General features: G+C 64.8%; 110 protein-coding genes, 1 tRNA gene and 2 pseudogenes (1 of these 113 only partly in view). 63 read left to right on the forward strand and 50 right to left on the reverse strand.

What is annotated here, in order from left to right; genetic code table 11:
- A partial coding sequence (locus QQL28_RS34095; RefSeq protein WP_284272723.1) for an Hpt domain-containing protein occupies positions 1-553 on the reverse strand: 553 nt, incomplete at its 3' end.
- A gap of 438 nt (positions 554-991) precedes the next feature.
- Positions 992-1,313 (reverse strand): annotated as a pseudogene (locus QQL28_RS34100) (response regulator).
- Positions 1,314-1,435: 122 nt separating this feature from the next.
- Here QQL28_RS34100 and QQL28_RS34105 point away from each other — a divergent pair.
- The 4 genes from QQL28_RS34105 (at position 1,436) to QQL28_RS34120 (ending at position 3,827) form a co-directional block, all read left to right on the forward strand.
- Complete coding sequence (locus tag QQL28_RS34105; RefSeq protein ID WP_348522541.1) at positions 1,436-2,116, forward strand: Crp/Fnr family transcriptional regulator; 681 nt, start codon at positions 1,436-1,438, stop codon at positions 2,114-2,116.
- Positions 2,117-2,308: 192 nt separating this feature from the next.
- The gene (locus QQL28_RS34110; RefSeq protein WP_284272727.1) at positions 2,309-3,016 is read left to right on the forward strand and encodes a Crp/Fnr family transcriptional regulator; all 708 of its coding nucleotides are present in this window, start codon (positions 2,309-2,311) and stop codon (positions 3,014-3,016) included.
- Between the two features lie 90 nt (positions 3,017-3,106).
- A complete protein-coding gene (locus tag QQL28_RS34115) occupies positions 3,107-3,481 on the forward strand; it encodes an Hpt domain-containing protein (protein WP_284272728.1) in 375 nt (124 codons plus the stop codon).
- 97 nt (positions 3,482-3,578) lie between these two features.
- Positions 3,579-3,827 (forward strand): hypothetical protein, encoded by a 249-nt coding sequence (locus QQL28_RS34120; protein ID WP_284272730.1) that lies wholly within the window; start codon positions 3,579-3,581, stop codon positions 3,825-3,827.
- 33 nt (positions 3,828-3,860) lie between these two features.
- Here QQL28_RS34120 and QQL28_RS34125 read toward each other — a convergent pair whose 3' ends face one another.
- Positions 3,861-4,475: a LuxR C-terminal-related transcriptional regulator gene (locus QQL28_RS34125; RefSeq protein WP_284272732.1), complete on the reverse strand. Its 615-nt coding sequence runs from the start codon at positions 4,473-4,475 to the stop codon at positions 3,861-3,863.
- 339 nt (positions 4,476-4,814) lie between these two features.
- Between QQL28_RS34125 and QQL28_RS34130 the strand changes: the two genes are divergently transcribed.
- The 4 genes from QQL28_RS34130 to QQL28_RS34145 all read left to right on the forward strand — a co-directional run bounded on the left by QQL28_RS34130 (position 4,815) and on the right by QQL28_RS34145 (position 9,725).
- On the forward strand, positions 4,815-5,978 hold the full coding sequence (locus QQL28_RS34130; protein WP_284272734.1) for a hypothetical protein: 1,164 nt from the start codon (positions 4,815-4,817) through the stop codon (positions 5,976-5,978).
- A 315-nt stretch (positions 5,979-6,293) separates the two neighbouring features.
- Positions 6,294-7,625 carry an MFS transporter gene (locus QQL28_RS34135; RefSeq protein WP_284272736.1) on the forward strand — a complete coding sequence of 444 codons (1,332 nt, stop codon included), beginning with the start codon at positions 6,294-6,296 and terminating at the stop codon, positions 7,623-7,625.
- A gap of 182 nt (positions 7,626-7,807) precedes the next feature.
- Positions 7,808-8,224, forward strand: coding sequence for a P-loop NTPase family protein (locus QQL28_RS34140; protein WP_431309691.1), 417 nt, complete (start codon positions 7,808-7,810; stop codon positions 8,222-8,224).
- A 286-nt stretch (positions 8,225-8,510) separates the two neighbouring features.
- On the forward strand, positions 8,511-9,725 hold the full coding sequence (locus QQL28_RS34145) for an EAL domain-containing response regulator (protein WP_284272740.1): 1,215 nt from the start codon (positions 8,511-8,513) through the stop codon (positions 9,723-9,725).
- An 18-nt stretch (positions 9,726-9,743) separates the two neighbouring features.
- Here the strand turns inward: QQL28_RS34145 and QQL28_RS34150 are convergent, their stop codons facing one another.
- Together QQL28_RS34150 and QQL28_RS34155 are read right to left on the reverse strand one after the other, a co-directional pair.
- Entirely contained in the window at positions 9,744-10,874 is a 1,131-nt protein-coding gene (locus QQL28_RS34150; RefSeq protein WP_284272742.1) for a mandelate racemase/muconate lactonizing enzyme family protein, read from the reverse strand.
- A gap of 209 nt (positions 10,875-11,083) precedes the next feature.
- Positions 11,084-11,944, reverse strand: coding sequence for a DMT family transporter (locus tag QQL28_RS34155; protein ID WP_284272744.1), 861 nt, complete (start codon positions 11,942-11,944; stop codon positions 11,084-11,086).
- Positions 11,945-12,128: 184 nt separating this feature from the next.
- Between QQL28_RS34155 and QQL28_RS34160 the strand changes: the two genes are divergently transcribed.
- From QQL28_RS34160 to QQL28_RS34170, 3 genes are all read left to right on the forward strand, one after another.
- Positions 12,129-13,496 (forward strand): aminotransferase-like domain-containing protein, encoded by a 1,368-nt coding sequence (locus QQL28_RS34160; RefSeq protein ID WP_284272945.1) that lies wholly within the window; start codon positions 12,129-12,131, stop codon positions 13,494-13,496.
- A gap of 168 nt (positions 13,497-13,664) precedes the next feature.
- Complete coding sequence (locus QQL28_RS34165) at positions 13,665-14,348, forward strand: hypothetical protein (protein WP_284272745.1); 684 nt, start codon at positions 13,665-13,667, stop codon at positions 14,346-14,348.
- Positions 14,349-14,447: 99 nt separating this feature from the next.
- Positions 14,448-14,849: a VOC family protein gene (locus QQL28_RS34170; RefSeq protein WP_284272747.1), complete on the forward strand. Its 402-nt coding sequence runs from the start codon at positions 14,448-14,450 to the stop codon at positions 14,847-14,849.
- Here the strand turns inward: QQL28_RS34170 and QQL28_RS34175 are convergent.
- The 4 genes from QQL28_RS34175 to QQL28_RS34190 form a co-directional block, all read right to left on the reverse strand.
- Positions 14,821-15,006 carry a hypothetical protein gene (locus tag QQL28_RS34175; RefSeq protein WP_284272749.1) on the reverse strand — a complete coding sequence of 62 codons (186 nt, stop codon included), beginning with the start codon at positions 15,004-15,006 and terminating at the stop codon, positions 14,821-14,823. The genes QQL28_RS34170 and QQL28_RS34175 overlap by 29 nt on opposite strands.
- Before the next feature lie 679 nt (positions 15,007-15,685).
- Entirely contained in the window at positions 15,686-15,922 is a 237-nt protein-coding gene (locus QQL28_RS34180) for a DUF6894 family protein (protein WP_284272751.1), read from the reverse strand.
- A 10-nt stretch (positions 15,923-15,932) separates the two neighbouring features.
- A complete protein-coding gene (locus tag QQL28_RS34185) occupies positions 15,933-16,115 on the reverse strand; it encodes a hypothetical protein (protein WP_431309692.1) in 183 nt (60 codons plus the stop codon).
- A gap of 72 nt (positions 16,116-16,187) precedes the next feature.
- Positions 16,188-16,493: a hypothetical protein gene (locus QQL28_RS34190; RefSeq protein WP_284272758.1), complete on the reverse strand. Its 306-nt coding sequence runs from the start codon at positions 16,491-16,493 to the stop codon at positions 16,188-16,190.
- Between the two features lie 182 nt (positions 16,494-16,675).
- Here QQL28_RS34190 and QQL28_RS34195 point away from each other — a divergent pair, with 182 nt between their 5' ends.
- Positions 16,676-17,698, forward strand: coding sequence for an LLM class flavin-dependent oxidoreductase (locus QQL28_RS34195; RefSeq protein ID WP_284272760.1), 1,023 nt, complete (start codon positions 16,676-16,678; stop codon positions 17,696-17,698).
- Positions 17,699-17,780: 82 nt separating this feature from the next.
- On the opposite strand, the gene QQL28_RS34200 is transcribed toward QQL28_RS34195, so the two are convergent.
- The 3 genes from QQL28_RS34200 to QQL28_RS34210 all read right to left on the reverse strand — a co-directional run bounded on the left by QQL28_RS34200 (position 17,781) and on the right by QQL28_RS34210 (position 21,340).
- Positions 17,781-19,388, reverse strand: a complete 1,608-nt coding sequence (locus QQL28_RS34200; protein WP_284272762.1) for a M14 family metallopeptidase — start codon at positions 19,386-19,388, stop codon at positions 17,781-17,783.
- An 87-nt stretch (positions 19,389-19,475) separates the two neighbouring features.
- A tRNA-Ser gene (locus tag QQL28_RS34205) sits at positions 19,476-19,565 on the reverse strand.
- Between the two features lie 626 nt (positions 19,566-20,191).
- Entirely contained in the window at positions 20,192-21,340 is a 1,149-nt protein-coding gene (locus tag QQL28_RS34210; RefSeq protein WP_284272765.1) for an ROK family protein, read from the reverse strand.
- Positions 21,341-21,683: 343 nt separating this feature from the next.
- Here QQL28_RS34210 and rplU point away from each other — a divergent pair, with 343 nt between their 5' ends.
- The 3 genes from rplU (at position 21,684) to QQL28_RS34225 (ending at position 23,156) form a co-directional block, all read left to right on the forward strand.
- Positions 21,684-22,061, forward strand: a complete 378-nt coding sequence (rplU, locus tag QQL28_RS34215; protein WP_284272767.1) for a 50S ribosomal protein L21 — start codon at positions 21,684-21,686, stop codon at positions 22,059-22,061.
- 102 nt (positions 22,062-22,163) lie between these two features.
- Entirely contained in the window at positions 22,164-22,433 is a 270-nt protein-coding gene (rpmA, locus tag QQL28_RS34220; protein ID WP_027523579.1) for a 50S ribosomal protein L27, read from the forward strand.
- 129 nt (positions 22,434-22,562) lie between these two features.
- Positions 22,563-23,156 carry a GNAT family N-acetyltransferase gene (locus QQL28_RS34225; protein WP_284272773.1) on the forward strand — a complete coding sequence of 198 codons (594 nt, stop codon included), beginning with the start codon at positions 22,563-22,565 and terminating at the stop codon, positions 23,154-23,156.
- Between the two features lie 88 nt (positions 23,157-23,244).
- Here QQL28_RS34225 and QQL28_RS34230 read toward each other — a convergent pair whose 3' ends face one another.
- Complete coding sequence (locus tag QQL28_RS34230; RefSeq protein ID WP_284272775.1) at positions 23,245-24,159, reverse strand: DMT family transporter; 915 nt, start codon at positions 24,157-24,159, stop codon at positions 23,245-23,247.
- Between the two features lie 263 nt (positions 24,160-24,422).
- Here QQL28_RS34230 and QQL28_RS34235 point away from each other — a divergent pair, with 263 nt between their 5' ends.
- The 3 genes from QQL28_RS34235 to QQL28_RS34245 all read left to right on the forward strand — a co-directional run bounded on the left by QQL28_RS34235 (position 24,423) and on the right by QQL28_RS34245 (position 27,899).
- A complete protein-coding gene (locus tag QQL28_RS34235; protein ID WP_284272777.1) occupies positions 24,423-24,902 on the forward strand; it encodes a MaoC family dehydratase in 480 nt (159 codons plus the stop codon).
- Between the two features lie 98 nt (positions 24,903-25,000).
- The gene (gene obgE / locus QQL28_RS34240) at positions 25,001-26,041 is read left to right on the forward strand and encodes a GTPase ObgE (protein ID WP_284272779.1); all 1,041 of its coding nucleotides are present in this window, start codon (positions 25,001-25,003) and stop codon (positions 26,039-26,041) included.
- A gap of 226 nt (positions 26,042-26,267) precedes the next feature.
- Positions 26,268-27,899 carry an alkaline phosphatase family protein gene (locus QQL28_RS34245; protein ID WP_284272781.1) on the forward strand — a complete coding sequence of 544 codons (1,632 nt, stop codon included), beginning with the start codon at positions 26,268-26,270 and terminating at the stop codon, positions 27,897-27,899.
- 40 nt (positions 27,900-27,939) lie between these two features.
- Here QQL28_RS34245 and QQL28_RS34250 read toward each other — a convergent pair whose 3' ends face one another.
- Positions 27,940-28,905, reverse strand: a complete 966-nt coding sequence (locus QQL28_RS34250; RefSeq protein ID WP_284272783.1) for a Bug family tripartite tricarboxylate transporter substrate binding protein — start codon at positions 28,903-28,905, stop codon at positions 27,940-27,942.
- A 188-nt stretch (positions 28,906-29,093) separates the two neighbouring features.
- On the opposite strand from QQL28_RS34250, the gene proB reads away from it, so the two are divergent.
- The 10 genes from proB to QQL28_RS34300 all read left to right on the forward strand — a co-directional run bounded on the left by proB (position 29,094) and on the right by QQL28_RS34300 (position 38,844).
- Positions 29,094-30,215, forward strand: a complete 1,122-nt coding sequence (proB, locus tag QQL28_RS34255; RefSeq protein ID WP_284272785.1) for a glutamate 5-kinase — start codon at positions 29,094-29,096, stop codon at positions 30,213-30,215.
- Positions 30,216-30,476: 261 nt separating this feature from the next.
- Complete coding sequence (locus QQL28_RS34260; RefSeq protein WP_284272787.1) at positions 30,477-31,784, forward strand: glutamate-5-semialdehyde dehydrogenase; 1,308 nt, start codon at positions 30,477-30,479, stop codon at positions 31,782-31,784.
- A gap of 16 nt (positions 31,785-31,800) precedes the next feature.
- Positions 31,801-32,445: a nicotinate-nucleotide adenylyltransferase gene (locus tag QQL28_RS34265; protein ID WP_284272789.1), complete on the forward strand. Its 645-nt coding sequence runs from the start codon at positions 31,801-31,803 to the stop codon at positions 32,443-32,445.
- 206 nt (positions 32,446-32,651) lie between these two features.
- On the forward strand, positions 32,652-33,008 hold the full coding sequence (gene rsfS / locus QQL28_RS34270; protein WP_284272791.1) for a ribosome silencing factor: 357 nt from the start codon (positions 32,652-32,654) through the stop codon (positions 33,006-33,008).
- 120 nt (positions 33,009-33,128) lie between these two features.
- Complete coding sequence (gene rlmH, locus QQL28_RS34275) at positions 33,129-33,611, forward strand: 23S rRNA (pseudouridine(1915)-N(3))-methyltransferase RlmH (protein WP_284272793.1); 483 nt, start codon at positions 33,129-33,131, stop codon at positions 33,609-33,611.
- 32 nt (positions 33,612-33,643) lie between these two features.
- Positions 33,644-34,975, forward strand: coding sequence for a murein hydrolase activator EnvC family protein (locus tag QQL28_RS34280; RefSeq protein ID WP_284272947.1), 1,332 nt, complete (start codon positions 33,644-33,646; stop codon positions 34,973-34,975).
- Positions 34,972-36,327: a S41 family peptidase gene (locus QQL28_RS34285; protein ID WP_284272795.1), complete on the forward strand. Its 1,356-nt coding sequence runs from the start codon at positions 34,972-34,974 to the stop codon at positions 36,325-36,327. The genes QQL28_RS34280 and QQL28_RS34285 overlap by 4 nt, the downstream gene beginning before the upstream one ends.
- A gap of 147 nt (positions 36,328-36,474) precedes the next feature.
- The gene (locus QQL28_RS34290) at positions 36,475-37,698 is read left to right on the forward strand and encodes a divergent polysaccharide deacetylase family protein (RefSeq protein WP_284272797.1); all 1,224 of its coding nucleotides are present in this window, start codon (positions 36,475-36,477) and stop codon (positions 37,696-37,698) included.
- 71 nt (positions 37,699-37,769) lie between these two features.
- On the forward strand, positions 37,770-38,273 hold the full coding sequence (locus QQL28_RS34295; protein WP_284272799.1) for an RNA pyrophosphohydrolase: 504 nt from the start codon (positions 37,770-37,772) through the stop codon (positions 38,271-38,273).
- 64 nt (positions 38,274-38,337) lie between these two features.
- Positions 38,338-38,844 (forward strand): RNA pyrophosphohydrolase, encoded by a 507-nt coding sequence (locus QQL28_RS34300; protein ID WP_284272801.1) that lies wholly within the window; start codon positions 38,338-38,340, stop codon positions 38,842-38,844.
- A gap of 209 nt (positions 38,845-39,053) precedes the next feature.
- On the opposite strand, the pseudogene QQL28_RS34305 reads toward QQL28_RS34300, so the two are convergent.
- The 6 genes and pseudogenes from QQL28_RS34305 to QQL28_RS34330 form a co-directional block, all read right to left on the reverse strand.
- A pseudogene (locus QQL28_RS34305) lies at positions 39,054-40,741 on the reverse strand (adenylate/guanylate cyclase domain-containing protein).
- A gap of 140 nt (positions 40,742-40,881) precedes the next feature.
- Positions 40,882-41,289 carry a F0F1 ATP synthase subunit epsilon gene (locus tag QQL28_RS34310; protein ID WP_284272802.1) on the reverse strand — a complete coding sequence of 136 codons (408 nt, stop codon included), beginning with the start codon at positions 41,287-41,289 and terminating at the stop codon, positions 40,882-40,884.
- Between the two features lie 113 nt (positions 41,290-41,402).
- The gene (gene atpD / locus QQL28_RS34315) at positions 41,403-42,845 is read right to left on the reverse strand and encodes a F0F1 ATP synthase subunit beta (protein WP_284272803.1); all 1,443 of its coding nucleotides are present in this window, start codon (positions 42,843-42,845) and stop codon (positions 41,403-41,405) included.
- Positions 42,846-42,879: 34 nt separating this feature from the next.
- Positions 42,880-43,755 carry a F0F1 ATP synthase subunit gamma gene (locus QQL28_RS34320; protein WP_284272804.1) on the reverse strand — a complete coding sequence of 292 codons (876 nt, stop codon included), beginning with the start codon at positions 43,753-43,755 and terminating at the stop codon, positions 42,880-42,882.
- Positions 43,756-43,894: 139 nt separating this feature from the next.
- On the reverse strand, positions 43,895-45,424 hold the full coding sequence (gene atpA, locus QQL28_RS34325) for a F0F1 ATP synthase subunit alpha (protein WP_284272807.1): 1,530 nt from the start codon (positions 45,422-45,424) through the stop codon (positions 43,895-43,897).
- Positions 45,424-45,984 carry a F0F1 ATP synthase subunit delta gene (locus QQL28_RS34330; protein WP_284272809.1) on the reverse strand — a complete coding sequence of 187 codons (561 nt, stop codon included), beginning with the start codon at positions 45,982-45,984 and terminating at the stop codon, positions 45,424-45,426. The genes atpA and QQL28_RS34330 overlap by 1 nt, the downstream gene beginning before the upstream one ends.
- 634 nt (positions 45,985-46,618) lie before the next feature.
- On the opposite strand from QQL28_RS34330, the gene QQL28_RS34335 reads away from it, so the two are divergent.
- Entirely contained in the window at positions 46,619-47,128 is a 510-nt protein-coding gene (locus QQL28_RS34335; protein ID WP_284272811.1) for a septal ring lytic transglycosylase RlpA family protein, read from the forward strand.
- 208 nt (positions 47,129-47,336) lie between these two features.
- Here the strand turns inward: QQL28_RS34335 and QQL28_RS34340 are convergent, their stop codons facing one another.
- The gene (locus QQL28_RS34340) at positions 47,337-49,547 is read right to left on the reverse strand and encodes a primosomal protein N' (RefSeq protein WP_284272814.1); all 2,211 of its coding nucleotides are present in this window, start codon (positions 49,545-49,547) and stop codon (positions 47,337-47,339) included.
- Positions 49,548-49,659: 112 nt separating this feature from the next.
- Here QQL28_RS34340 and QQL28_RS34345 point away from each other — a divergent pair, with 112 nt between their 5' ends.
- From QQL28_RS34345 to QQL28_RS34365, 5 genes are all read left to right on the forward strand, one after another.
- Positions 49,660-50,625 (forward strand): tyrosine recombinase XerC, encoded by a 966-nt coding sequence (locus QQL28_RS34345; RefSeq protein ID WP_284272816.1) that lies wholly within the window; start codon positions 49,660-49,662, stop codon positions 50,623-50,625.
- 203 nt (positions 50,626-50,828) lie between these two features.
- Positions 50,829-51,080, forward strand: a complete 252-nt coding sequence (locus tag QQL28_RS34350) for a hypothetical protein (RefSeq protein ID WP_284272818.1) — start codon at positions 50,829-50,831, stop codon at positions 51,078-51,080.
- Positions 51,073-52,473, forward strand: coding sequence for a class I SAM-dependent methyltransferase (locus QQL28_RS34355; protein ID WP_284272949.1), 1,401 nt, complete (start codon positions 51,073-51,075; stop codon positions 52,471-52,473). The genes QQL28_RS34350 and QQL28_RS34355 overlap by 8 nt, the downstream gene beginning before the upstream one ends.
- Before the next feature lie 6 nt (positions 52,474-52,479).
- Entirely contained in the window at positions 52,480-54,021 is a 1,542-nt protein-coding gene (locus QQL28_RS34360; RefSeq protein WP_284272820.1) for a sulfatase-like hydrolase/transferase, read from the forward strand.
- Positions 54,022-54,133: 112 nt separating this feature from the next.
- Positions 54,134-54,727, forward strand: a complete 594-nt coding sequence (locus QQL28_RS34365; RefSeq protein WP_284272822.1) for a DUF4337 domain-containing protein — start codon at positions 54,134-54,136, stop codon at positions 54,725-54,727.
- A 201-nt stretch (positions 54,728-54,928) separates the two neighbouring features.
- Here the strand turns inward: QQL28_RS34365 and QQL28_RS34370 are convergent, their stop codons facing one another.
- The 12 genes from QQL28_RS34370 to QQL28_RS34425 all read right to left on the reverse strand — a co-directional run bounded on the left by QQL28_RS34370 (position 54,929) and on the right by QQL28_RS34425 (position 69,070).
- Positions 54,929-55,459, reverse strand: coding sequence for a hypothetical protein (locus QQL28_RS34370; RefSeq protein ID WP_284272823.1), 531 nt, complete (start codon positions 55,457-55,459; stop codon positions 54,929-54,931).
- Positions 55,460-55,492: 33 nt separating this feature from the next.
- Positions 55,493-56,893 (reverse strand): dihydrolipoyl dehydrogenase, encoded by a 1,401-nt coding sequence (gene lpdA, locus QQL28_RS34375; protein WP_284272824.1) that lies wholly within the window; start codon positions 56,891-56,893, stop codon positions 55,493-55,495.
- Positions 56,894-56,926: 33 nt separating this feature from the next.
- Positions 56,927-57,688: an SDR family oxidoreductase gene (locus QQL28_RS34380; RefSeq protein WP_431309693.1), complete on the reverse strand. Its 762-nt coding sequence runs from the start codon at positions 57,686-57,688 to the stop codon at positions 56,927-56,929.
- A 55-nt stretch (positions 57,689-57,743) separates the two neighbouring features.
- Entirely contained in the window at positions 57,744-58,982 is a 1,239-nt protein-coding gene (gene odhB, locus QQL28_RS34385) for a 2-oxoglutarate dehydrogenase complex dihydrolipoyllysine-residue succinyltransferase (RefSeq protein ID WP_284272828.1), read from the reverse strand.
- A gap of 158 nt (positions 58,983-59,140) precedes the next feature.
- Complete coding sequence (locus tag QQL28_RS34390; protein WP_284272829.1) at positions 59,141-62,098, reverse strand: 2-oxoglutarate dehydrogenase E1 component; 2,958 nt, start codon at positions 62,096-62,098, stop codon at positions 59,141-59,143.
- Between the two features lie 257 nt (positions 62,099-62,355).
- On the reverse strand, positions 62,356-63,237 hold the full coding sequence (sucD, locus tag QQL28_RS34395; protein ID WP_284272831.1) for a succinate--CoA ligase subunit alpha: 882 nt from the start codon (positions 63,235-63,237) through the stop codon (positions 62,356-62,358).
- Between the two features lie 33 nt (positions 63,238-63,270).
- Positions 63,271-63,750, reverse strand: coding sequence for a DUF1579 family protein (locus QQL28_RS34400; protein WP_284272833.1), 480 nt, complete (start codon positions 63,748-63,750; stop codon positions 63,271-63,273).
- Positions 63,751-63,753: 3 nt separating this feature from the next.
- The gene (gene sucC / locus QQL28_RS34405; protein ID WP_254101860.1) at positions 63,754-64,950 is read right to left on the reverse strand and encodes an ADP-forming succinate--CoA ligase subunit beta; all 1,197 of its coding nucleotides are present in this window, start codon (positions 64,948-64,950) and stop codon (positions 63,754-63,756) included.
- 198 nt (positions 64,951-65,148) lie between these two features.
- Positions 65,149-66,117 carry a malate dehydrogenase gene (mdh, locus tag QQL28_RS34410; protein ID WP_284272838.1) on the reverse strand — a complete coding sequence of 323 codons (969 nt, stop codon included), beginning with the start codon at positions 66,115-66,117 and terminating at the stop codon, positions 65,149-65,151.
- 280 nt (positions 66,118-66,397) lie between these two features.
- Positions 66,398-67,585, reverse strand: a complete 1,188-nt coding sequence (gene zapE, locus QQL28_RS34415) for a cell division protein ZapE (protein WP_284272840.1) — start codon at positions 67,583-67,585, stop codon at positions 66,398-66,400.
- A gap of 141 nt (positions 67,586-67,726) precedes the next feature.
- Positions 67,727-68,263, reverse strand: coding sequence for an RNA 2',3'-cyclic phosphodiesterase (gene thpR / locus QQL28_RS34420; RefSeq protein ID WP_284272842.1), 537 nt, complete (start codon positions 68,261-68,263; stop codon positions 67,727-67,729).
- A 171-nt stretch (positions 68,264-68,434) separates the two neighbouring features.
- Entirely contained in the window at positions 68,435-69,070 is a 636-nt protein-coding gene (locus QQL28_RS34425) for an arylesterase (protein ID WP_284272845.1), read from the reverse strand.
- A gap of 55 nt (positions 69,071-69,125) precedes the next feature.
- Here QQL28_RS34425 and QQL28_RS34430 point away from each other — a divergent pair, with 55 nt between their 5' ends.
- The 4 genes from QQL28_RS34430 (at position 69,126) to QQL28_RS34445 (ending at position 74,240) form a co-directional block, all read left to right on the forward strand.
- Entirely contained in the window at positions 69,126-69,848 is a 723-nt protein-coding gene (locus QQL28_RS34430; protein ID WP_284272847.1) for an ABC transporter ATP-binding protein, read from the forward strand.
- Positions 69,845-72,430, forward strand: a complete 2,586-nt coding sequence (locus QQL28_RS34435; protein ID WP_284272849.1) for an ABC transporter permease — start codon at positions 69,845-69,847, stop codon at positions 72,428-72,430. Before QQL28_RS34430 ends, QQL28_RS34435 begins: the two co-directional genes overlap by 4 nt.
- A 263-nt stretch (positions 72,431-72,693) precedes the next feature.
- Positions 72,694-73,485 (forward strand): Bax inhibitor-1/YccA family protein, encoded by a 792-nt coding sequence (locus QQL28_RS34440; RefSeq protein WP_254101847.1) that lies wholly within the window; start codon positions 72,694-72,696, stop codon positions 73,483-73,485.
- A gap of 227 nt (positions 73,486-73,712) precedes the next feature.
- Positions 73,713-74,240: a GNAT family N-acetyltransferase gene (locus tag QQL28_RS34445; protein ID WP_284272853.1), complete on the forward strand. Its 528-nt coding sequence runs from the start codon at positions 73,713-73,715 to the stop codon at positions 74,238-74,240.
- A 156-nt stretch (positions 74,241-74,396) separates the two neighbouring features.
- Here QQL28_RS34445 and QQL28_RS34450 read toward each other — a convergent pair whose 3' ends face one another.
- The 3 genes from QQL28_RS34450 to acnA all read right to left on the reverse strand — a co-directional run bounded on the left by QQL28_RS34450 (position 74,397) and on the right by acnA (position 79,054).
- Positions 74,397-74,768 (reverse strand): DUF2794 domain-containing protein, encoded by a 372-nt coding sequence (locus QQL28_RS34450; protein WP_284272855.1) that lies wholly within the window; start codon positions 74,766-74,768, stop codon positions 74,397-74,399.
- Positions 74,769-75,314: 546 nt separating this feature from the next.
- Positions 75,315-76,088 carry a DUF1223 domain-containing protein gene (locus QQL28_RS34455; protein WP_284272857.1) on the reverse strand — a complete coding sequence of 258 codons (774 nt, stop codon included), beginning with the start codon at positions 76,086-76,088 and terminating at the stop codon, positions 75,315-75,317.
- A gap of 245 nt (positions 76,089-76,333) precedes the next feature.
- Positions 76,334-79,054, reverse strand: a complete 2,721-nt coding sequence (gene acnA, locus QQL28_RS34460) for an aconitate hydratase AcnA (RefSeq protein ID WP_284272859.1) — start codon at positions 79,052-79,054, stop codon at positions 76,334-76,336.
- 278 nt (positions 79,055-79,332) lie between these two features.
- On the opposite strand from acnA, the gene ccmA reads away from it, so the two are divergent.
- The 5 genes from ccmA to QQL28_RS34485 all read left to right on the forward strand — a co-directional run bounded on the left by ccmA (position 79,333) and on the right by QQL28_RS34485 (position 82,518).
- The gene (gene ccmA / locus QQL28_RS34465; RefSeq protein WP_284272861.1) at positions 79,333-79,935 is read left to right on the forward strand and encodes a heme ABC exporter ATP-binding protein CcmA; all 603 of its coding nucleotides are present in this window, start codon (positions 79,333-79,335) and stop codon (positions 79,933-79,935) included.
- A 274-nt stretch (positions 79,936-80,209) separates the two neighbouring features.
- Positions 80,210-80,878 carry a heme exporter protein CcmB gene (ccmB, locus tag QQL28_RS34470; protein WP_284272863.1) on the forward strand — a complete coding sequence of 223 codons (669 nt, stop codon included), beginning with the start codon at positions 80,210-80,212 and terminating at the stop codon, positions 80,876-80,878.
- A 77-nt stretch (positions 80,879-80,955) separates the two neighbouring features.
- Positions 80,956-81,747: a heme ABC transporter permease gene (locus tag QQL28_RS34475; RefSeq protein ID WP_284272950.1), complete on the forward strand. Its 792-nt coding sequence runs from the start codon at positions 80,956-80,958 to the stop codon at positions 81,745-81,747.
- Between the two features lies 1 nt (position 81,748).
- Positions 81,749-81,928: a heme exporter protein CcmD gene (ccmD, locus tag QQL28_RS34480; RefSeq protein ID WP_284272865.1), complete on the forward strand. Its 180-nt coding sequence runs from the start codon at positions 81,749-81,751 to the stop codon at positions 81,926-81,928.
- Positions 81,925-82,518, forward strand: coding sequence for a DsbE family thiol:disulfide interchange protein (locus tag QQL28_RS34485; RefSeq protein ID WP_284272868.1), 594 nt, complete (start codon positions 81,925-81,927; stop codon positions 82,516-82,518). The genes ccmD and QQL28_RS34485 overlap by 4 nt, the downstream gene beginning before the upstream one ends.
- 124 nt (positions 82,519-82,642) lie before the next feature.
- Here QQL28_RS34485 and QQL28_RS34490 read toward each other — a convergent pair whose 3' ends face one another.
- Together QQL28_RS34490 and ftsY are read right to left on the reverse strand one after the other, a co-directional pair.
- The gene (locus tag QQL28_RS34490; protein WP_284272870.1) at positions 82,643-83,245 is read right to left on the reverse strand and encodes a septation protein A; all 603 of its coding nucleotides are present in this window, start codon (positions 83,243-83,245) and stop codon (positions 82,643-82,645) included.
- A 127-nt stretch (positions 83,246-83,372) separates the two neighbouring features.
- A complete protein-coding gene (ftsY, locus tag QQL28_RS34495) occupies positions 83,373-84,317 on the reverse strand; it encodes a signal recognition particle-docking protein FtsY (RefSeq protein WP_284272872.1) in 945 nt (314 codons plus the stop codon).
- A 222-nt stretch (positions 84,318-84,539) separates the two neighbouring features.
- Between ftsY and QQL28_RS34500 the strand changes: the two genes are divergently transcribed.
- Together QQL28_RS34500 and QQL28_RS34505 are read left to right on the forward strand one after the other, a co-directional pair.
- Positions 84,540-85,241, forward strand: coding sequence for an RluA family pseudouridine synthase (locus QQL28_RS34500; RefSeq protein WP_284272873.1), 702 nt, complete (start codon positions 84,540-84,542; stop codon positions 85,239-85,241).
- A gap of 170 nt (positions 85,242-85,411) precedes the next feature.
- A complete protein-coding gene (locus QQL28_RS34505) occupies positions 85,412-86,521 on the forward strand; it encodes a DUF2336 domain-containing protein (RefSeq protein WP_284272875.1) in 1,110 nt (369 codons plus the stop codon).
- Between the two features lie 218 nt (positions 86,522-86,739).
- Here the strand turns inward: QQL28_RS34505 and mtaB are convergent, their stop codons facing one another.
- Positions 86,740-87,993: a tRNA (N(6)-L-threonylcarbamoyladenosine(37)-C(2))-methylthiotransferase MtaB gene (mtaB, locus tag QQL28_RS34510; protein WP_284272878.1), complete on the reverse strand. Its 1,254-nt coding sequence runs from the start codon at positions 87,991-87,993 to the stop codon at positions 86,740-86,742.
- Positions 87,993-88,865: a diaminopimelate epimerase gene (gene dapF / locus QQL28_RS34515; RefSeq protein WP_284272879.1), complete on the reverse strand. Its 873-nt coding sequence runs from the start codon at positions 88,863-88,865 to the stop codon at positions 87,993-87,995. The genes mtaB and dapF overlap by 1 nt, the downstream gene beginning before the upstream one ends.
- A gap of 217 nt (positions 88,866-89,082) precedes the next feature.
- Here dapF and QQL28_RS34520 point away from each other — a divergent pair, with 217 nt between their 5' ends.
- Together QQL28_RS34520 and QQL28_RS34525 are read left to right on the forward strand one after the other, a co-directional pair.
- A complete protein-coding gene (locus QQL28_RS34520) occupies positions 89,083-89,829 on the forward strand; it encodes a GyrI-like domain-containing protein (RefSeq protein WP_284272880.1) in 747 nt (248 codons plus the stop codon).
- A 5-nt stretch (positions 89,830-89,834) separates the two neighbouring features.
- Positions 89,835-90,563, forward strand: a complete 729-nt coding sequence (locus tag QQL28_RS34525) for an SIMPL domain-containing protein (protein ID WP_284272881.1) — start codon at positions 89,835-89,837, stop codon at positions 90,561-90,563.
- A 140-nt stretch (positions 90,564-90,703) separates the two neighbouring features.
- Here QQL28_RS34525 and QQL28_RS34530 read toward each other — a convergent pair whose 3' ends face one another.
- Positions 90,704-91,699, reverse strand: a complete 996-nt coding sequence (locus tag QQL28_RS34530; RefSeq protein ID WP_284272882.1) for an MBL fold metallo-hydrolase — start codon at positions 91,697-91,699, stop codon at positions 90,704-90,706.
- A 268-nt stretch (positions 91,700-91,967) separates the two neighbouring features.
- Between QQL28_RS34530 and ffh the strand changes: the two genes are divergently transcribed.
- The 7 genes from ffh to QQL28_RS34565 all read left to right on the forward strand — a co-directional run bounded on the left by ffh (position 91,968) and on the right by QQL28_RS34565 (position 97,988).
- Entirely contained in the window at positions 91,968-93,515 is a 1,548-nt protein-coding gene (gene ffh / locus QQL28_RS34535) for a signal recognition particle protein (protein WP_284272883.1), read from the forward strand.
- Positions 93,516-93,615: 100 nt separating this feature from the next.
- Complete coding sequence (rpsP, locus tag QQL28_RS34540) at positions 93,616-93,948, forward strand: 30S ribosomal protein S16 (RefSeq protein ID WP_063685070.1); 333 nt, start codon at positions 93,616-93,618, stop codon at positions 93,946-93,948.
- 9 nt (positions 93,949-93,957) lie between these two features.
- A complete protein-coding gene (rimM, locus tag QQL28_RS34545) occupies positions 93,958-94,515 on the forward strand; it encodes a ribosome maturation factor RimM (protein ID WP_284272884.1) in 558 nt (185 codons plus the stop codon).
- A gap of 108 nt (positions 94,516-94,623) precedes the next feature.
- Positions 94,624-95,367 (forward strand): tRNA (guanosine(37)-N1)-methyltransferase TrmD, encoded by a 744-nt coding sequence (gene trmD / locus QQL28_RS34550; RefSeq protein WP_284272885.1) that lies wholly within the window; start codon positions 94,624-94,626, stop codon positions 95,365-95,367.
- A gap of 110 nt (positions 95,368-95,477) precedes the next feature.
- Positions 95,478-95,858, forward strand: a complete 381-nt coding sequence (gene rplS, locus QQL28_RS34555; protein ID WP_284272886.1) for a 50S ribosomal protein L19 — start codon at positions 95,478-95,480, stop codon at positions 95,856-95,858.
- A 415-nt stretch (positions 95,859-96,273) separates the two neighbouring features.
- Positions 96,274-97,680, forward strand: a complete 1,407-nt coding sequence (gene leuC / locus QQL28_RS34560) for a 3-isopropylmalate dehydratase large subunit (protein ID WP_284272887.1) — start codon at positions 96,274-96,276, stop codon at positions 97,678-97,680.
- 98 nt (positions 97,681-97,778) lie between these two features.
- Complete coding sequence (locus QQL28_RS34565; protein ID WP_284272888.1) at positions 97,779-97,988, forward strand: hypothetical protein; 210 nt, start codon at positions 97,779-97,781, stop codon at positions 97,986-97,988.
- Between the two features lie 66 nt (positions 97,989-98,054).
- Here QQL28_RS34565 and QQL28_RS34570 read toward each other — a convergent pair whose 3' ends face one another.
- From QQL28_RS34570 to QQL28_RS34580, 3 genes are all read right to left on the reverse strand, one after another.
- Complete coding sequence (locus QQL28_RS34570; protein WP_284272889.1) at positions 98,055-98,618, reverse strand: hypothetical protein; 564 nt, start codon at positions 98,616-98,618, stop codon at positions 98,055-98,057.
- Positions 98,619-98,843: 225 nt separating this feature from the next.
- Positions 98,844-99,107: a hypothetical protein gene (locus QQL28_RS34575; protein ID WP_284272890.1), complete on the reverse strand. Its 264-nt coding sequence runs from the start codon at positions 99,105-99,107 to the stop codon at positions 98,844-98,846.
- A 102-nt stretch (positions 99,108-99,209) separates the two neighbouring features.
- The gene (locus tag QQL28_RS34580; protein WP_284272891.1) at positions 99,210-99,431 is read right to left on the reverse strand and encodes a hypothetical protein; all 222 of its coding nucleotides are present in this window, start codon (positions 99,429-99,431) and stop codon (positions 99,210-99,212) included.
- A 258-nt stretch (positions 99,432-99,689) separates the two neighbouring features.
- Here QQL28_RS34580 and QQL28_RS34585 point away from each other — a divergent pair, with 258 nt between their 5' ends.
- Positions 99,690-99,902: a hypothetical protein gene (locus QQL28_RS34585; RefSeq protein ID WP_063621725.1), complete on the forward strand. Its 213-nt coding sequence runs from the start codon at positions 99,690-99,692 to the stop codon at positions 99,900-99,902.
- Positions 99,903-99,912: 10 nt separating this feature from the next.
- Here the strand turns inward: QQL28_RS34585 and QQL28_RS34590 are convergent, their stop codons facing one another.
- Positions 99,913-100,194 carry a hypothetical protein gene (locus QQL28_RS34590; RefSeq protein WP_284272892.1) on the reverse strand — a complete coding sequence of 94 codons (282 nt, stop codon included), beginning with the start codon at positions 100,192-100,194 and terminating at the stop codon, positions 99,913-99,915.
- Between the two features lie 158 nt (positions 100,195-100,352).
- Here QQL28_RS34590 and QQL28_RS34595 point away from each other — a divergent pair, with 158 nt between their 5' ends.
- From QQL28_RS34595 to QQL28_RS34610, 4 genes are all read left to right on the forward strand, one after another.
- Positions 100,353-100,751 (forward strand): metallopeptidase family protein, encoded by a 399-nt coding sequence (locus tag QQL28_RS34595; RefSeq protein ID WP_284272893.1) that lies wholly within the window; start codon positions 100,353-100,355, stop codon positions 100,749-100,751.
- Positions 100,752-101,046: 295 nt separating this feature from the next.
- Positions 101,047-101,652: a 3-isopropylmalate dehydratase small subunit gene (leuD, locus tag QQL28_RS34600; protein ID WP_284272895.1), complete on the forward strand. Its 606-nt coding sequence runs from the start codon at positions 101,047-101,049 to the stop codon at positions 101,650-101,652.
- 124 nt (positions 101,653-101,776) lie between these two features.
- Positions 101,777-102,562, forward strand: coding sequence for a glycosyltransferase family 32 protein (locus QQL28_RS34605; protein WP_284272897.1), 786 nt, complete (start codon positions 101,777-101,779; stop codon positions 102,560-102,562).
- 231 nt (positions 102,563-102,793) lie between these two features.
- The gene (locus QQL28_RS34610; protein WP_284272900.1) at positions 102,794-103,213 is read left to right on the forward strand and encodes a hypothetical protein; all 420 of its coding nucleotides are present in this window, start codon (positions 102,794-102,796) and stop codon (positions 103,211-103,213) included.
- Between the two features lie 24 nt (positions 103,214-103,237).
- Here the strand turns inward: QQL28_RS34610 and QQL28_RS34615 are convergent, their stop codons facing one another.
- A complete protein-coding gene (locus tag QQL28_RS34615; RefSeq protein ID WP_284272901.1) occupies positions 103,238-104,119 on the reverse strand; it encodes an HpcH/HpaI aldolase/citrate lyase family protein in 882 nt (293 codons plus the stop codon).
- A 119-nt stretch (positions 104,120-104,238) separates the two neighbouring features.
- Here QQL28_RS34615 and QQL28_RS34620 point away from each other — a divergent pair, with 119 nt between their 5' ends.
- Positions 104,239-104,883, forward strand: coding sequence for a carbonic anhydrase (locus QQL28_RS34620; protein ID WP_284272903.1), 645 nt, complete (start codon positions 104,239-104,241; stop codon positions 104,881-104,883).
- A 107-nt stretch (positions 104,884-104,990) separates the two neighbouring features.
- Here QQL28_RS34620 and QQL28_RS34625 read toward each other — a convergent pair whose 3' ends face one another.
- Positions 104,991-106,025, reverse strand: a complete 1,035-nt coding sequence (locus QQL28_RS34625) for an aspartate-semialdehyde dehydrogenase (protein ID WP_284272905.1) — start codon at positions 106,023-106,025, stop codon at positions 104,991-104,993.
- Positions 106,026-106,141: 116 nt separating this feature from the next.
- Here QQL28_RS34625 and QQL28_RS34630 point away from each other — a divergent pair, with 116 nt between their 5' ends.
- Together QQL28_RS34630 and QQL28_RS34635 are read left to right on the forward strand one after the other, a co-directional pair.
- Positions 106,142-106,924 (forward strand): hypothetical protein, encoded by a 783-nt coding sequence (locus tag QQL28_RS34630; RefSeq protein WP_284272908.1) that lies wholly within the window; start codon positions 106,142-106,144, stop codon positions 106,922-106,924.
- 156 nt (positions 106,925-107,080) lie between these two features.
- Positions 107,081-107,482, forward strand: coding sequence for a hypothetical protein (locus tag QQL28_RS34635; RefSeq protein WP_284272909.1), 402 nt, complete (start codon positions 107,081-107,083; stop codon positions 107,480-107,482).
- Positions 107,483-107,552: 70 nt separating this feature from the next.
- Here the strand turns inward: QQL28_RS34635 and QQL28_RS34640 are convergent, their stop codons facing one another.
- Together QQL28_RS34640 and leuB are read right to left on the reverse strand one after the other, a co-directional pair.
- The gene (locus QQL28_RS34640) at positions 107,553-108,194 is read right to left on the reverse strand and encodes a DapH/DapD/GlmU-related protein (RefSeq protein WP_284272911.1); all 642 of its coding nucleotides are present in this window, start codon (positions 108,192-108,194) and stop codon (positions 107,553-107,555) included.
- A 108-nt stretch (positions 108,195-108,302) separates the two neighbouring features.
- The gene (gene leuB, locus QQL28_RS34645) at positions 108,303-109,415 is read right to left on the reverse strand and encodes a 3-isopropylmalate dehydrogenase (protein ID WP_284272913.1); all 1,113 of its coding nucleotides are present in this window, start codon (positions 109,413-109,415) and stop codon (positions 108,303-108,305) included.
- Between the two features lie 217 nt (positions 109,416-109,632).
- On the opposite strand from leuB, the gene QQL28_RS34650 reads away from it, so the two are divergent.
- Entirely contained in the window at positions 109,633-110,841 is a 1,209-nt protein-coding gene (locus tag QQL28_RS34650) for a YbfB/YjiJ family MFS transporter (RefSeq protein ID WP_284272915.1), read from the forward strand.
- A 139-nt stretch (positions 110,842-110,980) separates the two neighbouring features.
- Here QQL28_RS34650 and QQL28_RS34655 read toward each other — a convergent pair whose 3' ends face one another.
- On the reverse strand, positions 110,981-111,117 hold the end of the coding sequence (locus tag QQL28_RS34655) for a molybdopterin-binding protein (protein ID WP_284272917.1). 646 nt of this gene lie beyond the right edge of the window; only the last 137 of its 783 coding nucleotides appear in the window; the start codon falls outside the window, past its right edge — the gene reads right to left on this strand; it ends in the stop codon at positions 110,981-110,983.

The raw sequence follows: 111,117 nt of genomic DNA on the forward strand, positions 1-111,117 counted from the left end.
CGCGCTCGAGCTCGTCGAGCGACACCTCGCCCGGACGCAACGGGCGCTCCAGCGTCTGCTCGATCAGCGTGCCCTGGGTCATCTCTTTTGCGGGTGCCGGCGCAGCCGCGGCCGGGGCTTCCGGCGCGAGCGGCGGCGCGTCGGCCACGGGAGCACTACCCGCTGCCATTGCCGCCATGCCCTGCTCGACCATCGCTTCCAACTTGTCGATGAGGTCGCGGTCGGCGCCCTCGGGCTCGGCTTCGGTCGCCTCGAGCCCAGCCAGAATCTCCTTGATGCGGTCGATCGACGACAGGATCACCGTCACCGCCTCGGCGGTGACCGGCATGCCGTCGCGGAATTTGCCCATCAGGGTCTCGCCGGCATGCGCCAGCGCTTCGAGCCGCGGCAATCCCAGAAAGCCGCAAGTGCCCTTGATCGTATGAACGAGGCGGAAGATGTTATCCAGGATCTTGGCGTTGTTCGGCTCCTGCTCGAACTTCACCAGCTGATTGTCGACGGTGTCCAGGCTCTCGCTGGTCTCCGTCAAAAACTCCCGCAACAGATCATCCATGGATACGCCTTACCAACCTGGACTTCAGCGGAGGGTGTCGTTGCAACAACGGCTCCGCCTTCTCGACATCGACGCAACGTCTCTCCTCAATCGTTAGACATCGCATTTCACGGCCGCGTTAATTTCGACCTCCGTGCTAATACGGATATTGAAGACAACTTTGTCGTTTGGCGCTGCGCCCTGGCAACGTTCGGCAAATCGGGCGCAGGCGTCGCTGGCAATGACGCAAACAGTCGGCGCGCCGCGCGTCGCGGGACACCCCGCAAAAGAAAGCCTCGGCGGTGAAAGGCGCTATGCCGGCGCCGCGCGGATTGAATCAAATCATCCGCATCCGTCATCTCCGGTAAGGCCGACGATTGCTGCCCCGACCGCGATGCATGCGGAGGCCGTTTGCGGTAAACAGACCCTTACCCGAAGAGCGCATCGAGCGAGTCCGCGCTAACCCAATCGCGCGACCGGCAGGGATTTGCCGGCGTGGTCTTCCGACAGGCGCTCATTGATGACAGCAAGCAGCGCCGCCGGCGTGAACGGCTTGCGCAGGCAGCCGGACATCGCGATCAGCGGAATGCCCGGTGCGCTTCGCAGGAGATGCGGATCGATTTGAAGCCGCGCATGTGCGGCATGAAGACGTCGACGATAATCAGGCCAAATCGTCCGTGCTCGAGGGCGCGAGCCCGACTTCAGCGCTCTCGGCGATCGTCCCGAAAATTATTCCGCGCGAGGCGCCTGTCCTCCAACGTGTATATAGACCAATACACAACTTATATTGTATTGTGGAGATCAGCCGTGCAACAGCGCCACGATACGCAGCGCGCGGCGTGACGACGAACCGCAGCGCCGGATTGATTTCGCATGACTGCAAGCGGTCGCCCGCCCAATCAATTGCTCAGGACGCTCGATGCAGCAGACTTCAAGCTGCTGGAGCCTCATCTTGCGACCGTCGAGCTGATCAGGGAGATGTCCCTGGGCGTGGACGGAGTTCGGCCGAAGCAGGTCTACTTTCCGCTTGGCGGCGCGGTCTCGATGACGGTCAACCTCGCAGACGGTCAGACGATCGAGGTGGCGACGCTGGGCCGCGACGGTGTCGTCGGCAGCGCCGCGGCACTGGCCGGCTGTACTGCGCTGGCGGACGCGGTCGTGCTGTTTCCGGGCACAGCCGTGAGCCTGGACTGCATCGCGTTTCGGGACATCGCCGACAGAAGGCCGAACTTTCGTCGCCTGATGGTCCGGCACGAACAGGCGCTGCTGGCCCACGCGCAACAATCCGTGCTCTGCAACACGCTGCACCCGGTCGAGGCCAGAGTTGCGCGCTGGCTGCTGCGCGCCCGCGACCTCTGCGACAGCGGAACCGTTCCACTGACACAGGAGCTGCTGGCGCAAATGATCGGCGTTCGACGCAACGCGATCTCGCTGGTGGCGCATTCGCTACAGCGGGCCGGCATCATCCGCTACAGCCGCGGCCACATCGAAATCACGGACTCCCATGCGTTGGAGGCAACATGCTGTGCGTGTTACGGCGCGGTGAAAAATGTCTATGCACGGCTGCTGGTATCCGCTCCGTGAGCCGGCAGGGTGCGTCGTGCTGACGCAACGCGATGTGCATGCCGACGTGCACAAGCCGCGCGCGGCGTGCAGGACGCTATATGCCCAATTGCCAACATATCCCGGAAGGCACATGATGCGCGCCATAGACCCGTGCGAGGGATGGCGAATGCGGGTCGGCGCTTCGCCGGCTGGGAAAGACGGGAGGCAGTTATGGAAACGATGGTGCGTCCATCCAATGGTTTCCTGTCTGCGCTGTCGGCGGACGATTATGATTTAATCCGCCCGCACCTACGCATCACCGATCTGCCCCATGAGGCCGTGCTGGTGGAGGCGGGCGAAACGCTCAAGCGCGCGTACTTCCTTCATCGCGGGGTGATCTCGCTGGTCGTGGAACTCGCTAAGGGCGAGCATGTGCAGGTCGCCATGATCGGCCGCGACAGCCTGCTCGGAACATTTTCGGCGATGGGCGATGCGAGCGCGCTGAACCGCGCGGTGGTGCTCATCGGCGGCACGGCCTCGGTGATGGATCTCGACCGGTTGCGCGCGGCGGCCGATCAGAGTTCCTCCTTAAGGACCATGCTGACGCGCCACGGGCTTGCAGTCTATGCGCAGGTCCAGCAGACCGCCGGCTGCAACGCCGCCCATCCCGTGGAGTCGCGGCTGTCGCGATGCCTGTTGCAGATCCACGACCTGTCGGGCGATGTCAGGCTGCTGCTGACCCAGGAAAACCTCGCTCAGATGATCGGCGCGCGGCGCAATAGTGTCTCGCTGGTCGCCAACACGCTGCAACAGGCCAATTTCATCCACTACAGCCGCGGCCACATCCAGATCAACAATCTCGACGGGCTGCGCCAGACCGCGTGCGAATGCTACGCCACGGTGAAGGCCCAGTACGACCGGCTGCTTGGATCGCGATGATCCGCTGCCCGCAGCCGCCGCCCGATCATCCGTGGTGTCGCCAGGCATGAAATTTACACGGCGTAGACATTCAGCCGCTAGAACCGCCTCATGCGCGAAGCTGCCGCCCTGCTGTCTGCCGAACCTTCCCTCGCCGCCGAGCCGGCATGGGATCCCCGTGCATTCCAGGCGCTGGCGCGCGAGATCGGAGCGGACGGAGCCGGCGAGGTCCGCGCCGTGTTCTGGAGCGAGACCGATGCGCGCCTGAAGCTGTTCGGCGATCTCCCGCTCGCGCAGCAGCGCGCTCGGATCGAGCGCGAAGCCCACTCGCTGAAGAGCGCGGCGCGCACCTTCGGCTATCAGTGGCTCGCAGCGCTCGCCCAGCAGCTCGAGCAAAACGCGACGGCGCTCGACGACGCCTCCTATCGCAAGCTGCTGGACGCAATGGCGAAAGCCTACGCCGCGGCGCGCGACGAGGACGCCTGATCCCCCGCGAAAAACCCCGCCGTACTTCTACGGCTTGGGATTTTCACCGATGGCTAATCATAGATGGCGATAGTCGCGCGAGACCAGGAGGGTTTCCATGTTCACCTATGAAACCGCGGACCAGAAGGAAGTCCGCCGCTTCCGCATCGCTCAGTTCAACGGCCGCATGGCGACGGTGAAATCGGGCGAGGAGACGGTGACCGGCTTCGTGCGCTCCGTGCTGGAACAGGAATCGAGCATCCCGCAGCGCTGGACCATCACGATCATCCCGACCGCGCCGAAGGACGAGATAAAGCCGCTGCGTCCGGGCTCGCGCCTGCGCCCCTTCGCGGACGACTATTACTGAGACGACCCGGCAGCCGACCCGTCACAGCCCGCCTCAATCGATCGAATGCAGGAGCGCCGCGCGGACCAGATCCGCGGTGTTGCGCGCGCCGAGCTTGCGCATCGCCTCCGCGCGATGGCTCTCGAAGGTCCGCGGGCTGATCTGCATTCGCAGCGCGCCCTGCTTGTTCGAATAGCCTTCGCTGATCAGCCGCAGCACCTCGCGTTCGCGCCTGGTCAACCGCTTCGAGCCATGCGAGCCGGAGAGTTCGCTGCCGGCCGCGCGCAAGGCGAGCGGCGCGCGTCCGGCCTTCGCCTCGCTGTCGTCGATCCCCGACGCTCCGTTCCGCGGCCCGCCGCCGAGTTGCTTGACCAGCGCGCAGACGCGCTCGGTCTGCGCCAGCGCATTCTCGACCACGCGCTGCAAATAGGCGCGATCGGCGGCGATCGGCGAAAGCTGGTCACTGTGATGCTTGATCTCGCCCATGTAGAGGAGAAGGGCGGTCAGGGGGCCGTTCAGCTCGCGGGCGATCGCAGTGGCGGTCTCCTCGGAAGCCTTGGCACGGACGGCGTTCAATCGGGCGGGATCGAGCTCTTCGTGCGGAGAAGTGCTGCTTTCGTACCAAGCCGACGATCGCGAATCAGCGACCGGATCATTCTGATGCACCATGTGATTCGTTTAGCGGAACCCGGGGCGAATCGTGGTTAACTTTCTGTTCCGTAAGACTACGGTGATTTTGGCGGTTTTGCGCTAAATCCCGGGCGGCGGCACAAGTCATGCTTGCTGTGGTGCCCAGCGGACCGCGCGTCGGTTGCAAAACCTGCCCAAATCTCAGGCATCCCTGGAAACCCGCCTTAACGTCAGGGCTGGCAGTGCACGGCCGTGCCGTACGACTTTACCAATTAATTAACAGTGACTTGCTTCTCTGGAGCACAGTTGAGAGCGCGCAAATGCCTCCACGCGACGAACCAGTGCCAGTTCCGGAAAAGTTGCGGAAAATTGCGTGCCATGAACGAGGTCAATCAGCTCTGGGAATTCCTGCAGCGGCTCACGCCGCTGTCGCGGAGCTGTCTGCTCAGCGAGCTTGAGCGGCTGGAGCTGTGCGGCATCGACATGCCGGGCTCGGCCGACATCCAGTCGAAGCTGCGCGCCGAATTCCGCAAGGACGGCTCGAGTCAGGCGCGCGCCACCAATCCATCGCGCTCCTTTTTCGCGCCGCTCGAGCTGCTTCTGATGGACGGCGCGCCCGAGCACGCCAATATGGGGCGGATCTCGCGCAACACGCTGACGCCGATCTGGGAGTGGATCTGCCGCGACCTGCTGCCGACCATGGCGCGCGACTACATCAAGGCGATCAACGACCACGTCGCCGCCAATAACCCGAAGGACGTGCAGAAGACCGCGACCGCGTTCCAGATCAAGGTCGTCAAGGTCCTCGAGAACACGCTCGCCTCGCCCGACGGCACCGAACTCGCCCGCGCCAAGCTCGGGCAATACACCGCCTCGCGCTTCGCCTTCGACGACGTGACCAAGATGCTGCAGGTCCTGCGCGCGAACGCCGCGCTGGCGAAGTTCAACGAGAAGCTGCCCGAGAAAATCTCGAACTTCGACGACGGCCAGGTGACGCAAATCACCACGCGACTCGACGCCTTCAGGAAGACCAGTCCCGAGGCCCTGCCCTTTGCGCTGGCGCTGGTGGCGCTGCGGCTGAAGACGCCCTGGCAGCTGATCCGCCTCGCCACCAAGGCCGCGCCGACCAAAACCGCGGCCGATATCGCGGCCACGCCCTATGCCATCACGGTTCCGATGGTGCTCGACCGGCTCGACGACAAGCGCCTGGCACTCCGGGTCGCGCTCAAGCACAACCGGGTGCTGATCGCGCGCGACCTGCTCGCCGATATCTATGACACCGAATATGCGCTCAAGGTCCGCATCGACGAGATCGAGCCATCCGAGTGGGGCATCCGCCTCCAGCAATTGATGGACGCGATCGCCGAGCTCGTTGCCGCCGAGGTCAGCCGCTTCCCGGCCAATGTCGGCCACATCCTCGGCTCGCGCCGCCTGCGCAACCATGACTCGCTCGCGGGCAAGCTGACCTATCTCGCCTGGAAGGGTCGCGACGCCATGCAGGACGGCGCGGCGGCGTTCCGGAAGCTGATCGGGCAAACCTAAATTGTGGCTAGTCCCGCCGAGCGGGCGGCAGGCTGAGGAAGCGGTCGAGAAATCGTCCCGACAGCACGAACCAGAACCACCATGCCATCATACGCTGCGTCGTCATCGCTGCGATCCATTGGACGGCCCACCACCGATTGCCTGCATCAATAGCGGAGGCGCGCGAAGACGCATGTGATGTAGTTCACACTTGCCCTGGGCGGACAGCCGCCGCCAGACGTGACGGTCATGGAACCCTCACCCCGGCTCGGAAGTTTTTTCGCAAAACAACCCCATACAAAGGAGGGGGGCGACCTCAAAGGAAGGGCTTCCGCCATGACCCTGTCCCATGTCGACCCGGTCTCGCTGCCCGACAGCGAGCACCAGATTCAGCTGCGCCGTGCCGTGATCGCCTCCACCATCGGCACCGCCATCGAGTGGTACGATTTCTTCCTCTACTCGACCGTCACCGGCCTCGTTTTCGCAAAACTGTTCTTTCCGCATTCCGATCCGTGGGTCGGCACGCTCGAGGCCTTCGCAATCTACGCCGTCGGCTTCGTCGCCCGTCCCGTCGGCGCGGCCATTTTCGGCCATTATGGCGACCGTATCGGCCGCAAATCGACGCTGATCGCGACGCTTTTGCTGATGGGGCTCGCCACCTTCGCGGTGGCGCTGGTCCCGACCTATGAGAGCATCGGGATCTGGGGCGCGGTCCTCCTGACGGTGCTGCGCTTCATCCAGGGCGTGGGCGTCGGCGGCGAATGGGGCGGCTCGGTGCTGATGTCGATGGAATGGGCACGCAACGATCACTCGCGCGGCCTGATTGCCTCCTGGCCGCAATTCGGCGTGCCCTGCGGGCTGTTCCTGGCAAACCTCGCCGTGCTCGCCTTCAGCCAGATGTCCGGCGAGCAGTTCTTGTCCTGGGGCTGGCGCGTGCCCTTTGCGCTGAGCCTCGTCCTGGTGGGCGTAGGCCTCTACATCCGGCTCGGCATCATGGAAACGCCGGTGTTCTCGAAGCTGGTCGCCGAGCGAAAAGTCGAGCGCACGCCGATGCTGCAAGTGATCAAGGAGCATCCGAAGGAGATCCTGCTGTCGGCCTTCGCGCGGATGGCCGAGCAGGCGCCGTTCTACATCTTCACCGCCTTCATATTCGCCTACGGCATCAAGACGCTGAACGTCTCGCGCGACTTCCTGCTCACCGCGGTGCTTGCCGCCTCGGTGCTGTCCTTCGTCTCGATCCCGCTGTTCGGGCATCTGTCCGACCGCATCGGGCGCAAGACCATGTACATGATCGGCGCGGCCGTGACCGGCGTGTTCGGCTTCATCTATTTCCGCATGCTCGGCACCGGATCGGAGCCGATCATCTTCCTCGCCATCATCCTGTCGCTGATCCCGCATGACATGATGTACGGCCCGCAGGCCGCGCTGATCGCCGAAAGTTTCACCGGCCGGCTGCGCTACAGCGGCGCCTCGCTCGGCTATCAGCTCGCCTCGGTGATCGCCGGCGGACCGGCGCCGCTGATCGCAGCCTGGCTGTTCGGTACCTTCCAGTCGGCGACCGCGATCGCCGCCTATGTCGCGCTGTGCGCCGTGATCAGCCTGATCGCGACCGCGGCGATGACCGACTACACCGGCAAGAACATTTCTGGCGAATACAGGGCGGGCTGAGGCGATAACGAAGATATAAGTCCCGTCATCCGGAGGTGCGAGACTTGCGGTGCACGCACCGCAAGTCGAGCCTCGAAGGATGAACGGCCCCGCTGCAGCCGGGCCGTCGCCCTTCGAGGCTCGCTTCGCGAGCACCTCAGAGTGACGGATCACGTAGGAGAAGGACCTCGCAAATGAGATCTATGAGAGCGACGTTGACGATGGCTGCATTGCTGGCCGGCGCTTTGGCAATCAAGTCCGCGGCCATTGCGCAGACTGCGCCGCCGCCGGAGAGCGCCGCGCCGACTGCCGACAATGCCGTCATGCTCACGGTGTTCCTCAAGCACGACCAGTCGCGCCCGCTGAACGAGCTGAATGCCCAGCTCGAAAAGCAGGGCTACTACAAATCCTTCCCGCCAGCGGGCGTCGAGGTGGTCAGCTGGTACGTGATGATGGGCGTCGGCCAGGTGGTCACGCTGCGCCTGCCGGCTTCGCGGCTGCGCGAGGTCAACCGCATCATCGAGGACAGCGCATGGGGGCCTTACCGCACCGAGTTCTATCCGACCTACGACTATAAGGCGGTCGGCATGGCGCGGCACGACAAGGCTGCCGGCAACTGATACCGGCGTTATCGAATGAGGCGACATCGCGCGCGGTGTCGCCTGATCGCTGGGTCAGGCGAGTTGCCGCTTCGCGTGCACGGCGCGGCGGATATCGCAACGATTGCAGCACCGCATGCTCGCCAGAGTTGCGAGTGTGAAATCTCCTTCAACAGGATCCGTACAATTTTACATATGATGAGGGCTTTAACGTTACCCAAATAATTCAACAATGAAGCTGAAGCTCTCCACATTTGAAGCCTCACCCGCCGTTATGAAGCTGTCACGGAACGGGGAGAGGTGTGCGATGGACGAAGGGCTGGGCGAGCTCGCCGGACGGAAGACTGTAACCTTCGGACGGCGGAAAGTGACGCCGCGCGCCTGCGTGGCGGACGGCAAGCGGCACCTGCGTGCCTTCATGAGCGAGGTGCTGGAGGATCTCGGCTTCGTCACCAGCGAATGCGGCAATGCCGACGAGCTGCAAGGCGTGCTCGCCGCAGAGCTGCCGGACCTGATCCTGCTCGGCATCGCCGCCGACGGCATCGAGCCGGGCAAATTCCTGGAGACGCTGGTGCGCGAGGAGTTTGGCGGCAAGGTGCTGGCCGTCGGCGCGCGCGAGTCGATCATCGTCAAGGCGGTGCAGCAGGTCGGCGAGGAATATGGGCTTGCCATGCTGCCGCCGCTGACGACGCCCTTTGCCGCCGAGACGCTGCGCGACCGCATCGCAACGCTGCTGCCGGACGAGCCGGCGCCGAGTCCGGCCGTGCATGTCGGCGAAGCCCTGCATGCGGGCTGGCTCGAGCTCTGGTACCAGCCGAAGATCGATGCGCGCACGCTGATCCGCTGCGGCGCCGAGGCGCTGGTGCGGATGCGGCACCCGACCTGGGGCGTGGTGCCGCCGGCCTATTTCATTCCCGAAGAGCACGATCCGCACTTCCGCGAATTGTCCGAGTTCGTGATCGAACGCGTGTTGCAGGACTGGCACTATCTCGTGGAGCGGCAGAGCCCGGTCGATCTCTCGATCAACCTGCCGGGGTCGTTCCTGTGCGAGCCGCAAGCCGTGCGCGATCTCTGCCGGCGCATGCCCGCGCATCCCGCCTTCGGCGGGCTGACGATCGAGATCGAGAGCTCCGAAGTGATCCGCGATCTCGACCTGCTGCTCGACGTCGCCTCCGAGGTGCGCTTTCACAACATCGGGCTCGCGATCGACAACATTGGCACCAACTGGCCGGAGCTGATGGGCCTCGACCGCTTTCCCTTCGTCAAGCTCAAGGCCGACCGCCACTTCGTCACCAGCAGCAGCAATGATGCCCTGAAGCGCAACGTGTGCCGCCACATCGTCGAGCTCGCCCGGGATTACGGCGCGCGCAGCGTCGCCGAAGGCGTTGAGACCCGCGCCGACCTCGTCGCCGCCAACGAGATCGGCTTTGACCTCGTACAGGGCTACCTGTTCGGCAAGCCGATGCCGCTGAAGAAATTTGCGAGGAGCGCGCTCACAAGGACCGTGATGGGACAGGGGTGAGGCGGCGGAAGCCGCATGTCAGGCCCCGCCCCTGAGCGACGGTGCGGCGCCATGGCTGCGACGGTGGACGATGCTCCGGTCCAGCGCTTGCCAGTCCCAGGCGATGCCGAGACCCGGCTGATCGGAGGGGATCGCCTTGCCGTTCTCGATGCGGATTGGCGAGGACGTCACGAGATCGAGCTGCGGGATATATTCGAGCCAGCGGCTGTTGGGTACGGCGCAGCACAGGCCGAGATGGATCTCCATCAGGAAGTGCGGGCACACCGGCACATTGAAGGCCTCGGCCATATGCGCAACCTTGAGCCATGGCGTGATACCGCCGATACGGCCGACGTCGACCTGCACGATCGAGCATGCGCCGGCTTCGAGATAGTCCTTGAATTGCGATAGCGAGTACATCGACTCGCCCACCGCGATGGGCACCGTCGTCGATTGCGCGATGCGGCGGTGGCCGCCTACGTCGTCAGCATGAATCGGCTCCTCGAACCAGGCGACGTCGAGTGTCTCGTAGTGACGCGCACGACGAATGGCCTCGTCGAGCGAGAAGCCCTGGTTGGCGTCGGTCATGATCTCCCAGCCTCGGCCGACCTTGTCGCGCACAGCCGAGAGACGCTTCACGTCTTCTGCCACGTGTGGGCGGCCGACCTTGACCTTGGTCCCGCCGAAGCCGCGCTCCTTCGCCTGCACAGCTTCGTCGACGAGCTCGGCCTCGTCCATATGAAGCCAGCCGCCCTCGGTGTAGTAGAGGTCGATCCCGCTCTTGGCGCCGCCAGCGAGACGATGGAGCGGCAGGCCCGCCTTGCGGGCACGCAGGTCCCAGAGTGCCGTGTCGATGGCGGCGAGCGCGATCGAGGTGATGGCACCAACGGCCGTGGCGTGGACGCGAAAGAAAAGTGCGCGCCACAGCCCCTCGATCTCTTCGGCCTCGCGACCGATCAGGACGGGGGCGAGATGGTCGTCGATCAGCTTGCAGACTGAAGAGCCGCCGGTTCCGATGGTGTAGGCGTAACCCACGCCGATGGCGCCATCGGCATCGGTGATGCGGACCATCGGCGTCTCCTGCAGCTCGAAACTCTGCACCGCGTCGGTGCGTTTGACCTTGGGCTTGAGGTCCGCCTGCATCACTTCGACGGATACGATCCTGGCCATGCGCTCCTCACTTCCGATGTTCTTGTTCAGTGTTCTTGAGGTTGGTCCGCGTCCCAGCCGTTGTAGCACAAGGATGGGTTAGCTCTTCGCGAAACCCATCATCGTCGAAAAAGGAGTGGTGGGTTTCGCTCTGCTGAACCCATCGAGCAAGAGTTTTGCAGGGTGCGCGCCGACGCGGACGGTGATGGGACAAGGGTGAGGCGGCAGCCTTACGCAAACCGCCGGGCAAACGCGACGCAGACTACCACCAGCGCGGTTGCAGCCACCATCGTCCACGCGACTGGCTCGTGCAGGACGAGGCCGGCCAGCGCGAGGCCGAAGAAGGGTTGAAGCTGTTGCAGCTGGCCGATGCGAGCGATGCCGCCGATCGCAAGGCCGCGGTACCAGAACACGAAGCCGACGAACATGCTGAAGACGGAGACGTAGGCAAGGCCGACCCAGGCTGGCAGCGCGATGCCCTCCCATGTTGGCGGCAAGGACATGATCGCGACGGGCAGCATCAGCGGCAGCGCGAGGATGAGTGCCCATGAGATGACCTGCCAGCCGCCGAGCCGGCGCGAGAGCGTCGCGCCTTCGGCATAGCCGAGGCCGCAGAGCAGGATCGCGGCCACCATCAGGAGATCGCCGGTGAGCGAGCCCGCGCCGCCGCCAGACAGCGCAAAACCCGCAACCGTCGTGCTGCCGAGGATCGAGAACAGCCAGAACAGAGGGCGCGGCCGCTCGCCGCCGCGCAGCACGGCGAAGACGGCGGTCGCCAAAGGCAACAGGCCGACGAAGACGATCGAATGCGCCGAGGTGATGTGCTTCAGCGCCAGCGCGGTCAGTAGCGGGAAGCCGATCACGACCCCCAGCGAAACGATGGCGAGCGAGGCAATATCCTTGCGCGCGGGCCGCGCCTGACGAAGCAGGGCCAGCAGGGCCGCGCCCAGCAGCGCTGCGATCACCGCGCGCGCCGAGGTCAGGAAGGTTGCGGAAAAGCCGTCGACCGCGACGCGCGTCGCCGGCAGCGAGCCGCTGAAGATGACGACGCCCAGAAGACCATTCCCCCATCCATTGCCGGCCGCTTGCATGTCGCCTCGCTTTCCTCATCAAGGACCCTGGCCCCTGGGCGGTGGCAAAACCAGCGACAATCCCATACAATCTGGCCAAACTGTATCGGTATGGAAGCCCACACACTTGGACGATCCCTTGGACGATCCCTTGGACGAAACGACGCAAACCAGAGGCCGCGGCGGGGCGCGCACCACGGACGTGATGAGCGCGATCCGCGCCAAGGTCGCAGGCCGCGCGCTTGGCCCCGGCGACCGCCTGCCCTCGATCCGCAAGCTCGCCGCGACCATGGCCGTTTCGCCCTCCACCGTGGTGGAAGCCTATGATCGCCTGGCCGCCGAAGGATTGATCCGGGCGCGTCGCGGCTCGGGTTTCTATGTCGCGGCGACCACGATGCCGCCGCTCGCGCTCGCCGACGTCGAGCCGCGCCGCGACCGCGCGGTCGATCCGTTCTGGGTCTCGCGGCAATCGCTCGATGCCGATGCAGCCGTGCTCAAGCCCGGCTGTGGCTGGCTGCCGGCGGACTGGATGCCGGAGGCGGCCTTGCGCCGCGCCTTTCGCGCGCTCGCCCGCAGCGATGACAGCCTGCTTGCCGACTATGGCTCTACGCGCGGCTCGCTTGCACTGCGCCGGTACTTGCTGGCGCGCTTTGCCGAGGATGGCGTCGAGGCTTCGATCGACCAGCTCCTGCTCACGGGCTCGGGCACGCAAGCCACCGACCTCGTCTGCCGCTTCCTGCTGCGGCCCGGCGACACGGTGCTGGTCGATGATCCCTGCTACTTCAACTTTCGCGCGCTGCTGCGCGCGCATCAGGTGAAGATCGTGGGCGTGCCCTACACGCCGTCGGGCCCGGACGTCGCGCGTTTCGAAAAAATCCTCGCCGCGGAGCGGCCGCGCCTCTACATCACCAATTCCGCGCTCCACAACCCGACCGGCGCGACGCTGTCGCTGCAAACCGCGCATCGCGTGCTCCGCGCCGCCGCTGCACATGAGCTGGCGATCATCGAGGACGACATCTTTGCCGATCTCGAGCCCGAGCGCTCCCCGCGCCTCGCCGCGCTCGACGGCCTCACCAACGTCATCCGCATCGGCAGCTTTTCCAAGACGCTGTCGGCTTCGGTGCGCTGCGGCTATATCGCTGCACGGCCCGACTGGATCGAGCATCTCGTCGATCTCCAGGTCGCAACCAGCTTCGGCGGCCCGAGCCCGGTTGCGACCGAAGTGATTGCGAATGTGCTGGCGGGTGGCGGCTATCGCAAGCACATGGATGAACTCAGGCAAAAGCTCGCGCGCACCCGGCGCGACTTGGGGAGGAAGCTGGCGGCATTGGGCCTCGAGCCGTGGCTGATGCCGCGCGGCGGATTCTTCCTGTGGTGCCGTCTGCCTGACGGACTGGATTCGACGGACGTTGCGCGCGCGGCCCTGGCCGAGGACGTCGTGCTCGCGCCGGGCAACGTTTTCAGCGTGTCGCAGACGGCCTCAAGCTTCCTGCGCTTCAACGTCGCGCAATCGACCGAGCCGCGGATGTGGGACATGATGCGACGCGCGCTCGGCTCGAAGATGCGTCAGTAGGACTCGCCGATATTGCCGCAGCATCTACCGAAATACCGGTTGCTCAACAGTTCTCTCGCAACCTATGCTGCCCTACGAGGGTAGATCCTGAGCTTGTTCGCTTCGCGCGCGCCGGCGCTCTTGCATATTCAGCGGGATACCGGAGCGTAAATCGCAGGGATCTCGACGATGCCCGCTGGAATCATTCGTCTCCTGGTGACGGTCTTGTCGACGGGCGCGCTGGTCGCGCTCATCAACCAGGTTTTCCTCCTGCCGAAGACGATCGCCGAGGCGCGAAAGATCAATGCGGAAACGCATCAGATCCTGAAGGCATCCGACGACCTGGACGAAGCCGTGAAGGCGCGCGATCCACGGCTGCCCAACGGCTGGTTCGCGTTCGGCGATTCCTTCATCGACTATGAAATGGGCGTCGATGACCAGACGCAATACCATGGCAAGGCCAGCGGCTACATCAAATCGCGCAGACCGCCGCGAGGATTTGGCAGTCTCACGCAGGTCTTCAAGTCGGACAAATATCGCGGCGCCCGCCTCCAGGTGACCGCATTCGTCAAGACCGCAAATGTCCAAGGCTGGGCCGGCCTCTGGATGCGCGTCGATGGCGCCGAGAAAACGATCGTGATCGACAATATGCAGGACAGGCCCATCCGCGCGACCACCGGCTGGACGAAATACGCGGTCGTCCTGGATGTTGCCAGGGACAGCCGGAACATCGCGTTCGGTGTCCTCCTGGATGGCACAGGACAGGCCTGGATCGCCGATATCGAGTTCAAGGTCGTCGGCAAGGAGACTCCGCTGACGGGCGCTTCGCCGGCCTATCCGGACGAGCCGACCAACCTCGACTTCAGGACGTGAGGATCGGGTCTTGTCGCGATCGTGAGTGGCCGCGTCGCGATTGCGCCAAGATCGTCCGATGATCGTTGGCATGCCTTGGAGCTCAAGAGAGAGCGTCGCATGTCGCCACCGCACGCGCTGACCGCCATCCTTCCTTGCAACGATCTTGACGCCTCCGAGCGCTTCTACGAGCGGCTTGGCTTCACGCGCGTGGACGGCGACAGGCCGAAGGACGGTGATGACGACTATCGCATTCTCGGCGATCGAAAAGGCGGGCAGCTTCATCTGACCAGGGCCGTGGACGGATGGCTGATCCGGGGACGCAATCCTTTCGGGCTCTACCTCTATACGGAGGAGGTCGACGTGCTGGCGCGAGAGTTTGCGGGGGAATTGACCGAAAAGCGAGGGCCGGAGCACAAGCCGTGGGGAATGTACGAGTTCGCGCTGTCCGACCCCGACGAAACCCTGGTCCGGATCGGCTGGCCGTCGCGGCTCATGCCACCGCAGAGCTTGCGTCCGTAGGAGCGAAGATATTGCCGCAGCTAAACGCTTGCCGTAGGCAGGAGGCCGCTTCGCGACGGTCGCGAAACGCGACGTCCAGTTTTGCCAGATTATCCTTCTGGTCGCCGCCCGCATTGATCAGGATCTGGAGACGGTCTACGGCCTTCATCTTTTCCATGATCCGATCGAAGGCGGCCGCGGTACTGCCGCGTCCAGCGGCATGATCAAGCGCCGTCGTGATGCGGCCTGCGTTGAAGACGCGGGGCGACCAATGAAACCGTCTTCCGATCATTGGGTGTCGAACCGCGTGACGAGGCAATATGCCGCGATCTCACGCACCGTCCTGACCACACGCTGCTTTTTCGACATCGGGCACCGAGCATATCTCGCGTGCGCAAAAACTGCATCGGACAGCGCTTCAGATCCGTGCTACCTGGAGCGATGAAAGTACTTTTACTATTGGTTTTGCTCTTTGTCTGGGCTCCGGTCGCGGCTGAAAGCAGCCCTCCTGCGGCTCCGAAAGAGGATCCTTCCGTCCGGGATCAGATCAAGGCGGCTCGTGCGAGGGAAAAGGCCGACGAAGCGACTGGCCCGCAAGAGCGAGCCTGGGATCGCGACGCCGGCGGCAAGCGCCCCTGGAATCAGACCCGGGAGCCCCCGAAGTGATCCAGCGTCCTTGATCCCGCGTGCCGCAGCCGTTCAGCTATCTTCACAAGCACCGGACGGAATTCGAGCGCCTTGCACGGGCAAGGCTCGCCTCAGGGGAACTCGACGACAGCGTTGTCCTGCTCACAATGCTCTAAATTGAAACGAGCGTGTCCGACGTCGCCTTTGGCGCAACGCTTGCGGCGCGACGCTCAATTATTCGGCCGGGCAGCTTCGAAGAGAAAGCTCACCCGAAAGATCGGCCCCTCAGCACTGCGAACTTCGATGGCCAGGTCCCGGCCGTCGGCGGACGGCGCGAGGTCTGTCGTCGCATCGGCAAGAGACAGCGCAGCTTCGACTTCGGCGGCTCGCTGGTCGGCCAGATGCAGACCCTCTTCGTCCACGGAGAGTGCCTCGCCGTCCCTGATGTCGAAGTAATAACGCGGCACGAACAGCTCTCTATTCGGGGTGACTTCTCGGCTTGATCTCTCGCGCCAGTCGCTCTCTTTTCAAACGCTCGCGGTTGTCGTGAAGGGCCTGTTGCGCTTTCGCATAGTCGGTCATCGGTTTCTTCGTCTCGACCGGCTTGAAGGCCTTGTTGGCCTCGCGCAGGGCCCGCGTCGTCTTCGGGTGATCTTTCATCATGTCTGCCTCGATTGGTATGAGCGAGCGCGATCGGCGGGGGAATGCCGCATTAGACGCTCACACTCGCAACTAGTGCTCGATCGACTTGCCGCGCTTGGGACGGTCGACGCGAACGCGACTGAACTCCTCCGGCCCGTTGAGCAGATGCCGCTTGCGCGTGGCTCTATCCTCCGCCGTGGTCCTGGCATCGATCAAGCCGTCGATCGTGTCACCCGCCATTTCGCGAGCGCGCCGCTTCGGCCCCTTTTCGTTGCTCCTCGCAAGACCGTGTTCGACCAGACGGCGTACGGCCTCCGGCAGCGTGGGCTTGTCGGCCTGGTGCTTTGCCCATTTGACGATCGCCGCCCGCAACAGCGGAGCTGGCCGAAAGTCCATCGGCTGCTCAAGGCGTGTACGCTTATGTGATCTGGTTTTCATCAGCATCGCAGCCTGGTTTGACGAAGCAGGCCGCAGCGGCGACTTCGATTCCGCGCCGCCCGGCGGGAGATTGAGAGACTAACGGGCGACCGGCGCATCGGTTCCTGGGCATCACATCAGAGATCAACTAGACTGACGGCATGAAGAAGATCGGCTTTCTCTCGTTCGGGCACTGGACGCCCTCCCCGCAATCGCAGACCCGCTCGGCCGCGGATACGCTGCTGCAATCCATCGATCTGGCGGTGGCCGCCGAGGAGCTGGGCGCGGATGGAGCCTATTTCCGCGTCCATCATTTCGCGCGCCAGCTTGCCTCGCCCTTTCCGCTGCTGGCGGCGGTCGGCGCAAGGACGGGCCGTATCGAGATCGGCACGGCCGTCATCGACATGCGCTACGAAAATCCGCTCTACATGGCGGAGGACGCCGGCAGCGCCGATCTGATCGCCGGCGGGCGGCTGCAGCTCGGCATCAGCCGCGGCTCGCCCGAGCAGGTGATCGATGGCTGGCGCTATTTCGGCTATCAGCCGGCCGAGGGGCAGAGCGACGCCGACATGGGCCGGCGCCATGCCGAGATCTTCCTCGACCTCCTGCGCGGCGAGGGTTTTGCAAATCCCAATCCGCAGCCGATGTTTCCCAATCCGCCGGGCCTATTGCGCCTCGAACCCCATTCGGAAGGCCTGCGCGAGCGGATCTGGTGGGGCGCCGGCTCGAACGCCACCGCCGTCTGGGCCGCCAGGCTCGGCATGAACCTGCAAAGCTCGACGCTGAAGAACGACGAGACCGGCGAAGCCTTCCACGTGCAGCAGGCCGCCCAGATTCGCGCCTACCGCGCCGCCTGGAAGGAGGCCGGCCATACGCGCGAGCCGCGCGTCTCGGTCAGCCGCAGCATCTTCGCTTTGATCGATGATCGCGACCGCGCTTATTTCGGCAATGGGCGCGAGGAGCAGGACCAGATCGGCTTCATCGATCCGCGCACCCGCGCGATCTTCGGCCGCAGCTATGCCGCCGAGCCTGATGTCCTGATCGAGCAGCTGCGCAAGGACGAGGCCATCGCTGAAGCCGACACGCTGCTGCTGACCGTCCCCAACCAGCTGGGCGTCGCCTACTGCGCCCATGCGATCGAAGCGATCCTGAAGCACATAGCGCCGGCGCTCGGGTGGCGCTAGCGGCATCGCGCCTCGGCCGTCGAGCCGGCGGAGTGACAAAGCCCCACGTCCTGGGCGCGCTGCCGCCTCGCGACAACGGGCTCTACTTGCCGTCCCAGGCCTTCAGCGCCGGCGGCGCCGCCGAAAGCCGCGCCGTCGCAATCGTCCCGCCTGCGGGAATTGCGATCAGCCGGTTGGCAACGAAGCCGACCGGGCTCTCCGGCTCCAGCTCGATGCCGGCGAGGTTGGCAAGCGGCTGCGCCATCGACACGTAATAGTCGCCGGCGTTCGCCTTGACCGTCGTGCCCTCGGTCGCGAACTCGCCAAGCAGGATTTTGCCAGCGCCTTCGTCGCTGCCGGTGACGTCTTCCTTGCCGGATTCGTGCACGCTCACTGTCCGGTAGGTTTCGCCGGATACATCGGCCTTCGCCGATATCTGCTGCACGATGAGGCCGAGATCGCGCAGCTTGGCGGCCGCCGCGCCTTCGCTCGCCGCGAGCAGGTAGCCTGCCGGCCGCGACCGTGTCAGCGCGGGAATGATCTTCAGCGACGAATTCCAGTCGACCTCGATGGGCTTGTCCGCGCCGGTCACCGGATCGACGAAGGTGAGGACGCGCTTTTCCGGCGTCTGCTTCGACAGCACGACGAAATTGCCGCTGCCGGAAAGACCGCTCACCACCTCGCGCGAACGCGCGACCGCGGCAAGCACGCCGGCCGGATTGTCGGCGGCAGCCTGCAGAATCGCCTGTGCGGCCGTGACATGGGTGTGGACGCGCCGCCTGAAGTGAGCAAGCCCGATACCGACGCCGCGCGTCTCGACCAGGAACGAGACCGCGTTGCGCAAGGCGGCGACGTTGCGCCCGGTGTCGGCCCCGATGCCGCCCATCGACGCCACGGCCGGGCCGCCGGCACGGCCGGTCGTGTAGTACCAATCCTGGGTCAGCCCGGCGCTGTCGAGCGCGGCCATGATGGAGTTGCGAAAATTCTGCTGCAGCTCGACGAACATGTCGGGCAGGTTTGCGGTGGTCGCGTATTGCAGCATGGCGTCGATGCGCTGCAGCCCGCCGAACTTGTCGACCCAGCGCGACGCCACCGTGAATTCGTGGCAGTCGAGCACGATATTGGGCTGGTAGTCGCGGAAGATCGCGCCGAGCGCCTGGCCTTCGGGCGATCGCAGCAGAGTGTGGTCGCGGTTGAGGTCGACGCCATCCGCGAGCGCACGCTTGTCGGCAGCGGCGCCGTCGGGATTGGCGCGCGGCACGATCAGCACGGTGATGCGGTCGAGCAGAGGAGCAAGGTCGCCATCGGCGAGCCGCCTCGCCAGTGCCAGCATCGCTTCGCCGCCGGCGTGCTCGTTGCCATGCTGCTGGCCGATCAGCAGCACCACCGGCCTGGTGGGCGCCATGCTGCCGAAGATCAGGAGCGGCAGTTCGCGGCCCTGCTGCGAGCGCCCCGCGATCTTCATCGTCATGACCGATGATTTCGCCTGCAACGCGCTGAGATACGCCATCATCTCGGCATGGCCAGTGAAGCCGGTGCGGCCGGGCGCAAGTGCCGGCGTGTCGTAATCGACGCCCGGGTCCGGATAGCGCGCCGCGACCGCCGGTGCTTCCTCGTAAGCCTTTGCGGGATCGAATTGCGCCGTCGCCGGCGATACCAGCAGTGCGAGGCCCGTCAGCGACGAGCCGAGCCAAATCCACCCTGATCTCATCGCAGACCGCCTCGCTCCGTAGGCTCGCGCAAGCAGGTGTAGCCGTTTCCCTGGCTGCGGCCCAATTTTCATGGAGGGCTCTTCAACTGGCGGAGAGGGAGGGATTCGAACCCCCGATAGGCTTGCACCTATGCCGCATTTCGAGTGCGGTGCATTCAACCACTCTGCCACCTCTCCTGAAGGCGCCAAATCGGGGGGTAGCCCCGTGCGGTCGGGGCGTGTTCTAGGCGAGGATGGCGGGCCAGACAAGGCGGGCGGAGCGAAAATCCAGCGCCGCGTGGATGGCATCAAAAGGAACACGCGGCAGAAGCCGGGCCGGCGGCCGGCTTTTGCGCGGATTCGCGCGCTCGCGCCATCGGAGTGGCGCGGAGCCAAGCCTGCCTCAGAAGGCTGTCTCAGTCCAGGAACGGGGCGCCGAGCACGGCGACAGCCGTCAGCACGACCGGCAGTGTTCCCAGGACGATGACCGCGATTCGAAACACCAGATCGTTCCCCATGCGGTAATACTAGACCGGGAAGAGCGGCTGCAAAGTGCAGTTTGTGCCAAAATTTCCCGAACTCGGCGGAGCGCGACCGCGCCATGCCGACGCGAATCACATCAGGCGGGAAGCGACGGGCTGGCACCGCGGCGGCCCCACGGGTGGGACCGCCAGACGCGGTAAACACTGGCGGTCCCGTTGCCGCTCATTGCAATGCAGGCCGAGAAGGGCGGCTTCGCCGGCCGGCGTGAGGCGACAGATTCGACCCTAGCGTGTGCGCGGCCTCCCGCAACGCAATCCGTGCCTTAACCTAACCAGTCAAGGTTACTCCTTGTCGTTCTGCCGGCCTTCCTTGTTGTTTTCTTTGGCCTTCTTCTTCCCATTATCCGTGGAGTCACGGTCCTTGCCGTTGCCCTCCTTGCGGCGATTGGTGAAGCGCGCGTTGCCAAGCCCGGTGCCGATGGTGAGCACGCCCCAGCGCTCGACATCCTGCATGAACGGCACCTCGGAAAGACCCTGCACCACGCCGTCATTGTGCATCAGGATCGCGGTGTCGTGCTCGCCGATCGCAGGAATGCCTTCGACGAGACTCGCCGGGAGGTTGAACTTGCTGCTCTCCCAATTGCCGGGGAGATTTTGCGCGCCCTTCTCGATCGAGCCATCCTCCTTGATCACGCCGGGACAGGCGATGCCGATGAACGGCGCGAGCTTGAGGCCTTCGGTGTCGGCCGCCGCGATCAGCTCCTTCAGCATCTTGGTGAGCCGCTTCACCGCGCCTTCGCGGGTCGGCTCATCGTCGGCGTGGCGCCACAGGTCGGACTTCCAGACGCAGGCCTTGGAAAGGTCCTTGGCCTTCTTCCAGCGCGTCTCGACCACGCCGCAGCGGATATTGGTGCCGCCGATATCGACCGCGAGGATGCTGTCATGGGCCTCGAAAATCCAGGACGGCGCCAGATGCAGCGCGCCGATCAGGGCCGCCTCGTCGGGGTGGAAGCGGATCGGCCGCATGTCGCCCTTGAAGCCTTCGGACTTCAGGATGATGTCGGCGCGGGCGATCGCGAGCTCGCCCAGCCTTGAATCGCGAAAACCGCCGCCGACCACGATGCGCTCGGTCTTCGCCCAGGCTTTTGTCTTCAGGAAGCGGCGGGTGACATAGGCGAGCTCCTGGGCAAAATCCTCGATCGCGCTGTGCACCACGGCGGAGGCCTCGGTGTCGTCGCCGACCAGCATCGCATCCAGCGTCTTCTTGGCGATCTTCTCCGACGGCTCGTCGCCGAAGGGGTCCTCGCCGGTCCTGCGCAGCGGCTTGCGCCAGCCGTCGAGGATGTCGCGGAAGGCGCCCTTGCTGGCGCGGTCGCCGAGAAAACCGTCCTCGTCCTTCAGCTCGACATTGAAGCTGTCGACGTCGACCGACGGCAGCCGGCCCGCCCCGTGCTGGGCTATGCCCGTCGTCAAAACCAGCTCGTCTGCCATTGGCCCTTGCCCGTTTTTGGAATTGCCCGGGGACAACGGCGGGGGAACCCGTTGGTTGCAGATGCGGCCAACTGTCCGCGGGCACCCGGCCTAGCGGCAAGAACCGGCCAAATCCTTCAAATTCGGGGCTTTTTCGGCCCGGTTTTCCTTGACTCAGGGCTCTCGGCCGCTATAAGTCCCCCCAGCCGGCGCGGGGCGTTTCTCGCGCCGCTTGTTTTTGCGTGGGTTTTTCAATGGGATCGCTCCCGCCCGCGCGAGAATTTAACAAACCCTTAGCGACTGACAAAAAGCCGGCCCGGACGAAAATCCGAAAGGCCGGGATTGAACACGAAGGAAGAGAACGATGTTCGCAGTCATCAAAACCGGCGGCCGGCAGTACCGCGTCGTTCCGGATGATGTCCTGGAAATTGGCAAGATCGCCGGCGAAGTCGGCACGATCGTGCAGCTGAGTGAAGTTCTGGTGGTTGGCGGCGACACGCCGGTCCTGGGTGCCCCGACGGTTGCGGGCGCGTCCGTGGCGGCCGAGGTGCTCGACCACAAGCGCGGGCCGAAGGTCATCGCGTTCAAGAAGCGCCGCCGCAAGAATTCGCGCCGCAAGCGCGGCTATCGCGACGAGATCACCGTGCTCCGCGTCACTGAGATCCTGACGGACAACGCCAAGCCCACCAAGGGGCCGCGTCCGAAGAAGGAGAAGGTGGTGGCGCAGGAAGCCGCTGAGTAACCAGATTTGATCACGCCAATTCACAAATTGATGCGTGAGAAAATGTGAAATGATTCCGTCAAGGAATTGATCTAGAGATACGCAGGATTTCGGAGACGAGCCATGGCTCACAAAAAAGCAGGCGGTTCATCGCGCAACGGTCGCGATTCGAAGGGCAAGCGCCTCGGCATCAAGGTGTTCGGCGGGGAGCATGTGATTCCCGGCAACATCATTGCGCGTCAGCGCGGCACCACGTGGCATCCCGGCCTTAATGTCGGCATGGGCACAGACCACACTCTGTTCGCCAAGGTCGAAGGCCGCGTTGCGTTCCAGGCTAAAGCCAACGGCCGCACATTCGTATCGGTGCTTCCGATCGCAGAGGCGGCTGAATAATACGGTGGATCAAATTTGGAGTCCGCCGGGTCCTGACCAAACCGGCGGAGTCCACAAGAAGGCTCCAGGGGAGGCGGGAAACCGGCCTCCCCTTTTCGTTGTGACTTTAAGTCTTTGACGGAGCCGGACATGTTGCAGGACTTTTCGAGCACCACCTTGCGCGAGGCGAGGCCTGATGTCGTCGCCACCGAGCGGCTGACCTTGCGCAAGCCGACGCTCGCCGACGTCAAGGCGATCGCGCGCCTCGCCAACGACCGCCGCATCGCCGAGAACACGCGCCGCCTGCCGTATCCCTATTCGCACGACGACGCCGTGGAATTCGTCCGCGCCACCGCAGAGTTCGGCAGCGAGACCGTGTTCCTGATCGAGCATGACAATACGCCCGTCGGCATGATCGGGATCGACTGCTCGACGCCCGATGGCGCCGAGCTCGGCTACTGGCTCGGCGTCGAGCATTGGGGAAAAGGCTTTGCCACCGAGGCTGCGCGGGGGGCGATCGACTTCTTCTTCGAGGAGTTTTCCGAAGATCATCTGTACGCCGGCGCGCGCGTCACCAATCCGGCCTCGCGCAACGTGCTGGAGAAGTGCGGTTTCCAGTGGAGCGGCGTCCAGCTGCACCGCTTCTACGCGCTGGGATCCTCGACCCCCGTCGACTGCTTCCGCCTATCGCGCGGCGTGTGGTCCTCGCTGAAGAGCTGGAGCAGCGCGAGACGGGTGAGGTAGGGGCGCGGGCGTCGCCAAAACTACGGCTGTCGTCCCGGGCTCGCGCTCTGCGCGCCCCGGGACGACGATCGAAATTGTGGCGCCGCTCTTACACCGGCGGATTCACCGACGTGTCCTGCCGTCCCAGATCCCGTTCGCGCAGATAGATGTAGAAACCGGCGCCGATGATGATGGCGGCACCGATGATGGTGGCGACCTGCGGCACGTCGCCGAACACGACGAAGCCGAAGATCACGGCCCAGATGATCATCGAATATTGATAGGGCACCACCACGCTTGCGGGTGCGAGCTTGAGCGAGCGGTTGACGCAGAACAGCGCGGCGACCGAGATGCAGCCGGACAGTGCAAACAGCACGAGGCTGCCCGCGCCCGGTGACACCCAGTGAAACGGGGACAGGACGAGCCCGAGCAGGAACGTGCCACCGAACTGCGAGGAGACCATCACGATGTCGGGCGTCGCGCGCAGCGAGCGCGTGACCAGCATCAGCATCGCAAACGACAGGCTGCCGCCCAGCGCGATCAGCGCCGGCAGGCTGACAGTCTGCGCCGACGGGCGCAGCGCGATCAGGACGCCGCAGAAGCCGACCAGGATCGCCGTCCAGCGGCGCCAGCCGACCTGCTCGCCCAGGAAGATCGCGGACAGTGCGGTGACGAAGATAGGGCCTGCGAGGTAATAGGTGATGACGTCGGCGAGCGGCAGGTAGACCGTCGCGAGAAAAAAGGCCGCCACTTCCACTGTCGAGAGCACCACGCGGAAGAGCTGCAACCACGGCCGCTCCAGATGCGTGAATTCGTGGCGCTGCCGCCAGATCGATGGTGCCAGCACGAGCAAGGCCGCGCTGGCGCGCAGAAACAAGAGCTGCCCCACCGAATAGGTCGCGACGATGAACTTGCCCATGGCATCGCCGAACGAGAACAGGAAGATCGATAACACCATCAGCGCGATGCCGGCCAGCCGCGCCGAGCGCTCGTCATAGGCGGAGAGTTTCTTGAAGAGGGGCATTGAAGAGTTTGTTTTTGGGAACTCGTCATTGCGAGCGCAGCGAAGCAATCCAGAATCTTTCCGCGGCAACAGTCTGGATTGCTTCGCTGCGCTCGCAATGACGGGGGAGAGCGCGCCAGGAACCGGCGAACTGAACTTGTCAGCTGTGGCCCGTTTTAAAGGCATGGAGAACCCAGACAAGCCCGGTCATGATGAATTGAGCGTATTGTCGCACTCTTCGCATCGCGGTAGCGATTGGTATCTCCGGCAAGAGAGTACCAGACATGACCGCGTTCGATCCGACCGAGCACCGCATGATCCCGGCGCAACGCTGGTTTGAGGATTTCGTCCTCGGCGAACGCTTCGTGCTGCCGAGCCGCACGCAGACCTCGGCCGTGTTCGCCGCGTTCCAGACCGCGAGCGGCGACACCCACCCGGTGCATTACGATGTCGAATATTGCCGCGCCCGCGGCATGCCGAACCTGCTCGCCCACGGCTTCCAGACGCTGATCCACACCGCTCCCGGCGCCGGCCTGTTTCCCTTCATGGTCGAGGAGTCGCTGGTCGGCTTCCTCGAGCAGTCGAGCCGCTTTCTCAAGCCGGTGTTCGCCGACGACACGATCTACCCCGCGCTCGAGGTCACCGAGCTGGTGCCGGGACGCACGACCGGCGTGGTGATGCTTACCAGCACCATCTACAACCAGCGCAAGGAGCTGGTGCTGGAGGGGACGCAGAAATTCCTGATCCGCCGCAGGCCGGCCTGATCCTAAGGGTTAAGCAAGGGCCGAAAATCGCGGAATTTCGCGCCTTTCCCGGACAAGTTCGGGTTGCCGCGCCCGCTCCCCTGCCCTACCTATGGCCCATGAAATTTCTCGACGAAGCAAAGGTCTATATCCGCTCCGGTGACGGCGGGAACGGCTGCGTGGCGTTCCGCCGCGAAAAGTTCATCGAATTCGGCGGCCCCTCCGGCGGCAATGGCGGCCGCGGCGGCAATGTCGTCATCGAGGTCGCCGACGGGCTTAATACGCTGATCGACTACCGCTACCAGCAGCACTTCAAGGCCCAGAAGGGCGAGAACGGCATGGGCTCGGACCGCCACGGCGCCAACGGCAAGGCGATCGTGCTCAAGGTCCCGGTGGGCACGCAGATCTTCGACGAGGATCGCGAGACGCTGATCCACGACTTCACCAATGTCGGCGAAGAATTCGTGCTCGCCGAAGGCGGCAATGGCGGTTTCGGCAACGCGCATTTCAAGTCGTCGACCAACCGCGCGCCGCGCAACGCCAATCCCGGCCAACCCGGCGAAGAGCGCTGGATCTGGCTGCGGCTGAAACTCATTGCCGACGCAGGCCTCGTCGGCCTGCCGAATGCCGGCAAGTCGACCTTCCTCTCCAAGGTCAGCGCGGCAAAACCGAAAATCGCCGACTATCCTTTCACCACGCTGCATCCGCAACTCGGCGTCGTGAATGCCGACGGTCGCGAATTCGTGCTGGCTGATATTCCGGGTCTGATCGAGGGTGCGCATGAAGGTGCGGGCCTCGGCGACCGCTTCCTCGGCCATGTCGAGCGCTGCCGCGTGCTGCTGCATCTCGTCGACGCGACATCCGAGCATGCCGGCAAGGCCTACAAGACGGTGCGCAAGGAGCTTGACGCTTATGGCGGGCTGCTGACCGACAAGATCGAGATCGTCGCACTGAACAAGATCGACGCAGTCGAGCCGGATGAGCTGAAGAAGCAGAAGGACCGGTTGAAGCGCGCCGCCAAGAAGGCGCCGCTGCTGCTCTCCGGCGTCACCGGCCAGGGCGTCAAGGAAGCGCTGCGCGCGCTCGCCGATGTGATCGGCGAAAGCCCGGTGTCCAGCAAGGCCAAGAGCGCCGCCGAAGCGGAGCCGTGGTCGGCCTAATCGCGTCCCGGCGAAGGCCGTGACCCATACCGCGTGATCTATCGATTGCGGATGGTCGCAGTACCGAACGAGGAGTTTTCGCCAAACTATGTCCTCGGGTTATGGGTCCCGGCCTTCGCCGGGACGACAGGGAATTTGCGGCCGCCGACTCCCATCGGGGAAGGTTGTCTTCGCGCCGTCGATAGCGCAGCATCCGGCAAATCGAGAAATGACGGAGTGAAGAGGCATGTCGCGCGCGAAGAACGTTCTCTGGATCATGTGCGACCAGCTTCGCTACGATTATCTCGGCTGCACCGGGCATCCCTCGCTGAAGACGCCCAACATCGACGCCATGGCCAGGCGCGGCGTGCTGTTCTCCAAGGCCTATGTGCAATCGCCGATCTGCGGGCCGTCGCGGATGTCGTTCTATACCGGGCGCTACATGCGCTCGCACGGCTCGCACTGGAACGGCTGGCCGCTGCGCGTCGGCGAGCCGACGCTCGGCGATCACCTCAGAAAAATCGGCGTGCGCAACGTGCTGGTCGGCAAGACCCATATGGCGCCCGACCTCGAAGGCATGAAGGCGCTCGGCATCCCGCCGGAGTCGATCATCGGCGTGCACGTCGCCGAATGCGGCTTCGAGCCCTATGAGCGCGACGACGGCTTGCATCCGACCGGAAGGCCGCGTCCGAAATACGACGAGTATCTGCGCAAGCAGGGCTTTGAGGCGACCAATCCCTGGGAGCATTGGGCCAATTCAGGTGCCGACGACGACGGCAGCCTGCAGAACGGCTGGCTGCTGGTGCACGCCGACAAGGCCGCGCGCGTGCCGGACGAGCATTCGGAGACGCCCTACATGACGCGGCGCGCGATGGATTTCATCACCGAGGCCGAGAGCGATGGCCGGCCGTGGTGCTTGCACTTGTCCTACATCAAGCCGCACTGGCCCTATATCGCGCCAGAACCCTACGCCAGCATGTACGCGACCTCGGACATGCTGCCGGCGATCCGCTCGGAGCGCGAGCGGCAAAATCCGCATCCCGTGTTCGGCGCCTACATGGACATGCGCTATTCCAAGAACATGGCGCGCGACGATGCCCGCGACAAGGTGATCCCGACCTATATGGGCCTGATCACGCAGATCGACGACCAGATGGGCGTGCTGATGAAGTTCCTGGAGGCGCGCGGTCTCCTCGAAACCACCATGATCGTGTTCACGTCGGATCATGGCGATTATCTCGGCGATCACTGGATGGGCGAGAAGGATCTGTTCCACGAGCAGTCGGCGAAGATCCCACTGATCGTGATCGATCCCTCGAGGGACGCCGATGCCACGCGCGGCACGACATGCGATGCGCTGGTCGAGGGCATCGATCTCGCGCCGACCTTCGTCGATTACTTTGGCGGCAAGGTGCCCAGCCACATCCTCGAGGGCCGTTCGCTATTGCCGCTGCTGCGCGGCGAGAAGCCCGAATGGCGCAAGGTCGCGTTCTCCGAATACGACTACGCGATGCAGGACGTGCGGCTGAAGCTGAACCAGCCGATCGAGCGCTGCCGCCTGTTCATGGTGTTCGATGGCCGCTGGAAATACATCCACGCCTCCGGCTTCCGCCCGATGCTGTACGACCTCGAAACCGATCCGGACGAGTTCATCGATCGCGGCGACGATCCCGAATGCGCCGGCATCATCGCAAGGCTTCAGGCTGAATTGTTCGACTGGGCGCTGCATCCGAGCGGTCACATCACCACGCCGCGCGAGAAGATCGCGGCTTATGCCGACAATCAGCTCCAGGTGAAGGGCGGCATTCTGATCGGCATCTGGGATGAAGCCGAGCTCAACGCGATCCGCGACAAGATCGAGCAGCGCGCGAAGATGTGAATCCTTCGCCTCTCCCCGCAGGCGGGGAGAGGGAGAGAATTCAATTCTCGATCTTGTATCCCGTCGCCTTCACGATCGGCTGCCAGAACGCGGTGTTCGCGGCGAGCTCTTGAGTCAACCCTTCCGCCGTGCTGCCGACCGGAATGAGTCCGATCGCGGTGAGCTTCTCCTTCACCTCGGGCTTGGTGAGCGCTGCGGCCGCGGCCGCGCTGAGCTTGCTCGCAAACTCCGGCGGGCTGCCGGCGGGAAGCCACATGCCGTACCACGCGTCCGCGACGAGATCGATCCCGCTCTCCCTCAGCGTCGGAACGTCGGGCGCGAACGGTGAACGCTCTGCGCTCGAGACCGCGATGATCGTCACGCCCTTGGCGCGATGCTGCGGAAGCGCGTCGGCCAGGGTCGTGATGCCGAACGGCACATGGCCGCCGACGAGGTCGTTGAGGATCGGTGCGCTGCCGCGATAGGGCACACGGCTCAGAGGGATGCCAAGATCCTTCTCCATTTTCGAGCCCATGAAATGCGGGATGGTGCCGTTGCTGGGCACGCCGAACGTCGCCTTGTCCGGATTGGCCTTCAGCCAGGCGACGAACTCGCCGAAATTCCTGGCTGAGATGGCTGGCCCGATCACGACGGCGAACTCGAAGCGTGCCAGCAGCGACACCGGCATGAAATCCTTCGCCGCATCGAAGGTCGGCGTCGTCTCCACCATCGGCAGCAGATACATGGTGGGACCGGTCGTCACCAGCACCATGCTGCCGTCGGGATTGGCACCCTTCACCGCCTTGATGCCGATCAGGCCGTCGCCGCCGGTGCGGTTCTCGACGACGATGGTCTTCTGCAACAGCGGCGCGATTTCCTGCGCGATCAGCCGGCACAGCGTGTCGCCGCCCGCCCCCGCCGCGAACGGGAAGATGATCTTGGTCAGCCCGGCCTGGCCGTGCGCCCCGGTTGCCTGCGCCAGCAGCGGCAGTCCGAGACATCCGGCGATGAAGTCGCGGCGATCCATGCGTATCCTCCCTCGTATCGGGCCGCATTAGACAGGTACAGCAGTGGCAGACAAGACCGTTAACGCTGTTTACCCGCCGCGCCGCCTTGCGCCGGCCATCGTCCTGCTGCAAAAGCAGGCCTCACCGGCGCCGCCTTTTCGCTCCGCCGCTTCCCGAATGCAGAGCAGATCGCCTTTAAAGCGCGCCCATGGCCAGCCCCGAACTCAGTCAATTCCGCCGCATCGTCGTCAAGGTCGGCTCGGCCCTGCTGGTCGATTCCGACAAGGGCGAGGTACGGGCGTCCTGGCTGGCTGCGCTCGCCGACGACATGGCCAAGCTGCACCGCGAGGGCCGCGATGTCCTCGTCGTCTCCTCGGGCTCAATCGCGCTCGGCCGCAGCCGACTCAAGCTGCCGCGTGGACCCCTGAAGCTCGAGGAGAGCCAGGCCGCGGCCGCCGTCGGCCAGATCGCGCTGGCGCGGATCTGGTCGGAGGTGCTCGGGGCTCACGGCATCGGCTCCGGGCAGATCCTGGTGACGCTCCAGGACACCGAGGAGCGCCGCCGCTATCTCAACGCGCGCTCGACCATCGGCAAGCTCCTGGAGTGGCGCGCAATCCCCGTGATCAACGAGAACGACACGGTCGCGACCAACGAAATCCGCTATGGCGATAATGACCGCCTCGCCGCGCGCGTCGCCACCATGGCGAGCGCCGATCTCCTGGTGCTGCTGTCCGACATCGACGGTCTCTACGACGCCCCGCCGAAGAACAATCCGAACGCAAAGCTGATTCCGGTGGTCGACAGCATCTCCTCGGAGATCGAGGCTGTGGCGGGAGATGCCGAGTCCGAACTGTCCCGCGGCGGCATGCGCACCAAGGTCGAGGCCGCGAAGATCGCGACCACCGGCGGCACGCACATGCTGATCGCCTCGGGCAAGATCGAGCACCCCTTGCAGGCGATCGCCGATGGCGGTCGCTGCACCTGGTTCCTGACGCCAGCCAATCCCGTGACCTCGCGAAAGCGTTGGATCGCGGGCTCACTGGAGCCGAAGGGCACGCTGACGATCGACGCCGGCGCGGTTGCCGCGCTACGTGCGGGCGCGAGCCTGTTGCCGGCGGGTGTGATCAAGGTCGAGGGCCAATTCGCCCGCGGCGATGCCGTGATCGTGCGCGGCCCCGACATGCGCGAGATCGGCCGCGGCCTGATCGCCTATGACGCCGACGACGCCGAGCGGATCAAGGGCCGCTCCTCGCCAGATGTGATGGCCATCCTCGGCATCAGCGGCAGGTCGGAGATGATCCACCGCGACGATCTGGTGGTGGGCGGGTAGTCCATAGTCTCAGTCATTCCGGGATGGTCCGGAAGACCAGACCCACGAGCGCCATTGCGCTTTCGGGGAATCTCGAGATTCTCAGGTGCGCAACCGCGCACCATAGTTCGGTGCTGACGCACCGCCCCGGAATGACGTCGGTGGCTAGGCCATTGGCCGAGCGCCGCGCGCTTCCCGTAGAGACCAGCCATACCCTCCCCGCCCTTCGCAGAGGCGGGATTTCCGTGCTAGGACACCGCCTTAGCAGAAGGTTGAACTCCCATGGCCGCCCCCCTCAAAGCCCTCGACGGCACCGTCGATCGTACTGCCGATCTCCTGGCGCTGATGACCGATCTCGCCGCCCGTGCCCGCGCGGCCGCGCGCGTGCTGGCGCTGGCGCCGGCGGAGCAGAAGAACCGGGCGCTGGAGGCCATGGAGCGGGCGATCCGCAAGAACGCGGCCGCCATTCTCGCGGCCAATGCGGAGGACGTCGCCGAGGCGCGCGCCAGCGGCGATGCGACGGGCGCCTTCATCGACCGTCTCACATTGACGCCCGCGCGTATCGAGGCCATGGCGGAAGGCATCGCCATCGTGCGCGGCATTGCCGATCCCGTCGGCGTTGTCACCGAGAGCTGGCAGCGGCCGAACGGCATGACCATCGAGCGCGTGCGCGTGCCGCTCGGCGTCGTCGGCGTGATCTTCGAGAGCCGGCCCAATGTCGCGGCCGATGCCGGCGTGCTGTGCCTGAAATCCGGCAATGCCGTGATCCTGCGCGGCGGCTCCGACAGCTTCCGCTCCTGCCGCGCGATCCATGAATGTCTGGTGCAGGGTCTCCGCGAGGCAGGCCTGCCTGAGGCCGCGATCACGCTGGTGCCGACGCGCGACCGCGCGGCGGTCGGCATGATGCTTGCGGGCCTGAACGGCGCCGTCGACGTGATCGTGCCGCGCGGGGGAAAGAGCCTGGTCGCGCGCGTCGAGGCGGAGGCGCGCGTGCCGGTATTCGCGCATCTCGAAGGCGTCAACCATGTCTATGTCGATGCCAGCGCCGATCTCGATATGGCGAAATCGATCGTGCTCAATGCCAAGATGCGCCGCACCGGCGTCTGCGGCGCGGCGGAGACGCTGTTGGTCGATCGCGCGGGAGCTGCAAAGAGCCTGAAGCCGCTGGTCCAGATGCTGATCGATGCCGGCTGCGAAGTGCGCGGCGACGAGACCGTGCAAGGCACCGACGCGCGCGTCAAAGCTGCGAGCGAGGACGACTGGGACACCGAATATCTCGACGCGATCATCGCGGCGAAGGTGGTCGACGGCGTCGACGGCGCGATCGCACACATCCAGACTCATGGCTCGCATCACACCGATGCGATCGTGAGCAAGGATGAAGCCGCCGCGAAAAAATTCCTGAGCGAGGTGGATTCCGCGATCGTCCTGCACAACGCCTCGACGCAATTCGCCGATGGCGGCGAGTTCGGCTTCGGCGCCGAGATCGGTATCGCCACCGGCCGATTCCACGCCCGCGGTCCGGTCGGCGCCGAACAGCTCACGAGCTTCAAGTACCGCGTCCACGGCACCGGACAGACACGGCCGTGATCTCGCAGGGCGAGCATTGAGCAACCATTTCGTCGTGCCGCGCTTCGTGGCGCAAGCGTTGCCGCCTTACACCGATGGCATGCGCATCGGGCTGCTCGGCGGCTCCTTCAATCCGCCGCATCACGCGCACCGCGCGATCAGCCGCTTCGCGCTCACGCGCTTGCAGCTCGATCGCGTGTGGTGGCTGGTGACGCCGGGCAATCCCTTGAAGGAGAACGGCGCGCTGCACGCGCTCGGCGAGCGCATGAAGGCCGCGCGCGATGTCGCTGACGATCCGCGCATCGAGGTGAGCTGTCTCGAATCCGTCATTCGCACGCGCTACACTATCGACACGATCAACTTCTTGCGCCGCCGCGCGAGCGGCTTGCGCTTTGTCTGGATCATGGGCGCCGACAACCTCGCGCAATTTCATCGCTGGCAGGACTGGCAGCGCATCGCCGCCCAGGTGCCGATGGCGGTCATCGACCGCCCGCCGCAAAGCTTTCGCGCCCTCGCTTCCCCCGCCGCCCAGGCGCTAGCCCGCTACCGTTTGCCCGAGAATGAAGCCACGCGGCTTGCGGACCGGCAGGCGCCGGCATGGGTCTTCCTCACCGGGCTGAAGCTCAGCCTGTCCTCGACCACCTTGCGGAACCCGGACGGGAGCTGGAAGGCGGCCAAATGAGGCATCGCGTGAGGCGGGTCGTGGGGGGAACACGCTCTGGCATATTGAAACCCTTAACCCCACATGATGTAGTGTAGCCAGTGAGCGCGGATTCGGCGTTCGCGATACAGTGAAAGGAATGGTCCCTGACCACATCTGTATTGTCCAAGTCTGTTTTACCCAAGGTTGCTAAGCCTACGCGTAAAACATCGACCCAAGCTGCGGCCTTGAAGGCGCAACCCGACGCCGACAAGACGCTGAGCCTGATCCTCTCCCGCCTCGAGGATATGAAGGCGGAAGAGACGGTCACCATCGACCTTCGCGGCAAATCGGCGTACTCCGACTACATGATCGTCACCACGGGCCGGGCCAACCGGCACGTTGGCGCGATCGCGGAAAACGTCACGAAGAGCCTCAAGGAAACCGGCCTCAAGAACATCCATGTCGAGGGCTTGCCCAATTGCGACTGGGTGCTGATCGATTCCGGCGATGTGATCGTGCACGTGTTCAGACCCGAGGTCCGTGAGTTCTACAATCTCGAGAGATTGTACACGCAGGGCCCAGGGGCGGCGAAGGCGATCTAGACCGAACAGGCCGATTTCGAATCGGCTGACGCGCATGCTAGCGTCGTGCGCGCGCCTGGCGCGCGGGTTGAAAACGCGGCTCTCAAGACGCGGTTCTAAAGACGCGGTTCTAAAGACGTCATGCGTGTTGCTGTCATTGCGGTTGGCCGGCTGAAGCAGGGCCCCGAACGGGAGCTTGCCGATCGCTATTTTGGGCGGTTCGACGAGGTCGGCCGCAAGCTCGGGTTTCGCGAGCTCACGATCTGCGAAATTCCCGAAAGCCGCGCGCGCGACACCGCAACGCGCATGGCCGAAGAGGCCGCTGCGATCGAAGCGCACATTCCTGACAGATCGGTAATCGTGGCGCTGGACGAGCGCGGGCAAAATCTCGATTCGACCGTATTCGCACGGAATCTCGGCCGCTGGCGGGACGAGGGTAGCGCGCATACAATATTCATCATCGGCGGGGCGGACGGACTTTCGCCCGAATTGCGCCGTAAGGCCAAGCTCGCGATCGCGTTCGGCTCGGCGACCTGGCCGCACCAAATGGTCCGCGTCATGCTTCTGGAACAGCTTTATCGGGCCGCAACCATCCTGGCCGGCCATCCCTATCATCGCGCGTGATTCGCGCCACAACGAGCACCTTTTCCGACGAGATGCGGGCGCCGCTTTTCAACCTGTTGCTGATCGCAGGCCTTGCCGGCAGCCACCTTGCGCCGGCGGCAGCGCAGACGGCAACGCCTGCGCCGCAGACTGCCGCAATCTCGGCGGATGCGATCAAGCAGCGCGAGCAGGAGCTCGAAGCCACGCGGCAGCGGCAGAAGAGCGCCGAGGAGGCGCAGGCCAAGCTGAAGGCCGAAATCGCCTCGCTCGGCCAGGACCGTACCCAGCTCAACCAGCAACTGATCGACACTGCCGCCAACGTGCGCAGCGTCGAGACCAAGATCGGCGAGGCCGAGCAGCGGCTGACCGCGCTCAACGGGCGCGAGAAGGAGATGCGCACCTCGCTCGACTCGCGGCGCGCTGACATCGTCGAGGTTCTGGCCGCGCTCCAGCGAGCCGGACGCCGGACGCCGCCCGCGCTTCTGGTGCGACCCGAGGACGCGCTGCAATCGCTGCGCACGGCCATGCTGCTTGGCGCCGTGGTTCCGGAACTACGTGGCCGCGCCGAAAGGATCGCGAGCGAGCTCGGCGAGCTCGTGGCCCTGCGCAAGAACATCGCAACCGAGCGCGACCAGCTCGCCGCCGACCGCGACAAGGTCCGCAACGACCAGACGCGGCTTGCAGCCCTCGTCGATGAGCGGCAGCGCCAGCAGGCCTCGCGGGAAAAAGACCTCGACGCCGAGAATGCGCGGGCGATCACGCTCTCCAGGCAGGTGGGCGACCTCCAGGGCCTGATCACCAAGATGGAGCAAGACCTGCAAAGCGCCGCCAAGGCGGCTGAGAAGGCGGCAGAGGCCGCAAAGCAGGCCGAGGCGAAGGCGGCCGCCAACGCCAAGCCGGGGCCGGCCGCCTTCAAGGACCGTTCCCGGACCAGCCCGGCAATCGCCTTCGCCTCGGCCAAGGGCCTGCTGCCCCTGCCGGTCAACGGTACCAAGATCAGGGATTTCGGCGGTTCCGACGGCGTCGGGGGCGTCCAAAAGGGCATTTCCTTGGCAAGCAGGCCCGGCTCCCAGGTCACGACGCCGTGTGATGGCTGGGTGGTCTATTCAGGCCCCTTCCGCAGCTATGGACAACTCTTGATCCTTAACGCAGGGGGCGGGTATCATGTCCTGATCGCCGGGATGGAGCGCATTTCGGTAAACATCGGACAGTTTGTGCTCACGGGGGAGCCGGTCGCGACCATGGGGTCGACATCCCAAGTCGCCTCCATTCTCGCCACGAATGCGAGTCAACCCGTGCTCTATGTCGAGTTCCGCAAAGACGGCACTCCAATCGATCCAGGCCCATGGTGGGCCGCAAATGAAGGCGAGAAGGTTCGCGGATGATGCGCAAGACTTCAGTTATCCTCCTCAGCGCGGCCACCGGCGCGGCGCTGACGCTGTTCGTGACCCAGCCGCGCGCGGTGTTCATGGGCTCGAGCGCGCGCGCCGCGACCGCGGACACGTATCGCCAGCTCAATCTGTTCGGCGACGTGTTCGAGCGCGTGCGCTCCGACTATGTCGAGAAGCCCGACGACACCAAGCTGATCGAATCGGCGATCAGCGGCATGCTCTCCGGCCTCGATCCGCACTCCAGCTACATGGACGCCAAGAGCTTCCGTGACATGCAGGTGCAGACCCGCGGCGAGTTCGGCGGCCTCGGCATCGAAGTCACCATGGAGGACGGCCTGATCAAGGTGGTCTCGCCGATCGACGACACCCCGGCCTCGCGCGCCGGCGTCATGGCCAACGACATCATCACCAATCTCGACGACGAGGCGGTGCAGGGCCTGACCCTGAACCAGGCGGTCGAGAAGATGCGCGGCCCCGTCAACACCAAGATCAAGCTCAAGATCATTCGCAAGGGCGTCGACAATCCGATCGACGTTACGCTGGTGCGCGACAACATCCGCGTCCGCTCGGTGCGCGCGCGCGTCGAGGCCGACGACATCGCCTATATCCGCATCACCACCTTCAACGAGCAGACCACCGAAGGCCTGAAGAAGGAGATCGCCAATCTCTCGAACCAGATCGGCGACAAGCTGAAGGGCTACGTCATCGATCTCAGAAACAATCCCGGCGGCCTTCTCGAAGAAGCGGTCACCGTCTCCGACTCCTTCCTGGAGCGCGGCGAGATCGTGTCGACCCGCGGCCGCAATGCCGAGGAGACGCAGCGCCGCTCCGCCCATCCGGGCGACCTGACCAAGGGCAAGCCGGTGATCGTGCTGGTCAATGGCGGCTCGGCCTCGGCGTCGGAAATCGTCGCCGGCGCGCTGCAGGACCACAAGCGCGCGACCATCGTCGGCACGCGCTCCTTCGGCAAGGGATCGGTGCAGACCATCATTCCGCTCGGCAGCGGCAACGGCGCGCTGCGGCTGACCACGGCGCGCTACTACACGCCGTCGGGCAAGTCGATCCAGGCCAAGGGCATCGTGCCCGACATCGAAGTGCTCCAGGACGTGCCAGACGAGTTGAAGTCCCGCACCGACACCAAGGGCGAGGCTTCGCTGCGCGGCCACCTCAAGAACGACGGCGACGAGAAGACCGGCTCGCAGTCCTACGTTCCGCCGGATGCCAAGGACGACAAGGCGCTCAAGATGGCCGACGACCTCCTGCACGGCATCAAGAACAGCGCCTCCGCGGCGCCCACGCCGGGTACCGACAAGGCCGCGGCCGACAAGCCCAAGGCGGCGAACTGACGCAACACTGCAACCTCAACGGTGCGACAAAGGGCGGCTCCTCCGAGCCGCCCTTTTTGCTGGGAAGCCGCTCCCCTGTAGAGCCCCGGCCTGCCGCCGCTTGACCCGGCCGTGGTATCGTCATTGCCGAGTGATTCGGGATCGCGCATGACTGAAACGGCCGATGATCTGAGCGCCCCGCTCGGACAGGAGAAGCCGCGCCGGAAACGCCAGCTGCGGCTGCCGTTCACGGGACTCCAGGTGCTTGCCGTCCTGCTTCTCCTGTTCCTCGCGACCTTTGCCGGCTTTGCCATCTTCCACAAGGATCCGCTCGGCGGCGAGCCGATCACGCGCGTTGCCATCCGCGAGCAGAAGGCGACCGAGGACAAGCCGGCAGCCGCAGCCTCCGAAAGTTCGGGCCAGGAGACCAAGCACGAGACCAAGGCGGCGCCGAAGCAGGCTGCACCCGGCGACCAGAAGACCGTCACCATCATCGACGGCTCCAGCGGCGCCCGCCATGACGTCGTGATCGGCAGTGGCGGCGAAGCTGCCGACAAGGGCGAGCCGGCCTCCGCCGCGCCCGCCATCATGTCCGGGATCGACCAGCGGCTGCTCGAGAAGTCGCGCTACGGCATGATCCCGGTCGCAGCCGCCGACCTGAAGCCGTTCACGGTCTATGCGGCGGAGGCTGACCGCGCCAAGGCGGCAAGAACGCCCGTTATCGCGATCGTCATCGGCGGGCTCGGCGTCGGTGCCGCCAAGACCGCCGATGCGATCATGAAGCTGCCGGGCGCGGTGACGCTGGCCTTCACGCCCTATGGCGCCGATCCCGGCAAGCTCGCCGAGCGCGCACGCGCCCAGCGCCACGAGATCTTCCTGCAGATCCCGATGGAGCCCTACGACTTCCCCGACAATGATCCGGGCCCGCAGACCCTGCTGACTTCGCTGAGCGCCGACCAGAACATGGACCGTCTGTACTGGCACCTGAGCCGGATGCAGGGCTATGCGGGCCTCGCCAATTTCATGGGGGCGCGCTTCATCGCCACCGACGCTTCGATGCAGCCGATCGTGCGCGAGGCGGCCAAGCGCGGGCTCGGCTTCTTCGACGACGGTTCCTCGCCACGCAGCGTCGCGCCCCAGGCCGCCGCAGGCCAGGCGATGCCGTTCGGCAAGGGCGACATCGCGATCGACGCGGTGCCGACCGGCGCCGAGATCGACCGCGCCCTGAACAAGCTTGAATCGGTCGCCCGCGAGCGCGGTGTCGCCATCGGCACCGCCTCCGCCCTGCCCGTCTCGATCGAGCGGATCGGCGCCTGGATCAAGACGCTTCCCGACCGCGGTGTCCTGCTGGTGCCATTGACAACCGCGATGTTGAAATCAAAATCCAGCTGAATCAACGGATTGGCACGGCGGGTCCCACGGGGCCGAAGGAGTCGGCCACGAGTGGCGAGAGGTTTGGCGGAATGACGCGTTACGAGGATCTGCCCTACCGGACCTGCGTCGGGGTGATGCTTCTCAACAAGAACGGACTGGTCTTCATCGGGCGCCGTGCCGGCGGCATCGAGCATGTCGACGAGAGTCATGTCTGGCAGATGCCGCAAGGCGGCGTCGATCCCGGCGAAGATACCTGGGAAGCCGCCAGGCGCGAGCTTTACGAGGAGACCAGCGTGCGCTCGGTGGAACGGCTCGGCGAGGTCGCCGACTGGCTCACCTACGACATTCCGCGCACCGTCGCGGGCCGTGCCTGGAAAGGCCGTTACCGCGGCCAGCGCCAGAAATGGTACGCCATGCGCTTCACCGGCAAGGACAGCGAGATCGACGTCGCCAATCCCGGCGGCGGTCACAAGGCGGAATTCGTCACCTGGCGCTGGGAGCCGATGAAGAATCTTTCCTCGCTGATCATTCCGTTCAAGCGCCCGGTCTATGATCGCGTGGTGCAGGAATTCGCCGCGCTGGCGGATGAGTGATTTGCATCGTCATTCCGGGGCGTGCGAAGCACGAACCCGGAATGACGATCGAGCAAGTGACCGGATGTCGAGCAACAATAAACCCTATCGTCCCAATGTCGGGATCGCCCTGTTCAATGCCGATGGCTTGGTGCTGATCGGCCATCGCTTCCGGGGTGACGGCCCCGAGATCATCCTGCCGGGACTGGACTGGCAGATGCCGCAGGGCGGCGTCGACGAAGGCGAGAACCTGCGCGATGCCGCCATGCGCGAGCTCTGGGAAGAGACCGGCGTCAAGAGTGCCGAGTATCTCGGCGAGACCGACTGGCTCGCTTACGATTTCCCGCCCTATGACGGACCCCAGACGCATCGCCTGGCGAAATTCCGCGGCCAGCGGCAAAAATGGTTCGCGCTGCGCTTCACCGGCCGTGACGAGGAGATCGATCCGCTGACACCGCGCAACGGCCAGCCCGCCGAGTTCGACGCCTGGCGCTGGGAGCGTCTCGACCGTGTCACCGATCTCGTAGTGCCGTTCCGCCGCGAGGTCTATCGCGCGGTGGCGCAGCACTTCGCGCGCTTTGCCTCGCACTAAAGCGCGAGCGGGTTACGCTTGGTTGTTGCCACGAGGAAGGTGCGCTCCCTCTCCCGCTTGCGGGAGAGGGCTGGGGAGAGGGTGCTTCCACAATAGAGACTCCCTGAGTGAAGAGAGCCCCCACCCGGCGCTTCGCGCCGACCTCCCCCGCAAGCGGGAGAGGTTACCGAGCCCGCGGCGCGATTGATTCAACCTAACCCCATCCCGCTCTAGTTCGGCCCCACGGTGAACGGGCCGACGGCGATGACGTGGCAATCGCTGTCGCGCTTGGCGCAATCGGCGAGCGCGGTGTTGACGGCGCCCTGCTCGTCGGCGGCCTTCAGGCCGAGGCCCGCACGTCCCGTGGTGCCGACGGCAACCGCGTTCCAGCCCATCGCATCACCAAGCTTGCGAGCGACGTCGTCGCGCGCGTCAGCCGCGATCGAGGCATTGCTCGCAGCGTGGAAGAATCCGGTGATCTTGAACAGGCTCGGAATCGGCACCACGAAATTGTCGTCGACCGCGACGATCATGCAGGCAGCACCGGCGAGCGCGCCGCAGGACTCCAGCGCGCGCCGCATCGCCTCATCGGGCGACGGCGCGCCGATGTTCATGAAATACTGCCCTCCACCGGGGCCGAGCGCGAGCGCCCGCGATTTCGCCGCCGGGACGAACGTGGCCTCGAGCCGTTGCTTGCCGGGATCGCGCATCAGGGGCACATCCTTCGATGCGAACGCACGCTCGGTCATCGCGTCGTGCCGCATGAAGGGCTGCGGCGGCATCGGCGGCTTCCCGTGCGCATAGACCACATTGTTGCCGACCGCGTAGATCTCGCAGCGGCGCGGATTTTGCGCGGAATCTGCGCGCTTCTGGCACTGCTCGACGGCGGCGTTTCGTGCGGCGTCCTCGGTCGGCTGATTGAGCGCCGCACCGGTGAAGCCGGCAATGTTCAAAGCGAAGGCCTTGTAGTCGGCGGCGGACGCGTATTCGTTGCTGAGATAGCCACGGACACGCTCGCTGACGAAGGGGACGGAGTCGGCCGGAAATTTGGCGGCTGCGGCGGAGGTCGGCGGCAGCGGACCCGGTGTGGGTGAGGCTGCCGCGGTCGCGGTCGGAGTTACCGTCGGGGTCGCAGTTGGCGAGCTTGCAGGTGCCTTTGCCGCCGGACTGGCCGTCGGAGCTGGCGCCGCGGCAGGCGCGCTCGGCGTGGCGGTTGCGCTTGGCGCCGGGCTCGAGGTCGCAACCGCCGTCGACGACTGCTCCAGCTTGGTGAAGTAGAGAAAGCCCGCGACACGATCGCGACGATGGAGATAACCGCGACCGCCAGCGGCCACATCCAGTTCGGCGCGGGCGCGGCCTTCGCGCCCAGCTTCTTCACCTGGGGCGTCGAATAGCTTCCGTCCTCACGGCGCATCGCGACCATGTAGGCGTGCACGGGGGTCGGAATGTTCTTGACCTCCTGCGCACCGATATCGGCGAACTGCACCGAAAGCTTGTTGGCGACCTGCTCGTGCACGGCGCGCGAGACGCAGATGCCGCCGACTTCGGCAAGCCCTTCGAGGCGCGCGGCGATGTTGACGCCATCGCCCAGGAGGTCGCCGTCGCGCTCGACCACGTCACCGATGGTGATGCCGATGCGGAACGACATCTGCCGGCTCGGCGGATAGGCCATGTTGCGGGTCCGCAAGGACTCCTGGATGTCGATCGCACAGCGCACCGCATCCACCGCGCTCGGAAATTCCGCGAGCACGGCATCGCCGGCGGTGTTGAAGATGCGCCCGCCGGCTTTCGCGATGAAATCGTCGACGACGGACCGATACGACGCGAGACGCCGCAGCGTCTCCTCTTCGTCTTCCGCGACCAGCCTGGAATAACCGGCAATATCCGCCGCGAAGATCGCCGCGATCTTGCGTTTCATCTGCACCAGCCCTGGAACTCCATTCCCGGCGGCAGAATGCCGTTATCCAAGACGCGGTGCAACAAGGTTTCAGCGCCCGTCGCGGTCGTGACGGGCGCTGAATTTGCTACAGTTTTTTGGTGAGGCGGCGACGCGCCGCGTTAGTGCATCGCCGTCGAGCTGAGCTGGCTCTGGATGCTCTTGTAGTGGTCGAGCCGTGCGACCGCCAGATCGAGCTCGCCGCCCTCCTTCTCGGAGAGCTTCTCCTGCATCTGCGCGATGGTGTCAGCGAACTGCGCCCGGTCGAGCTCCTCGAGCGACGTGGCGACGTCGGCGAGCACCGTCAGGCGGTTGTCGGAGACTTCGGCAAGACCACCGGTCACGATGACCTTCTGCTTCTGGCCACCGATAAAAATGGTCAGGATGCCCGGCCGCACCGCAGCCACCACCGGAGCATGTCCGGCGAGCACGCCGAAATCGCCTTCCCAACCGGGAATGTCGACCTGATCGACCTCGCCGGAGAAGGCGAGCTTTTCGGGAGACACGAGATCGAAGTGGAAGGTGGCCATGATGTTTCCGCTTGCTTCTGTTGTCACCCGCGGGCTTGACCCGCGGGTCCATCCATCAAATTTCTCTTTCGATGGATCGCCGGATCAAGTCCGGCGATGACGAGTGACAGAGCTTAGGCCGCCTCGGCAGCCAGCTTCTTGCCCTTCTCGACCGCCTCTTCGATGGTGCCGACCATGTAGAAGGCCGCTTCCGGGAGGTGATCGTACTTGCCTTCACAGAGGCCGCGGAAGCCCTTGATGGTGTCCGCGAGGTCGACGAACTTGCCGGGCGAGCCGGTGAAGACTTCGGCGACGTGGAACGGCTGCGACAGGAAGCGCTCGATCTTGCGGGCGCGGGCCACGGTCAGCTTGTCCTCTTCCGAAAGCTCGTCCATGCCGAGAATGGCGATGATGTCCTGGAGCGACTTGTAGCGCTGCAGCACCTGCTGGACCTGGCGCGCGGTGTCGTAGTGCTCCTGACCGACGACGAGCGGCGAAAGCATGCGCGAGGTCGAGTCCAGCGGGTCCACCGCCGGGTAGATGCCCTTTTCCGAGATCGCGCGCGACAGCACGGTGGTGGCGTCCAAGTGAGCGAACGAGGTCGCCGGCGCCGGGTCTGTCAAGTCGTCGGCCGGCACGTAAATGGCCTGCACTGAGGTGATCGAACCCTTCTGGGTGGTCGTGATGCGCTCCTGCAGCGCGCCCATGTCGGTGGCGAGCGTCGGCTGATAACCCACCGCCGAAGGAATACGGCCGAGCAGCGCCGACACTTCCGAGCCGGCCTGGGTGAAGCGGAAGATGTTGTCGACGAAGAACAGCACGTCCTGGCCCTGGTCGCGGAAGTGCTCGGCGACGGTCAGACCGGTGAGGCCGACGCGGGCGCGCGCGCCCGGCGGCTCGTTCATCTGGCCGAACACCAGCGCGCACTTCGACTTCACGCTCGGATCCGGATTGTGCGGATCGGCATTGACCTTGGACTCGATGAACTCGTGATAGAGGTCGTTGCCCTCGCGGGTACGCTCGCCGACGCCGGCGAACACCGAGTAGCCACCGTGGGCCTTGGCGACGTTGTTGATCAGCTCCTGAATCAGCACGGTCTTGCCGACGCCGGCGCCGCCGAACAGACCGATCTTGCCGCCCTTCGCATACGGAGCAAGAAGATCGACGACCTTGATGCCGGTGACGAGAATTTCGGCTTCCGTGGACTGGTCGGTATAGGTCGGCGCTTCCTGGTGGATCGCGCGGATGCCCTCGGCCTTGATGGGACCAGCTTCGTCGATCGGCTCGCCGATGACGTTCATGATGCGGCCCAGCGTGCCGTCACCCACGGGCACCGAGATCGGCTGACCGGTGTCGGTGACTTCCTGGCCGCGCACCAGACCTTCGGTGGCGTCCATCGCGATCGTGCGGACGGTCGACTCGCCGAGGTGCTGCGCAACTTCCAGCACCAGGCGGTTGTTGCCGTTCTTGGTCTCCAGCGAGTTGAGAATGGCCGGCAGGTGGCCTTCGAACTGCACGTCGACGACGGCGCCCATGACCTGGGTGACGCGACCGATCTGGGTGGCTGCTGTAGCCATTTACTGTCTCCTTCGATCCGAATTTCGCTTCCGGTCAGACTGCTTCTGCGCCGGAGATGATTTCGATGAGTTCCTTGGTGATCTGAGCCTGACGCGTGCGGTTGTAGACCAGCGTCTGCTTGCGGATCATTTCGCCGGCGTTGCGGGTGGCGTTGTCCATCGCCGACATCTGCGCGCCGTAGAACGAAGCGTTGTTCTCGAGCAGGGCGCGGAAGATCTGCACCGCGAGATTGCGCGGCAGGAGGCGCGTGAGGATCTCGTCCTCTTCCGGCTCGTATTCGTAGGACGTCGTGCTCGCGCCGGCGGCGGGCTCCTCGACGACCAGCGGGATCACCTGCTGGGCGGTCGGGATCTGCGCGATCACCGACTTGAATTGCGAGTAGAACAGCGTGCAGACGTCGAACTCGCCGGCCTCGAAGCGTGCCAGCACCTTCTTTGCGATATCCTCGGCGTTGACGAAGCCGAGCTGGCGGACAGAGCGAAGGTCCAGGTGCTCGACGATCTGCTTGTCGAACAGGCGGCGGAGCTGCTCATAGCCCTTGCGGCCGACGCAGAAGAATTTGACTTCCTTGCCCTCGTTCATCAGCGCCAGCGCGCGCTCGCGCGCCAGACGCACGATCGAGGAGTTGAACGCACCCGACAGGCCACGCTCGCCGGTGCAGACCAGGAGCAGGTGGACCTGATCCTTGCCGGTGCCCGTGAGCAGCGCAGGCGCGCCGGGCGAGCCCGCCGCGGCGCTGGCGATATTGGCGATCACGGCGGACATCTTGTCCGCATAGGGACGCGCCGCTTCGGCGGCAGTCTGGGCGCGGCGCAGCTTCGACGCCGCCACCATCTGCATGGCCTTGGTGATCTTCTGCGTCGCCTTGGTGGAGGCGATGCGGACCCGCATGTCTTTGAGAGACGCCATTCTTCGTTCACCCCGACGGTCCGACCGATCAGATCAGACCGCTAGCCTATCCCTATCGTCATGCCCGGCCGTGTGCCGGGCACGCGCTCTTCATCGTTGCTTCAGGCGAAACGCGTGGCCGGGTTGCCCGGCCGCGCTATCAAGCAAAGCTCTTCGCGAAGCCTTCGACCACGGCCTTCAGCTTGGCCGCGGTGTCGTCCGAGAGGTCGCGGCTGTCGCGGATCGCATTGAGGATCTCGACGTTCTTGCCGCGCAGGAGCGACAGCAGGCCGTCCTCGAACGCCCGCACCTTGTTGAGCGGCAGCGGATCGAGATAGCCGTTGGTGCCGGCCCAGATCACGCAGACCTGCTCTTCCATCTTCAGCGGCGAGAACTGCGGCTGCTTCAGGAGCTCGGTCAGGCGCGAGCCGCGGTTGAGCAGGCGCTGGGTCGAGGCGTCGAGGTCGGAGCCGAACTGCGCGAAAGCCGCCATTTCGCGGTACTGCGCGAGCTCGCCCTTGATCTTGCCGGCGACCTTCTTGGTAGCCTTGGTCTGCGCCGAGGAGCCGACGCGCGACACCGACAGACCGACGTTCACCGCGGGGCGGATGCCCTGGAAGAACAGGTCGGTTTCCAGGAAGATCTGGCCGTCGGTGATCGAGATGACGTTGGTCGGGATGTAGGCCGACACGTCGTTGGCCTGGGTTTCGATGACCGGCAGCGCCGTCAGCGAGCCCGAGCCCTGGTCCTTGTTGAGCTTCGCCGCGCGCTCGAGCAGGCGGGAGTGCAGGTAGAACACGTCGCCCGGATAGGCTTCGCGGCCCGGCGGGCGGCGCAGCAGCAGCGACATCTGGCGGTAGGCGACGGCCTGCTTGGACAGATCGTCATAGATGATGACGGCGTGCATGCCGTTGTCGCGGAAATACTCGCCCATGGTGCAGCCGGTGAACGGCGCGATGTACTGCATCGGCGCCGGGTCGGAGGCGGTGGCGGCGACGATGATCGAATATTCCAGCGCGCCCTGCTCTTCGAGCACCTTCACGAACTGGGCGACGGTCGAACGCTTCTGGCCGATCGCGACGTAGACGCAATAGAGCTTGATGTTCTCGTCGGGCTGCGCGTTGAGCGGCTTCTGGTTCAGGATGGTGTCGAGCGCGATCGCGGTCTTGCCGGTCTGGCGGTCGCCAATGATCAGCTCGCGCTGGCCACGGCCGATCGGGATCAGGGCGTCGATCGCCTTGAGGCCGGTCGCCATCGGCTCGTTCACCGACTTGCGCGGAATGATGCCGGGCGCCTTGACGTCGACGCGCATGCGCTTGTCGGCCTGGATCGGGCCCTTGCCGTCGATCGGGTTGCCGAGCGCGTCGACGACGCGGCCGAGCAGGCCCTTGCCGACCGGCGCGTCCACGATGGCGCGGGTGCGCTTGACGGTCTGGCCTTCCTTGATCTCGCGGTCGGCGCCGAAGATCACGATACCGACGTTGTCGGTTTCGAGGTTCAGCGCCATGCCGCGGGTGCCGTTCTCGAACTCGACCATTTCACCGGCCTGGACGTTGTCCAGACCGTAGACGCGAGCGATACCGTCGCCGACGGACAGCACCTGTCCGACTTCGGAGACTTCAGCTTCCTGGCCGAAATTCTTGATCTGGTCCTTGAGGATCGCGGAAATTTCCGCGGCGCGGATGTCCATCAGCCTGCCTCTTTCATCGCGTGCTTGATCGAATTGAGTTTGGTGCGAAGCGAACTATCGATCATGCGGCTGCCAAGCTTGACGACGAGGCCACCGATGATCGAGGGATCGACTTTCACGTTGAGCGCGACGTCCTTGCCGGTCACCGACTTGAGGGCAGCCTTGAGGGCGTCGAGATTCTTGTCCGAGAGCGGCTCGGCGACGGTCACGTCGGCAGTGGCCTCGCCTTTATATTTGGCGACCAGCGCGCCGTAGGCGCGGATGACGTCGGCCACCGCGAACAGCCGGCGGTTAGCGGTCAGGACTTTCAGGAAATTGGCGGAAATGCCTGATATGCCGGCCTTGTCCAGCACCGCGGACAGCGCCTTGGACTGGGCGTCGGCCGAGAACACCGGGCTGCGGACGAGGCGCTTCAGATCGGCGCTGTCGCTGAGCATGGCGCCGAACTGGTCGAGATCGGCTTTGACCGCATCGACCACATTCTGGTCGCGGGCCAGTTCAAACAAGGCCGTTGCATAACGGCCGGACACACCGGAAACGGACGTATCTTCTGCAGCCACAGACGCGCTCTTTATAGCTGTCAAATTCGCAAGGGAAAAACCGTCGCCACGAAGCGGCGCCTAGCGATCCAAGCCCTTGGAATTCAAGCGGGACTTCGATTTTCGACCGACACAGGGAAGTACCGGCTCGTTAAAATCGCGGCTTTGCTAACATAGCAGGCGCGCAGGTGCAACATGACGCCAAATTAAAGGCTGCGGCTCTCCGTCCCTGCTTTGGTCGGAGGCAGGCGACGCCAACTATGCTCTCGCCGCCACCCCGATAGGCCCCTCGCGTCACCTCGACGTCATTGGTTCCCGCCCTCAGCGCATAGCGGCCATGAACACAGGTCGCAGAGGCGTGAGCCGGCGGTGGTTGCTCCACTTGGTCAATTACTTATCAAATTCTCAACAGGCCGGGCGATGACTTGGTTTTACAGTATTCGTGAGTATTGGATTAGTTAGCGAATTGTTAAAGCCAGAGCTCACAGAGCGCCACTCGAATATCCATCGGGACAGCAAGATTATTTCATTCGGGCCCGCGCCAAAATTACTGCCCAATTCATGCCGCATTGCACCGCGAAACGCGCAAACGCTCGCAAAATGATGGGGGCTCCACTGGCCACATATGTGGCAATACTAGCGTAGGGACCAATAAATGTTGTCATTGAAGATGCTGGGGTTTGCAACCCGGCCGCGCACCGCGATCGCTTTCGTCGCTGCAACTCTCGTCGTCGGTGGAACCGCCACCGAGGCATCCGCGAAATCCCGGCATCACCATTACCGGCACCACCACCGCCACCACGAGGCCAACACCAGCGACACGTCCAATGCGGGCTCCTGGATTAATGCCAACGCCTCCGTCGCGCCCTCCTCGGGTTCCGGCCGCACGTTCTCCGGCATGGCCTCCTATTACGGCAATGAGTCCGGCAGCCGCACGGCGTCGGGCGCACGCTTCAACCAGAACGCCATGACCGCGGCGCACCGTTCGCTGCCGTTCGGCACCAAGCTCCGCGTCACCCATGGCGGACAGAGCGTCATCGTCACCATCAATGATCGCGGCCCGTTCGTCCGCGGCCGTGTCCTCGACCTCTCCACCGGCGCTGCCCGCGCCATCGGCCTGACCGGCGCCGGCGTCGGCCGCGTGACCGCCGAGGTCGTCTCCTGACGCGTCGTTCGACGCGCTTCTCGTCACGAGCCCGGCAGTTTCATCGTCCGCAACGGACCTTGTGAAATATGCTGCGTTCGAAACAAGCCCGCCGTCTTGGGGGACGGCGGGCTTTTTCATGTTCCCGTCATTCCGGGGAATCCATCGGGCTGCGGTGAGATGGATTCCGGGCTCGCGACTTCGTCGCGCCCCGGAATGACGGAGAAAGTCACAGAAAGCTCTGCGGATCGACGTCGGTCTCGAGCTTGAGATTGCCTTTTGGCTTCGGCGCCACGGCAAGCCAGTTGCGCAGATAGTCCGAGAGATCGAAGCCGCGGGCTGATTTCACCAGGATCCGGAACCGATAACGGCCCTTGATCACGGCGAGCGGCGCTTCGGCAGGGCCGAGCACCTTCACGCGCTCGTCGCGCGGCGCCATCGCAACAAGCCGGCGCGCAAATCCTTCCGCACTCGGGCGATCGCCGGCGGAGATGATCAGGCCCGCGAGCCGCCCGAACGGCGGATACAGCGTGCGCTCGCGCAGCTCGATCTCGCTGTTGTAGAACGCCTCGCGATCGCAGGCGATCAGCGCCTTCATCACGGGATGCTCGGGCTGATGGGTCTGGAGATAGCCGATACCGCGGCCCTGCTCGCGGCCGGCACGGCCGATCACCTGGTTGAGCAACTGCCAGGTGCGCTCGGCAGCGCGCGGATCGCCGTTGCTGAGGCCGAGGTCCGCATCGACCACGCCGACCAGATTGAGCCGCGGGAAATTATGGCCTTTTGCCACCAGTTGCGTGCCGATGATGATATCGACGCGGCCCTCGGCAATTTCATTCAGCTCCGAGCGCATGGTCTCGATCGAGGTGATGAGATCGCTCGACAGCACCATGGCGCGCGCCTCGGGAAACAGCGTCGCCGCCTCCTCCTGCAAGCGCTCGACACCGGGCCCGACCGCGACCAGCGATTCCTCCGCCGCGCAATGCGGGCAGACGTTCGGTCGCGGCATCGAGAAGCCACAGTGATGGCAGACCAGCCGCTGGCGGAATCTGTGATCGACCAGCCAGGCATCGCAGATGGTGCAAGCGAAGCGATGGCCGCAGGCGCGGCACAGCGTCAGCGGCGCGTAGCCGCGACGATTGAGGAACAACAGCGCCTGCTCGCGCCGCTCGATCGCGGTCCTGATCTCGCCGGCAAGCCGCGGCGAGATGAAGCGGCCGCGCGCGGGCTGCTCGCGGCGCAGGTCGATCGCCTCGATATGCGGCATGTGCTGGCCGCCGAAGCGCGAGGGCAGCGCGATGCGCTGATAGCGGCCCTTGCGCGCATTGACCTCGGACTCGACCGACGGCGTGGCAGAGGCCAGCACGATCGGAATCTTTGCGATGTGCGCCCGCACCACGGCCATGTCGCGGGCGTGATAATGCACGCCGTCATCCTGCTTGTAGGCCTGGTCGTGCTCTTCATCGACGATGATGAGGCCGAGATTGGCGTAGGGCAGAAACAGCGCCGAGCGGGCGCCGACCACGACCGGCGCGCTGCCTTCCGAGATCGCCGCCCAATTGCGCGCGCGGGTGCGCGGGGTGAGCTCGGAGTGCCACTCCAGCGGCCGCACGCCAAAACGCTGCGCGAAGCGATCGAGGAACTGGCCGGTGAGCGCGATCTCCGGCATCAGGATCAGCGACTGCTTGCCGCGGCGGATGGTCTCGGCGACCGCCTCGAAATAGACCTCGGTCTTGCCCGAGCCGGTGACGCCGTCGAGTAGCGCGACATGAAACGTGCCGTTAGCCGCAAGCGCGCGCATCGCATCGACCGCCGCGCGCTGGAGATGTGAGAATTCCGGCTGGCCGTAGGCGGGATCGGGCGCCGGCGGCGGTGGTGGCGGCGGCAACGGCTCGACCGTCAACGTGCCTTCATCGACGAGGCCGTCGATCACGCCGGCCGAGACGCCCGCCTCCTTCACGACATCGGACTTGCCGTGCAGCAGGCGATCCGACAGCACCTCGATCACCCGCCGCCGCGCCGGCGTCAGCCGCCTTGGCGGATCGCCGACCAGCCGCACGCCGGCACGCATCCGCTCGGGCCCGAGGTTCTCGCCCATGCGCAGGCACATGCGCAAAACCATGCCGCGCGGACCGAGCGTGTAGTTGGCGACCCAATCGACCAGCGCGCGCAGCTCGCTCTTCAGCGGCGGGGCGTCGAGCTTCTCGCTGACGTCCTTCAGACGGTTGTGCAGGCGCGGATCCGGATTGGCGTTCTCGGCCCACACCACCGCCAGCACCTCGCGCGGGCCGAGCGGCACGCCGACGAGATCGCCCGCCTTCAGCTCCATGCCGCGCGGCACGCGGTAGGAATAGGTCTGGTCGAGCGCGACCGGCACCAGCACGTCGACCATGCGGGTCGATGTGGCGGAGACAGTGCTGTTGCGCGGCGAATGATCCATGGACGGAGAATCGGAACCCGGGGGCCTGAAGGCTAGCGCCGAGCGGCGGCCTTAGCGAACGATAAACGAGTGTGATGCGATATACTGTGCGGAATCACCACGTCCAGAGCTCATGAGCAAAGCGGCCGCCCCGAAAATCGAGCTCGCCAGCGCCGATGACAGCATCGCGCAGGAGATGATGCGCTGGCTGTCGCATCTCGGCGCGGAGCGGCGGCTGTCGCCGAAGACACTGGAGGCCTATGCCCGCGACCTCAGGCAGTGCCTGGACTTCCTTTGCACGCATTGGGGCGAGCGCGTGACGCTGAACCGCTTCGCCGCATTGGAGGCCACCGACATCAGGGCCTTCATGGCGATGCGCCGCGCCGACGACGTCGCCGGCCGCTCCTTGATGCGCGCGCTCGCGGGCCTGCGCTCGTTCGGCCGCTTCCTGGAGCGCGAAGGCAACGGCAAGGTCGGCGCGCTCTCGGCGATCCGTGCGCCGAAGGTGGCCAAGAGCCTGCCGAAGCCGCTGCCGATGGCGTCAGCCAAACGCCTCACTGATGCCGACGAGCGCACCGGCGAAGAGCGCGAGACCTGGATCCTCGTGCGCGACGCCGCGGTGATGGCCCTGCTCTACGGTTCGGGCCTGCGTATCTCGGAAGCCTTGGGACTGAAGCGGCGCGACGTGCCGCGCCCCGGTGAAGGCGACGTGCTCGTCGTCACCGGCAAGGGCAACAAGACGCGCATGGTGCCGGTGCTGCAAAACGTGCTGGCGCTGGTCGCCGAATATGTCGCGATGTGCCCGCATCCGCTTGCAGCGGAAGGTCCGATCTTCGTCGGCGCGCGCGGCGGTCCCTTGAGCCCGCGCATCATCCAGCTCGCGATGGAGCGCTTGCGCGGCGCACTGGGACTACCCGACAGCGCCACGCCGCATGCGCTCCGGCATTCCTTTGCCACGCATCTCTTGTCGCGCGGCGGCGACCTGCGCGCGATCCAGGAATTGCTCGGCCATTCCTCGCTGTCGACCACGCAGGTCTATACCGGCATCGATTCCGAGCGGCTGCTCGAAGTCTACGCCAGCGCGCATCCGCGGCGCTGAGGATTGTTTCTGATTGTTTCTGGGCTGCCTTGTTCTTCAAAAATGCGGCACTGCGACAATAGATGCACAAAAGTCACATGAGCCTGTCACACTTGGCTTGATGGACAAGATTTAAGGTTACGCCTTCTGGTGGAGTGTTACGCTTTGTAGCTGATAGCGGTGCCGGCGCGTTCCGGACCGCCGTTGCAGTGACGGGGCGTTCAATGAAGAAAAACAGCTCTCCTGTGGTCATCGTGGGGCTCCTGGCCGGCCTCGCCGTGCTGATGCCGACCAGCGCTTATGCCTATCTGGATCCGGGCACCGGAGCCTTCGCCGTGCAGGGTCTGATCGCCGGCATCGCCGGCGGTCTCATTGCCGTCCGCTCCTATGGGAAGCGGATCCTGGGCTTCTTCTCCCGCTCCAAGACAGCGCCGGAGGTTTGGTCCAACGGATCCTCCCCCGACCGTGATGCGTGATCCAGGCTCGTTCCGCGACCCCTCCGGATACATCTACTCCTCGGGCGATCGCGTCTTTCGCGCGGTCAATGACGAGGCCTACCGGAATTTCCTGCTGCTGAAATCGTCCGGCGCCTACGACGACCTGATCGAGAAGGGATGGATCATCGCGGCCGAGACGTTGAGCGCCGACGCGGCGGCGAACGAGCCTCATGACAGGCCAGGAGATTGGCACCTTCTGGAGCATCCAAGGCTTCCGTTCGTCTCCTATCCCTATGAGTGGCCGTTCGCGCTGCTCAAGCGCGCCGCGCTGTTGCATCTCGACATTCACCTGCGCGCGCTCGACTTCGACCTGACGCTGTCAGACGCCAGCGCCTACAATATCCAGTTCGTCGGCGTCAGGCCGGTGTTCATCGACATCCCGTCCTTCGTGCCGTACCGCAACGGCGATTACTGGACCGGCCAGCGCCAATTCGTCGAGCAGTTCGTCAATCCGCTGCTGCTGCGCGCCCTGTTCGGCATCTCGCACAACGCCTGGTATCGCGGCGCGCTGGACGGCATTCCGACCAGCGAGATCGTCGCGCTGATCGGCTGGCCGAAGCGCTGGCTGGCGCCCGATGTCCTGACCAACATCACGCTGCCCGACCTGTTGCAACGGCGCGCGCGGCGGCGCTCGGACAGTCCCTCGCGCGAGGCAAAACCGCTGCCCAAGGCCGCGCTGCAAATGGTGCTGCGGCGTCTGCGCCGCTGGGTCGCCGGCCTTGCACCGAAAGACGTCGGCCCGACAGAGTGGCAGCAATATGAAGACGCGAACACATCGTATGCGGACGACGAGGAGAACAGGAAGCAGGATTTCATCGGCCGCTTCTCGCTGGAGCATGCCCCGCTGCGCGCATGGGACGTCGGCTGCAACACTGGCCGGTATTCGCAATCGATGCTCCAGAACCAGACGCGCTCGGTCGTCGGCCTCGACGCCGACCTCAATGCGCTGGAATCCGCCGTCACACGCGCGACCGATGCCGACCTGTCCTTCCTGCCCCTGTTCTGCGACGCGGCGAATCCCAGCCCCGGCCAGGGCTGGGCGGAGACCGAGCGATCTGGCCTGACGTCGCGACGCGACGCGGATGCGGTGATCGCGCTTGCGATCGTGCATCACCTTGCGATCGGCCGGAACGTGCCGCTGCCGTCGGTGGTGGAGTGGCTGGTCGCGCTCGCGCCGCGCGGCGTGATCGAATTCGTCCCGAAATCCGATCTGATGATCCAGCGCATGCTGCGATTGAGGCACGATATCTTCGACCGCTACGACAGCGGTCAGTTCGAGCAGGCCCTCAGTCAAAACGCCCGAATCGTGCAGCGGCTCGAGCTCACGCCGGGTGGCCGCACGCTGTACGAATTCGAAAGACTTGCGAGCTGAACCGGCATGCGTCTCCGCACCGACGACAGGTCCCATCTGCTGCGCGCGCTGGCGGCCGCCATCGTCCTGTCGACCGTTCCGCTGCTCGACTTCTACGCCGCCAACATGGCCGAGCTGACGAGCCCGTCACGGGTGCTGCGCTACGCTGCCGCCACGCTCGCCGTCGCAGCGATTGTCGCGACGAGCCTGGCGCTGCTGCTGCGCAGGATTGCGCTGTGGCGGATCCTGCTTGCGACCGGGCTGATGGTCTTCGTGTTCTTCGCCTACGACGTCGACCTGATCCATCGCGAGCTGCAGTCCCATCTCGGCGAATGGGCACCCGCGGCCTGGATCGCCGCGGCGATCGGCACCGGCGTCCTCGCGCTGAGCCTGCTGCGCAAGCCGGCGGTCGTCACGATCTGCCTTGTCGTGTCGCTTGCGTTTTCAGCACCGTCACTGGCCCGCATCGCGACGATCCTGACGCGGGAGCACCACGCGCAGGCGCTCACCGCTACCGGCAGCGAGCCGGCGGCCAGGTTCAGGATCTCGCCGAATATCTACTGGATCGTGCTGGACGGCTATCCGCGGCTGGATGTCCTCAAGGACGAGTTCGCGTTCGACAACAGCGACTTCATCCGGTCGCTGGCCACGGTCGACTTCGTCGTCCTCGGCAAGAGCCGCTCGAATTTCCCCGCCACCGTCAACTCGATCTCCAGCACGCTCAATTCCGACTACACCGTCACGGGTGAGGGCGATGCGCTCAAGCCGTTTCCGATAGAGCAGATGGAGGCGCTGGTGCGGGGCAAGAGCCGGACCGTGTCCCGCCTCGCATCGGCCGGATACACCTATGTGCATTTCGAGAATGGCTACGACTATCTGACCGAATGCGCGCCCGACGTGCCGAAATGTGTCCGCGGCAATCTCGGGCTCGACGAGCTCGACATTGCCATCCTGTCCAACACGCCGATCATCGACCTCGTTCTCAGGTACCAGCAGCAAGCTCCGTTCGCATGGGGCGGCGTCAGCGATTTGACCTCGAAGCTCGAAGCCATCCGTTCGACGCCGTCACCGTTCTTTCTCTACGCGCATGTGCTGGCGCCCCATCCGCCGATCCGCTTCACGGCGACTTGCGGCTTTCGCGCCGCCGATCCCGATCTCCAGCGCTGGACTCCGTCGGCGCGTCCGGCCTTCATCGACCAGCTCCGCTGCACCAATTCGCAGGCGCTCACGCTGCTACAGAAGATCGTGCGCGACGACGCGAGCGCGCTCATCATCCTCCAGTCGGATCACGGCACCGCCTTCCGTGGCCAGTTCGGGAAACCGCCGACCGACTGGTCCGATGCCGACCTGCATGAAAGGTTCGGCGCTTTGGATGCCATGCGCTTGCCGAGGCAGTGTCGCGCGGCAGCAGCCGACGACCTCACGCTCGTCGACACATTCCCGCTGGTGTTCTCCTGCCTTGCCGACAGCACGTTCGAACGGCATTCTCCGCGATTTTTTGTAACGCCGTATGACGACACTGCGGATTTCGGCCGCGCCGTCGAGTATCCGTCCGAACGGGTCAGATGAACGGTGGATATGGTGGACAGCCGCGGGCACGCGGCGCTGCTTCGTACGGCTTTACCTCTTGCGCAGCTGCTGCGGTTCGGTCAATCGTACCGGCGGATCCAGGAGGGACATTATGAGCGCACACGAAAGCATGGAGCATGCGGAGCATGCCGAGCACGCATCAGGCGAGAACAAGAAGATCGCCCTTCTGATCGCGGTGCTGGCGCTGTTCCTTGCGATCTCGGAGACGCTCGGCAAGGGCGCGCAGACCGAAGCGATCAGCAAGAACGTCGAGGCCGCCAATCTCTGGGCGTTCTTCCAGGCCAAGAGCATCCGCCGCACCGTGGTGCAGACCGCGGCCGAGCAGGGCAAGCTCACGCTGGGCACGGCCAGCGACGACGCCAACAAGGCAACCATCCAGAAGCAGATCGAGGACTGGCAGAAGACCGCGGCGCGCTATCGCTCCGAGCCGGAGACCGGCGAGGGCACCGAGCAGCTTGCCGAGAAGGCCAAGCACGCCGAGCACGAGCGCGACGAGGCGACCGCAAAATACCATCACTTCGAGCTGGCCTCGGCCGCCTTCCAGATCGGCATCGTGCTAGCCTCGGCCACCATCATCACCGGCATGCTGGCGCTCGCCTATGTCGGAGGCATCCTGACGCTCGCCGGCATCGTGATGACCGCCCTCGGCATGTGGTGGCCGCATCTGTTGCATCTGCACGGGTAGCGCGAGGCGGCGCACCTTGCTCCACCGTCGTCCCGGCGAAGGCCGGGACCCATACCGCGTGATCTATCGATTGCTTACGGTGGGAATACCGAACGACGAGTCTTCGCCAAACTTCTCCCTGGGATTATGGGTCCCGGCCTTCGCCGGGACGACACCTGAGAATTGGCACGAGCTCACGCTCGACAACTAGGTTTGCGACAATCACCGCGCTTCGTGCACGCTCTTGCGGAAGCGTTGGATCAGGCGGAGCGTGCGGGAGGACCAGCCCTCGCCATTCCCGGAGAGGATGTTCTTGATGCGCTGCTTGGTCGGTTCGACCAAAGCCGTCGCCTTGGCGCGCATCCTCAGCACAAAGTCATAGAGCCGCTCGAACCACGCCATCTCCAGGAGCTTGTCGCGCGTCACGTCGAAGATGAAGGCGGTAACGCCAACGCCCAGAAGCTTTGCGAACAGAATCATGAAGGCCGCGCTGAACCAGTACTGGTTCGCGAGGAGCCAGAGCCCCATCAGCTTCAGCGGAAACAGCGGGATGATAGGCACGGCGAAGACGATCAACGTCATTGCCGGCGACAACGCGTCGACGCGATCGGTCAGCCATTCCTTGAACCGCGCGAGCGGGATCGCGGCGACGACACGCGCCACGATCGGCTCGAGATGGTCCCACAGCCAAGCTTCGATCAAAAAGATGATCGCCAGCAGGACCCAGACCGGTTGAAGTAGGCGGCGCAGCATGTGTTTCCCGCCCGATTCGGCTCGGCGCGTCGCCTACATATGGATGGCCCGCTTGCCGACTGCAAGCGCGGCTTCCTTGATGGCCTCGGAGCGGGTCGGATGCGCGTGGCAGGTACGGGCGAGATCTTCCGCGCTGCCCCCAAACTCCATCAGCACACACGCCTCGTGGATCATTTCGCCGGCTTCGCGGCCGATGATGTGCACGCCAAGCACGCGATCGGTCTTCGCATCTGCGAGAATCTTCACGAAGCCGTCAGTGGTCTGGTTGACCTTGGAGCGACCGTTGGCGGTAAAGGGAAACTTCCCGGCGGTGTAGGCCACGCCCGCCTGCTTGAGTTCTTCCTCGGTCTTGCCGACGGAGGACACTTCCGGCGTGGTATACACCACACCTGGGATCACGTCGTAATTCACGTGGCCGGCCTGGCCGGCGAGAATTTCCGCAACCGCAACGCCTTCGTCTTCCGCCTTGTGCGCAAGCATCGGGCCGGCGACGACATCGCCGATGGCATAGACGCCCTTCAGGGTGGTCGCGAAGTGGGCATCGATCTGGACGCGGCCGCGATTGTCCAGCGCAACGCCGGCCTCCTTCAGTCCGAGACCGTCGGTGTAGGGCACGCGGCCGATGCAGACCAGCACGACATCGGCCTCGATGGTCTCGGCGGCACCGCCGGCCGCCGGCTCGACCTTCGCAAGCAGCGCCTTGCTGTTTGCCTCGACGCCCGTGACCTTGGAGCCAAGCTTGAATGCAAATCCCTGCTTTTCAAGAATACGCTGGAATTGCCGTGCGACCTCGCCGTCCATGCCGGGCAGGATGCGATCGAGGAATTCGACGACCATGACTTCGGCCCCTAAGCGGTGCCAGACCGAGCCGAGTTCGAGCCCGATCACGCCCGCGCCGATGATCAGCAGCTTGCCCGGCACCTTCTCCAGCGACAGCGCGCCGGTCGACGACACGATGCGCTTCTCATCGATCTCGATGCCCTTCAGCCGCGCGATGTCCGAGCCGGTGGCGATCACGATGTTCTTCGTCTCGACCACCTGCGACTTGCCGTCGGCGGAGACCTCGACCTTGCCGGTGCCCAGGATCTTGCCGGTGCCCTTGAGCACGTCGATCTTGTTCTTCTTCATCAGGAACTCGACGCCTTTGACGTTGCCGTCGATGCCCTGCTGCTTGAAGTTCATCATCGCCGGAAGCTCAAGCTTCGGCGCGGAAACGCTCACGCCCATCTTGGCGAAGGAGTGCTCGGCTTCCTCGAACATCTCCGAGGCATGCAGCAGCGCTTTCGAGGGCATGCAGCCGACATTGAGGCAAGTGCCGCCGAGGGTGGCGTTCTTTTCCACCACGGCGACTTTCATGCCGAGCTGGCTTGCGCGCACCGCGCAGACATAACCGCCCGGTCCGGTGCCGATGACGACGAGATCGTAGGTAGCCATGAGAGGAAGTCCTGTAGGAGATGTTGAGATGTGTCAGCGTCCGCCGGACACATCGAGAATGGCTGAGGTGACGTAGGAGGCATCGTCCGACATCAGCCAGACGATGGCATTGGCGATTTCCTCCGCGGTGCCGACGCGCTTCATCGGCACCATATGGGCCAGACGATGGGCGCGGTCGGGCTCGCCGCCGGCGGCGTGGATCTCGGTGTCGATCAGGCCGGGACGGATCGCGGCGACGCGGATGCCTTCGCCGGCGACCTCGTAGCCGAGACCGATAGTAAAGGAATCGACCGCGCCCTTGGAGGCGGCATAATCAACATAGGTGTTGGGTGCGCCGAGCCGGGCTGCGACCGACGAGAGGTTGACGATAACGCCGCCCTTGCCGCCGTGCTTGGTCGACATCCGCTTTACCGCCTCGCGCGCGCAGAGGATGGAGCCGGTGACGTTGACCGCCATCACGCGCTGGATGCGCTCGGCCGTCATCTCGTCGACGCGCACACCGCTCTTGCCGACGATACCGCCATTGTTGACGAGAGCGCCGAGCGCGCCGAACTGATCGGCAGCCTTGAACAGCGCGAGGATATCCTTCTCCTCGGCGACGTCGCACTTCACCGCGATCGCCTTGCCGTTCATGGCCTCGATCCGGGCGATGACGTCGTCGGCCGCTTTCTTGTTGCTGGCATAGCCCACAACGACACGGAAGCCGCGCGCGGCCGCCGCAATCGCGGTCGCCCGCCCGATGCCACGGCTGCCGCCGGTGATGATCGCAACCTTGTCCGTCACGTTCGCCTCCATCTTTGCGCACACGCCGTCGCCCGTGCGAGCGACGGCGCTTTCAAGACTTTGGGTGTCAGAGGTCCAGAACGAGCCGCGCCGGATCTTCCAGGCTCTCCTTGACACGGACCAGGAAGGTGACGGCTTCCTTGCCGTCGATCACGCGGTGATCGTAGGACAGCGCCAGATACATCATCGGGCGGACCTCGATCTTGCCGCCGACGACCATCGGCCGCTCCTGGATCTTGTGCATGCCGAGGATGCCGGACTGCGGCGCATTCAGGATCGGCGTCGACATCAGCGAGCCGTAGATGCCGCCATTGGTGATGGTGAAGGTGCCGCCCTGCATCTCGTCGATCTTGAGCTGGCCGTCGCGCGCGCGGCGGCCGAAATCGGCGATGCCCTTCTCGATGTCGGCGATCGACTTCTGATCGCAGTCCCGGACCACGGGCACGACGAGCCCCTTGTCGGTGCCGACCGCGACGCCGATGTGATAGTAATTCTTGTAGATCAGGTCGGTGCCGTCGATCTCGGCGTTGACCGCCGGGATGTCCTTCAGCGCCTGCACGACCGCCTTGGTGAAGAAGCCCATGAAGCCGAGCTTGGAGCCGTGCTTCTTCTCGAACACGTCCTTGTAGTGCGCGCGCAGCGCCATGACGTTGGTCATGTCGACCTCGTTGAAGGTCGTCAGCATCGCAGCCGTGTTCTGCACGTCCTTCAGGCGCCGCGCGATGGTCTGGCGCAGGCGGGTCATCTTGACGCGTTCCTCGCGCGCGGCGTCATCGGCCGGCGACGGCGCACGCACCTGCACGGCCGCGGCCGGCTGGTTGACCGGGGTCGGCGCGGACGCAGCACGTTCGATCGCGGCGAGCATGTCGCCCTTGGTGACGCGGCCGTCCTTGCCGGAGCCCGGAACGGTCGAGGCGTCGATGCCGGTCTCGGCGGAGAGCTTGCGCACCGACGGGGCGAGCGGTGCATCGGCGGGCGGCGCCTTCGGCGCAGCAGGCGCGGGCGCAGCGGCGGTAGCTGCCGCTGCAGCAGCGGGCTTGGCGGGAGCCGCGGCCGGCTTGGCAGCACCGGCTCCGTCCGTGATCTGGCCGAGCAGCGCGCCAACCGCAACCGTCACGCCGTCGGCGGCAATGATCTCGCTGAGCGTGCCGGCGGAGGGCGCCGGCACTTCGATCGTGACCTTGTCGGTCTCGAGCTCCACCAGGGGCTCGTCGACGGCGACGGGATCGCCGGCCTTCTTGAACCAGCGGCCGATGGTGGCCTCGGTGACGGATTCGCCGAGCGTCGGCACACGAATTTCAGTCATGGTCTTTTCCTTAATCGCTTCTGCCGTCATCGTCCGCCTTGTGCGCAATTGCGCACTGGGGGCGGACGATCCAGTGCTCCGTGACGATCGTGATCAAAACGGACGACGCGGCGTACTGGATGCCCCGCCTTCGCGGGGCATGACAAATTAGGGTGGTATCAGCTCAGTGCTTCGTCCAGGAACGCTTTCAACTGTGCCAGATGCTTCGACATCAAGCCGGTGGCGGTGGCGGCAGACGCGGCGCGGCCGACATAGCGCGGACGCCGGCTTGCGCCGCTCACCTGGTTGAGCACCCATTCGAGATAGGGCTCGATGAAGTGCCACGCACCCATGTTGCGCGGCTCCTCCTGGCACCAGATCACCTCGGCCTTCTTGAAGCGCGAGAGCTCGGCGACCAGCGCCTTCAGCGGCACCGGATAGAGCTGCTCGATGCGCATCAGGTAGATGTCGTCGATGCCGCGCTTCTCGCGCTCCTCGTAGAGGTCGTAATAGACCTTGCCCGAGCACAGCACGATGCGGCGGATCTTGTCGTCCGGCACCAGCTTGGTCGCCTCGCTCGACAGCATCTGGGCGTCATCATAGAGGATGCGGTGGAACGTCGTGTCCTTGGCGAGCTCGTCGAGCCGCGACACTGCGCGCTTGTGGCGCAGCAGCGACTTCGGCGTCATCAGGATCAGCGGCTTGCGGATCTCGCGATGGAGCTGACGGCGCAGCACGTGGAAGTAGTTCGCCGGAGTGGTCGGGTAGACCACCTGCATGTTGTCTTCGGCGCAGAGCTGGAGGTAGCGCTCGAGGCGTGCGGAGGAGTGCTCCGGCCCCTGCCCCTCATAGCCATGCGGCAGCATGCAGACGAGGCCCGACATGCGCAGCCATTTGCGTTCGCCCGAGGAGATGAACTGGTCGAACACCACCTGCGCACCGTTGGCGAAATCACCGAACTGCGCTTCCCACATCGCCAGCGCATTGGGCTCGGCCAGGGAGAAGCCGTATTCGAAGCCGAGCACCGCTTCTTCCGAGAGCAGCGAATTGATGACCTCGTAATGGCCCTGCTCGCCGCCGAGATGGTTGAACGGCGTGTAGCGGCTCTCGTCTTCCTGGTCGATCAGCACCGAATGACGCTGCGAGAAGGTGCCGCGCTCGGAGTCCTGGCCGGACAGCCGCACATGGTGACCTTCCTGCAGCAGCGAGCAGAACGCCAGCGCCTCGCCGGTCGCCCAGTCGATGCCAACGCCGTTATCGATCGCCTTGGCACGGTTCTCCAGGAAGCGCTGGATGGTGCGGTGGACGCGGAAACCATCCGGCACCTTGGTGATCTTGCTGCCGATCTCCTTCAGCACCGGGATGTCGACGCCGGTGACGCCGCGCCGCGCATCTTCCTCCTGGTCGGCGATCTTGAAGCCGGCCCACTTGCCGTCGAGCCAGTCGGCCTTGTTCGGCTTGTAGCTGGTGCCGGCCTCGAACTCGGCATCCAGCCGCGCACGCCAATCAGCCTTGGCCTTCTCGACCTCGCCTTCCGTGATGACACCCTCGGCAACCAGCCGCTTCGCATAGATCGAGAGCGTCGATGGGTGCGAGGCGATCTGCTTGTACATGACCGGCTGGGTGAAAGCCGGCTCGTCGCCCTCGTTATGGCCATACCTGCGATAGCAGAACATGTCGATGACGACCGGCTTGTGGAATTTCTGCCGGAACTCGATCGCGACCTTGGCTGCGAACACCACGGCTTCCGGATCGTCGCCGTTGACGTGGAAGATCGGCGCATCGATCATCTTCGCCACGTCGGACGGGTAAGGCGAAGAACGGGAATAACGCGGATAGGTGGTGAAGCCGATCTGGTTGTTGACGATGAAATGCACCGAGCCGCCGGTGCGGTAGCCCTTCAGGTCTGACAGACCGAAGCACTCCGCAACCACGCCCTGGCCGGCAAACGCCGCGTCGCCATGCATCAAGAGCGGCAGCACCGAGATGCGCTGGTCCGGCGGATCGCCATGCTGGTCCTGCTTGGCGCGCACCTTGCCGAGCACGACGGGATCGACGATCTCGAGATGCGAGGGGTTGGCGGTCAGCGACAGATGGATGCGGTTGCCGTCGAACTCGCGGTCCGAGGACGCGCCGAGATGATACTTGACGTCGCCTGAGCCCTCGACGTCCTCCGGATTCGCCGAGCCACCCTTGAACTCGTGGAACAGGGCGCGGTGCGACTTGGCCATCACCTGCGTCAGCACGTTGAGGCGACCGCGATGCGGCATGCCCAGCACGATTTCCTTCACGCCGAGATTGCCGCCGCGCTTGATGATCTGCTCCAGCGCGGGGATCAGCGACTCGCCGCCGTCGAGGCCGAAGCGCTTGGTGCCGGTGAACTTGATGTCGCAGAACTTTTCGAAGCCTTCGGTTTCGATCAGCTTCGTCAGGATGGCGCGGCGACCTTCACGGGTGAACGAGATCTCCTTGTCCGGCCCTTCGATGCGCTCCTGGATCCAGGCCTTCTGCGCCGCGTTGCTGATATGCATGAACTCGACGCCGAGCGTCTGGCAGTAGGTGCGCTCGCAGATCGCGACGATCTCGCGGAGCGAGCCGTATTCGAGGCCCAGCACGTGATCGAGGAAGATCTTGCGGTCGAAGTCGGCCTCGCTGAAGCCGTAGGTGCGCGGGTCGAGCTCCTCGCGGTTGCGCGGCGCCTCGATGCCGAGCGGATCGAGCTTGGCGTGGAAATGCCCGCGCATGCGGTAGGCGCGGATCAGCATCAAGGCGCGCACCGAATCGCGGGTGGCCTGGAGCACGTCCGCGGAGGACAGATCAGCCCCCTTGGCCTGCGCCTTGGCGGCGATCTTGGTGCCGACCGCCTTCTCGACCTGGGCCCAGTTGCCGTCGAGCGCCGACGTCAGGTCGTCCTGGGGTGTCACCGGCCAATTGTCCCGGGCCCAGGACGGTCCCTCCGCGTTCTTGCGAACGTCGGCCGGCTGGTCCTTCAGGCTCTGGAAGAACTCCTGCCACTCGGCGTCAACCGAGGAGGGGTCTTTCTCGTAGCGGGCGTAGATTTCGTCGATGTAGGTGGCGTTGGTGCCCTGCAAAAACGATGAGAGGGCAAAGGCTGCGTTCGCGTCCTGGCGAGACATACTTGAGTTCCTGGCGATTTCGGTTCGCGCAAATGAAAACGGCGCCGACACCGATCCTCCGGCAGCGGATCGGCGTGTGAGGCACCGTTTACCCCATTTCGTAGGAAACTTCGCTCGGAAAAGAACGAAGAAGTGAATCCGTTTTCAAAATCTCGTTAGATCAATAGATGGCCGAAAAAGAGGGCCGAAACGGAGGAAACCCGGGCAAAGCCCGGGCTCCCTGATGCAACTGACACCACGCGCGGTCCGCGCCGGTGCTACTTCAGCAGTTCGGCCAGCGTATGCCCGAGCCGCGCCGGGGATGGCGAGACGATGATCCCGGCCGATTTCATCGCTTCGGTCTTGGAACCGGCGTCGCCCTTGCCGCCGGAAATGATCGCGCCGGCATGGCCCATGCGGCGGCCAGGAGGTGCGGTAACACCGGCAATGAACCCGACCATGGGCTTCTTGCGACCGCGCTTGGCCTCGTCCTTGAGGAACTGGGCGGCGTCCTCCTCGGCGGAACCGCCGATCTCGCCGATCATGATGATCGACTCGGTCTTGGGGTCGGCCAGCAGCATTTCCAGGACGTCGATGAACTCGGTGCCCTTGACCGGGTCGCCGCCGATGCCGACCGCGGTGGTCTGGCCGAGGCCTTCCTGGGAGGTCTGGAACACGGCTTCATAGGTCAGGGTACCGGAGCGGGAGACGATACCGACACTGCCGGTCTTGAAGATGTTGGCGGGCATGATGCCGATCTTGCATTCGCCGGCCGTCATGACGCCGGGGCAGTTCGGCCCGATCAGGCGCGACTTGGAGCCGGCAAGCGAGCGCTTCACGCGGACCATGTCGAGGACCGGGATGCCTTCGGTGATGCAGACGATCAGCGGGATCTCGGCATCGATGGCTTCGCAGATCGCATCCGCCGCGCCCGGCGGCGGAACGTAGATCACGGACGCATCCGCGCCGGTCTTCTCACGCGCCTCGCGAACGGTGTCGAACACCGGCAGGCCCAGATGCGTCGCGCCGCCTTTGCCCGGCGAGGTGCCGCCGACCATCTTGGTGCCGTAGGCCATCGCGGCTTCGGAGTGGAAGGTGCCGTTCTTGCCGGTAAAGCCCTGGCAGATGACCTTGGTGTTCTTGTCGATCAGGATGGACATGAGGTCTGCTTTCGCGAAACTAACAGTGAGAGGTCAGTGGATGCGACGATAGACGCCGGTGAGCACGTCGGCCCAGCCTTCCGCGTCCGGCGAGAACTGGATCTTCAACGAATAGGAATTGTCGTCGATGATCTCGTAGACGTGGCGCGCATTGCCGCGCAGCGAGCCGCGCACCAGGGTCAGGGTCTTGCCGACCCAGCCGCCGGAGGCGGGCGAAGGCGGCGTGTAGCCGAGCGAGTCGTACCAGAACAGCTTGTAGGTCCGGTCGTCGCGGTCGTAGGTGAAGAGGCCGTGGGTGGCGAAGATCTGCTTGCCGTCACGCATCTGGACACCGTCCTGGATCAGGTAGAAGCCGTTGAGATCCATGCGCGCCACGATGCGTGAGGTCGCCGGCCCGCCGGCGTTCCAGCGCGACGGGTAGACCATCTCCTCGCCATTCCATTCACCGGCGAACGCGGCGAGACGCGCGTGTTCCGGCAGCGGAGATGATGCGGCGAGATGGTCCTTGGGCATGGCCTAGCCTCCCTTGACGGCCTTCACGATCTTCTGCGCGGCGTCATCGAGATTGTCGGCCGGCACGACGTTCAGGCCTGATTCACGGATGATCTTCTTGCCGAGCTCGACATTGGTGCCTTCGAGGCGGACCACCAGCGGGACGCTGAGGCCGACTTCACGCACCGCAGCGGTGACGCCCTCGGCGATCACGTCACACTTCATGATACCACCGAAGATGTTGACCAGGATGCCCTTCACGTTGGGATCGGCGGTGATGATCTTGAAGGCGGCGGCGACCTTCTCCTTGCTGGCGCTGCCACCGACGTCGAGGAAGTTGGCCGGTGCCATGCCGTAGAGTTTGATGATGTCCATGGTCGCCATGGCAAGGCCGGCGCCGTTGACCATGCAGCCGATATTGCCGTCGAGGGTGACGTAGTTGAGATCGTATTTCGAGGCCTCGATCTCCTTGGCATCCTCTTCGGTCTCGTCGCGCAGCGCCACCACCTCGGGATGACGGAACAGTGCGTTGTCATCGAAGGAGACCTTGGCGTCGAGCACGCGGAGCTGGCCCTGCTTGGTCACGACCAGCGGGTTGATCTCCAGCATCGACATGTCCTTGGCGACGAAGGCGGCGAACAGCTGCGCGGTGAGCTTTTCCGCCTGCTTGGCGAGATCGCCGGACAGGTTCAGCGCCTTGGCGACGGTGCGGCCGTGATGGCCCATGATGCCGGTCGCCGGATCGACCGAGAAGGTGACGATCTTCTCGGGCGTGTTGTGCGCGACGTCCTCGATGTTGACGCCGCCTTCGGTCGACACCACGAAGGAGACGCGCGAGGTCTCGCGATCGACCAGGATCGAGAGATAGAACTCCTTGTCGATGTCGGAGCCGTCCTCGATGTAGAGGCGGTTGACCTGCTTGCCGGCCGGGCCGGTCTGAACGGTCACGAGCGTGGCGCCGAGCATCTGCTTGGCGAATTCGGCAACTTCAGTGGCCGACTTGGCGATGCGTACGCCGCCCTTGTCGCCGGCGCTGGCTTCCTTGAACTTGCCCTTGCCGCGCCCGCCGGCATGGATCTGGCTCTTCACCACCCAGACGGGGCCCGGGAGAGCCTTTGCCGCCGCTTCCGCGTCCGCTGCCTTCAGCACCGGAACGCCCTTGGAGATCGGCACGCCGAACTCGTTCAAAAGCGCCTTGGCCTGGTACTCATGGATATTCATCTGGTCGCTCCCTGAACCCGCGCGTGGTGACCTCGGGGGTTCACCTCTAATTTGCCGTCTGGCATACCATATACCACGACATCTGCAACCCGGAATCTTTTGGAATCTGGACTGCCGGAGCCGGAAACCCGTCTGATGGGGTCCCGGACATGAAAGCGCCGAGGATCGGGTCCGATCCTCGGCGAGATTTCTTTCCGATCAGCGGCCCAGAAGGTCGGGCGCGATCTTCTTGCAGGCATCGACCAGGCCGGATACTGCACCGACCGACTTGTCGAAGGCCTCGCGGTCCTTGCCGGCGAGCTCGATCTCGACGACACGCTCGACGCCCTTGGACCCGATGACGACGGGCACGCCGACATACATATCCTTCACGCTGTATTCGCCGTTGAGATACGCGGCGCAGGGCAACACGCGCTTCTTGTCCTTCAGATAGCTCTCGGCCATCGCGATCGCGGAGGCCGCCGGCGCATAGAAGGCCGAGCCGGTCTTCAGCAGGTTGACGATCTCCGCGCCGCCATTGCGGGTCCGGTCGACGATCTCGTCGAGGCGCGCCTGCGAGGTCCAGCCCATCTTGACGAGGTCGGGCAGCGGAATGCCGGCGACGGTGGAGTACTTCACCAGCGGCACCATGGTGTCGCCGTGGCCGCCGAGCACGAAGGCGGTGACGTCCTCGACCGAGACATTGAACTCGTCGGCCAGGAAGTAGCGGAAGCGCGCCGAATCCAGCACGCCGGCCATGCCGACGACCTTCTTGTGCGGCAGGCCCGAGGCCTTCTGGAGGGCCCAGACCATCGCGTCGAGCGGGTTGGTGATGCAGATGACGAAGGCGTCGGGGGCGTACTTCTTGATGCCGGCGCCGACCTGCTCCATGACCTTGAGGTTGATGGAGAGGAGGTCGTCGCGGCTCATGCCGGGCTTGCGCGGCACGCCGGCGGTGACGATGCAGACCTTGGCGTTGTCGAGCGCCTCGTAAGAATTCGCGCCGGTGTAATGCGCGTCAAAACCGTCGACCGGCGAGGACTGTGCGATGTCGAGCGCCTTGCCCTGCGGCACGCCCTCGGCGATGTCGAACATCACCACGTCGCCGAGTTCTTTCAGGCCGATGAGATGAGCCAACGTTCCGCCGATCTGACCGGAGCCAATCAAAGCAATCTTGTCGCGCGCCATGTGAACCTGTCCTTTAGACACGTAAGGAGGGGAAAACTGAGACGGGTGGTTATCCCTTTCGCCTCGCCCGTTCAAGTCGCCGAATGCCCAATTGTCGGGCTTGCCGAGATAGCAGCCAGCACACAGGGACCGTCATTCCGGGATGCGCCGAAGGCGCAGGCCCGGAATCCATCGGGCGACAGAGTTGGTGGCGCGATGGCTTCCGGGCTCGTCGCTCCCGGGCCGCGCTTTGCACGGTCCCGTCGCGACGCCCCGGAATGACAGCGCTGGCAAATAGGACTTAAGTCTCCACCAGGCCCTTGGTGGAGCCGCTGGCGGTGGAATCCTTGCGGCCGTGCGGCTGCGCCAGATAGGATTCCGAGCTCATCTCGATCAGGCGCGAGGACGTGCGCTTGAACTCGTTGGCCTCGTTGCCTTCGTTCGCCAGATACAGCGATACCGGATTGGCTTCGGCCGAGGCCATCAGCTTCACGGCATTGTCATAAAGCGTGTCGATCAGCGTGATGAAGCGCTTGGCGGCGTTGCGCTCGGCGAGGTCCATCACTGGAATATGGTCGACCAGGATGGTGTGATAGTCGTGCGCGAGCCGAAGATAGTCGGATGCGCCGAGCGGCTTCTCGCAGAGATCGGCGAACGAGAACCGCGCAACGCCATGCGCCGAGCACGGCACGTGCAGGATGCGGCCCTTGATCGAAATATCGCGCGACTTGCATTTGGCCTGGCCGGTCATCTTCGCCCAGGCGCGGTCGAGCGCGGCACCGGCGTCGGCATCGGCCGGCACCAGCCACATCTTCACGCCCTGAAGTTTCTCCAGCCGGAAGTCGGTGCGCGCATCGAGCCGCAGCACGTCCATGTGGTCATTGATCTGTGCGATGAAGGGAAGGAACAGCGCGCGGTTGAGGCCGCCCTTGTAGAGATCGTCGGGCGCGACGTTCGACGTCGCCACGACCACCGTGCCGAGCTCGAACAGTTTTGCGAACAACCGCCCCAGGATCATCGCATCCGCGATGTCGGTGACGTGGAATTCGTCGAAGCAGAGCAGCCAGCTCTCCTCGAAGATCGCATGCGCCGTTAGCGCGATGACGTCGCCATCGGCGATCTCGCCGCGGGCGATGTTCTGGCGATAGCCATAGATGCGCTCGTGCACCTCGGCCATGAATTCGTGGAAATGCGCGCGGCGCTTGTGCGCGACGGAGGAGTGCTGAAAGAACAGGTCCATCAGCATGGTCTTGCCGCGCCCGACCTCGCCATGGACGTAGAGCCCGCGCGGCGCATCGTTCTTGTCGCCGTTGCCGAACAGACGGCCGAGCAGGCTCTGCTTGCGCGCCGGCTTGTAGCTCGCAAGCCGCTGGTCCAGCGCCGCATAGGCCTCCGCGACCTCGGCCTGGGCCGCATCCGGCTCGATCGCGCCGGACGAGACCAGCGCCTGGTATTCCGCGCGGAACGATGAATTGGGGGTGGAGAGCATGGCCCCTTACCGCCAGAGACCGGCCGAAAATGCAAGCCGAGAATTGGTGCCAGGGGGTATGCGCTGGCGGGGTTACGGCGCCGTCAAGGCGCCGCATTCTGGAATGCCAGCGTCAACGAAGGCTTCGGCGCCGTCAGCCGCCTACGCGCAGAGATCGTAACTATCCTCGACCACATAGGGCCCGCCGCCGGTGGATGCGCGCGAGGAGAACAGCACAAAGCGTTCGGCCGTAAACACCTTGCTGGGGAAATAGCCGCGCACCGAGAGATAGTCGGCGACGTCCTGGCTCGAGGCATCGTGCAGCCGTGCCAGCGTGACGTGCGGGATGAACTTGCGGCCCTCGGGATCTAGACCGATGCGCTGCATCATCCGCTCGAGCTCGGCCTGCAACTCGATCAAGGGCCGGCTCGGCTCGATGGCAGCGACGACGGCGCGCGGCTTGCGGCCGCCGAAGCTCGTGAGCCCCTGCAACTTCACCTCGAACGGCTTGCGGTTGACGCGAAACAGCAGCGAGGCGATCTCGTTGGCGGACGCGCCGTCGATATCGCCGATGAAGCGCAAAGTGACGTGATAGTTTTCGGGATCGATCCAGCGGGCGCCGGGAAGGCCGCCCCGTAGGTTTGAAAGCGTCTGACCGACCTCGGCCGGAATTTCCAGACCCGTAAACAAACGCGGCATCGTTGAACCTCCCGATGCTTGGGCATGGCCATGAAAAAGGACCATATCCAAATTAGAGCCGGCGACGAATCACCGGTAACCTGATTCCTATCGCAGTTATGTGACTCTGCGAAGCTTGGCGCGGGCCACCCCGGGAAAACCCTGGGAATTAGGGTTAGTAATGCCTGCTTTTCAACGCCGTTGCCCGCTTATCGTGCCGAGGAATGCCTCGACGGTGGGCATGATGTTCTTGACGATGATGTCGACGCCAGCCGCGGTGGGATGAATGCCGTCGGCCTGGTTGAGCTTGGCGTCGGCGGCGACGCCGTCGAGGAAGAACGGATAGAGCGGCACGTCGAATTTTTTTGCCAGATCCGGATAAATCGAATTGAAGCGCGCAGCATAGTCGGCTCCGTAGTTTGGCGGCGCCAGCATGCCGCACAGCATCACCACAACGCCGCGCGCCTTCAGCCGCGCCACGATGTCGCTGAGCGCCGCGCGCGTGACGTCGGGGTCGAGCCCGCGCAGCGCATCGTTGGCCCCGAGCTCGACGATGACGCCCTCGGTTCCCTCCGGCACCGACCAGTCGAGCCGGTCGCGGCCGCCGGACGAGGTGTCGCCGGACACCCCGGCATTGATCATGTCGACAGCTATACCTTTGTCCTGCAAAGCTTTTTGGAGCTTCATAGGAAATGCGTCCTGGCCCTGAAGGCCGAGGCCGGCGCTCAAGGAGTCGCCGAGCACGACGAGCTTGATCTGCGGTTTGGCCTGCGCGCTGGCGCCGGCAATCCCCGTCATTAAAGCGACCATCAACACGGCTATGTGCATGAAGAATCCGTAACGCCTCTCGACCGGGTGCGCGGAGTTGCCATATGACCGGACCATGGACAGTCGCATCGAATCCTCTTCGCTGGCCGGCACGACGCCGGACACCATCTCCATCGCCAACGTCAATCTCTCACTCGGCACGGGCGCGGCACGCGTTCACATCCTCAAGGATATCAGCCTTCGGGTCGGCCGTAGTGAAGCGATCGGCCTGATCGGCCCGTCAGGCTCGGGCAAATCCACGCTGCTGATGGTGATGGCGGGGTTGGAGCGTCCTGATAGCGGAGAGGTGGTGGTCAGCGGCACGCCTTTCAATGCCCTCGACGAGGACGCCCTCGCCCGCTTCCGCGGCCGCGAGGTCGGCATCGTCTTCCAATCCTTTCACCTGATCCCGACCATGACGGCGCTGGAGAACGTTGCGGTCCCGCTCGAGCTCGCCGGCAATCCGGATGCCGGAAAGCGCGCCGCGCAGGAGCTGCAATCGGTCGGGCTCGGCGATCGCCTGCATCACTATCCATCGCAACTCTCGGGCGGCGAGCAACAGCGCGTCGCGCTCGCCCGCGCGCTGGCGCCGGACCCTGCGATCCTGGTCGCCGACGAGCCCACCGGCAATCTCGACGAAGCGACCGGAAAGCAGATCGTCGACCTCATCTTCGGCAAGCATGCCGAGCGCGGCATGACGCTGGTGCTGGTGACCCATGATTCCTCGCTCGCGCATCGCTGCGACCGCGTGATCCGCCTGCGCTCCGGGCGCATCGATACGCAGTATTCCCAGTCATGAGCGTTGCCGCCGAATCGTTCGCGCCAAAACCGTCCGCGCGACGTGGCGCGGCCGCGCTGTCGCTGCGCTACGCGCTGCGCGAACTGCGCGGGGGCCTGCGCGGCTTCTACGTCTTCATCGCCTGCATCGCGCTCGGCGTGATGGCGATCGCCGGTGTCGGCTCGGTCGCGGCGAGTCTCACTGAAGGCCTGGCGCGCGAAGGCCGCACGCTGCTCGGCGGTGACGCCTCGTTCGTGCTGTTCCAGCGCGAGGCAAAGCCGGAGGAGATCGCCTTCCTGCGTTCGCGCGGCACGGTGTCGATCGCCGCAACCTTGCGCGGCATGGCGCGCGCCGCCGACGGCAAGCTCGCATTGGTCGAGATGAAGGCGGTCGACGGCAATTATCCGATGCTCGGCCAGTTGACGCTGACGCCGCAATTGCCGCTGTCGGATATCCTCGTCGAGCGTGACGGCGCGTTCGGCGCGGCTGCCGATCCGACGCTGCTGGCGCGGCTTTCGCTGAAGACCGGCGACCGCGTCACCATCGGCAACGCGACCTTCCAAATCCGCAGCGCAGTCGAGGCCGAGCCCGACAAGCTCGCCGGCGGCATCGGCTTTGGCCCGCGCTTCCTGATCAGCGAGGCGGGCCTGCGCGCCACCGGCCTGATCCAGCCGGGCAGCCTGGTGCGCTGGGTCTATCGCGTCAAACTGCCTGACGGCGCCAACAGCGAGCGCGCGACCGAGACCTTCATCAGCGACGCCCGCAACGCGGCGCCGCAGGCCGGCTGGGAGATCCGCAGCCGCTCCAATGCCTCGCCGCAGCTTGAACGCAATATCAGCCGCTTCACCCAGTTCCTGACGCTGGTCGGCCTCGCCGCGCTTTTGGTCGGAGGCGTCGGCGTCGCCAATGCGGTGAAGAGCCATATCGATCGCCGGCTCGAGGTCATCGCGGCGTTCAAGGCCGTCGGCGCGACGGGGCGTGACGTGTTCGGCATTTATTTCGCACAGGTGATCCTGCTCGCCGGGATCGGCTCGGTGATCGGGCTTGCGCTTGGCGCAGCGCTCCCCTTCGCCATCGTCGGCCTGTTCGGAAAGCTGTTGCCGCTGCCGGTGATCCCGGCCGTGCATGCCGACGAGCTGGCGCTCTCCTTCGTCTATGGCTTGCTTACCGCGCTCGCCTTCGGCCTGTGGCCGCTTGGGCGCGTCCATGACGTGCCGGTGGCGGCGCTGTTTCGCGACACGATCAGCGCCGAATGGCACCGGCCGCGCTGGCGTTATCTCGCCTTCATGGCCGTGGTGGTCGCGCTGCTCGTCGCCGTCGTGATCGGGCTGTCCTTCGACAAGCGCATCGCCACGGTGTTCGTGCTCTCGTCCGTCGTGGTGTTTGCGGTGCTGCGCGGCATTGCGGGCCTCTTGATGTCGATCGCGCGGCGATTGCCGCGCACGCGGCTGCCGATGCTTCGGCTTGCGATCGCCAACATCCACCGTCCGGGCGCACTGACGCCGTCGGTAGTGCTGTCGCTCGGGCTCGGGCTCGCCGTCCTCGTCACCATCACCCAGATCGACGGCAATCTGCGGCGGCAGTTTCTCGCGGCGCTGCCAGACCGTGCGCCATCGTTCTACTTCATCGACATTCCGAGCGCGCAGGCCGAGCAGTTCGACGGCTATCTGCGCCAGATCGCGCCGGGGGCGAAGGTCGAGGACGTGCCGATGCTGCGCGGCCGCATCGTAGCCGCGCGCGGCGTCAAGGCGGAGGAGCTGAAGCCTGCGACCGACGCCGAATGGGTGCTGCAAAGCGACCGCGGCCTGACCTACACCAGCGAGTTGCCGAAGGGCTCCAAGGTGGTCGAGGGCGAATGGTGGCGCGCCGACTATTCCGGCCCGCCGCTGGTCTCAATGGAGAAGAAGATCGCGGACGGGCTCGGGCTCAAGCTCGGCGACGAGGTCGTCGTCAACGTGCTCGGTCGCGACATCCCCGCAAAAATCTCCAACCTGCGCAACATCGACTGGCAGGGGCTCGGCATCAATTTCGTTCTGGTGTTCTCGCCCAATGCCTTCAAGGGCGCGCCGCATACCCATATCGCCACGCTGACCGAACAGGGCGGCGATGCAGCCGGCGACGGCAAGATCATCAAGCAGGTCGCCGACGCCTATCCGATGGTGACGAGCGTGCGGGTCCGCGAGGTCATGGAGACGGTCGGCTCGGTCGTCACCAATCTCACGCTGGCGATCCGCGGCGCCAGCGCGGTGACGTTGATCTCCGCCATCCTGGTGCTGGGCGGCGCGCTCGCCGCCGGCCATCGCCACCGGGTCTATGACGCCGTGATCCTGAAGACGCTGGGCGCCACGCGGCTGCGGCTGCTCGGCGCCTATGCGCTCGAATATCTCCTGATCGGGCTTGCCACCGCCGTGTTCGGCGTCATCGCCGGCAGCATCGCGGCCTGGATGATCGTGACCCGGCTGATGACGCTGAGCTTCGTCTGGCAGGCCGGCAGCGCGGCCGGCGTGGTCGCCTCAGCGCTCGTCGTCACGGTCGGGCTCGGGCTTGCCGGAACGCTGCTGGCGCTGAACCAAAAGCCCGCCACGGTGTTGCGGAATTTGTGACAAATTGAAGCGGGCGTGATACCCCAATTCCCGGATTTTTCCGGGTTAACCACGGCCAGGCGTCAGGATCGCGCCCCATGGCGACATTCAGCCGCGCGTGAACGCTTGCAGCGAATGTGTTAGTTTCCCACATATCGGATGGGTTCGGATCCCCGATTGTTATGCAAAATTAATGTCCGCAGGCATCGGTATCCGAGATAGAGTTTTGACGACCCGGCGGCGCCAACCCTTGCGCCGGCCGGCCAACCAACGGGAATTCGACCATGTCGGACCTAGACCGTAACTACGCTTCTCCCTTCGGCCGGGCCGCCGGGCGTGTCGACGCCGCGACGGTCGATGCCGGCCTGCGCGCATACATGCTGCGCATCTACAATTACATGAGCATCGGCCTGGCCATCACCGGTCTCGCCGCGCTCGGTGTCTACATGGCGGCCGTGACCAACGACCCGTCGGGCGCCGCCGCGAAGATCGGCAACGCGTTCCTGACGCCGTTCGGCTACGCGATGTTCGTGAGCCCGCTGAAATGGCTGTTCATCCTGGCGCCGCTCGCCATGGTGTTCGTGATCTCGGCCGGCATCAACCGCCTCGCCCCCTCGACCGCCCAGATCCTGTTCTGGGTGTTCTCGGCGCTGATGGGCATCTCGCTGTCCTCGATCTTCCTGGTGTTCACGCACACCTCGATCGTGCGGGTGTTCTTCATCACCGCGGCCACCTTCGGCGCGCTGAGCCTCTACGGCTACACCACCAAGCGTGACATGAGCGGAATGGGATCGTTCCTGTTCATGGGCCTGATCGGCATCATCATCGCAAGCCTCGTCAACCTGTTCCTGGCGAGCTCGGCGCTGCAGTTCATCGTGTCGGTGGTTGGCGTGCTGGTGTTCGCGGGCCTCACCGCCTGGGACACCCAGCGGCTGAAGAACGACTACATCTACGGCTACGCCTCGGCCGGCGGTGACATTGCCGAACGTGCAGCGATCACCGGTGCGCTGTCGCTGTACTTGAACTTCATCAACCTGTTCACGCTGCTGTTGCAGCTGCTCGGCCAGCGCGATTAGGCTCTGAGACGAGTGAACGACACGAGCCCCGGCCGCAAGGCCGGGGTTTTTGTTTGCCCCCAGAGGCAGCCACAAACACCGTCATTGCGAGCGAAGCGAAGCAATCCAGAGTGTCCTCGCGGATGCATTTCTGGATTGCTTCGTCGCAAGGGCTCCTCGCAATGACGGAGTATGTGGAAACGCCACTACCTCTTCCGCCGACCGCCCGAAGCCCCTAGTCTCGCGACATGCCCGCACCTGAAATCAGGCCTACAACCGAGGCCGACCTTCCCGCCATCACCGCCATCTACGAGCACGCCGTGCGCCATGGCACGGCGACCTTCGAGCTCGAACCGCCCGACCTCGCCGAGATGACGCGCCGCTACAAGGCGCTGGCGGATGGGGGCTACCCGTATTTCGTCGCCGTGCTCGACAACCGTATCGCCGGCTACGCCTATGCCGGCGCCTACCGGCCGCGGCCGGCCTATCGCTTCACGGTGGAGAACTCGATCTATCTCGAGCCGTCGTTCCACCGCCGCGGCATCGGCTCGGCGCTGTTGCAGCGGCTGATCGTCGAATGCGAGGCGCGCGGCTTCCGCCAGATGATCGCCGTGATCGGCGATTCCGCCAATGCTGGCTCGATCGGCGTGCACACCAGCGCCGGCTTCAAGATGATCGGCACGCATCCCAATGTCGGCCTGAAGTTCGGCCGCTGGCTGGACACGGTGATGATGCAGCGGGATCTCGGCGAGGGCGGGCGCACGGTGCCGGGGTAATCCCGGGAAACTCTCACCCTCGTCATTCCGGGGCGCGACGTAGATTTGTAGCCCCGGTGAGCGAAGCAATACCCGGGGATGCGACATTAGGGCCGTTACAGAAGAGCCCCGGATGTCGCTTCGCGCATCCGGGCTACGGTCGCTACAACGCCCTCGTCACACCACCGCCAGCTTGCGATCGATCGCGAGCAGCACGCGCTCGAGCTCGTGGCCGCGGCGCAGGATCAGGCCGGTCGCCGAGATCACGCTGTACATGCCCTGCTTGCGCGCGAGCCGCGGGTCTTTCTCGATGCGGTAAAGTGGCACCTCGGAGGCGCGGCGATAGACCGAGAACACGGCGCGGTCTTTCAGGAAGTCGATGGCATAGTCGCGCCACTCGCCGTCGGCGACCATGCGGCCATAGAGATTGAGGATGCGATGCAATTCGAGCCGGTTGAACGTCACCCGGTTCCCCTGGGAACTCGCAGCGGCGCTACGCGCCACTGCGCGCTGCTCGCTCGGATCGGCATCCTCCGACATCAAACTCATGGAGCGCCTCCTGTCGCTTTGACACATGACCGGCGGTGGCGAAACCGTCCTCGTCCCGCGGATCATGACAGTTGCATGATTGCGCCAACCGCGGCCGGCCGCAAGGGGCGCGCCAACCGCGCGGCGGCACATCGCACCGCAAACACACCTCCTGGCTGTGGAACTCGCTCGCGACATACCGTCACGGGATCGTTAGCAGGAATCATAGTCTCGCCGCTTTTCCGCCTAGCGCCTGCCGCCCTGCATTGCGAAAAGATTCGCGTGCGTTGGCCCGGTCCTTTCGGTTCCGGATTCCTCAGCCCCCAGCCCCCCGGGGTCGTCGGGATCGGGCCTGTTCGCACAAAGGAGGACCAACGAGAGTTGGTCCTTTTTTTGTTGTGGGATGTTTCTGTTTTTCCTCATCCTGAGGAGCTTGCTTAGCAAGCGTCTCGAAGGATGGAGGCCGGGCTGCAGCAGCGGGGCCTGCATGGTTCGAGACGGCGCTCACGCACCTCCTCACCATGAGGATTGAGACCAGCTACGCCGGACCAGATTGCGCGGCTTGATTCAGTGCAGCGACGTGTACGCCGCGCCCAGCATCGGGCCCGGCTTCTCGCGGCTGCCGTCCTGGATGTAGACCACCGCGCCGTCGACGCCCTCGCGCGTGAGGTTCTCCAGCGGCACGGTCCAGCTTTCCGGAGTGCCGTTCCAGTCACCGACCTTCAGCAGGTTGCGCACCACGTTGTGGTAGGTGATCTGCTGCCCGCGATTTTCGCCGCGGCTGATCGAGATCGGCACCGACTTGGTGATCGAGCAGATCCAGACCTCGCCATGCGAGACTGACGCCTCCTTGCTCGCCGCCACCGAGACGTTGAGCTGCTTGCCTGCGAGCGTCATCGACACCGGCACGCTCATCACGGTGTCGCCCTTGGCGGTCTTTGCGATCGCGCTCTCGATGCCGGCGCGGTCGCTGCCGATGACATGCGCGGAGCCATTGACCACGACCTGCGGCGTGTAGACCTCGCGGTCGCCGCGCATCCGCGAATAAGCGCGCTGCCGCGCCGAGAAGCGCGAGTCCGCCAGCGTGTCCTTCCAGCCGAGATAATCCCAATAGTCGATCGGCATGCTCAGCGCGATGATCGAGGGATCGTTGGAGAGCTCGCCGATGATCTTGTCGGCAGGCGGACAGGACGAGCAACCTTGCGAGGTGAAGAGCTCGACGACCGCGCGGGGATCGGCGTCGGCCGGACGAATGACCGCGATGATCGCGCAGACGCCAAGTGCACCCGACCAGATCGCACCGGACCATCGCGAAATCAGATTAGAGGCCATCGTAGTCATGTTGAACGCCGCACACCTTGCTGATGTCGAGGGGAAATCTTATCGCCGATTGGTCACCGTAGTCTTACGGACAAAGCCTTATAGACATGCGCGCACGGTGCGCTCCGCATCGTCCGAGACGAAGATCTTTCGCCGGACGCGCCCATCTGGAACATACCGCAAACGAACAAAGGCGGCCCTTGATAGGCCGCCTTTGCTCAACCTTCTACTCACTTCGCAGTGAGCCATCGTTCACAAATCCGCGCTTACGCCGCGAGCTTGCGCAGCACGTAATGCAGGATGCCGCCGTTACGATAGTAGTCGAGTTCGTCCAGCGTATCGATGCGGCACAGCAGCGAGACACGCTGCAGCGAGCCGTCGGCCGAGACGATCTCGGCGGTCAGCTTCTGGCGCGGCTTGAGGTCGCCGACGAGGCCGCGCAGCGTGACCTTCTCGTCGCCCTTCAGACCGAGCGACGACCAGGAGGTGCCTTCCTCGAAGGTGAGCGGCAGCACGCCCATGCCGACCAGGTTGGAGCGATGGATGCGCTCGAAGCTCTGGCAGATCACGGCGCGAACGCCGAGCAGACGCGTGCCCTTCGCCGCCCAGTCGCGCGAGGAGCCGTTGCCGTATTCGGCACCGGCAAACACCACCAGCGGCACCTGCTCCTGCTGGTACTTCATCGCGGCGTCGTAGATCGACATCTGCTCGCCGTCGGGCCAGTGCTTGGTGAGACCGCCCTCGGGAATGTTGCCGTCGGCGCCCTTGAGCATGAAGTTCTTGATGCGGATGTTGGCGAAGGTGCCGCGCATCATCACTTCATGGTTGCCGCGCCGCGTGCCGTACTGGTTGAAGTCGGCGGGACGCACCTGGCGCTCGCTCAGATACCTGCCCGCGGGCGAGGTGAGCTTGATCGAGCCCGCCGGCGAAATGTGGTCGGTGGTGATCTTGTCGCCGAACATGGCGAGGATGCGCGCCTCGACGATGTCGGTGACCGGCTCCGGCTCCTTCTTCATGCCTTCGAAATAGGGCGGGTTCTGCACGTAGGTCGAGCTCATGTTCCAGCGATAGGTCTCGCTCTCGACCGTCTTGATCTTGCGCCAGTTGGTGTCGCCCTTGAACACGTCGGCATACTTCTTCTTGAAGATCGACGCAGTCACGAACTTCTTCATGAAGGCGTTGATCTCCTTGGTCGTCGGCCAAATGTCCTTCAGGTACACCGGCTTGCCGTCCTTGCCCTCGCCGAGCGGCTCGATGGCGAGGTTCTTGGTCACGCTGCCCGCAAGCGCGTAGGCGACGACCAGCGGAGGGGAAGCGAGATAGTTCGCCTGCACGTCCGGCGAGACGCGGCCTTCGAAGTTGCGGTTGCCCGAGAGCACCGCGGCCGCGACGATGCCGTTGTCGTTGATCGACTTCGAGATCTCTTCCGGCAGCGGACCGGAATTGCCGATGCAGGTGGTGCAGCCGAAGCCGACCAGGTTGAAGCCGACCTTGTCGAGGTCAGGCTGCAGACCCGAGTTGGCGAGATACTCCGCCACCACCTGGCTGCCCGGGGCGAGCGAGGTCTTCACCCAGGGCTTCGCCTTGAGGCCTTTCGCAGCGGCGTTGCGCGCGAGCAGGCCGGCACCGATCAGCACGCTCGGGTTCGAGGTGTTGGTGCAGGAGGTGATCGCGGCGATCACGACGTCGCCATGGCCGATTTCGAAGTTCTTGCCTTCGACGGCAAAGCGCTTCGCGGGCTCCTCGGCCTTCTTGTACTCGCTGCCGAGCGCGAGCGAAAAACCTTCGGCGACCGTGGGCAGCGCGATGCGGCCCTCGGGACGCTTCGGACCGGCCATCGACGGCACGACGTCGGCGAGATCGAGCGTCAGCGTCTCCGTGAACACCGGGTCCGCCGACTTGGCGGTGCGGAACAGGCCCTGCGCCTTGGCATAGGCCTGCACCAGCGCAACGCGCGGTGCGGCGCGGCCCGAGGTCTTGAGGTAATCGATCGCGGCGGCGTCGACGGGGAAGAAGCCGCAGGTCGCGCCATATTCGGGCGCCATGTTGGCGATCGTCGCCTTGTCGGCGACCGAGAGGTGGTCGAGGCCGGGGCCGAAGAACTCGACGAACTTGCCGACGACGCCGAGCTTGCGCAGCATCTGCGTCACGGTGAGAACGAGGTCGGTCGCGGTGACGCCTTCCTTGAGCTGCCCCTTGAGCTTGAAGCCGACCACGTTCGGCAGCAGCATCGACAGCGGCTGGCCGAGCATGCAGGCTTCCGCCTCGATGCCGCCGACGCCCCAGCCGAGCACGGCGAGGCCGTTGACCATGGTGGTGTGGGAATCGGTGCCGACGAGCGAGTCGGGATAGGCGACCTCGAACGTGCCGGTCTTCTTGCCCACCGTCATCTTTTCCTTCTTGGCCCAGACGGTCTGGGCCAGATATTCGAGATTGACCTGGTGGCAGATGCCGGTGCCGGGCGGCACGACGGAGAAGTTCGAGAACGCCTTCTGGCCCCACTTCAGGAACTCGTAGCGCTCTTGGTTCTGCTTGTATTCCTCGGTGACGTTCTTGGCGAAAGCCTTGTTGTCGCCGAAGAAGTTCACGATCACGGAGTGGTCGATGACGAGATCGACGGGCACCAGCGGATTGATCTTCTCGGCATCGCCGCCGAGCTTCTGCATCGCGTTGCGCATCGCGGCGAGGTCGACCACGGCCGGCACGCCGGTGAAATCCTGCATCAGGACGCGGGCCGGGCGGAAGGCGATCTCATGCTCCAGCGACTTCTTGCGCAGCCATTTGGACACCGCGACGATGTCCTCTTTCTTGACCGAACGGCCGTCCTCGTTGCGCAGCAGGTTCTCGAGCAGGACCTTCATCGAATAAGGGAGCTTTGAAATCCCCTTCAGACCATTCTTCTCGGCGGTCGGCAGGCTGTAATAGACATAGGTCTTGGCGCCGACCTTGAGGGTCTTTTTGCATTTGAAGCTGTCGAGCGAGGTCATGTAGGAAATCCCAATTGTTAGTTATACCCGGCAGAGGGTACTTTAACACCGTCAGCGAATCCGGCTGGGTCGCTTGCAGGAGCGAGTGGAGTGCTGCATCAAGTTCCGGGCTTATAGAAGCTTTCTAACCGCACCGCCATAAGGACGATCGTGCCGCAGCAATCCGGGAGCCACAAATTCTGATGCGCTACCCCAAGATTTTCTGACGGTATGCTTGGAGGTCTCCTTTTGAAGGTCTTCTGGGGGGCTCGCTCGAGAGCGTGGATGTAAGAGGGGACATGCAGCTCTCTGGAAGCGGCATCAAATGCGTGCGGGGCGGCCGCGAGGTGTTTGCCGGCCTCGATTTTGCCGCCGCCTCCGGCGAGGCGCTGGCGGTGGTGGGGCGCAACGGCTCCGGCAAGACCTCGCTGCTGCGGCTGATCGCGGGGCTGCTGGTTCCGGCCGGGGGCACGATCGCGCTTTCCGGCGGCGACGCCGAGCTGAGCCTGGCCGAACAATGCCACTATCTCGGCCACCGCGACGCGCTGAAGCCGGCGCTGAGCGTCGCGGAAAACCTTGCATTCTGGGCCGATTTTCTGGGTGGCGAGCGCTTCGACGGGGCGAAGAGCCTTGCGACCGTCGGCCTCGACCACGCCGCCCATCTGCCGGCCGCGTTCCTTTCCGCCGGCCAGCGCCGCCGGCTCTCGCTCGCCCGCCTGCTGACCATCCGCCGCCCGGTCTGGCTGCTGGACGAGCCGACCACCGCGCTCGACGCCGCCGGCCTGGACATGTTTTGCGGGCTGATGCGGGAGCATTTGGGGCGCGGGGGCATGATCATCGCGGCGACCCACATCCCGCTGGGGATCGAGTCGCGGGAATTGCGGATCGGGGGTGCGGTGTGAGTTCGACAGACCCTCAGTTTTCCGAGCGGCTGGGTACAGCTCTCTCCGTTCCCTCCCCCCTTGTGGGGGAGGGAAAGGGAGGGGGGTGCCACACGGTAGGCTCGCTCGGTTCAAGCGCACGGAAAACGGAAGCTCTGTTGCTCGCAGCTCGCACCCGATCGGCATCCCTCCCGGGGCACCCCCCCTCCCCCGCCCTCCCCCACAAGGGGGGAGGGAGCGCACCGGCCGTGCGGCTCGACCGGCGTGCTGATCGACATGACGACCGAGGCGCCCCATGACTGCCCTCTCCGCCCTTGTTCGCCGCGATGTCCGGATTGCCCTGCGGGTGGGCGGCGGGGCCCTCATTGGGGTGCTGTTTTTCCTGACGGTGGTCGTGCTGATGCCGTTCGCGGTGGGGCCGGATCTGGCGCTGCTGTCGCGGCTGGGGCCGGCGATCCTGTGGCTGGGGGCGCTGCTGGCGAGCCTGCTGACCCTCGACCGGCTATTCATGGCCGACCATGAGGACGGCTCGCTCGACCTGATCACGATGAGCCGGACGCCGCTGGAACTTGCCTGCGCGGCCAAGGCGCTGGCGCATTGGCTGGCCGCTGGCCTGCCGCTGATCGTCGCAACCCCCGTGCTCGGCCTCCTGCTCAACCTCGACATGGTCGCAACCGGTGCGGTGGCCCTGACGCTGCTGGCGGGAACGCCGGCCCTGACCTTCACCGGCATGATCGGCGCCGCGCTGGCGGTGACGCTGCATCGCGGCGGGCTGCTGATGGCGGTCCTGGTGCTGCCGCTGTCGATCCCCGTGCTGATCTTCGGCGTCGCGGCCTCGCAGGCCGCAATCATCGGACCGATGTCGTTCGGCGCACCGTTCTCGATCCTGTGCGCGCTGTCGCTCGTCAGCCTGGTGATCGGCCCCTTTGCGGCCGCCGCAAGCCTCCGGCACGGACTGGACTGATCTTGACCCCGATCAACTTTCACTTCGCACTTTCGTGCTGATTGCCTGCGGCCCCTCGCCATGATTATCAGGTGACCATGACGCTGATCGACCTCGCCAACCCCTCGCGGTTCCTTGCGCTGACGGCGCGCGTGCTGCCGTGGCTTGCGGGGGCGACCGTGATCCTGCTCGCAATCGGCCTCTACCAATCGGCATTCGCGCCCGACGATTATCAGCAGGGCGCCACCGTGAAGATCATGTTCATCCACGTGCCCAATGCGTGGCTGTCGATGTTCGTCTGGGGCGTGATGAGCGTGGCCTCGCTCGGCACGCTGGTGTGGCGGCATCCGCTCGCCGACGTCGCGGCGAAAGCGGCGGCTCCCATCGGCGCCGCCTTCACCTTCCTCGCGCTGCTCACCGGCTCGCTATGGGGCCGGCCGATGTGGGGCACCTATTGGGAATGGGACGCGCGGCTAACCTCGGTGCTGATCCTGTTCCTGATGTATCTCGGCCTGATGGCGCTGTGGCGCGCGGTGGAAGATCCCTCGCGCGCGGCGCGTGCCGCGGCGGTGCTGACGCTGGTCGGCGCGATCAATCTGCCGATCATCAAGTTCTCGGTCGACTGGTGGAACACGTTGCATCAGCCGGCCTCGGTGATGCGCATGGGCGGCTCGACGCTCGACAAGTCGTTCCTGATTCCGCTCCTCGTGATGGCGATCGCCTTCACGCTGCTGTTCGTGACGCTGCACCTGGCGGCGATGCGCAACGAGATCCTGCGCCGTCGTGTCCGCTCCCTGCAAATGATGCAGGCGAGCCGTATCGCGTTTTCGAGCGAAATGGGCGCCGGTTCGCGCGAAGAAAACGCGTCAAAAGAAGCTGGAGCCGCATAACATGTCGCTCGGCCCGTACGCGTCCTTCATCGTGACGTCCTATCTCGCCGCAGCCATCGTGGTGGCGATCCTGATCGGCTGGATCATGATCGACTATCGCAGCCAGACAGAGCGCCTGCGCGAGCTCGACAAGAGCGGCGTCACCCGCCGCTCGGGCCGCAGCGCAACGGAGCTGCGATGAGCGAGCACTCGACCTCCGCCACGCCGTCGCGCGGCACCTTCCTGGTGGTGCTGCCGTTGATCGCCTTCATCGGCCTTGCGCTGCTGTTCTGGTTCCGGCTCGGCAGCGGCGATCCCTCGCGCATTCCCTCGGCGTTGATCGGCCGGCCTGCGCCGCAGACCACGCTGCCGCAGCTCGATGGCCTGCAAAACAATGGCGCGCAGGTGCCGGGACTCGACCCGGCCGCCTTCATGGGCAAGGTCAGCCTGGTCAATGTCTGGGCATCCTGGTGCGTGCCCTGTCATGACGAGGCGCCGCTATTGACCGAGCTCGCCAAGGACAAGCGCTTCCAGCTCGTCGGCATCAACTACAAGGATACGCCCGACAATGCGCGGCGCTTCCTCGGCCGCTATGGCAATCCGTTCGGCCTCGTCGGCGCTGATGCCAACGGCCGCGCCTCGATCGAATGGGGCGTCTACGGCGTGCCGGAAACCTTCGTCGTCGGACGCGAAGGCAAGATCGCCTACAAGCTGGTCGGCCCGATCACGCCGGAGAATTTGCAGACCGTGCTGCTGCCGCAGCTCGAGAAGGCGTTGAAGGCGGGAAGCTGACGCCACTCTCCGTGCCCCGGACGCAGCGCGTAAGCGGTGCGCTGCAGAGCCGGGGCCCATGTCGAGATGGATCGCGGGCTCCTGGGTCCCGGCTCGCGCTTCGCGCGTCCGGGACACGAGACAATCACCCCTTCCTTACATCCCCCGCTTCGGCCTCGCTCGCTTCCAGCGATGCCGGCGCGATGTGATAGCGCTTGGTCAGCGGCATCTGCGCGATGGCGAAGATCATCGTCAGCGGCGTCACGCCAAAGACCTTGAAGTTGACCCAGAAATCCGTGCTCTGGGTGCGCCAGACGATCTCGTTCAAGACCGCCATGCCGGCGAAGAACAGCGCCCAGCGGAAGGTGAGAATGCGCCAGCCCTGCGGCGTCAGATTGAACATCTGGTCGAACATGATGGCGATGAAGGAGCGGCCGAACAACAGCCCGCCGCCGAGCACCGCCGCGAACAGGGCGTAGATGATGGTCGGCTTGACCTTGATGAAGGTCTCGTCGTGCAGCACCAGCGTCAGGGTACCGAACACCAGCACGATCACGCCGGTGACCAGCGCCATGATCGGCACGTGGCGCGTCACCACATAGGAGGCGATCATCGCCGCCACGATCGCGACCATGAAGGCGCCGGTCGCAGCGAACAGGTTGAACCTCGAATTCACGAAGAAAAACACGAGCAGCGGGCCGAGCTCGGTTGCCAGCTTGAACAGCGGATGCGGCTGGGTCTTGTCCATTACCTGACCTTTGTTGCCGTCATCTCCCGCGAATGCGGGGGATCCAGTATTCCGAGGCGCCTGTGTTCCATAACCAGCGGCGCGGCGTACGGGATGCACCGCCTGCGCGGGGCATGACGAAATAAACCTACGATTCGATTCCGGCGATCGCGCGGGCGAAGTCGCGCGCGGTGAACGGCGCGAGATCGTCGACGCCTTCGCCGACGCCGATGAAATGCACCGGCAGTTTGAACTTTTCGGCAAGCGCCACCAGAATGCCGCCGCGCGCGGTGCCGTCGAGCTTTGTCATCACGAGGCCCGTAACGCCGGCCGTGCGGTGGAACGCCTCGACCTGCGACAGCGCGTTCTGCCCGACGGTGGCGTCCAGCACCAGGAGCACCGCATGCGGCGCTGACGCATCCACTTTCCGGATCACGCGCACGACCTTCTCGAGCTCGTTCATCAGCTCGGACTTGTTCTGCAACCGGCCCGCGGTATCGATCAGGAGCACGTCGATTTTCTGCTCCGTCGCCGCCGTCAGCGCGTTGAAGGCGAGGCTCGCCGAATCCGAGCCTTGCGCGCCGGCAACGACGGGCGTCTTCGTGCGCTCGCCCCAGACCTTCAATTGCTCGATGGCTGCTGCGCGAAAAGTGTCGCCGGCGGCAAGCATCACCTTGCGGCCTTCGGAGGCGAATTTTTGCGAGAGCTTGCCGATGGTTGTGGTCTTGCCGGAGCCGTTGACGCCGACGACGAGGATGACGAAGGGCTGTTTCGCCGCATCGACCTCGAGCGCCTTGGCGACCGGGACCAGCACCTTCTCGACCTCGGTGGCGACGACGTCCTTCACCTCGTCCGCCGAGATCGCCTTGTCGTAGCGTCCCGCGCCGACGGCGTCCGCGATGCGCACCGAAACCTCGGTGCCGAGATCGGCGCGCAGCAGCACGTCCTCGATGTCGTCGAGCATGGCGCGGTCGAGCTTGCGCTTGGTGACGAGGTCGGCGACCGCGGTCCCGAGCGAGGACGACGTGCGCTTCAGCCCGTTGGACAGGCGTCGCCACCAGCTCAGTTTGGGGGTGTCGGAGGTATCGTTCATGGTGCTCGTGCCGCCGATTTGAAGTTCCTACTCTCTTGCCGCAAGTTCGGTTAGGAACTTCAAATCGAAGAGCGGCACGAGAAAACTATGTTGCCAGTGCGGCTTTGGATTTGGCATTCGCTTCGCGTTTCGCGGCGATTGCTGAGCGAATGCCAAATCCACCGCACTGGTGTGTTAGCCGTTCCGGCTCGCAAACGAAAGTCTTGAACGAAAGTCCTGATATTGCTCGATGTTCCCGAGTTGACGGCGGATGAAATCCTGGCGCGCGTGCTCCATCGCGACGGGCTGATGCTGGTGATCGACAAGCCGGCGGGCCTTCCGGTCCATCGCGGCCCCAAGGGCGGCGCCAACCTGGAGGCATCCTTCGACGCCCTCCGTTTCGGCCTGCCGCGGCCGCCGGTGCTCGCCCACCGTCTGGACAAGGACACCTCCGGCTGCCTCGTGCTTGGGCGCCATCGCAAGGCCACTGCATCGCTCGGCCTGCTGTTCAAGCACGGCAAGATCGGCAAGACCTATTGGGCCGTGGTCGAGGGCGGGCCTGCCGAGGACGAAGGCACGATCGACTTAGCCCTCGGCCGCCTCAATGCCGAGCGCGGCTGGTGGCAGAAGCCGGACCCGGAAGGCCAGAAGGCGATCACCAACTGGAAGGTGATGGGCCGGGGCGCGGGCCTGACCTGGCTCGCCATGGAACCGGTCACCGGCCGCACCCATCAATTGCGGGTGCATTGCGCCGCCAAGGGCTGGCCCATCGTCGGCGACAACATCTACGGCAACGGCCCGCGCTTCGGCGAGCCGCGGCTGCACCTGCACTCGCGCGAGATCGTGGTGCCGATCTCCCGCAATAAGGAGCCGGTGCGCGTGGTCGCACCTGCGCCGCCGCACATGCAGGAGCGGCTGAGGGCCTCCGGCTGGAACGGGGAATAGGCGCCGCTGTCCTCCCCCGCAAGCGGGGGAGGGAGCGCAGCTCCTCCGCGGCGGCATCTCGGCGAAGCGACGGCCTCCCATGGTTTACGAAACGTTCAGTGCTCGCCTCTAATGATAGCGGTTGCTTAGAACAAGCTTCTTTCGAACCGGCTCAGGACGAGCAACGCTTCATGCCGCAGGCCCAGCCATCGATCATCGACGAAGTCGAAGGTGCGATTCGCGCCGGGTCGGACGAGAAGCGCCTGGAAACGGCGCGACGTGTCACCGACCTGTTCCTGTCCTCCGCCGGCAGCTTCAATGACGAGCAGATCGCGCTGTTCGACGACGTGCTCGAGCGGCTGATCAAGACCATCGAGCTGCGTTCGATCGCCGATATGGGCGCGCGTGTCGCGCTCGCTGAGATCAGCGCGCAGCTTGCTCCGATCGCCCAGGCGCCGCCGTCCGTGATCCGCCGCCTCGCCGGGCATGACGAGATCAGGATCGCCGGCCCGGTGCTTCAGGAATCCGCGCGCCTCGACGAGACCGAATTGCTCAACATCGCGGCCAGCAAGGGCGAGCAGCATCTGCTCTCGGTCGCCGGCCGCTGGTGGCTGAAGGAAATCGTCACCGACGCGCTTCTGGCGCGTCGCTATCCGAGCGTCAGCCGGCGGCTTGCTTCAAATCCCGGCGCCCGGTTTTCGGCAAGCGGCTTTGCCGTCATCGTCGGACAGGCCGAGCAGGATCCCGAACTGACCGTGAGCGTCGGCGTGCGCGTCGATCTACCGTCGGATCTGCGCCGTCAATTGCTGCGCTCGGCGACCGACGCCGTTCGCACGCGCCTGTTGTCACGCGCCCCGCCGCATCTGTTCGAGGAGATCCAGAACGCCATCGCGACGGTCGCCACCGGCGTCGATCGGGAGATGTCGGGCATCCGCGATTTCGAGGGCGCCAAGCGCGCCATCGCGAAGCTCAAGACCGCCGGTCAGCTCAACGAGGCGACACTATACGGCTTTGCCAGACAGCGGCGCTATGAAGAGACCGTCGCAGCGCTGGCGGCACTCGCTGAATCGACTTACGAGGTCATCCGCCCCCTGATGCAGAGCCTGCGCGACGACGGCCTGCTCGTGCCCTGCCGCGCCGCCCTTCTGAGCTGGGAAACGACCAGCGCCGTGCTCGAAAGCCGCTACGCCACCGGCACGATGAAGCCCGCCGACCTCGCCAAGGCCAAAGGCCATTTTGCAAGGATGACGCCGGAGAATGCGCGGCGCACGCTGCGCTTTTGGCAGGTGCGGGCGTCGTAGGGGCTACATACATGCGGGCATGCCTTGTCCACATCCCCGGTGTCGTCCCGGCGAAGGCCGGGACCCAAAACCACAGGGAGAAGTTTGGCGAAGATTTTCAGTAGCTCAGCTTCACCGGGACTAGCACCGCGCGCGACGGATAGATCACGCGGTATGGGTCCCGGCCTTCGTCGGGACGACATTTGGGACGCAGCGCCACGCAACTCACGGCGACCGTGTCACGCCGTCAGCCGCGCGCCATCCTCACCGCCGATCCTGACCGACACCACACTCCCCACATCCGCACCCGCGATCGCAACCGGCAGATAATGCTCCGTGCGGCCCTGGGTGTCGCTTTCGATCAGCACGTCGCGGGTCGCGCCGACCTCGGTCTGTAGCCGCCGCCGCAACGCCGCTTCACCTGCCGCCCGCAACCGCTTCGCGCGATCCTTGATCACTGCGCCTGCGACCTGCGGCATTCGCGCGGCTGGCGTACCGGGGCGTGGGGAATAGGGGAAGACGTGGAGGAAAATGAGGCCGCATTCCTCAACGAGATCGCACGAGCGCGCGAACATCTCTTCCGTCTCGGTCGGGAAGCCCGCGATGATGTCGGCGCCGAGCGCGATGTCGGGCCGTAGGCGGCGAACCTGTTCGCAGAACGCAATCGCATCAACGCGCGAATGCCGCCGCTTCATCCGCTTCAGAATCATGTCATCGCCGGATTGCAGCGACAGATGCAGATGCGGCATCAGCCGCGCATCGTCGGCGATGGCGTCGAGCAGATCGCTATCTGCCTCGATCGAATCGATCGACGAGATACGCAGGCGCTTCAGCTCCGGCACATGCCGCAGGATCTGCTTCGTCAGGGTGCCGAGCTTCGGCGCGCCCGGCAGGTCGGCGCCGTAGCTCGTGAGGTCGACGCCGGTCAGCACGATCTCGGCATGACCGCGCCGGGCGAGTGCACGGGCCTGTTCGACCACCGCGCCCATCGGCACCGAGCGCGAATTGCCGCGGCCGAACGGGATGATGCAGAAGGTGCAGCGATGGTCGCAGCCGTTCTGAACCTGCACGAACACGCGCGGCAGGCCGGTAGCAAAGCCGTCGATCAGATGCGGCGCCATCGCCTTCACCGCCATGATGTCGCTGACCGCGATCTTGTCGCTGCTGCCGACATCGAATGCGGCGCGCGCATCGCGCCAGGCTCTGGCGTGCATCTTGTCGTCATTGCCGACGACACGATCGACCTCCGCCATTTGAGCGAACATCTCGCTTTGCGTCTGCGCTGCGCAGCCGGTGACGACGATGCGCGCTTCCGGCCGCTCGCGCTTCAATTTGCGGATCGACTGCCGTGCCTGCGCCACTGCCTCGTTGGTGACCGCGCAGCTATTGATGACGATGGTGTCGGAAAGTCCCGCGCCCTCCGCCTCGCGGCGGATCACCTCGGCCTCGAAGGCGTTGAGACGGCAGCCGAAGGTCAGGACCTCGACGCCCATCAGGCGACCGAGGCGAACAGCGCCGGATCGAAATTGCCCTCATATTCGAAGGTCGCGGTGCCCGTCATCAGCACGTGATCGTCGCGCTCGCGCCATTCGATGCCGAGCTTGCCGCCGGGCAGCGTGATCTCGACGCTGCGGCTCGCGCGCTTCAACCGCGCCGCCGCCACCGCCGTCGCGCAAGCCGCCGAGCCGCAAGCCCTGGTGAGGCCCGCACCCCGCTCCCAGGTGCGGATCGTGATGTGATCGCGATCGACGATGTGGGCGAGCGTGATGTTGGCGCGCTCGGGGAAGATCGGATGATTTTCGAGCAGCGGACCAAAACGACCGAGGTCATAGGCGTTGACGTCGTCGACCCAGAAGATCGCGTGCGGATTGCCCATGCTCACCGCGGACGGCGAATGCAGGATCGGCTTGTCGATCGGCCCGATCTGCAACTCGATGTAACGGGTGTCGCGAAACTCCTCCGCCAGCGGAATATCCTGCCAGCCGAACTTTGGCGGGCCCATGTCGACGGTATAAAGATCGGGGGCCGGTCCCTGCCAGCAGTTCAGAAGCCCCGCTGATGTCTCGAAGGTCGCAGTGGTCTGCCCGGTCTTCTCAAAGATCCGACGCACCACGCAGCGCATGCCGTTGCCGCAGGCGCCGGCCTCCGAGCCGTCATTGTTGTAGATGCGGATGAAGGCCTCGGTGCCGTCGAGCCGCGGCTTGTGGAGCACCATGAGCTGGTCGTAGGGCACGCTCTTCGCGGAGGCCACCGCGCGCGCATCATCCGGCGTGACCGGGGCAGCCGAATCGCGCATGTCGACAACGACGATCTCGTTGCCGATGCCGTTCATCTTGGCAAATGCGTGGTTGGCGAGCGCGCTCATGAAATGTCCTGAATTTCGCCTGCCTTATATGGCGATCATGGGACAGTTGGCCAGTCATTTGCCGCGCTTGCCCTATGACGCATCTGTCATGGGACGAATTTGGCCCATGCGTGTTAGATAGGCGCGCTCGCGCGAACCGGGACGCGCGCGTGGTGCAAGAATGCGGGCAGGGGCCTCTGAAAGTGCCTTGGCCTTAAGTGTGTTGGGGAGACACGTAATGACTAGCTTTTTCCGTTCTTTTTTGGCTGCGGTGATCCCGGCGGCGGCCATTTCACTCTGCCTCTCCGGCGCGTTCGCCCAATCGCCCACCCCGGCTCCGGCCACGTCCGCAAACCCCTCGCCGGCGCCGTCAACCTCGCCCTCCCCGGCCGCCAGCGCCTCGCCCTCACCGGCAACGTCCCCATCGCCGGCTCCGGCGGCCAGCGCCTCCCCCTCGGCCAGCCCGGCGGCGCCTCCGGCCGCAGCCGCGCCGCCGCCCGCCGCTGGTGCCCCCGTGCAGACCGCCGACCCCTTCGGGCTCGAGACGACGCTGGAACCGAAGAAGGTCGTGATGGCCAAGGGCAGCGCCAACTGGGATTCCGCCTTCGATACGCTGATTGATTCGTTCAAGGCGCTGAACGCGCTTCTCGACAAGCAGGGCATCAAGCCCGCAGGCAATCCGATGATCGTCTACACCTCGACCGACGACACCGGCTTCACCTTCCTCGCCGAGATCCCGGTCGATCAGGATCCGAAAAACCTGGCCAAGGACATGAGCATCGGCAAGTCGCCGGAGGGCAAGGCGCTGAAGTTCGTCCATCGCGGCTCCTACGACAACATGGACAACACCTATGAGGCGATCACCAATCACCTCGACGACAAGAAGCTGGAAGCCAAGGACACCTTCATCGAGGAGTACCTCACCGATCCCCTGAAGACGGCGGAGGACAAGCTCGTGATCAACGTCTACGTGCCGCTGAAGTGAGCGTGATGAAGAGCCCCGCGATCATCGCCGCTATCTTCGCCACCGCGCTTGGCGCAACGCCCTTTTGCGCGCCCCTTGCGCTTGCCGACGATTTTCCGTCGGCGGTCTCGGTGAGCGGCGAGGCGAGCGTGTCGGCGGCGCCTGATCTCGCGCAGATCGACGCCGGCGTCGCAAATGACGCGAAGACTGCGAAAGAGGCCTCCGACGCCAACAACGCGGCGATGGGCAAGGTGCTGCTGGCCTTGAAGGGCGCAGGCATCGACGAGAAGGACTATCAGACCTCGCGCCTGTCGCTGCAGCCGCAATATGCGACCTCGTCCAAGACGTCGGAGCGCGCAACCAGCATCGTCAGCTTCCGCGCCAGCAACCGCGTCACCGTCAAGATCCGCGACGTGACCAAGGTGGCCAGCGTGATCGACACGCTGGTCGGCGCCGGCGCCAATGATGTCGGCAACATTTCCTTCGAGGTCACGCAAGCCTCGAAACTGCTCGACGGTGCCCGCGAGCAGGCGCTCGCCGACGCCCGCCGCAAGGCCGAGATCTACGCCAAGGCCGCCGGCGTCACGCTCGGCGCACCCCTCAGCATCTCCGAAGGCGGCGGCCCGATGCCGCTGTTCAAGGGCCGCATCGCCGCTGCGCCAATGGCCGCAGCGCCGGCACAGGTCGCTCCCGGCGAGGAGACGCTGTCGGTGACGGTAAATGTGAGCTGGGCAATCAAGCCGAAAGAGCAATAGCTCTCGTGTCCCGGACGCGCTGCGGCACGCAGTGACGCAGTGCAGAGCCGGGACCCACGCGCTGCCATCTGGGCCCCGGCTCAGCAGCGCATCACTGGCGTGCTGCGCTGCGTCCGGGGCACGAACCCGCTGACTGGATGCTAAATCTCCACCACCTGCCCCGGCTTCAGCGCCAGGAACCGCTCGCGCGGGATGTTCGCTGCATCCAGGGCTTCGAGCAGCGCCATGGCCGGTGCGTCGATGGCCTCATCGGTGAGCTGGAACGTGCCGTGGTGATGCGCCAGCGCGGCCTCTGCGCCGCAGTCCAATAGCGCCTTCACGGCGTCTTCCGGATTCATGTGCTGCTCGCGCATGAACCAGCGCGGCTCGTAGGCGCCGATCGGCAGGATCGCGAGCCTTAAAGGTCCATGCGCCTCGCCGACGCGGCGGAAATGCGTGCCTTCGCCATAGCCGGAATCGCAGACGACGTAGATCTTCCCCGCCGGCGTCTCCAGCACGAAGCTCGCCCACAACGCCCTGTTACGATCGAACAGGCTGCGCGCCGACCAGTGCCGCGTCGGCACGAGATGCACGGCAATGCCGCCGCCGAGCTCGACGCGGTCGTGCCAGTCGAACGCCTCGGCGCGGATCGCGCCGTCGCGCTCACGCATGGTGAGATCATTGCCGAGCGGCGTGATGACGCGCGGGGCAAAGTTCTTGGCGAGCCGCGACAGCGTGGTGATGTCAAGATGGTCGTAGTGGCCATGCGAGACCAGCACGGCGTCGATCTTCGGCAGCTTGTCGAAGGCAATGCCGGGATCGTTGTGGCGCTTCGGCCCGGCCCAGCCCACCGGCGAGACCCGCGTTGACCAGACGGGATCGACGAGGACGTTGAGCCCGCCGGCCTGGATCAGCCAGCTCGCGTGCCCGACGAAGGACAGCCGCACCTTGCCGCCATCAACCGCCGCCGGTGGATAATCGGCATAGGGGCTTGGAACCCAGGCCGGCCACACCGACCGGTCGCGCTTGCCGCCGAATTGCCAGCGCAAGACCTCGCGGAGCGATTTTGGCGGGACCCCGTCGGGGTCGAAGAATTTTTCGCCGTCGAAATGATCGGACGGCGGGCCGGAATAGGTTTTGGTGGGACGGCGGCTCATTTCGGGGCTCGATTGGCCTCAAAATGGGGAATTCCGCAAGGGTTTGCAGCTGGTGCCGCCCCTCAAAATGCCGGCATTTGGGCCGGTTTCCTTGACTTTTACGGCTTGCGGGGGTTAAAGGCCGGACCACTTCTCGGAAAGGCTTTCTTTTCGACCCGCCGACTGGCCCTGGAGGCCAGAGGTCAACGCCCGACAGCGCGATGCGCCCTCGGGCGCAAAGGTGTTTGGAAGATCGCATTCTTGGCGAGCAGGACAAAGGACGACTTCATTGTTCGACAATCTGTCGGAAAGGCTTGGCGGCATCCTCGATCGTCTGACGGGGCGCGGTGCGCTGACTGAAAAGGACGTCGACGCCGCGATGCGCGAGGTGCGCCGCGCGCTGCTGGAAGCCGACGTTGCGCTCGAAGTGGTACGCAGCTTCACCGAGCGCGTGCGCGAGCAGGCGATCGGCGCCACCGTCGTGAAGTCGGTGACGCCCGGCCAGATGGTGGTCAAGATCGTCCATGACGAGCTGATCAACACGCTCGGCGCCGAAGGTCAGACCATCGACGTGAATTCCGTGCCGCCGGTACCGATCATGATGGTCGGCCTGCAGGGCTCCGGTAAGACAACAACCACTGCGAAGCTCGCCCGCCGCCTCGTCCAGCGCGACAAGCGCAAGGTGCTGATGGCTTCGCTTGACGTCTATCGCCCGGCGGCGATGGAGCAGCTCGCCGTGCTCGGCCGCGATCTCGACATTCCGACGCTACCGATCGTCGCGGGCCAGCAGCCGACGCAGATTGCCAAGCGCGCGCTGGAGGCCGGCAAGCTCGGCGGCTACGACATCGTGCTGCTCGACACCGCAGGCCGCACCACGCTCGACGAAGAGATGATGGCGGAGGCCGCCGCGATCAAGGCTGCCGCCAATCCGCACGAAGTGCTGCTGGTCGCGGATAGCCTCACGGGCCAGGACGCCGTGAACCTCGCACGCTCCTTTGATCAGCGCGTCGGCCTCACCGGCATCGTGCTGACGCGCGTCGACGGCGACGGCCGCGGCGGTGCTGCACTGTCAATGCGCGCGGTCACCGGCAAGCCGATCAAGCTGATCGGCACCGGCGAAAAGACCGACGCGCTGGAAGATTTCCACCCCGACCGTATCGCCGGCCGCATCCTCGGCATGGGCGACGTGGTCTCGCTGGTCGAACGGGCCGCCGCCAATATTGACGCTGAAAAGGCCGCGCGCACCGCCGAGCGGATGCGCAAGGGCCAGTTCGACCTTAACGACATGCGCGAGCAGCTCTCGCAGATGGCGAACATGGGCGGCATCAGCGGGCTGATGGGCATGATGCCCGGCATCTCCAAGATGAAGAACCAGATCGCCGCCGCCGGGATCGACGACAAGATCCTGAAGCGCCAGGTCGCGATCATCGATTCGATGACGCGCGAGGAGCGTCGGCACCCTGACCTGCTCAAGGCGAGCCGCAAGAAGCGCATCGCCGCGGGAAGCGGCCAGAGCGTCGAGCACGTCAACAAGCTGCTCAAGATGCACCGGAACATGGCCGACGTGATGAAGGCCATGGGCTCGGGCAAGCGCGGCCCGCTCGCCGGCATCGCGCAGGCGATGGGCTTTGGCGGCGGCATGAAGATGCCTTCGCCGGAAGAGATGAAGGCGCTGCAGGAGAAGATGCAGAGCGGCGGCGGACAGGGCCTGCCGAATTTGCCGAAGGATCTGCCGCCCGGCCTTCGCAGCGGCCTGCCGAACCTTCCCGGACTGACCGGGCTGAGCGGCAAGCCGACGCTGCCGGGCCTCGGCGGTTTCCCGGGCAAGAAGAAATGAGGAATTCGTCGCGGGGGATCTCAACCGGTCTCGCGCGACGCGGAATACCAATCAACCGAACAAAACGTACTTTGCAAACCGTACTTCGAAGGAGAACTGAATGTCCGTCGTTATCCGCCTCGCCCGCGCAGGCACCAAGAAGCGTCCCGTCTATCACGTCGTCGTCGCCGATTCGCGCTTCCCCCGCGATGGCCGCTTCATCGAGCGTCTCGGCTATTTCAACCCGCTGCTGCCGAAGGACAACGAGACCCGCCTGAAGCTTGACATGGAGAAGGTGAAGTCCTGGCTCGCCAAGGGCGCGCAGCCGTCGGACCGCGTGATGCGTTTCCTCGATGCCGCCGGCGTCAAGAAGCGCGAAGCGCGCAACAACCCCGAGAAGGCCGTGCCGCGCAAGGAGCGCAAGGCGCAGGCCGAAGCCGCCGCGAAGGGCTAAGGCTAGACCATGTCGGCGCTGGTCTGCGTCGCGCGGATCGGCGCCGCGCATGGTGTGCGCGGTGCGGTCAAACTATGGACCTTCACCGAAGATCCGTTTGCCGTGCGCCGCTACGGTCCGCTTCTGGCCAAGGACGGCAAGCGCCAGTTCGAGGTCGCGACGGCGCGCGAGGCGAAAGACCATCTGGTCGCGACGTTCAAGGGCGTCACGACCCGCGATGAGGCCGAACGGCTCAACGGCATCGAGCTCTATGTCGCGCGCGAAAAGCTGCCCGCAACCGACGAGGACGAATATTACCACGCCGATCTGATCGGGCTCGCCGCCGTCACCACGGCCGGCGCTGCACTTGGCCGCGTGCTCGCGATCCATAATTTCGGCGCCGGGGACATCATCGAGATCGCCCCCCCGAAAGGCACGACGCTGCTGCTGCCGTTCTCCAATGCGGTGGTGCCGGAAGTCGACATCAACGGCGGCCGCGTCGTGATCGCGCTGCCGCAGGAGATCGACGGCGAGGACGAGAGCGAAGGTCTCTCCACGAGTCGTCCCGGCGAAGGCCGGGACCCATAACCACAGGCTGTGGTTTTTGGCTAAGCTGATGGCCCCGACCATCGTAAAACTATCTGCGGTGGCTATGGGTCCCGGCCTGCGCCGGGACGACGGATTTCATAGGGCGCAATGACGAACTCCTCACCCTGGCGCGCGACGGTGCTGACGCTGTTTCCGGAGATGTTTCCGGGACCGCTGGGCGTAAGCCTGGCTGGCCGGGCGCTGGCCACGGGTCTCTGGGAGCTCGAGGCGCGGGACATCCGGGCGTCTGCGACCGATCGTCACCGTAGCGTCGACGACACGCCGGCCGGTGGCGGCCCGGGGATGGTGCTGCGGGCGGATGTCCTGGCAGCGGCCATCGATGCCGCCGCGATCGGCGAGGGTCGGCCAAAGCTCCTGATGAGCCCTCGTGGTCGGCCATTGACCCAGGCCCGCGTGATGGAGCTGGCACAGGGCCCCGGTCCCCTGATCGTCTGCGGCCGCTTCGAGGGGATCGACCAGCGGGTGATCGACGCTAGGGGCCTGGAAGAGGTCTCGATCGGCGATTACGTGCTCTCAGGCGGCGAAATCGCCGCCTTGGCGCTGATCGACGCCTGCGTCCGGCTGCTGCCGGGCGTGATGGGAAAAGAGGCTTCGGGAACCGAGGAAAGCTTCTCTGACGGTCTTCTGGAATACCCGCAATACACCCGTCCGCAGCTGTTTGAGGGAGTTCCGATCCCCCAGATCCTCACCTCCGGAGATCACGCCAAGGTTGCGGCTTGGCGGCGGGCCGAATCCGAGGCCCTGACGGCCGCCCGGCGGCCGGATTTGTGGGAAAAAGCCGCGAATCGGGCGATCGGCCAAAAAACGCCAAAAAACACGACAGACGGGTGACAAACGCTCCCGCTTGCCTTATAGGAGCGGCCAAATCCGCAATGGCTGGATAGACGAATTTCGCGCAGCCCCCGTTTCTCAAGGCTGGGCGCGCCGATGGAGATTTACCCATGAACCTGATCAAGCAGCTCGAAAAAGAGCAATTCGACAAGCTCTCCGCCACCAAGGAGATTCCGGAATTCGCCCCCGGCGATACCGTGATCGTCAACGTGAAGGTCGTCGAAGGCGACCGCACCCGCGTGCAGGCCTATGAAGGCGTCTGCATCGGCCGTTCCGGCGGTGGCCTCAATGAGAGCTTCACCGTGCGCAAGATTTCCTACGGCGAGGGTGTCGAGCGCGTGTTCCCGCTGCTCTCCCCGATGATCGACTCGATCAAGGTGGTGCGTCGCGGCAAGGTGCGTCGCGCCAAGCTCTATTATCTGCGCAATCTCCGCGGCAAGTCGGCCCGCATCGTCGAGAAGCAGGACCGCGCGGCTGCCGTCAACGAGTAATCTTCGCAACAGGCAGATCGACAAAAAGCGCGGAGCTCGGCTCCGCGCTTTTTTGTTTGCCGGGCAGCCGGTCTTCGTTCTCATCATTGCGAGCGGAGCGAAGCAATCCAGACTGTCTCAGCGGATGCATCCCTGGATTGCTTCGCTCCGCTCGCAATGACGAACTTGAGGCTCTCGCGATTTCGTCGCGCTATGCTATATACGAATAGAATGTTTCCAGATCTGACCATCTTCGCACCCATCAAGCGCATCGTCATCGACGATCGCTCGCGGCTGCCTGGCCGGTTCTTCGGACGCTTTGCGACCTCGGCAACCTCAGAGCTTAGGCGCGCAGCTTAGAACGCTGCGCTGACGTTTTGTTGCCCCGCGCGTAAGGCGCGCTTTCGCTCACACAATAGTCCCGGAGCTCACGCTCATGTCCAAACCGACCACGCTGTACGACAAGATCTGGAACGACCATCTGGTGCACGAAGCCGAGGATGGCACCTGCCTGCTCTATATCGACCGCCATCTGGTGCACGAAGTCACCTCGCCGCAAGCCTTCGAAGGCCTGCGCGCCACCGGCCGCAAGGTGCACGCGCCGGAGAAGACGCTCGCCGTCGTCGACCACAACGTGCCGACCACCGATCGCACCAAGCCGAACCCGGATCCCGAAAGCATCGAGCAGATCAAGGCGCTCGCCGAGAACGCCAAGGAATTCGGCATCGAATATTACAACGAGTTCGACAAGCGCCAGGGCATCGTCCACGTGATCGGCCCCGAGCAGGGCTTTACGCTGCCCGGCACCACCATCGTCTGCGGTGACAGCCACACCTCGACGCATGGCGCATTCGGCGCGCTCGCGCACGGCATCGGCACGAGCGAGGTCGAGCACGTGCTGGCGACGCAGACGCTGATCCAGAAGAAGGCCAAGAACATGCGCGTCACCGTCGACGGCAAATTGCCGGAGGGCGTGACGGGCAAGGACATCATCCTCGCCATCATCGGCGAGATCGGCACCGCAGGCGGCACCGGCTACGTGCTGGAATATGCCGGCGATGCGATCCGCGCGCTCAGCATGGAAGGCCGCATGACGGTCTGCAACATGTCGATCGAAGGCGGCGCACGCGCCGGCCTAGTCGCCCCCGATCAGAAGGCGTTCGACTTCTTGCGCGGCCGTCCGAAAGCGCCGCAGGGCGCCGCTTGGGACGCAGCGATGCGCTATTGGGAGAAGTTGCGCTCCGACGACGGCGCGCATTTCGACCACGAGCTGCGGCTGGATGCAGCCAAGCTGCCGCCGATCGTGACCTGGGGCACCAGCCCTGAGGACGTCATCTCGGTAACCGGCCTCGTGCCGGACCCGGACAAGATCGAGGATGAGGCCAAGCGCCTCTCTAAGCATCGCGCGCTGAAATATATGGGCCTGACCGCGGGCACGAAGATCACCGACATCAAGCTCGATCGCGTCTTCATCGGCTCCTGCACCAACGGCCGCATCGAGGACCTGCGGGCTGCTGCGAAGATCGCCGAGGGCAAGACCGTCAGCGCTCACGTCAACGCCATGGTCGTGCCGGGCTCCGGCATCGTGAAGGAGCAGGCGGAAGCGGAGGGTCTGGACAAGATCTTCGTCAAAGCCGGCTTCGAATGGCGCGAGCCGGGCTGCTCGATGTGCCTCGCCATGAACCCCGACAAGCTCAAGCCGGAAGAGCGCTGCGCCTCGACCTCGAACCGCAATTTCGAGGGCCGCCAAGGCTTCAAGGGCCGCACGCACCTCGTCTCGCCGGCGATGGCGGCGGCGGCGGCGATTGCGGGGCACTTCGTTGACGTCAGGGATTGGCGCTGAGCCACTCCCGCGCAATTCTAACGATCAAGGCAAGCGTGCCTTAAGCGGCATGCCGCAAGACTTCATCCTCGCGACGAGTTCGCGAGGATGAAGAGGCGATGGCCAACAAGCCTGAATATGTCGATCTCATCAGCGATGCGACGCGCCAACATCGCCGGCGCGCGGCGCCGTTGCGCGTCGTCGCCAAGCCCGAGGTCGAGGAGACCTCGCGCCTCAGCCGCTGGCCGCCGGCGATGTTTCGGCAATGGAAGCTCGACAATCTGATGCGCTGGAAGTCTGCATCCTGGAAGCTCAGGGATTGGCTCTGAGCTGACGTAGCGCAAGCCAAGGGCGCCTCGCGGGCGCCCTTTTCGTTTCAGCCGTTGCGCCTCACATCACCAATAGCGGTACGGCCGGTGCCAATGGTGCCAGCGATGCCAATGGTGCCAGCGGCAGACGCGGCGCGGGCCCCAATGGGTCCAGATCACCCGACAGCGGCGCGGATAGCTGTAATAGGGATAGTAGCCGCCGTAATAGTAGCGCCGATGGAAGTGGCGATAACCGTAATAGGGACGATAGCCCAAATGACGGTGATAGCCGCCGTAACGGACGCCGCCATAACGATAGCCGCCGCCGTGAAAGGCTGGCGCGGCACGAAAGCCACCACCGTGGAAGCCACCGAAACGCGCTCCACCACCGCCGTGAAAGCCACCACCGCCGTGAAAGCCTCCGCCACCGTGAAAACCTCCACCACCACGGAAGCCGCCCCCACCACCACCGTGACGGACCTGCGTGACCATGTCGTCGGCAGCGGCTTTCGCCGCGGGCGAGGCGACCGGATTGATCAGGGTCAGCGCCTCGGCGCGCTGCGCAGTCCCTGCCGACAGCACCAGCGCTGCCGCGGCCGCAAGCCCGAACAAGCGGATCACGCCTGCCTGGGGATCAAGACTCCTCAGCATCAAACCCTCCGTGGATCTGAACAGCGCAATTGTGGGCTCCCGTCTCGAAAGGCGAGGCGGGCTTGGCGGGCGCTGTTCATTTGCGGTCGCTCCCCGGATTAAATTAGGGATAGCGACGTGAACGCCTTATGAATGAATGACGTTCGACAATTCGGTGCGGCGGAGCACCGCTAGAGGACGAAGTTGCGCCAACAAGAAGTTGCGCCAACAAAGAGCGCGCAAGTCTCACCACCACGGCCCAAAGCCGAGCACGAAGGGAGCGGGCACGCCGTAGGGATAGGGCCGATAATAGACCGGCCGCGCGTAGTAGTGCGGCTGATAGGGCGCGTGCCGAACGCTACGTGCGTAGCGGTCGTGACGCCGCATACCGAAATCGACCGTTCGCACCCAGACCTGCTGCTGGGTTGCGATTGACGTCGCCGCAAGCGAAACGCTTGGCAAGGCCATCGCCAGTCCCAAAGCGCCGACGATCACGATCGCTGTCTTCATGACAATCTCCATGTCGTCAGAATGGGGCCTCCACGACAGCGTCTGCAAGCGAAAACAGGCCCGGTGTCCGGGCCTGTTTTGCCGCCGATCGACGCGTCGCCGTCACCACCAGTGCCGGTGATGCCAGCGGTGCCAGCGCCAGTGATGATGGTGCCAGCCATGCCAGCCCACTTCAGTCGTCGTGGTGGCAGCGACGTCCTGCACCGACTGCGCGGCGCCGGGATTGATCAACGATACAGCGTGCGCGCGCTCGACGGGCACGGCACACATGAGCACTGCTGCGACGGCAGCGAGACCAAGCAACTTGACCTTCGTGGATTGCATGTCGTCCTCCTCCGATCTCCATAAGAGACGTCAATATGTGTGACGCAATTCAGCATGGCGTCACGGAGGAGAACGCTAGAGGCGTCGGGCTGAATCGTGTATGAATGAACGCGCCGCAAAGATGAATGCAAACAGATGCACGTGAAAGACCTGCGGCCAGGTACCTTCCAGACCTGCGCAACACATTTCGTTTGCGCCAATAAAACCAACCATCAATGATCGGCGTATCTTCTGGACGACCAGATGCAGGAGATGGTCATGGCACAGTCTCGCGGTGGGCTGCCGGTTTCTCGCCTTGCTGTTTCAACGGTCACGCTGTTCGGCTCGGAGGCGGCGCTCGCCGCGCAGGGACCGGGCGTCGAAGCCGGCACGGCGAGCCCGTTCGCGCAGGCGGTGATGGCGATCCTGGTCTATGGCGCGTCCGCGCTCGTCGTCGGCGTCGGCCTGATCGGCGCGCTGCGCGGTCGTTAGGCGAGAAGTGTCAGCCCCGTCGCCAGTAGCAACTCATGCGCGGCACGATCACCGTGCCGCTCGGCCGATATTCCTGCACATAGGTGGCGTTGCATTCCCGCACGGCGTCCGGGCCCGGATTGTAGCGCGGATAGACGCCATCCGGCGTCTCGTAGGGAACGACGCGCAACCGCGGCCGGCGGCGCGGCGGCGGGGCATCTGGCGGAAAGGCCTGGGCCAGCTTGAGGCCCGCAGCCGCCGTCTGGGCTTGCGCGCCGGCGGCGGGCAGCAAAAACAGCGAAAACAACCCCATGCAAAGCAAAGTCAATGCTGTTCCCGCCCGCATCGCACCACCCACCTGAACCGTCCCCATCGACGCGCCGTACGCTCCCCGTTTTGGCGCCGCGCGTCAACCTTGCCGCGATCATAAAGCCGGATGCATCGCCTTGGAACCCGCGCTAAGAAAAGCGCATGTGGACGGAATTGAAAGCGCCCTCGCTGGCCGAGATGGAGGTGGTGGCGCATGACATCTTCGAGCGCCTGCCCAAGCACTTCCGCGACCTCTGCGAAGGCGTGATCATCCGCGTCGACGACTTCCCGACCGACGAGGTTCTGGACGAGATGGGCTGCGAGAGCGAGTTCGACCTGCTCGGCCTGTTCCAGGGGGTCGGCCTGCCGCAGCAGAGCTTTGGCGACGTGGCGCGGCTGCCCAACATGGTCTGGCTCTACCGCCGACCCATCCTGGATTACTGGGCGGAGCACGAGGAGAGCCTCGGCCATATCGTCCGCCATGTGCTGATCCACGAGATCGGCCACCATTTCGGCCTCTCGGACGACGATATGGCCGCGATTGAGGCACAGGGCGAGTAGAGCGCCGAAGAGGATGAGCTCCCTCTCCCGCTTGCGGGAGAGGGCTGGGGAGAGGGTGTCTCCGCCATGGGACAATCCCCAAGCGGAAAGAGCCCTCACCGGCGCGCGCGGGACGATGCTTCGCATCGCCCGGGGCGCGCCGACCTCTCCCGCAAGCGGGAGAGGTGAAGTCCCGATGCCGCGCCAGTTGAGCCTTAGACCTGCCAAGCAGACGAGACCTGCCGAATTTGGCCTAGGATTTGAGCCCCAATCGCGATAAATAGCCGTTCCCCTGACCTACCCGGGAAGCGAAATCATGGACAAGTTCACCACGCTGGAAGGCGTCGCGGCGCCGCTGAAGATCATCAATGTCGACACCGACATGATCATTCCGAAGCAGTATCTGAAGACCATCAAGCGCACCGGCCTTGGCAAGGGGCTTTTCTCCGAGCAGCGCTACAAGGACGACGGCAGCGAGAATCCGGACTTCGTGCTCAACCAGCCGGCCTACCGCAACGCCAAGGTAATGGTTGCCGGCGACAATTTCGGCTGCGGCTCGAGCCGCGAGCACGCGCCCTGGGCGCTGCTCGACTTCGGCATCCGCTGCGTGATCTCGACCTCGTTCGGCGACATCTTCTACAACAACTGCTTCAAGAACGGCATTCTGCCGATCCGCGTCAGCCAGGAAGATCTCGACAAGCTGTTCGACGATGCCGAGCGCGGCGCCAATGCGACGCTCACCATCGACCTGCCGAACCAGGAGATCCGCGGCCCCGACGGCGGCATGGTCAAGTTCGAGATCGATCCGTTCCGCAAGCACTGCCTGATCAACGGCCTCGACGACATTGGCCTGACGATGGAGAAGAAGGCCTCGATCGACACCTATGAAGAGAAGCTCAAGCGCGAACGCGCCTGGGCCTGAGCTCGAGCCTGTCTTGGGCCTGAGATCGGCCTCCGTTTCGAGCCCCGGTGCTGACCGCGCCGGGGCTTTTTCTTTGCCCTCTTGTCCTTTGCTGCCTTGCGTTTGTCATTTATAGCTTCCGCGCATGTTGCCCGACATCGTCACCTTCTGGCATGGCCCGATGGATGCGCTGCGCCAGACCTGTCTGCGCTCGCAGCTTGCGTCCGGCCATAAGGTCACCGTCTACAGCTTCGACACCATTCCCGGCCTTCCCGCCGGTGTCGACAATGCCGAGGCCGAAGCGATCCTGCCGCACGTGTTCTCCGAAAAGCTGCGGCCGCCGCAGCCGGACGGAAGCTGGCGCGACTGGACCACGCTCCAGTTCAGCGATTTCTTCCGCATGAAGCTGATGGCGCAGCGCGCGGGCCTGTGGCTCGACGCCGACGTGCTGCTCTTGAAGCCTGTCGAGATCGATCCGGCAAAACCCTACTTCGCCTGGGAGCGGCCGCGCCAGCTCGGCAACTCCGTGCTGTATCTTCCGGCAGAGCATGGAATCGTTCGCGCATTCGAAGCGCTGATGAAGCAGGACGAGCTGACCCCGGACTGGCTGTCGCTGCGCCATCGCCTGACCTTTGCGATGCGCCGCCTGCGCGGCGGCTCGAACCGTCTCTCCGATATTCGCGTCGCGATCTACGGACCGGCCGCGCTGACCGCACTCGCGCACCGCTTCGGTGAACTTGAGAACGCGTTGCCCAAGCAGTCTTTCTACGCCGTGCACGCCGAGCCAAAGCTGTTCTTCGAACCGTCCAACTATCTCAGCCTGGTCGCCAACCCCGAGATCATCGGCCTGCACATCTCGCCCAAGGGCCGCGGTGGTCAGAAGCCGATTCCCGGGAGCCTGTACGCCTGGGCGGCGGAGCGGTTCGCGTAACAGCTCTGCTCTCGTGCCCCGGACGCAGCGCAGCGCGAAGCGGTGCGCTGCTGAGCCGGGGCCAGCGATTGAAGTGAGATGGATCCCGGCTCTGCGCAGCAGCGTTTCACGCTGCAGCGCGTCCGGGACACGAGATCAGCGGCCTCTGTCGTCTTCCTGTTTGATCCAGCGCAACGCAATTTCCTGCATGTCTGCTCTATTGGCTCCAATACCGTCGAATGGAGTTTCAAGATGAGCACCCAGAGCAGACCCTATCCGATCGTTCAGGACCTCATCGATTCCTTTGCCGGCTGGCTGAAGCATCGCCGCGAACTGAACGAGATGCGGCAGCTTGATCGCTCGGATTTCAATCGCATCGCGAGCGACCTGCGCGTATCGCCTGACGATCTCGAAGAGCTGGTCCGCCACGGCCATCATGCCGCCGACGAGTTACCGAAGATGCTGGCGCAACTCGGTATCAGCGAGGAGCAACTCGGCCGCGCGCAGCCGCTCCTGCTGCGTGACATGGAGCGCGTCTGCGCGCTGTGCAACGAAAAGGCGCAATGCCATCGCGAACTGGCCAGCGGCGGCGCCGCGGAGAGCTATCACGGCTATTGCGGCAACGCGTCGACACTGGAGTCGCTCGATCGTGTGAGCGGCGCGCCGCACTGACGGGCGCGACTTGAAGTCCCTTCGTCAGCCCTTGCCCGTCGCCGCGATCGCATCGGCGATCTCGATCGTGCGGCGGGCCATGTCGGCGTGCAGCCGCTCGACCATCTGGCCGTCGAGCCGGATCGCGCCGCGCGAGACGTTCTCCGGCAGTTCGAACGCCGCGATGATTTTGCGGGCGCGCGCGACCTCTTCCTCGGGCGGCGTGAAGATCGCGTTGCAGGCCTCGATCTGCGAGGGATGGATCAGCGTCTTGCCGTCGAAGCCGAGGTCGCGGCCCTGCGCGCATTCCGTCGCGAAGCCGTCAGGGCTGTTGATGTCGCTATAGGGCCCGTCGAGGATTTCGAGGCCGTGGGCGCGCGTCGCCAGGATGCAGTGGGTGATCATCGGGATCATCGCGGCGCGGCCCGGCAGCATCCTGATCCGAGTCTCGCGCGAAATGTCGTTCGGACCGAACACGAAGCCGACGAGGCGCGTCTTGGGATCGCGCGAGGCAGCCGAGAGCTCCTCGGCATGCAGCACCGCACGCGCGGTCTCGATCATGGCCCAGACCTTCACCGTCGGCGCAGCGCCAAGCTCGGCCAGGTGCCGGCCGATCGCAGCGAGATCCTCGACGCTGGAGACCTTTGGAACCAGGATGCCATCGGGCGAGGCTTTTGCGGCCATGGCGACGTCATCGGCCCACCAGGGTGAATCGAGACCGTTGGTCCGGATCAGGATCTCGCGCTTGCCAAAGCCTTTTTCGGCGATGGCGGCCGCGATTCCGTCCCGCGCCACCGACTTGGCGTCCGGGGCGACGGAATCCTCCAGATCCAGGATCAGGCCATCGGCCGCCAGGTTGCGCGCCTTTTCCAGCGCGCGGGGGTTGGAGCCGGGCATGAACAGATGGCTGCGACGTGGGCGGGTCATGCTGGCGTTCCCTTCGATCGTTCCCTGGGATTCCAAGTGTTCTCTCCGGAGCCGATAGCACCTGGACTGCCTATTCGAAAGGCTTGTTCGCCCCTGCGGTATATGATTAGGCATAGGCCATGATCACATTCCCTGAGCACTTGCTGCAAGGCTACAAGGCCTTCGCCACCCAGCGGCTGCCGGCCGAGCAGAGCCGCTACCGCGAGCTGTCGGTGAAAGGGCAGTCGCCGGAAGTGATGGTGATCGGCTGCTGCGATTCCCGCGTCTCGCCCGAAGTGATCTTCGACGTCGGCCCGGGCGAACTTTTCGTCGTCCGCAACATCGCCAATCTGGTGCCGACATATCAGCCCGACGAGAACGCGCATGGCGTCTCGGCTGCGCTGGAATACGCGGTGACGGTGCTGCGTGTAAAACACATCGTGGTGCTCGGGCACGCGCAATGCGGCGGCATCCGTGCCTTCGTCGACAAGATCGAGCCGCTCACGCCCGGCGACTTCATCGGCAAATGGATGCAGATGTTCATCAAGCCCGGCGAGGTGGTCGAGCAGCGCGACCACGAGACGATGGCGCAATTCGTCGAGCGCATCGAGAAGGCCGCGGTGTTCCGCAGCCTCGAAAACCTCATGACCTTTCCGTTCGTGCAGAAGGCGGTCGACGCCGGTCAGATGCAGCTCCACGGCGCCTATTTCGGCGTCGCCGAGGGATCGCTGTTCGTGCTGGACAAGGTCGCGAAGGAATTTCGCAGCGTCAGGGACGCGGCGTGAAGTTGTATTTCGTAGGGTGGGTTAGCGAAGCGTAACCCACCTCTTTACTATCCACGCGAAGACAGAAGTGGTGGGTTACGCCTTTGGCTAACCCACCCTACAATCCGTTACGCCGCCTTCTTCTTCGCCGTGATCAGCTTGCGGTTGATCAAAACCTCGGCGATCTGGATCGCATTGAGCGCGGCGCCCTTGCGCAGATTGTCCGACACGCACCAGAAGGCGAGACCGTTCTCCACCGTCGCGTCCTCGCGAATGCGGCTGATATAGGTCGCATCCTCGCCGGCCGCCTCGTACGGCGTGGCGTAGCCGCCGGGCTCCTGCTTGTCGATGACGAGGCAACCTGGCGCCTTGCGCAGGATCTCGCGCGCTTCGTCCGCCGTGATCGGATTCTCGAACTCGACGTTGACGGCCTCCGAATGGCCGACGAAGACCGGCACGCGCACGCAGGTCGCGGAGAGCTTGATCTTGGGATCAAGGATCTTCTTGGTCTCCGCCATCATCTTCCACTCTTCCTTGGTGTAGCCGTCCTCCATGAAGACGTCGATGTGGGGGATGACGTTGAAGGCGATGCGCTTGGGGAATTTCTTCGCGATCAGCTCGTCATTGGTGTAGACGGCCTTGGTCTGCGAGAACAATTCATCCATCGCATCCTTGCCGGCGCCCGACACCGATTGATAGGTCGAGACCACGACGCGCTTGATGGTGGCCTTGTCGTGCAACGGCTTCAGCGCGACGACGAGCTGCGCGGTCGAGCAGTTCGGGTTGGCGATGATGTTCTTCTTGGCAAAGCCCTTGGCCGCATCGGCATTCACCTCGGGCACGATCAGCGGCACGTCCGGATCCATGCGCCAGGCCGAGGAATTGTCGATCACGACCGCGCCGGCGGCGCCGATCTTCGGCGACCATTCCTTCGAGACCGAGCCGCCCGCCGACATCAGGCAGATGTCGACGTCGGAGAAGTCATAGTGCTCGAGCGCTTTGACCTTCAAGGTCCGATCGCCATAGGAGACCTCGACGCCGACGCTGCGGCGTGACGCCAGCGCCACGACCTCGTCCGCGGGGAATTTGCGCTCATCGAGGATGCCCAGCATTTCCCGTCCGACATTGCCGGTCGCGCCGACGACTGCGACTTTGTAACCCATCGTTCACTCTCCGATGAAAAAGGCCTTCCGCAAGCTGTGCGCTTAACCAGGAAGAGCAGCGCTTCTATGCGAGAACCGCCCTCAAGACAACGTTTGACCGTGCCAGAAGGCATTGGATGCCGCCGTACCGGGCCACTTCGGCCGCACTTCCCAGAACCAGGATCCATCTGGCACTCCTAGGCTTCGCCGACGAGGTCGTCGGCACGCTGGCGCGCCTGTTCGCCTATGTGGGGACGCTGGCGCTGCTTGCCATCCTGCTGCTTGCCGCACTCGGCCAATTGCCGAGCCTGCATGACGACGAGCCGTCGACAAGGCCGGGCTGGTCCGTGGCCGACCGCTCGTATCCGGCCTTTGCCGTCAGTCGCCTCGATTCCAACGATAAAACAAACGCTTACATTATCCTCAGGCATCCCGAGGGTGGCCGCAAGGACGTCATGCGCTGGGTCGGCGTCACGCCGGTGCCGGTCGCCGAGCTCGAAATCTACCGGCCCGGCGCCGAGTTCAACCCGGCGGCACGCCTGCCTTCAGACATGGCGGCCCGGATGGGCCTTGCGCAGGCGACACCGCTCGAGGAAGCCGGCGTCATCGACAGCAAGTTCGGGCCCGTAGCCCTGTTTCGTCCGAGCGGCCAGGCGACCGGCTGTCTCGGCTATGTCAGGCGCATCGAGAATCCCTCGCTTCAGATCTCCGGCTGGTCGTGCCAGGGCGACGCGCTGCCCGCCCGGCGCGCCGCGATCGCTTGCACGCTGAACCGGCTGACGCTGCTCACCTCCGGTAACGAGCCGAAGCTGGCCGAATTGTTCGCTCATGCCGAGCTGAAGCGCCGCCCTTGCGGCCCGCCCGCCTCCACGGACTGGCTGATGGGCGCCGGAAATGCGCAGCTGCGCGGCGCGCTTTGACCTTCATCAAGCCCAAGTAGCTGGTTTTCATGCAACTTTTGGCCGCAGGCGCGATTATTCCGGCGCGGTGTGACCCAATTGACCTAGTTGCGGCCACCCCCGGCGCGCTAGTATGAGGTGAAATCGGTTGGCGACCTGCCGCCTGAAGGGGACGTGATGAGCTCGAAATTCTCTGCCGCGAACAAATTGGCCGCGAACAAATTGGCGATGTGGCTTGCGGCAGGCGCCGTTCTCGCCATTGGCATGACGGCTGCGGCCGACGCCAAGACCAAGCGCACCTATGACGATCGCGGCCGGCCCTATTACGGCGGCAACGGCCCCAACGTCGTCTACCAGCAGGGCCCGCGCACCCGCATCTATGTCAGCAAGCGCTCCTGGCTCGACGGCGGCACCGAGGTCAATCCCGGCGATCGCAAGTTCACGGACTATGCGTTCCCCTCGCCGTATGGGTACCCGACCTTCGCGCGCGAGAACAACAACCGTCCGATCGATCGCCAGCCGCTGAGCACGCCGTCCGATCTCGGCGGCTTCCCGACGGCGTTTCCGCTGTACTGGTAACGACGGTTTTGCATGAATCGAAATGGCCGGGCTCGCGCCCGGCCATTTCGTTTTGTGATGGCTTCCCGCTCTACCCGCCAGGCGCAAGCGCCGGATCGTAGCGCTCGCAAAATTGCTCGAGCGCTTCGGAGCGGAAATCGCCGAGGCGTTCGAAGATGATCTCATCCGGCCAATCCCACCAGGCGATCCGGCCGAGACTTTCCGCAACAGAATCGGCAAAGCGCTTGCGGATCGGGCGCGCGGGAACGCCTCCGACGATCGTATAGGGCGGTACACTACGGCTGACGACCGCGCCCGCGGCGATCACCGCGCCATCGCCAACCGTCACGCCCGGCAGCAGGATCGCGGCATGACCGATCCAGCAATCATTGCCAACGATCACCCGGTCGCTGCGGCGCTCCGCAAAGAAGTCGCGGTCACGGCTCGCTGTCGCCTCGTAATATTCGGGGCAATAGGTGAAGCGATGCTGGGACGGTCGGTCCATCGGATGGTTCGGGGCGCCGATCCGGACCGAATTAGCGATTGCCGTGAACTTCCCGATCACGGCGTCGGCGACCTCGCAATTCTCCCCGAGATAGGAGTAGTCGCCGAGCGAGGAATACTCGATGCGGGTGTTGGCGAGAATCTCGCAGCGCCGCCCGATCTGCGCCTCACGCTGGCGCACCGTCTCATGGATGATGGTTTCCGCGATCTTGGGGCGATGCGCATCCATGAATCGGCTCCGGTGAAGTCGTAGCCCGGGTAAGCGAAGCGATACCCGGGAACACTGCGCGCAAGGTCCCGGATGTCGCTTCGCTCATCCGGGCTACGATTCTTCGCCTTACGCGTGCAGCTTCTGCAATTCCTTCAGGATCGCTTCGCCCATCTGCGTGGTCGAGGCGGCGGTGGTACCCTCCGACTTGATGTCGGCGGTGCGCAGGCCGCTCGCGAGCACGGCCGCGATCGCGGCGTCGACCTTGTCCGCCAGCGCGCCCATGTCGAAGGAGTAGCGCAGTGCCATGCCGAAGGACGAGATCATCGCGATCGGGTTGGCGAGGCCCTTGCCGGCGATGTCGGGCGCCGAGCCGTGCACGGGCTCATACAGCGCCTTGCGCTTCTTGCTCTTCACATCCACTTCGCCGAGCGAGGCCGAGGGCAGCATGCCGAGCGATCCGGTCAGCATCGCCGCGATGTCCGACAGCATGTCGCCGAACAGATTGTCTGTCACGATGACGTCGAACTGCTTCGGCCATTTCACCAGCATCATGCCGCCGGAATCGGCGAGCTGGTGCTCGAGCGTCACGTCCGGATATTCGCGCTTGTGGACCTGGGTCATAACCTCGTTCCAGAGCACGCCCGACTTCATGACGTTGCGCTTCTCCATCGACGTCACCTTGTTCTTGCGCTTCTTGGCAAGCTCGAAGGCGACGCGGCCGATGCGCTCGATCTCATAGGTGTCGTAAACCTGGGTATCGATGGCGCGCTTCTGGCCGTTGCCGAGATCGGTGATGGTCTTGGGCTCGCCGAAATAGACACCGCCGGTGAGCTCGCGCACGATCACGATGTCGAGGCCCTCGATGGCCTCACGCTTCAGGCTCGAAGCGTCGGCGAGCGCCGGATAGCAGACGGCGGGACGGAGGTTGGCGAACAAAGCGAGATCCTTGCGCAGCCGGAGCAGGCCGGCTTCGGGACGCACCTCATAGGGCACCGCATCCCACTTCGGACCGCCGACCGCGCCGAAAATGACGGCATCGGCGTCCATGGCCTTGGCCATGTCGCCCTCGGAGATCGACACCTTGTGCGCGTCAAAGGCGGCGCCGCCGACGAGCCCGGTGTCGGTCTCGAATTTGGCGATCCCTGCCGAATTGAGCCAATCGATCAGCCGCTTCACCTCGCCCATCACTTCGGGGCCAATGCCGTCACCGGGGAGCAGCAGCAGTTTATGGGTCGCCATCGTCGTCACCTCAGATTTTCTCGTCATTGCCGGGCTTGACCCGGCAATCCAGCTTTTTTGAAGGATGGATGCCCGGGTCAAGCCCGGGCATGACGAATGGGATGAATTTCGGCCGGAGTGCTAGAGCGGCGTTGCGCGCTTGGCAAGACACCATTGCCGCGGCGCGGCTGTGCAAGGCGGTCGGGGCCTGCCACAATCCGCCTCGCCGGAGTACCCCTTGCACGCCCAAGACTACCTTGCTCAAGACCGCCGCCCTCCACTCGACGCGCACCCCGCGCGGCTGATCCTGATCCTGTCGCTGGCGGCGACGGTCGGGCTCGGCATCGGCCGCTTTGCCTATGCGCTGGTACTGCCGGACATGCGGGACAGCCTGAACTGGTCCTACTCGGCCGCCGGCTTCATGAACACCATCAACGCCGTCGGCTACCTCGCGGGCGCCCTGATGGCCTCGCGGCTGATCAAGCGGGTCGGCTGGTCGGCCGCAATCCGCGGCGGAACGCTGGCTTGCCTCGCGGCCCTGACGGTCTGCGCGCTCACCGGGAACTTCATCGCGCTCAGCCTGGCGCGGCTGGTGCTGGGCCTGGGCGCGGCGGCCGGCTTCGTCGCCGGCGGCGCGCTGGCCGCCACCATCGCGCAATCGCATCCTGAAAGGGCCAATTTCCTGCTCAGCCTGTTCTATGCCGGCCCCGGCATCGGCATCCTCGCCTCAGGGCTGATCGCGCCGTTCACACTGCAGCATTTCGGGCCGGGCTCGTGGTGGATCGTGTGGTGGGCGCTGACGCTGCTCTCGGCCGCCATGACGATCCCGCTGTTCCTGATCCGCATCGAGAGCAAGGCACGCTTCAGCGAGGCCGGTCACGGCTCGTTCGCGATCCTCCCCATCCTGATCTATCTCGCCGGCTATTTCCTGTTCGGCGCCGGCTACATTGCCTACATGACCTTCATGATCGCCTACGTGCGCGACGCCGGCGGCGGGGCAGCCGCTCAAGCGGCGTTCTGGAGCCTGATCGGCGTCAGCGCTTTCGTCACGCCCTGGGTCTGGCGCGGCGTGCTGGCACTCGATCGCGGTGGGCTCGCAACCGCGATCATCCTCGGCACCAATGCGCTCGGCGCCAGCCTGCCGATGCTGGGGCATTCGACCGCATGGCTTGCGATCTCGGCCATCGTGTTCGGTGTCGCCTTCTTCGCGGTGGTCGGCTCGACGACCGCCTTCGTGCGCTTCAACTATCCGCACGAAGTGTGGCCGACCGCGATCGCGGCGATGACGATCTCGTTCGGCGTCGGCCAGACGCTCGGCCCGATCGTGGTCGGCGCGATCACCGATGCGCTCGGCAGTCTGTCGTATGCGTTGAATGTCTCGGCCGCGCTGCTTGCGCTTGGTGCGCTCGCAGCGCTGTGCCAGCGGAAGGTAGGGCCGGCCGCATAAACGGTGTCGTCCCGGCGAAGGCCGGGACCCATAACCCCAGGGAGTGGTTTGGCGAGGACTCTTCGTTCGGTACTCCCATCACCCGCAATCGATAGATCACGCGGTATGGGTCCCGGCCTTCGCCGGGACGACAATCCAACTAACTCCCACTAAACGAATTGTACCCCTGGTCTTCCCAGTAGCCGCCCTTGTACTCGTTGGTGACTTCCATCGAGACGACGTATTTCGGGTTCTTGAAGCCGAGCTTTGTCGGCACGCGGATCTTCATGGGGAAGC

Source organism: Bradyrhizobium iriomotense (genome assembly GCF_030160715.1).
GTDB classification, from domain to species: domain Bacteria; phylum Pseudomonadota; class Alphaproteobacteria; order Rhizobiales; family Xanthobacteraceae; genus Bradyrhizobium; species Bradyrhizobium iriomotense.

What these genes read in the sequence shown, in the direction of transcription:
- QQL28_RS34640 (WP_284272911.1), bottom strand. Translation starts at nt 108,194, where the DNA reads ATGGATGCGCATCGCCCCAAGATCGCGGAAACCATCATCCATGAGACG.
- rlmH (WP_284272793.1), top strand. Translation starts at nt 33,129, where the DNA reads ATGCGTGTTGCTGTCATTGCGGTTGGCCGGCTGAAGCAGGGCCCCGAA.
- QQL28_RS34450 (WP_284272855.1), bottom strand. Translation starts at nt 74,768, where the DNA reads ATGAGTTTGATGTCGGAGGATGCCGATCCGAGCGAGCAGCGCGCAGTG.
- QQL28_RS34625 (WP_284272905.1), bottom strand. Translation starts at nt 106,025, where the DNA reads ATGGGTTACAAAGTCGCAGTCGTCGGCGCGACCGGCAATGTCGGACGG.
- QQL28_RS34260 (WP_284272787.1), top strand. Translation starts at nt 30,477, where the DNA reads ATGGCCGCCCCCCTCAAAGCCCTCGACGGCACCGTCGATCGTACTGCC.
- QQL28_RS34150 (WP_284272742.1), bottom strand. Translation starts at nt 10,874, where the DNA reads ATGGCCAGGATCGTATCCGTCGAAGTGATGCAGGCGGACCTCAAGCCC.
- atpD (WP_284272803.1), bottom strand. Translation starts at nt 42,845, where the DNA reads ATGGCTACAGCAGCCACCCAGATCGGTCGCGTCACCCAGGTCATGGGC.
- QQL28_RS34490 (WP_284272870.1), bottom strand. Translation starts at nt 83,245, where the DNA reads ATGGACAAGACCCAGCCGCATCCGCTGTTCAAGCTGGCAACCGAGCTC.
- QQL28_RS34605 (WP_284272897.1), top strand. Translation starts at nt 101,777, where the DNA reads ATGTTGCCCGACATCGTCACCTTCTGGCATGGCCCGATGGATGCGCTG.
- leuC (WP_284272887.1), top strand. Translation starts at nt 96,274, where the DNA reads ATGTCCAAACCGACCACGCTGTACGACAAGATCTGGAACGACCATCTG.
- QQL28_RS34610 (WP_284272900.1), top strand. Translation starts at nt 102,794, where the DNA reads ATGAGCACCCAGAGCAGACCCTATCCGATCGTTCAGGACCTCATCGAT.
- QQL28_RS34360 (WP_284272820.1), top strand. Translation starts at nt 52,480, where the DNA reads ATGCGTCTCCGCACCGACGACAGGTCCCATCTGCTGCGCGCGCTGGCG.
- rimM (WP_284272884.1), top strand. Translation starts at nt 93,958, where the DNA reads ATGTCGGCGCTGGTCTGCGTCGCGCGGATCGGCGCCGCGCATGGTGTG.
- QQL28_RS34400 (WP_284272833.1), bottom strand. Translation starts at nt 63,750, where the DNA reads ATGCCCAAGGACCATCTCGCCGCATCATCTCCGCTGCCGGAACACGCG.
- QQL28_RS34580 (WP_284272891.1), bottom strand. Translation starts at nt 99,431, where the DNA reads ATGCAATCCACGAAGGTCAAGTTGCTTGGTCTCGCTGCCGTCGCAGCA.
- QQL28_RS34250 (WP_284272783.1), bottom strand. Translation starts at nt 28,905, where the DNA reads ATGGATCGCCGCGACTTCATCGCCGGATGTCTCGGACTGCCGCTGCTG.
- QQL28_RS34145 (WP_284272740.1), top strand. Translation starts at nt 8,511, where the DNA reads ATGGACGAAGGGCTGGGCGAGCTCGCCGGACGGAAGACTGTAACCTTC.
- QQL28_RS34445 (WP_284272853.1), top strand. Translation starts at nt 73,713, where the DNA reads ATGCCCGCACCTGAAATCAGGCCTACAACCGAGGCCGACCTTCCCGCC.
- leuB (WP_284272913.1), bottom strand. Translation starts at nt 109,415, where the DNA reads ATGGCGACCCATAAACTGCTGCTGCTCCCCGGTGACGGCATTGGCCCC.
- QQL28_RS34190 (WP_284272758.1), bottom strand. Translation starts at nt 16,493, where the DNA reads ATGGACTTTCGGCCAGCTCCGCTGTTGCGGGCGGCGATCGTCAAATGG.
- QQL28_RS34175 (WP_284272749.1), bottom strand. Translation starts at nt 15,006, where the DNA reads ATGGAAAAGATGAAGGCCGTAGACCGTCTCCAGATCCTGATCAATGCG.
- QQL28_RS34135 (WP_284272736.1), top strand. Translation starts at nt 6,294, where the DNA reads ATGACCCTGTCCCATGTCGACCCGGTCTCGCTGCCCGACAGCGAGCAC.
- QQL28_RS34155 (WP_284272744.1), bottom strand. Translation starts at nt 11,944, where the DNA reads ATGCAAGCGGCCGGCAATGGATGGGGGAATGGTCTTCTGGGCGTCGTC.
- QQL28_RS34570 (WP_284272889.1), bottom strand. Translation starts at nt 98,618, where the DNA reads ATGCTGAGGAGTCTTGATCCCCAGGCAGGCGTGATCCGCTTGTTCGGG.
- QQL28_RS34165 (WP_284272745.1), top strand. Translation starts at nt 13,665, where the DNA reads ATGCCCGCTGGAATCATTCGTCTCCTGGTGACGGTCTTGTCGACGGGC.
- QQL28_RS34130 (WP_284272734.1), top strand. Translation starts at nt 4,815, where the DNA reads ATGAACGAGGTCAATCAGCTCTGGGAATTCCTGCAGCGGCTCACGCCG.
- QQL28_RS34635 (WP_284272909.1), top strand. Translation starts at nt 107,081, where the DNA reads ATGAGCTCGAAATTCTCTGCCGCGAACAAATTGGCCGCGAACAAATTG.
- QQL28_RS34285 (WP_284272795.1), top strand. Translation starts at nt 34,972, where the DNA reads ATGATGCGCAAGACTTCAGTTATCCTCCTCAGCGCGGCCACCGGCGCG.
- rpsP (WP_063685070.1), top strand. Translation starts at nt 93,616, where the DNA reads ATGTCCGTCGTTATCCGCCTCGCCCGCGCAGGCACCAAGAAGCGTCCC.
- QQL28_RS34295 (WP_284272799.1), top strand. Translation starts at nt 37,770, where the DNA reads ATGACGCGTTACGAGGATCTGCCCTACCGGACCTGCGTCGGGGTGATG.
- QQL28_RS34160 (WP_284272945.1), top strand. Translation starts at nt 12,129, where the DNA reads ATGAGCGCGATCCGCGCCAAGGTCGCAGGCCGCGCGCTTGGCCCCGGC.
- QQL28_RS34435 (WP_284272849.1), top strand. Translation starts at nt 69,845, where the DNA reads ATGAGCGTTGCCGCCGAATCGTTCGCGCCAAAACCGTCCGCGCGACGT.
- QQL28_RS34230 (WP_284272775.1), bottom strand. Translation starts at nt 24,159, where the DNA reads ATGCCCCTCTTCAAGAAACTCTCCGCCTATGACGAGCGCTCGGCGCGG.
- dapF (WP_284272879.1), bottom strand. Translation starts at nt 88,865, where the DNA reads ATGAGCGCGCTCGCCAACCACGCATTTGCCAAGATGAACGGCATCGGC.
- QQL28_RS34195 (WP_284272760.1), top strand. Translation starts at nt 16,676, where the DNA reads ATGAAGAAGATCGGCTTTCTCTCGTTCGGGCACTGGACGCCCTCCCCG.
- QQL28_RS34615 (WP_284272901.1), bottom strand. Translation starts at nt 104,119, where the DNA reads ATGACCCGCCCACGTCGCAGCCATCTGTTCATGCCCGGCTCCAACCCC.
- QQL28_RS34225 (WP_284272773.1), top strand. Translation starts at nt 22,563, where the DNA reads ATGTTGCAGGACTTTTCGAGCACCACCTTGCGCGAGGCGAGGCCTGAT.
- rpmA (WP_027523579.1), top strand. Translation starts at nt 22,164, where the DNA reads ATGGCTCACAAAAAAGCAGGCGGTTCATCGCGCAACGGTCGCGATTCG.
- rplS (WP_284272886.1), top strand. Translation starts at nt 95,478, where the DNA reads ATGAACCTGATCAAGCAGCTCGAAAAAGAGCAATTCGACAAGCTCTCC.
- QQL28_RS34525 (WP_284272881.1), top strand. Translation starts at nt 89,835, where the DNA reads ATGAAGAGCCCCGCGATCATCGCCGCTATCTTCGCCACCGCGCTTGGC.
- QQL28_RS34235 (WP_284272777.1), top strand. Translation starts at nt 24,423, where the DNA reads ATGACCGCGTTCGATCCGACCGAGCACCGCATGATCCCGGCGCAACGC.
- trmD (WP_284272885.1), top strand. Translation starts at nt 94,624, where the DNA reads ATGACGAACTCCTCACCCTGGCGCGCGACGGTGCTGACGCTGTTTCCG.
- QQL28_RS34595 (WP_284272893.1), top strand. Translation starts at nt 100,353, where the DNA reads ATGTGGACGGAATTGAAAGCGCCCTCGCTGGCCGAGATGGAGGTGGTG.
- QQL28_RS34115 (WP_284272728.1), top strand. Translation starts at nt 3,107, where the DNA reads ATGCGCGAAGCTGCCGCCCTGCTGTCTGCCGAACCTTCCCTCGCCGCC.
- QQL28_RS34520 (WP_284272880.1), top strand. Translation starts at nt 89,083, where the DNA reads ATGACTAGCTTTTTCCGTTCTTTTTTGGCTGCGGTGATCCCGGCGGCG.
- QQL28_RS34430 (WP_284272847.1), top strand. Translation starts at nt 69,126, where the DNA reads ATGGACAGTCGCATCGAATCCTCTTCGCTGGCCGGCACGACGCCGGAC.
- QQL28_RS34125 (WP_284272732.1), bottom strand. Translation starts at nt 4,475, where the DNA reads ATGGTGCATCAGAATGATCCGGTCGCTGATTCGCGATCGTCGGCTTGG.
- QQL28_RS34290 (WP_284272797.1), top strand. Translation starts at nt 36,475, where the DNA reads ATGACTGAAACGGCCGATGATCTGAGCGCCCCGCTCGGACAGGAGAAG.
- mtaB (WP_284272878.1), bottom strand. Translation starts at nt 87,993, where the DNA reads ATGGGCGTCGAGGTCCTGACCTTCGGCTGCCGTCTCAACGCCTTCGAG.
- ccmB (WP_284272863.1), top strand. Translation starts at nt 80,210, where the DNA reads ATGACTGCCCTCTCCGCCCTTGTTCGCCGCGATGTCCGGATTGCCCTG.
- QQL28_RS34110 (WP_284272727.1), top strand. Translation starts at nt 2,309, where the DNA reads ATGGAAACGATGGTGCGTCCATCCAATGGTTTCCTGTCTGCGCTGTCG.
- QQL28_RS34370 (WP_284272823.1), bottom strand. Translation starts at nt 55,459, where the DNA reads ATGCTGCGCCGCCTACTTCAACCGGTCTGGGTCCTGCTGGCGATCATC.
- atpA (WP_284272807.1), bottom strand. Translation starts at nt 45,424, where the DNA reads ATGGACATCCGCGCCGCGGAAATTTCCGCGATCCTCAAGGACCAGATC.
- QQL28_RS34245 (WP_284272781.1), top strand. Translation starts at nt 26,268, where the DNA reads ATGTCGCGCGCGAAGAACGTTCTCTGGATCATGTGCGACCAGCTTCGC.
- QQL28_RS34200 (WP_284272762.1), bottom strand. Translation starts at nt 19,388, where the DNA reads ATGAGATCAGGGTGGATTTGGCTCGGCTCGTCGCTGACGGGCCTCGCA.
- QQL28_RS34440 (WP_254101847.1), top strand. Translation starts at nt 72,694, where the DNA reads ATGTCGGACCTAGACCGTAACTACGCTTCTCCCTTCGGCCGGGCCGCC.
- QQL28_RS34505 (WP_284272875.1), top strand. Translation starts at nt 85,412, where the DNA reads ATGCCGCAGGCCCAGCCATCGATCATCGACGAAGTCGAAGGTGCGATT.
- QQL28_RS34455 (WP_284272857.1), bottom strand. Translation starts at nt 76,088, where the DNA reads ATGACTACGATGGCCTCTAATCTGATTTCGCGATGGTCCGGTGCGATC.
- QQL28_RS34120 (WP_284272730.1), top strand. Translation starts at nt 3,579, where the DNA reads ATGTTCACCTATGAAACCGCGGACCAGAAGGAAGTCCGCCGCTTCCGC.
- QQL28_RS34380 (WP_431309693.1), bottom strand. Translation starts at nt 57,688, where the DNA reads ATGGAGGCGAACGTGACGGACAAGGTTGCGATCATCACCGGCGGCAGC.
- QQL28_RS34300 (WP_284272801.1), top strand. Translation starts at nt 38,338, where the DNA reads ATGTCGAGCAACAATAAACCCTATCGTCCCAATGTCGGGATCGCCCTG.
- ftsY (WP_284272872.1), bottom strand. Translation starts at nt 84,317, where the DNA reads ATGAACGATACCTCCGACACCCCCAAACTGAGCTGGTGGCGACGCCTG.
- ccmD (WP_284272865.1), top strand. Translation starts at nt 81,749, where the DNA reads ATGTCGCTCGGCCCGTACGCGTCCTTCATCGTGACGTCCTATCTCGCC.
- odhB (WP_284272828.1), bottom strand. Translation starts at nt 58,982, where the DNA reads ATGACTGAAATTCGTGTGCCGACGCTCGGCGAATCCGTCACCGAGGCC.
- QQL28_RS34425 (WP_284272845.1), bottom strand. Translation starts at nt 69,070, where the DNA reads ATGCACATAGCCGTGTTGATGGTCGCTTTAATGACGGGGATTGCCGGC.
- QQL28_RS34485 (WP_284272868.1), top strand. Translation starts at nt 81,925, where the DNA reads ATGAGCGAGCACTCGACCTCCGCCACGCCGTCGCGCGGCACCTTCCTG.
- QQL28_RS34185 (WP_431309692.1), bottom strand. Translation starts at nt 16,115, where the DNA reads ATGAAAGATCACCCGAAGACGACGCGGGCCCTGCGCGAGGCCAACAAG.
- lpdA (WP_284272824.1), bottom strand. Translation starts at nt 56,893, where the DNA reads ATGGCTACCTACGATCTCGTCGTCATCGGCACCGGACCGGGCGGTTAT.
- QQL28_RS34320 (WP_284272804.1), bottom strand. Translation starts at nt 43,755, where the DNA reads ATGGCGTCTCTCAAAGACATGCGGGTCCGCATCGCCTCCACCAAGGCG.
- proB (WP_284272785.1), top strand. Translation starts at nt 29,094, where the DNA reads ATGGCCAGCCCCGAACTCAGTCAATTCCGCCGCATCGTCGTCAAGGTC.
- obgE (WP_284272779.1), top strand. Translation starts at nt 25,001, where the DNA reads ATGAAATTTCTCGACGAAGCAAAGGTCTATATCCGCTCCGGTGACGGC.
- mdh (WP_284272838.1), bottom strand. Translation starts at nt 66,117, where the DNA reads ATGGCGCGCGACAAGATTGCTTTGATTGGCTCCGGTCAGATCGGCGGA.
- acnA (WP_284272859.1), bottom strand. Translation starts at nt 79,054, where the DNA reads ATGACCTCGCTCGACAGCTTCAAATGCAAAAAGACCCTCAAGGTCGGC.
- QQL28_RS34170 (WP_284272747.1), top strand. Translation starts at nt 14,448, where the DNA reads ATGTCGCCACCGCACGCGCTGACCGCCATCCTTCCTTGCAACGATCTT.
- QQL28_RS34620 (WP_284272903.1), top strand. Translation starts at nt 104,239, where the DNA reads ATGATCACATTCCCTGAGCACTTGCTGCAAGGCTACAAGGCCTTCGCC.
- QQL28_RS34585 (WP_063621725.1), top strand. Translation starts at nt 99,690, where the DNA reads ATGGCACAGTCTCGCGGTGGGCTGCCGGTTTCTCGCCTTGCTGTTTCA.
- QQL28_RS34390 (WP_284272829.1), bottom strand. Translation starts at nt 62,098, where the DNA reads ATGTCTCGCCAGGACGCGAACGCAGCCTTTGCCCTCTCATCGTTTTTG.
- leuD (WP_284272895.1), top strand. Translation starts at nt 101,047, where the DNA reads ATGGACAAGTTCACCACGCTGGAAGGCGTCGCGGCGCCGCTGAAGATC.
- QQL28_RS34340 (WP_284272814.1), bottom strand. Translation starts at nt 49,547, where the DNA reads ATGGATCATTCGCCGCGCAACAGCACTGTCTCCGCCACATCGACCCGC.
- QQL28_RS34280 (WP_284272947.1), top strand. Translation starts at nt 33,644, where the DNA reads ATGCGGGCGCCGCTTTTCAACCTGTTGCTGATCGCAGGCCTTGCCGGC.
- QQL28_RS34475 (WP_284272950.1), top strand. Translation starts at nt 80,956, where the DNA reads ATGACGCTGATCGACCTCGCCAACCCCTCGCGGTTCCTTGCGCTGACG.
- rplU (WP_284272767.1), top strand. Translation starts at nt 21,684, where the DNA reads ATGTTCGCAGTCATCAAAACCGGCGGCCGGCAGTACCGCGTCGTTCCG.
- ccmA (WP_284272861.1), top strand. Translation starts at nt 79,333, where the DNA reads ATGCAGCTCTCTGGAAGCGGCATCAAATGCGTGCGGGGCGGCCGCGAG.
- QQL28_RS34565 (WP_284272888.1), top strand. Translation starts at nt 97,779, where the DNA reads ATGGCCAACAAGCCTGAATATGTCGATCTCATCAGCGATGCGACGCGC.
- QQL28_RS34365 (WP_284272822.1), top strand. Translation starts at nt 54,134, where the DNA reads ATGAGCGCACACGAAAGCATGGAGCATGCGGAGCATGCCGAGCACGCA.
- QQL28_RS34630 (WP_284272908.1), top strand. Translation starts at nt 106,142, where the DNA reads ATGCCGCCGTACCGGGCCACTTCGGCCGCACTTCCCAGAACCAGGATC.
- zapE (WP_284272840.1), bottom strand. Translation starts at nt 67,585, where the DNA reads ATGCTCTCCACCCCCAATTCATCGTTCCGCGCGGAATACCAGGCGCTG.
- QQL28_RS34210 (WP_284272765.1), bottom strand. Translation starts at nt 21,340, where the DNA reads ATGGCAGACGAGCTGGTTTTGACGACGGGCATAGCCCAGCACGGGGCG.
- QQL28_RS34335 (WP_284272811.1), top strand. Translation starts at nt 46,619, where the DNA reads ATGTTGTCATTGAAGATGCTGGGGTTTGCAACCCGGCCGCGCACCGCG.
- QQL28_RS34355 (WP_284272949.1), top strand. Translation starts at nt 51,073, where the DNA reads ATGCGTGATCCAGGCTCGTTCCGCGACCCCTCCGGATACATCTACTCC.
- QQL28_RS34310 (WP_284272802.1), bottom strand. Translation starts at nt 41,289, where the DNA reads ATGGCCACCTTCCACTTCGATCTCGTGTCTCCCGAAAAGCTCGCCTTC.
- QQL28_RS34530 (WP_284272882.1), bottom strand. Translation starts at nt 91,699, where the DNA reads ATGAGCCGCCGTCCCACCAAAACCTATTCCGGCCCGCCGTCCGATCAT.
- QQL28_RS34350 (WP_284272818.1), top strand. Translation starts at nt 50,829, where the DNA reads ATGAAGAAAAACAGCTCTCCTGTGGTCATCGTGGGGCTCCTGGCCGGC.
- QQL28_RS34590 (WP_284272892.1), bottom strand. Translation starts at nt 100,194, where the DNA reads ATGGGGTTGTTTTCGCTGTTTTTGCTGCCCGCCGCCGGCGCGCAAGCC.
- QQL28_RS34345 (WP_284272816.1), top strand. Translation starts at nt 49,660, where the DNA reads ATGAGCAAAGCGGCCGCCCCGAAAATCGAGCTCGCCAGCGCCGATGAC.
- QQL28_RS34140 (WP_431309691.1), top strand. Translation starts at nt 7,808, where the DNA reads ATGAGAGCGACGTTGACGATGGCTGCATTGCTGGCCGGCGCTTTGGCA.
- sucC (WP_254101860.1), bottom strand. Translation starts at nt 64,950, where the DNA reads ATGAATATCCATGAGTACCAGGCCAAGGCGCTTTTGAACGAGTTCGGC.
- sucD (WP_284272831.1), bottom strand. Translation starts at nt 63,237, where the DNA reads ATGTCCATCCTGATCGACAAGAACACCAAGGTCATCTGCCAGGGCTTT.
- QQL28_RS34575 (WP_284272890.1), bottom strand. Translation starts at nt 99,107, where the DNA reads ATGAAGACAGCGATCGTGATCGTCGGCGCTTTGGGACTGGCGATGGCC.
- thpR (WP_284272842.1), bottom strand. Translation starts at nt 68,263, where the DNA reads ATGCCGCGTTTGTTTACGGGTCTGGAAATTCCGGCCGAGGTCGGTCAG.